Consider the following 115343-nt stretch of genomic DNA (forward strand, 5'->3'; position numbering starts at 1 on the left):
TATATTCACTTGCTTTTTTAAAGCTTGGAGTAAAATTAGAACTAAGTGTAATAGTACCTGTATTTGTAATACCATTGTGTATGCTACCATGATTGATGATATTCATAGAGCCTTCGTTGTTAATGCCATTTAAGATAATACCATCATGCTTATTAACAAGTTTATCTATAGTACCATGGTTATTCATACCATAGCTAATATCCATAGTGCTTGCTAGTGGAGTTGCCTCTTTACCTATGGTTCCTGAGTTGATGATAGTTCCAATATGGGCTTTGTCTTTATTGTCTTTAGTTTTTGTATTTGCTAGATTGCTAATGCTTTCTATATTGCCTTTGTTGTCTATAATGGTAATAGAGCCGCTATTGGCTAGAGTTTGTTGGATAGTACCTTTATTATCAATACCTGAATTGATTTTTCCACTATTATCTAAACCTTTTTCTAAGATAGCACCCTCATCATTCATCAAGACATCTAAATTATCTTTGTTTTCAAATTCATTGTTTATATTACCATGATTATTAAATATACCTATCTTGCTTGTATCATCTCTAGTGATTGTCATATCACCATTGTTAGTGATAGAACCTACGATAGAGCCATTTTTTAAGTCTAAATTACCCTTAGCACCCTCATGGTTAATGATAGAACCTACTTGACTTTCATTTGCTAGTGTAATACCATCACCACTAATAGTGCCTTTATTTTCTATAGAAGATATAAAGCTTTGATTTAGATGGATACCTTTTTCAATGGTGCCTTCGTTAAAGATAGTGCCTATTTGAGAATTATCTTTTAAGTCTATAGAACCTTGGATGGTTTTTTCATTGTTAATGGAAGTGATATAAGACTTACCATTAAGAGTGATATTACCTGTGATAGATCCTCTGTTTAAAACAGAACCAATGATTTTAGATTCATTGTTAAGATTGATATTGCCCTTAATAGTGCCTTCATTTTGTAAGGCTGTGCCATTTGGGTTGTATGTGAAATCTCCATTTTTATTAGAAGATAATGCTGTTATGATAGCACCATTTTGTAAGTCGATTACATTACCATTATTAATGGAAGTTCCATTGTTGTTAGTACCTATAGTGCCTTTATTGTAAATCCCTGCAGTGCCTCCTGCAATGATAGCGTTTTCACCTTCTGCTTTGATGTAGTTTTTGATGTGTTGATTAGAACCATTGATAAACACACCAACGCCACTTTGTCCTAGTATTGTTCCTTTATTTTCAATAGTATTAACACTATTTAAAATTATACCATTTGCACCACCTTGCATAACACCATTATTTAAAATTGTCTCAATTTCACCTCTTCCAAAATCTATAGCTGAGGCGTTGACTAAAATAGTACCCTCATTATTAATGGTTTTGATTTTTCCCTCAATAATCGCAATTATTCCATTTGTATTTGATATAATTGTCCCTTTATTATCTAATAAATCGCCTGTGCTAGCATGACCACTAACCCTCTCTAGTGCAATAGCCCCATATCCTTTTTTATTAATTATTGTTCCATTCTTGCCATTATTAAGCGTTTTAAAATGTCCAGCATAAAAGTATATAGCACCAGATTTATTGTTATTTTGATTTTGAATTAATCCATTATTGATTATATTATCAACTTTACTATATTCTCTAATTAATATTCCACCTTCAATCCAACCATTAGAATTTGACTGAATTATTCCACTATTGTTAATTGCATTTATTGTTGAGTGTTTATCAACTTGAATTCCACTAATTCCACTAATAGCCCCACCATTATTAATTGTCCCAATATGTGAACTATATCCCACTTGTATACCTGCTTTTTGCCCTATGATTGTACCTGTATTGCTAATATTTTCTACAGTGCTATTTGCAACGATATACATCCCATAGTGGCTTCCACCTTGTATAGTGCCACTATTGCTTACTTTATTTGCCGTACCTCCTTCTACTTTAACACCACTAACACTACCTTTAATCACTCCTTGATTATCAATGGTTACATTATTAGCATTACTATTTACCATAACACCTTGTCCGCGAGCATCAATCTTACCATCTTGAGTTATGGTTAAAGCACCACCATTGGGTCTGCTAATATTGATTTGTTGATTTTGTTCATTACTTATCGTACAGCTTGTGCCACTGCAATCACCACCGCTGATATCTCTTTGGTTTTTGCTAGTTATTTGGATAGCACCACTTGAATAATTATGATCGCTTATGATGTTTGCATTAGCATAGCTAGCTAAAAATGAAATAGTTGCTAAAGAAAGAAAGGTTTTTTTCGTAAAAAATGAGAGTTGGTTTGATGAATTTAAAGAATGTTTGATTTGGGAATTATCGATTCCCCCCCCCCGTGAAACAAGTCATGTTTACTCCTAATATATAAATGAAACGTAATAAAATGTGTAATTATAGTTTAGTATTATTTAAAATAAGTTTAATAAACCATAAAATATAACTTTATATAAACATAGTTTCACTTAAAAGCAATGAATGTTTCAAAATTTACCCATTTAAATACACTTTCTACTTTAGAAAAACCAGCTTTTTTCAACATGGTTATATTTTCATTTTGGGTATAAGGTATGAGGACATTTTCCAAAGCTTCTCTTTTGGTGGAAATTTCTAGCTTACTATAACCTTGTTCTAGTTTATACTGCTCATAAATTTGGATCATTTTTTTGGCTATTTTGACATCTTCGTAGAGAATTTTCTCACTGAGTATAAATACGCCATTTTTATTGAGGTTTTGGTAAATTTTATCGACTAGTTCTTGTCTTTTGGGTGGGCGGATAAACTGCAAAGTATAAGTGGCGATGAAAACATCATTTGCAAAAAATTCAAAATCATCTAAATTTTTTTGATGAAACTCCACCTTAGCTCCAAAAGCTTGGCATTTGCTTTTGGCGATCTCTAGCATAGCTTTTGCATCATCAACCCCGCTTAAAAGCAAATCTTTTCTTTTTTCATATAATGCTAGCAACAAAGTGGCCGTAGAGCAACCAAGATCACAAATTTTAGCATTTTGCGATGTAAAATGATCGATGAGTTCTACTATGAGTTTTAAATTTTGTGTATAAAAAGGCACAGATCTTGACACCATATCATCAAATACACTTGCTACGCTTTTATCGAATTCGAATTGTTTTTCTAAAGGTTTTTTAAAAATTTCATCTTTCATGGGATCTTCCTAAAATTTCTTTTGCTTTTTTGATATCTTTACTAATTTGTGCTTTTAGCAAGGCTAGGTTGTTAAATTTTGCATTAGCTCTTATATAGTCAATGAAACTTAGTTGCAAATGCTTTGCATTAGTATGTGTAAAATGCTCATCTAAAATGTGTGTTTCTATAGCAAAATTTTCATCAGTAGATCTTACCCCTAAAAAACTCACGCTTTGGTAGCATTGATCTTTTAGTGTTACAAAAGTTGCATACACACCATCTTTAGGCAAAATGAAGTCTTTTGCATGTAAATTTAAAGTCGCAACAAGCTCTTTAGCGCCTATACCTTGGCCTTTGATGATGTTTGCTTTTATGGTATAAAACCTACCTAGAAAATTTTTAGCTTCTTTAACTTTAGCTTCTTTGAGTAAAGTTTTAACCATACTTGCATGAACGCTTTTGTTTTGAATTTTAAACTCATCTACGATGATGGTATTTACCCCACAAAGACTTTGTATATCTTTAGCACTACATTTTCTTTCTTTACCAAATTTAAAATCATACCCTACGATGATTTTTTCTAGCTTGGGAAATTCTTGCTTTAAAAGTTTTAAAAATTCCTCGCCTTTGTAGTCTTTGATTTGATCAAAATCACAAAAAATCAAAGGAAAATCAACTAAAGTTGCTCTAAAATTTCCAGGTGTTAGGGCTTTGTTTTCTTCTTTAGTGATGACAAACAAAGCTCCATTTTCATCTAAATGTTTAAAAAGCTCAAAATGTCCCAAATGCATACCATCAAAACGACCTATGGCTAAATTTGTGATTTTAGTTTTTTCTATAGGCGTAGAAAAACTCAACATTGCCTTCTTTTCCTTTTAACTGCGACTCTTGACTTACTTGTAAGATCCAACCAAGTTTTGCACAGGCTTTTTCAAAGCTTTCTTTGGCATTTTTAATGGCTTTTGTATCTTTTACCACTCCATTTTTATCGCGCTTAATGTTTTTACCTACTTCAAATTGAGGTTTAAAAAGTAAGATGATAAGATCTTTAGCAAATTTATCTATATGATAAATCAAATGCGTTAAAGATATAAAACTCACATCACAAGTGATAACATCATATAAAATTTCGCTTTTAAACTCACGTAAATCGGTATTTTCACAAATTTGAAGATTTTCTAAATTTCTTAAACTCTCATGAAGTTGGTTAAAGCCCACATCTAAAGCAGTGATATGTTTAGCCTTGTTTTGGTGTAAAATTTGCACAAAGCCTCCGGTTGATGAGCCTATATCTAAACAAATTTTATCTTTTATAGTAAATGCATGCTCGTGCAAAAAATGCTTGAGTTTAAAAGCGGCTCTACTTACAAAAAGCTCTTCTAAAAGTGTGAGTTTTAAACTCTCATCTTCTAAAGGATTTAAAGATGTGAGTTTAAAAGAAGTCTTTTTAAACTCGCCATTGAGTAAAATTTGCTTGTTTTCTATAAGCTCGCAAGCTTTGTTACGAGAAATGTTTAGTTTTGTACTTACAAAAACATCAAACCTCATCAGCACCACCTAAAAGGGCATTAAACTCGGCTTCATTGATACACTTAACCCCTAAGCTTTGTGCTTTTTCAAGCTTTGAGCCTGCTTCACTTCCGTATAATACAAAGTCAGTTTTTTTAGACACACTTGAGCTTACTTTTGCACCAAAACTTTCGATCAACTCTTTAAAATGATCGCGTGATTTGCTTAAAGTACCTGTGATAACAAAGGTTTTATTGGAAATATTTTCATTTAAAACAAGCTCTTTTTTCTCATCTTCTAAGTGTAAAATTTCATAAAAATGCTGAATACGCTTTGCGTTGACATGAGTAAATTCTTCTAAACTTTTAGCCATTTGTTCGCCAAAGCCTTCTAAATTCGCATAAGCTTCATAACTTTGCATAAACCATTCAAAGCCAAAAGATTGCGCCAGCTTTTTAGCCGCTACTTCGCCAATATGCTCTATACCCAATGCAGTGATAAATCTTGATAAAGGGCATTTTTTTGCATTTTCTATGGCACTTAGAAGATTGTTGATTTTTTTCTCTTTAAAGCCTTCTAAACCTTCAAAATCACTGTATTTTAAGAAAAATATACTTTCTATGTTGGTGATTTTTCCTTCTTTAAATAAAAGCTCGACGATGTTTTCTCCAAGGCCATCTATATTTAAACACTTTTTAGATACAAAATGTATAATGGAATTTACAAGTCTTGCCTTGCAGTCTAAGTTTTGACATTTTAAAAAAGCACCCTCATCTAAAAGCTCGCTAGAACATTCAGGACAAAGAGTTGGTTTGGAGATTTTGCTTTCTAAACCATCACGTCTTTGGGTGAAAACTTTGGTGATTTTTGGTATCACATCGCCACTTCTTATCACACTTACACTATCGCCTATCATTACTCCTAGTCTTGCTATCTCATCAAAATTATGCAAGGTCGCAGACTTCACCACTACTCCATCTAAATTTACAGGCTCTAGCACTGCCACAGGAGTGATCACTCCGCTTCTTCCTACTTGCAAATTCATTCCAAGTAAGGTGGTAGTTTTCTCCAATGCAGGAAATTTAAATGCTGCCATAAATTTTGGAAATTTCACAGTATAGCCTAAAAATTCACAATGGGCTAAGTCATCTACCCTTACAACCATACCATCCATCATCATAGGTTTTTGATCTCTTTTTTCCAAAAGCTCATGATATTTTTCCAAAACCTCATCTAAAGTTTTCACACAAAAAACAAAGTCATCTTTTAAAAAACCAAGACTTCTTACAAATTCCATCACTTCAGAGTGCTTCTTAAACTCCAAAGAATTCTCCCCTACTCCCCAAGGATAAAATTTTAAATTTCTTTCTTTTGTAATGCTTGTGTCAAGCTGTCTTAGTGAACCACTTGCTGCATTGCGTGGATTTGCAAATAAACTTAAGCCCTCTTTGGCTCTTTTTTCATTGATTTTTTCAAAATCTTCTTTTAAAATCACCACTTCGCCACGAATTTCTATTTTATCTTTATAAGATATGCTTTGAGGTATGTTAGATATCTCTTTTACATTTAAAGTAATATCTTCGCCTACTTCTCCATCGCCTCTTGTAGCACCGCTGATTAAAATGCCATTTTCATAAGTGAGATTTAAACTTGCTCCATCAAATTTAGGTTCTATGAAAAAATCAAACTCGCATTTGGCTCTTTTTGCCCAAGCTCTAAGCTCAGCTTCATCAAAAACATCTTCCATAGACCACATTTTTGCACTATGTGCAAGCTTGTGGAATTCGCTTTGTATCGTCGGGGCGATATTTTGCGTAGGAGAATCTTTAGCAATTTTTTCAGGATATTTTACTTCAAATTCTTTTAACTCTCTAATGAGTTTATCATACTCCTCATCGCTTGCTAAAGGCTCATCATCTTCATAGTAAGCCCTCATCCATTCTTTTGCTAGTTTTACTTTTTCTAAATACTCTTGATAAGTCATCATTGCTCCAAAGAAAGTTCATTCATCACTTTTGCAAGCTCAAACATTTGTTTATGCTCGTATACATCATGCACTCTTATAATACTTGCGCCATTTTTGAAAGCCTCTAAATGCAAATATAGCGTACCTGCAAGTCTTTGTTCTACATTTGATTGAAAATACGCATTAATCACGCTTTTTCTACTAGCTCCGATTAAAAGCTCCTTTTCAAAGCGCAAAAAATGCTCTAAGTGTTTAATTAACATCATATTATGCCAAGGACTCTTACCAAAACCAATACCAACATCTAAAATCACATCTTTTAAGCCAAGCTCGCTAAGTCTTTGTAACTTTTGTGCAAAAAACTCATCAAGCTCGGCTAATACATCTTCATAACAAGGGTCATCTTGCATATTTTGCGGAGTATTTTGTATATGCATGAGTGTATAAGTGGCTTTGTAACTTAAAGCTAGTTGGGCCAAATTTTCATTTTTAAAACCGGTAATATCATTAATAAGCTTAAAGCCTTTATTTAAAGCATATTCTAAACAATACTCATCAAAGCTATCTAAACTAAAAATACATTTTTCATAAAGTTTTTCTTTATAGATTAAATCTAAGGTGTTTTTTAAACGCTTAAATTCTTCTTCCTTCCCACAATACACACTACCAGGTCTTGAAGAAACCGCACCTATATCTATATAATCAGCCCCTTGAGAGATCATGAGTTCAATTTTTTCTAAAACTTCATTTTCTTTAACCCTGCTTTGCGCATTAAAACTGTCTTCATTGACATTGATCACACCCATGATTTTTGGTTGAGTGGGTTTAATAAATTTAGACTTTAAAAATAATGCTAAATTTTTGAGTTTAAAATCTTGTAATTTTTCTTTTTCTATGAGTTTTTTAGCTTGATCTTGCGTTACCATAAGCAAGGCACTAGTTTGCTCCTTACCCAAAATAACCTCTTTATGTGTCACAAGCTCAGCTCCCACTCTTAATGCATCTTGCTTGAGTATATTTGCAGCAGGTGCTCTTAAGTCTTTGATAAGAAAAAAATGAATTTGAGTTTTCTCACTCATAATCTTTTCTCCCGCCTTATGCGGTTTGATATAGTGACAAATTTTATCAAATTGGGTGTTGGGATTGATTTTGATGATTTTCATTGTTTTCTCTCATGTAAAAATAAAACTATCGTGCTAAGCAAAACCGATGGCTTGGCATTTAACTTAGCTAATTCATAAGCTTTATAAAAAAAGTCGATCTCTTCATCATTTAGCTTGATATCTTGCTTAAAACACTCATAACTTAAAGCGCTAATAAGCTCTAAACACTCTTGTTTATCTATATTTTCGTATTTTTTTAAAAACGCTAAAACATTTGCAAGATCCATTTTTTTAAGATCTAAATTTAGGCTTATTTTTTCCCTTTGAATTTTATGCTTTTCTATCATAAACCTTGAAAGTATGGTAGGTAAAAATACATTCTTAGATGGCGCTACAATGATAAAATACACATTTTTTGGTGGCTCTTCAAAAAGTTTTAGTAAAAAATTTTGTGCTTCTTCACGAAAAGATTTTGCTAGTATGACAATGATTTTAGCATGTGCTTCAGCCATATAGCTTTCTTTCATAATAGCTCTTGCAGTTGCTTGAGCATTTTTATCATAAGTTAGGTCATTTAGTCTTAGTTCTAAGTCAGGATTTTTAGGTATGAAAAATCTAAGGTTTTTTTGTCTATATTCTTCTATGAGTTTTTCTTGCATCAACTCAAAATCATTATGAATAATGATTTTATTTCTTAGGTTCAAATTTCTACCTTAGAAAAAAGTACCGCTTCTAAGCTTTGTTCAAATACTTTATACAAAGAAATGAGTTTATAATCTAACTCTTTATCGCGCGAGGAAAGATAAAAGCTGTTTTGCAACTGCTCATCAAAAAGCCAAAGCATGCTATCTTCTTTAGAATTAGCGATTTTAAATTTAAAACCTGTATTAGTCCCTATATAAAAAAACGCATAACCATTAGGAAAAGAAATACTTAAAAGGTCATTAAGCAAGTCAATATCTTCTTGAGTATTGCAAGCTTTATTATAAATTCCTTTTAGAGAAACAAAAGGCACTAAAGGTCTTGTGTTGCTAGCATTGATTTGACTTAAAAAATACTCTTCAAACCATACTCTTTGCTCATCAGTAATTACAATAAAAGTATAACCTTGCAAAAGCAATGCTAATTTGGAAGCGATTAAAGGCGACCACTCAAGACGCCTTTCTTCAAGCCAACTCGTATAAGTGCCGTTTTCTCGGATTTGTTCTAGGGTAAATTTTAAAAAACTATTGCTCATTTATACATCTAGCTTATAAACTTCATGTAGCACTCTTACGGCTAATTCGCCGTATTTTTCATGGACGATCATTGAAATTTTGATTTCACTTGTAGAGATCATTTGTATGTTAATGTTTTCATTAGCTAAAGCTTGAAAAGCAGCCGAAGCAACACCAGAATGTGACTTCATACCTACACCTACAACAGACACTTTTACTACCGCGCTATCCGTTTCTATAATGGCATTAGCTCCTAAAACTTTTCTCATAGCATTGGTCGCTAAATCTAATTCATTTTCTGGCACAGTAAAGCCTAGATTAGTAGCTCCATCCACTCCTACATTTTGAATGATCATATCCACATTGATGTTTTCATCTGCCAAAGTACTAAAAATCGCAGCTGCAATTCCTGGTTTATCATCGATATTCCTTAATGTTACTCTTGCTTGGTTTTTATCTAATGCTATACCGCTAACCAAAGCTTGTTCCATATTTTCCTCCTTTGTGATAATCGTACCTTCATTTTCATTAAAACTGCTTCTAGTTACTAGTTTAACATTTAATTTTTTAGCTAATTCTACAGAACGATTTTGTAAAACTTTAGCTCCTAAACTTGCAAGTTCTAACATCTCTTCATAAGAAATTCTATCTAGTTTTTTAGCCTTAGGTTCTATCCTAGGATCTGTCGTATAAACCCCATCTACATCTGTATATATCTCACATAAATCTGCTTTTAAAGCTCCCGCTAAAGCTACCGCACTCAAGTCGCTTCCGCCACGACCCAAAGTAGTAACATTGCCCATTTTATCAACACCTTGAAAACCAGCAACCACTACGATATAACCCTCATCTAGAGCTTTTGTAAGATTTGAAGTGTCAATATGCTCAATTCTTGCTTTAGTATATACATCATCTGTGATGATCCCTGCGTTGCGACCTGAAAATGCAACCGCTTTTAAACCCATTTCATTTAAAGCAATAGCAAGCAAAGATGAAGTTACACGCTCGCCACTACTTAAAAGCATATCCATTTCACGACCAGAAGGGTTTTTACTAAAATGGTGTGCAAAGTCAATTAGCTCATTTGTCACCCCGCTCATCGCCGAAACAACCACTACTAATTTATCGCAAGTTTTTTTGCTTTTAGCTACTCTTTTAGCGACCTCATCAATGCGTTCTAGCGTTCCTACACTTGTTCCTCCATATTTTTGTACGATCAGCATTAAATATACCCCCTTTCTTTAAAATGTTTCAATACTTTGATGTATATAGGCTTTTTAAAATGATTTATCATGTCATAAACTTGATCCAAATCAACAAGCTTATAAGCATCAAATTCTGGATTTTTAGTGTTAAGATTGATTATGGCTTTGTTTTTTAACTTCACTAAGAAATATTTTTGGCTTTGTCCATCATAAGGATACATCTTCTGTGCGACTTTAGCCGGAAAATCATAACTAATCCACTCAGGATGTTCGGCTAAAATTTCAATCTCATCTGTGCCTATTTCTTCTTTTAATTCTCTAAACAATGCGCTTTTAACATCTTCCCCCTCATCAATGCCACCTTGAGGAAACTGCCATATATCTTCCATATCATTGCGTTTAGCAAGTAAAATTTTACACTCAAAAGGATAAGCTGATGATAACACTATAGCAGCTACATTTGGCCTGTATTTTTTTTCTTTTTCCATGATTTTCTTATCCTTGACTTTTAGATAATATAATTCTAACAAAAAAATACGAATTTATATTATATTTTAGAGAAGTTTTATGCATTTATATATCCATGTACCATTTTGCGAGAGCAAATGTTTTTATTGTTCTTTTACCTCGCTTAAAAAAAAGGACTTTGAAAAAGATTACCTAAACGCTTTAATGCAAGATATAAAATACCAACTAGATTTTTTTAAAGTTGCCAAAAACTCCATAAAGACTGTTTTTATAGGTGGTGGCACTCCTAGTTTAATGGATATACATTTTTATGAAAAAATTTTTATATTTTTGCAAGCTTATTTAAAGCAAGAATGTGAAATCACCATTGAAGCCAATCCTAATTCTAGTAATTTTTCATGGCTAAGTGCTATAAAAAATTTAGGTTTTAATCGCATTTCTTTTGGCGCGCAAAGTTTTCATGAAAAAAAATTACAATTTCTTGGGCGTATTCATGATCAAAAAGCCATCTTTAAGAGTATAGAAAATGCCAAAAAAGCAGGATTTGACACTATCAACTTAGACTTAATCTATGATACGAAATTAGATGATACTAAAATGCTTGATTATGAAATTTCAAAATTAGCCTTGCTAGATATTAACCATGTAAGTGCTTATAATTTAACTATAGAAGAAAAAACGAGATTTGCTAAAAAATTTCACTATAAAAAAAATGCACCACGCCTTGCGAAGTATTTTATCAAAGCGATTGAAAGCCTTGGCTATAAACAATACGAAATCAGCAATTTTGGACAAATTTGCAAACACAACCTTGCTTACTGGCAAGGAAAAGACTATATAGGCTGTGGTTTAAGCGCGGTAGGATTTTTAAAAAATCAAAGATTTTATACTAAGAAAAATTTAAAAGATTATATCAATGATCCTTGTTTTAGAGAGATTGAAAATTTAAATTTACATGATTTACGCTTAGAGCATATTTTCTTAGGACTTAGAAGTCTTATAGGCATAGAAGAAACAAAACTTGAACCTTTAGAAAGAGAAAAAGCAATGTTTCTTAGTAAAAAAGGGAAGTTAGTTTACAAAAAAGGTGTTTTTTATAATACCAACTACCTCTTAAGTGATGAATTAGCTTTATATATTAGCACTTAGAAAGTATCGTTTTAAATTTTTTAATTCTATCAAGTATTTTTGGACTTAATCTTAACAATTCATGAGTATGATCATTTATAATGATACAATTTTGCTTCCAAGCCTTGGTGGATTTTAATAAAGAATAATCTAATAAGCTTTGTTTGTTTGCACCCATTCCAAGTATGATCATGTCAGGATTTTGCTTTAAGATATATTCTTGAGAAAGAATGGGTCTTGAAACCTTACTTTTAGGACTAACATTAAAAAAACCTAATAATCTTAAAATATCTGCAATCAAAGAATTATCATTAAAAGCCATCAAAGGTTGAGCTGAATACAAATATATAACATTTTTATTTTTAGTTTGCTCTTGAAGTTGTTGAAGTTCATTTTGAAAATACTCCAAAAGTTTTTGCCCCTGCTCCTCTTTATGAATAAGCTTTGCTAAGATGAGAATGTTTTCTTTGATATCTTCTAAATTTTTTGATTGTAATGCAATACTTTTGATTTTAAACTGATCTAACATGGGTTTTAGACTAAAAGAATATTCACTCAAAATAACTAAACTTGGTCGTAAGGAAACAATTTTTTCCACCGAAGGGTTAGAAAAAGTCCCTACGCTTGGGATATTTTTAGTCTTTTCTTCTGGATAAATACTAGAATATTGCAACTTAGCAATACCAACAATCTCATCTGCCCCACCAAGCATAAATATAGTCTCAACACTAGCAGGATCTAACACCACTAAACGCTCTTTAGAATACACAAAGCTAATCACAATACTTATAAACAATAATATTTTTTTCATTTTATTCCTTTAAAGCTAAAACATATGGTCTTGCATTTTTATAAACCACTTCGCATTTTAATCCATAAATTTCATATAAAATTTCAGGAGTAAAAAGCTTATGTGTACTGTCAAAATACCGAACTTTTCCATCTTTTAAAAATACCAATTGATCGCAAAAAATCGAAGCCAAATTTAAATCATGTAAAATAGCGACAATAGAGATATTTTTTTCATGGATAAGTTGCTCACAAAATTTTAAAATTTCTATAGAGTATTTTAAATCTAAAGCTGAAGTAGGCTCATCTAGGAAAAGTATTTTTGGATTTTTTAATAAAGCCCTTATAAGGAGGATTTTTTGGAATTCTCCCCCACTTAAAGATAAGATATTTCTATACAACAAATGCTCACATTGTAGTGTTTTTGCGTAATTTTTCACTTCTTTTATATCTTCATGAGTATAACTTGAAAAAGAATGCTTTAGTGCGTTATATTTTCCCATTAGCAAAACATCTACAACCTTTAAAGGAGCTTGGAGTTTAGATTTTTGTGGTACTAGCCCTATTAGACGTGATATGTCTTTTGTGTTAATATGATTCACATTTTCGCCTAATAAAACAATTTCGCCTTGATTTGGCACCAAATCTTTCAATAGCAACTTTAATAAAGTACTTTTTCCAGATCCATTTGGACCTAAAATACCTAAGAATGTTTGATGTTTTAGACTGATGTTAATGTTTTCAAGTAATGTTTTATGGTCATATGAAAAATACAAATTATGAATTTTAATCATTTTTCAAAATCCTTTTTTTGACTTCAAAGCTAAATATAAAAATATAGGCGAACCAAACAAAGCAGTAATAATACCTATGGGTATTTGAACAGGAGAAAGTAAAGTCCTTGCTATAATATCACTAATGAGCAAAAAAATACCACCAAAAACAACAGAGTATGGGATCACAATAGCATTATCATAGGTTTTAAAAATCAATCTCACAACATGCGGTATAATCAAACCAACAAAAGCTATAATCCCCGTAAAAGCCACAGCAAAAGATACAGCTAATGAAGAAACGATCAAAAGTTTTATCCTTAAACTATATGCATCAACCCCTAAATTTTTAGCCTCTTCATCTCCGCTTAACAAAATATTTAAGGCATTTTTATTGATATAAAAATACAATAAACTCAAAAGCAAAGGCAAGATAAGAATTTGCACATGATACCAAGAACTTAAGCCAATATTTCCCATCAACCAAGCTACAACCTTAAAAGAGTCTTCTCCAATAACATAAGTAAAGAATGAAGTAAAAGCCCCTAAAAAAGATGATGTAGCAATACCAATAATCAACAATGTACTAATGGAAGTTTTAGAAGCGATTTTAAAAACAAAAAAAGAAAAAATACTCGAACAAATAAAGGCAAAAATTCCATAATAATAATCTTCAAAGCCCAATAAATAAGCAACAATAGCCCCAAAAGTAGCTGCTGAAGCAATACCTATGATATAAGGATCTGCTATGGGGTTTGAAAATACATTTTGGGTAATAGCTCCACTACTTGATAATAACATTCCAATCAAAATAGCCATAACCGCCCTACTTAAACGAGTATCTATGATCATTTGATTTAAAGTGTCATTCTGTATAAAAACATACTCATACAACTGCAAAGGATTGATATTTTCTTCACCTAAGCATAACGCCATTACAATAACCACAAAATAAGCCAAAGCAAACATGGAGTAAATTAAAGTGTTTTTAGAACACATACTTAAACTCCGTATAATAACTTCTTCCATTTCCTGGTAGGTACTGATCATTTATGCTATCTTGATAGGTGTAGTATTTTTTATCAAATACATTTCTTATCCCTGCAGCAATTTGCAAATTTTTATAATTATAACTTGCTCCAATATCTACTAAAGTGTAGTCTTTGATCCATTCATTTTGATACATTTTTCCCGTTTTCTCATCTATCATACCGCCGTCTTTGGCTCTAGAATGATAATTTAAGTCAACAAAAGTATTAAAATTTGCACTCCAGTAATAATCTAATCCCGCATATAAATTAACCTTAGAGACATAAGGAATTCTTAAGCCATCATTAACCCCTTTAGATATACTTGCATCGATGTAAGCTACACCTTGTTTTAAGATTAAAGTTTCTCCGAGTAGTTTTTGACTTAAATTCATTTCAACACCAAGTCGTCTAGTCTCATCTATATTGTAGTATTTCCACCATGATCCTGATGTAGCATGCGGGTTGCCAAGATAAGCGATCTCATCTTTACTTTGGGTGTAAAAAACACTTGCTCTAAAAACGTGAAAATCCCACAATACATCATTAATGCCCAATTCAAAGGTATGAAAAATTTCAGAATTTAAATCCGTAGAATAATACTTCTTACTTTTGTTGTCTTTATTTACAAATTGTGCTGGGCTTGGAGATATAAAACCTCTTTCGTATTTAAAATACGCCAAACCCGTATCAGAATACACAAAAGTAGGAGTAAGCTCAAAAGCAATATTATCACTGTGTTTTTTTGTGTCAAAAAGACTTAACTCATCTATAATTACAGAACTATTAGGGTGGTTTGGGGTGTTAATTTGCATTTGATTTTTATAGCTTCTATGTGTGGTATATTGGTTCCATTCATATCGAATACCACTAGATAAAACAAAAATATCATTCAATTGATGAGAGTTTAAAACAAAAACCGAATGGCTTTGCTTGTTCATATCCATAATAGTTTGCATATGATGATAAGGTATGATAGGAAAAACGCTATATTTTAATAAGCTTGTTCGCTTAGCATCATGGTTTAAAAAATCATACCCACTTACCAAGTAAGAATTCTCATCATAATTGTATTTTGCTTTAAAATTTAACCCCAAAGTCATGTCATTAAAGCCACTTCCATCTTGATAAGCTTTAATACCTTTCATCATAACCACATCTTTGTCATAAACGATTTTTTGATCTTGCCAAAAACTACCTAAGCGAAATTCCCAAGCATCACCAAGGTAGTAATTATAATCTAAGCTTAATTCAGATCTATTAGTTTGTGTGATATTCTCTGAAGCACCTTTTTGCCTAGGGTTACTTTCAATTTGTGCTTTGGTTAAATAGCCGCTACTTTTATTTGTACTTTTAAAATGATTATAATTTAATGCAATATTACTATTTTCATTAAGATCGCTCATTATGCCTGTATTAAGATGAAAGCCTTTTTCATTGTAGCCTTCTTGAAAGCCATTTTTGTCAAATTTTTGCGCACTCAAAGACAAAACCACATCATCATGCAAAACCTTGTTTAAATTAAAACCAAAATTACCTCCATCGATAATATTTTGGTAAGATTGTGTTTGATTAAAAATAGAAAAATGATCTTGTTTTTGCTTTTTGCTTATGATGTTGATCACACCACCTCTTGTGCCATTTCCATATAAAATTGACCCTCCACCTGGTATGATTTCTATACGTTCGATATTGTTTATATTGATCCCATTTAAAGGCGTAACGCCATGAGAATTATCAAGCATATTAATTTGGCGACCATCTAGCATTACCTTAACAGCAATATTAGATTTATTTCCTTGTCCTCTCATATCAACATTACGACCTAGTCCAAAATTAACAAAATTGATTTCAGGTATACTCTCTAATACTTGCTCTATAGAGCTAAAACCTTTTTTCTTTAAAGAAGAACCATTTACAACAATAACATTTCTCAAATTCTTATCCGCATCTTGCTCAAATCCACTCGCAGAAACCACAAGTTCATCTAAAAATACTTTTTCATCTTTTGTATTTAGTGCATTAGCCCATGCATGATTTAAAAACAATACAGTATAAAAAGAAAATGAAATAATCCTACTTGTAGAATTCATTATACACACTCCTTAGTGATTACTATATAATAATGATAATTCATATCATTATTAAAAAAAGAGAAATATACTCTCATTTAATTTAAAAAAAGATAAAATAATAAGCGGTTTAAGATAAATTTAATTTGATAATTGATATTGTTTTTCAAAATTTTATGAAAAGGATACCATTCAATGAATTTTAGCACTATCATAGAGCATATGAACTCACATCATCAATCCAACCTTATAGACTTATGCAAAAAATTTTCTAACTCCAAGAAAATCGAAAAAGCTATACTTCAGAGTGTAGACTTTGAAGGACTAGATATAATCTATAATGACGATCAAACATTACGCATTAATTTTCCAACAAAAGCTGATGTAAACACCATTAAAGATATCATTATCGAGCTTTGCATGAATGCAAAAAGCGATGATTTAGAAAACATTCATCAAGAGATTGATGAATTTATCGCACAATATAATTCCATCATTTTAGCAACACTCACTGAAAATGGCGAAACCACTTGCTCTTATGCTCCATTTTTTAGATTTCAATCTGAAAATTACATTTACATTAGTCAAATCAGTGAGCATTTTCACAATATCAAAACAAATCCAAACAACATTGAAGTAATGTTTTTAGAAGATGAATGCAAAGCAAGTTCAGTCACTCTAAGAAAAAGACTGCGCTATAAAGCAAGTGCATCTATTCTTGAAAGAGATGCAGAGTTTGACAAAAAATACGATGAATTTGAAAAACAAACAAAAGATGATAAAGCAGTGAAGATGATTAGATCTATGCTTGATTTTCATTTAATTAAGCTTGATTTCCATAATGGACGCTTTGTGAAAGGATTTGGTAAAGCTTATGATATACAAGATGGAAAAATTATTCACATCAAAGGCAAACACCCTCATCAATTCTCACACAAAAAATAGCTTGCTAGGTAATTTACCTAGCATTAGCGCATTCACAAGAAAACCTTTTTAATTCAGGAAGTTTCAAAGAAAGACTGTTGATATTTTTTAATATATCCTTACAAAAAATATCCAAATTTTCCCTAACCCCATAATATGCCCAAACACCTTGTCTATCTACTTCCAAAAAATTAGCTTCTTTTAAAATTTTAAGATGTCTTGAAAGTCTTGATTGACTCATATTTAACGAACTTTGTAGATCACACACACAAAGCTTTCCGTGTTTTTGCAAGAAAGCTAGAATTAAAATTCTACTTTCATCATTAATCGCACTTGTTATTTTTAAAAAATCCTGCATTATACTCCTTATATAAAAAACATTAAAAGTCCAAAGCCAATAGCGATCATAACAATCATACTTGCAAATAAAACCAAAAAGTTTGTTTTAAAAATTCTTTTAAGCAAGATAAGTTCAGGTAAAGAACACCCCGCCCCTGCTATTAAAAAACTCATCATTATACCAAGTGGAACCCCACTTGTAGTTAAAGCAAGCGCCACAGGAATCATAGCAGTACAATTCATATAAAGTAAAACCCCCATAAAAGCTGCTACAAACACACCTAAAACTCCATAATCCATAAGATAGGTCTCAAAGAAATTTTGCGGAAAAACACCATGTATAATAGCCCCTATAGCCATACCCACAAAAATATAAGGAAAAATTTTTTTATATTCTTGGAAGCTTTGAGTGAAGTATTTTTTGAATTGAGTTTTAGGTTTTGTAAAATTAAGTGATGGGTTATTTGATGAGCAACAAGTACTTTTTGTGGTAGATTGGGTTATTTTAGAGCTTGAGCAACATGAACTTTGAGTGAAAAACTGACTAGATTTAGCACTAGAACAACAAGAATTGGCTTGTCCTTCTTGAAGTTCATTATTTAAAAAATCATCATTAAAAAATATTTTTGTATTGATTTTTGATATTCCAAAAGCAAGAAATAAAATAACCCCTAACAAAAATCCTATATAAAGTAAGGTGATCTTAACCCCAAAACTCACTATAAACATCACGATAATGATAGGGTTGATTAAAGGCGATGTGATTAAATACGCCATACACACACCAAGTGGAACACCTGCTCTTAAAAAAGCATTTAAAAGCGGGATACTTGAACACGAACAAAAAGGTGTCAAAGCACCTAAAAGTATAGCCTTAACATAGCTTCCAAATCCATCACTTTTTAAGTGGGTCTCAAAAAATTTAGAATACTTTTCATTTGCAAAAGCAACAAACATACTCACCAAGATAAATAAAATAGAAATTTCACCCAAAAGAACTAAGAAATCTTGCAAAATAATTAAAATTTTATCCCACATATCTTTCCTTTCGAAGTTTTATTTTAATGATTGTAGTAAAAATATATTAATATATCAAGATATATTGATATATTAATATCATAAAAGTAATAATATTTTTAAGTATTTTTATGTAAAATGTAAAAGCTATATTTATATGAAAGAAGATAAAATAATGAGTTTTGGCGAAATTTTGGTTATTTTGGTTGTAGCTATTTTGGTACTTGGCCCTGAAAAACTACCTTCAACCATAGTAGAAATTGCAAAAATCTTAAAAGCTATTAAAAGTAATATCGATGAAGCAAAAGCTAGTATCAATAAAGAATTAAAAATAGCAGAATTAAAAGATGAAGCACAAAAATACAAAGATGAATTCTCACAAACTAATGAAAACATTAGAAAAAAACTCAGCTTTGAAGAATTTGATCAACTCAAAGAAGATATTTTAAATAATACCAATGAAGTAAAAAACGAAATCAATGAACTAGGAAAAGATATACAAGAACTTTCTAATCTCGAAGAAAATACTCAAAAAAATGATAAAAATACTCAAAAAATGGAAAGCTAAGCATGTTTGAAGAATTAAAACCACATTTAGTAGAACTAAGAAAAAGATTATTTATCAGTGTTGCTTGTGTTGTTGTAATGTTTTTTGTATGTTTTAGTTTTAATAACTATATTATCGATATACTTAAAGCACCTGTTGAAGCAGCTTTACCTGAAATTTCCAGACAAATGACTTTCGTTGAATTACAAGAGCCTTTATTTACAGCGATGAAAGTTTCATTTTTTACCGCTTTTTTAATTTCTTTACCGGTTATTTTTTGGCAATTTTGGAAATTTGTAGCACCAGGACTTTACGACAATGAAAAAAAACTAGTGATACCTTTTGTAAGCTTTGCGAGCATTATGTTTGCGCTTGGTGCTTTGTTTTGTTATTATGTTGTTATCCCTTTGGCTTTTAAATTTTTGATTGATTTTGGGGTGCAAACACAAGACTTTAAGCCTTTGATCAGCATAGGTTTATATGTAGGGTTTTTTACTAAATTAGTGATTGCTTTTGGTTTAGCTTTTGAAATGCCGGTTATAACCTTTTTCTTTGCCAAACTTGGACTAGTTGATGATGCGTTTTTAAAAAAGCATTTTAGGGTTTCAGTTTTAGTGATCTTTGTTTTTTCTGCAATGATGACACCCCCTGATGTGATTTCACAATTTTTAATGGCGGTGCCTTTGTGTGGACTTTATGGAATTTCTATTTATATCGCTAAAAAAGTCAATCCAAGCAAAAAAGAAGATGACACAGATGAATGATAAAGATCTTTTGCTCTCTAGCTATGACTATAACTTACCTAGCGAACTCATAGCAAATTTTCCTATTTTACCCAAGGAAAATGCAAAACTTTTGGTATATGAAAGATATAAAGATCAAATAACACATTTACATTTTAAAGATCTTGCTCAAATTTTACCACCTTGTGAGATCATTTTCAATGATACCAAAGTCATCAAAGCAAGAATTTATGGAAACAAAGAAAGTGGCAGCAAAATAGAACTTTTCATCAACCACCCTTTAAAGGAAGACAATTTTTTAGTTCAAATTCGCGGCAAGGTAAAAGAAGGTCAAATTTTATACTTTGAAAATAAATTACAAGCTAAGATTAAAAAACTTCATCAAGATGGTACTAGGGAAGTAGAATTTTATAATGAGCAAAAAACACTTACACATCATGAAGTTTTTAAAATACTAGAAAATATCGGTCATGTGCCTTTGCCTCCCTATATCAAAAGAGCTGATGAAGCACAAGATAATATTAACTATCAAAGTATTTTTGCAAAAAATCAAGGAGCAGTTGCTGCACCCACTGCTAGCTTACATTTTGATGAAGCAATGATCAATGAGCTTAAAAAAAGCCATAGTATTCATACCATAACCCTACATGTTGGTGCAGGAACTTTTAAAGGCGTGGAGTGTGAAGACATCAGAGAACATAAAATGCACTCTGAATTTTTTTGCATCAGTGATGCAACACGCGCCTTGATTGACTCCTCTAAAAAAATACTAGGCGTAGGTACTACTGTAACTCGTTGTATAGAGTATTATTATCAAAACAAAATTCAAGAAGGTTATTGTGATTTATTTTTACATCCACAAAATACCCCGCAAAGATTAGATTACCTGCTGACTAATTTTCATCTACCTAAATCAACCCTCATCATGCTAGTGGCTTCTTTTATAGGAAGAGAAAAAACTTTAGAGCTTTACCATGAAGCTATAAAAAATCAGTATCGCTTTTATTCCTATGGCGATGGAATGCTAATCATCTAGTTTTTTTCTTAATATATTTTTTATCAATATAACCCAATTCTATCAGTTTTTCATAAATCTTAGCAAGCATAGGTCCACCTGCACTACTTCCACTTTTACCATGCTCAATCAATACCACGACAACATACTGTGGTTTTTCATAAGGTGCATACGAAGTAATCCATGCATGAGATCTTAAAAAATACTCCAAATCTTCTTCTTTAATGCGTTTTTTTTCACTTTGTGAAATTCCTACCACTTGCGCTGTTCCTGTTTTAGCTGCTATGGTTATAGGAGAATGCTTTAAAAATCTTGCCGTAGTTCCCCCATCAACATTAGCTACTTCATACATAGCACGTCTTAAAAGCGGAAGTTTTGATAATTCAAAAGTCGTAAATACACTTTCATTGTTTTCAAAACTAATCTTAGTTATATTATCATCAACACTGTGTAAAAAATGCGGTGTGATATTTTTAGAGGTAGCTATCATAGCCGTAAATTTAGCTACTTGCATAGGTGTTGCAAGGAAATTTCCCTGCCCTATGCTTGTGTTTAAGGTTTCACCTTGATACCATGGTTGGTTGTATTTTTCTTTTTTCCAAATTCGACTAGGTACTGTGCCTATAAATTCATTTGGCAAGTCCACTCCTGTTTTTGCTCCAAAACCTATTCTTTCAAAAACCGAGCTAATTGTATCAATACCTACTTCCAAAGAACCTTTGTAAAAATACACATCACAACTTTCCTTAATGGCATCATTCATATCTACATAACCATGGCCTATGGTTTTCCAGCATCTAAATTTTCTACCTCCAAGTTCAAAATTTGAATCACATAAATATTTATGATTTTCGTGTACTTTACCACTATCTAAAAAAGCCAAAGCTGTGCCCATTTTAATAACTGAACCTGGAGGATAAAGTCCATTGATAAGCTTATTTGTAAAAGGGTGGTTTAAATCATTTGACAACTTATCCCATTCTTCTTGAGTAATACCTGTTACAAATGGATTGAGATTGTATTCAGGAAAACTACCTGCTGCTAAAATAGCCCCCGTTTTAACATCCATAACAATAGCAGCTCCTGCTAAATTTTTAAAAAGCGAGGTAAGGTATTCTTGTAAATCAAGATCAATACTTAAGGTAATATTGCTTGAAGTAGGTTTTTTATAAGAAAGTTCCTCTATTTCTTTATTGAGTGCATTTACCTTACTAACCTTTTCGCCTTTTTGTCCTTGTAAAATTTCATTATAAGAACGCTCAATACCACTACGACCCACATAGCTTGTTAATCTTGCAATTTCATTTTCATTCATATCATTTAAATTAGCCTTACCTACATAACCTATAACATGGCTAGCTAAGGCATTATAAGGATAAAATCTTTGTGTGGTAGATTTTACCTGCATATTTTCACGTAAATTTAACTTAGTAAAATGCTTAATCATTGCATCATATTCTATAAATGGCACCACTTCAATATAATCTTGATTATAGTAAGAATCAGCTTTTACGTAAGCTCTTTTTAATCTAGTAATATTCAAATCAGGAAAAGCATTTACAATCGCTTGTAATTCTTGATCTAAAAGTGGTCTATTTTTCTTTTTAATATACAAATAAGGCTTAACCGATATGGAAAATCCTAGCTTATTAACCGCTAAAGGTCGGCCTTTAACATCTAAAATTTGCCCCCTTACGGGTGCTAAAAACTGAGTTTTTATAGCGTTTTGCTTGGCTATTTCTTCATAGTATACATTAGATTTGATACTAATATAATACACTCTAGCAAGTAATAATATAAAAAAACAAGCTATAAAGCCCATCACCAAGCGCATACGCATTTAAATTTTTCCTCTAAAAATAACAAATGATATCAATGCTTCAATAGCAAAAAACCACAAATACTCTAAACCAAAATTTAAAATTTGACTATTATCTAAATATGCCAAAAACACATCAAAAAAATAAATAAAAATATACGCACAAAAAGTAAATATAACGAGCAAATAAGGCCCTAACTTCAGCTTGCTTTTAAACCAATCCACAAAAAAATGATAAAAAATAAAAAATGCAATCCAAGAGCTAAAAAGATAAAAACCATGTATAATATCTATAATAATGAGATAAAATAAAGAAAAGTACCATCTAAAATCAAGCTTATTTAATGTTCTTTCTTTTTCTTTTAAAAGTACAATCATATAACAAAAAAACACACCAAATAAAGGTGGCATCCAGTAATATACTGAGCTTAATACTTGATAAAAAATCAAAGATAGATAGAAAAATAAATAAGAAAAATCAAATCTATTTTTTACTAATCTCCTACTCCTCATTCAAACCCAAACTTTCTAAAATAATTTTTTCTTCTAGTTTTTCAATACCTGTTTTTTTTAAATTTGAAACCATGATAGCATTTTTGTGAAGATTTAAAATTTTAGCTTTTTGACTTTGATTAAGCTTGTCTGATTTTGTGAAAACAGTTATTTTTTTTTGATCTGCTCTTATAAAAGAGTCTAGATATGCTTCCAAATTTGCATCAATATCTAAATTTTCATGCCTTGAATCAACAAGATGTATAAAGAGTTTGATAGAACTACGTTCTTTTAAAAATTCATCTAAATTTTTATTCCAAATAGCTTTTGTTTTTTTACTTACCTTTGCATAACCAAAACCAGGCAAATCAATAAACATCAGTTTAAATTTATCCTCATTTTTTTTGCAATTTACTTCAAAAAAATTAATCAACTGAGTTTTACCCGGAGTTGATGAGCTTTTTGCTAGATTTTTATTTTTACAAAGTGTATTGATCAAAGAGCTTTTACCTACATTAGAACGACCCAAAAATGTAATCTCTGTATATATAGGCTGTGGTGCTTCACTAACCTTAGAAGCCGAAGTTAAAAACTGAGCATTAAGGATCATTCCTTAACCTCAAATACAAATTTTGCAGGTTTTTTGTCTTTACTAAGCACCCTATAAGTCATATTTTTTCTATCTACGATGATTTTATCCCCTGTTAGTTCTTTTTTACTTTGCACTTCGATGATTTTTGCATGACCATTGATTTCATAGGTATCTTTAGCCACATTATAAACAAACTCATCTCCACTTCCATGATAAGTTTTATCTTTCATATTAATTTTAAACTTAGCATCGCGAGTAGCAATATACTTCACAGGTTGTTTATTTTTCATATAAATAACTAGTTTTTGAGAATTTAAAATATCCCCGCCTTTTTTTACTTCCACATCACCTGTTAAGGTGCTAGTTTCATTTTTCTCATCTAAATAAAAATCTTTAGCATATACTTCTATTTTTTGCGCACCCAATGCAAATAAATTCAACAAACATAAAAAAATTACTGTTCTAAAAACCATGCTTTTATTCCTTGAATTTTTAATTCTTTTTGATCTACATTATATAAAAAGCTATTTCCAAATACCTCATTAACTCCTATATAAGCTTTAAAGGTATCATTAGAAAATAAAATTTTATCTTTCATGTTATAAACTGCTTTTTGGGTAAAAATAGAAGTTTGATTTTTATCAAAATAACTAACATTACCTTCTAAAATAGATTTTTCATCGTTTCTGATTAATAAATTTGAACTTAAATTATAATCAAGTGCTTGCACTTTAAAATCATCAAAAATATCTTTATCTTGGTATTTAACCCAACGACTAGCTTGATAACTTGCCTTTGTAGTGGTGGTATTAAGCTCATAATCAAGCACATCAAAAGCTTGCATATTTGCCACATCAACCTTTTGTGGTTTTATAGCAAAAAGATAAGGATCTTGCGTACTTAAAATCACCATCACAAAAGCAAACAATCCCATTAAGATTGCAAAAATTTTTATCGCCAAAGCTTATCCCATTGCGCTTGCATATTGTTGTATTCTACTAAAATTTCTATCATTTCACTCACCGCACCATTGCCGCCTTTTCTATTTAAAACCTTATCAGTTTTTAAAGCCTTGTGTGCATCTTTTGGTTTAAAACTATACTCCACCGCTTCAAGTAAACTCATATCATTATAGTAATCTCCAATAGCTGCACATTGAGAGAAATCTAAATTTAATTTTTCTAAAATTTCTTTTGCACAAGCAAGTTTGTCACTAATACCTTGATATACTAAATCAATCTTTAAATCCCTAGCTCTAAAATACACGCACTCACTTGTCCTACCTGTAATGATAGCAACTTTTTTGCCAAGCTTTTGCCAAGCTTCAATCGCAGCACCATCTTTTACATTAAATTCTTTAATCTCGCCATAATTTTGAGTGTAGATGATTTTACCATCTGTCAAACAACCATCTACATCTAAAAAAATCAATTCTATCATTATTTTACTCTCTTACTATAAACGCACCTGGAAAAGATCCACTATCAGCAAAATCTCTTGCTTCTTGTTCACTTCTAAAGCCTTTTAAAAATACTCTATGCAAACCATCTTTTGCACTTGTTTGTATAGTTGAAGTATATGAGTTGTAGTTTTTATATCTACTTGCGATTAATTCAGCACCGCTTTTATTTCTAAATGCTCCAATTTGTACCATAAAAGATCCTCCTTGGAAAATATGTCCACTATCAACAATAGATCCACTGTTTCCTAAATTCGAATTAGTATGCACCGAACCCGAATTAGCACTAGTACCAAAACCAATTACTTCAAGTCTTACAGGAGCTGTCCCTGCTTGTATCATATCAATATCTCTTGCAGCCATATTGGATAAGTCAATAATCCTTCCTGCGACAAAAGGACCTCTATCGTTAATTCTAACTGTAGTTTGGCGGTGATTTTTTAGGTTAGTTACTTTTACAATAGTATTCATTGGTAAAGTTTTATGTGCTGCAGTGTATGCATGCTGATCATAAGTTTCACCATTAGAAGTTTTTTTACCATGAAAACCAGGTCCATACCAACTTGCTATACCATCTGCAGTTTCACCTACTTCTACTACAGTAGGATAATATGTTTTACCATTAATAGTATAAGGTTTCATAGTTCCTTTTAAATTCGTGTTATTATGCTTTACGCTTTTAAAATCTCTTTCTGGATAATATACCGTAGGCGTACTAATAGGCACCATACTACAAGCACTAAATAAAACACCAACACAACTAACGACTAACGACTTTTGTATGAGAGTCTTTTGGTAATTTTTGAGTAGTTTTGATTTTTGCATTATTATTCTCCTTAATTTTTAACACAAGTTTTTGATTGATATTGATCAAATTTCCTTTGATTTTATTATACTCTTTTATGCTTTCTACACTGATTTTGTGTTTTCTGGCAATAGTATAAAGACTATCCCCTTGTTTTACTATATAAATTTTAGTATGTGGGATAGTTGTATCCACCTTGGCTAATTTGACTTTTTGCATTGCATTTTCTACTGCTACACTTTTACTTAAAGGCACATACATGTAATAGTCTTTTTTATCAGGTGGTGTAAAATCATGGTTAAAGTGTGGATTATAGCGTTTAAACTCACCATAAGACATTTTAGCAACTTTAGCTAACTGCCTTAAAGAAACACTAGGCGGTACAGGTATTTTTTTAACTTCACTTGATAAAGCATAATTTAGCAAGGCACTATCTTGTGAAATTAAAAAATCATTATTATTAGCCAAAAACGCCATGGTTAAAATTTTTCTAATAAAAATTCGTGTTTCTAAAGGCAGATATTTTTTATCAGGATCAAGTAAAACTCTTAAATCATCACTTTTTGCCTTTTTTATAGCTTGACGCAATTTACCATCGCCACAATTATAAGCCAAAATAGCTAAATACCATTTCCCAAACTGCTCTTTTAACTGCTTTAAATAAGCAATCGCAGCATGAGTAGATTTTACCAAATCTCTTCTTTCATCAACGTAAGGATCGATCCTTAAACCTAAAGTTTGCGCTGTTGGTTTCATAAACTGCCATACACCCACTGCCTTAGTTCTTGAAACACTATGAATTTTTAAACCTGACTCTACAACAGCAAGGTATAAGAATTCTTGTGGGATATTTTCTTTTTCTAAAATTTTACGAATAATTGGAGTAATTTTGTAAAATTCCCTCATCGTATCCACTAAAGTTTTAGAGTGCATATCCATAGAAGATTCTTTAAATTCCAGAAAAATCATATCACTTAAATAGTTTGCTTCGATATCTAAATTTCTTAAAATTTGAGCTTGCTGAGTGTAATGCTCTGGTGTAAACTGCAAAGCTTTAGCATTTAAACACAATAAAACTAAAGTAAAGAATAAAAACTTTTTTTTCATTACAAACCTTGAAAAAATAAACGGTTAGCGTTTAAATTAGTCAACTTAATAATTTCACTTTTGCTAAGATTTAAAAGATCAGCTATTTTTTGCGCAACAAAATGCGTTAAAATGGGATCATTAACTTTACCACGATGTGGCTCTGGGGTCAAGTATGGACCATCTGTTTCTAAAACAAGCTTTTCTTTTGGTATCTTAGGTAAAATTTCCACAAGTTTTTTGGCGTTTTTAAAGGTTAAAACCCCACCTATACCAAAATAAAACCCATCATCTGCCAATGAAAGCAAAAGTTCACTTGCATTAAAGCAGTGTAAAACACCACCTTGTAAATCTTTTGCATAATTTTTTAATATCTTATAACTATCTTCATTTGCATCACGCACATGTACAATCAGTGGTTTTTTGTATTCAATAGCTAGCTGTATTTGAGCGATAAAAACTTCTTTTTGTTTTGCCTTTACCGCCTCATCATCAGCATTTAAACGATAATAATCAAGCCCGCATTCACCAACCGCGATACATTTTTTATCGTTAATAAATTCTTTCAAAATATCTAAATCAAAATCATCGATATCATAAGGATGCACCCCGCAAGAAAAAAACACCTTTTCATAACGATGTGCAATCTCTCTTGCTCTTGGTAGATCTTTGATATCTGCACCTGGTATGATGATTTTATCTATTCCATTATCAAAGGCATGATTGAGCATTTCATTTAAACACCCAAAATAAGCTTGGCTGTCTAAATGACAATGCGTGTCTATGATTTTTTCAGAAAAATCACAATCTAAAAACATACCTCTACCCTATTTTTCCCATTTGCCTTTGCTAAATCTAAAGCTTTTTGGGCATTGTTTAATAGTTCTTGCATTTGACTAGATTTACCTCCAAAAGCAACCCCCACAGAAACACTATAATCTACTTCATCTAGTGCTATCAATACGCTTTCTTTAGCAATGTTAACTCTAATATTTGAAAAAGCTTTTAGCGCTTCTTTATTGCCCGTATTTTTCAAAAGTACATAAAATTTACCATCTTCGATTTTTGTAGCCAAGTCCATACCGCGAATTTGATCCTTGATTTTTTTGGCAGCATATTTAATCACACCATCACCACAATCATAACTTAACTCATAATTAATAGTCGCCAAATTATCAATATCTATCAAAGCTAATGCTAATTCTTCATTCTCTTGCATATCTTCTAAATAGTCTAAAAATCTTTTTTCAAAGCTAGCATAATCATCAAGTCCGGTTAATAAATCCTTACCCAAACTATATTCATCTAATAAAACACATTTTTGCATATAGTCTAAGCAGTTATTTACCCTACAATTGAGTGATTCTTTTTGAAAAGGTCTAATAACATAATCATTCACGCCTTTTCTAAAAGCTCTTGCTTCTAAAGCATCATCTTTATCTCCAACCATAATCACACCAAGTTCTATTTTGGAGTACTTTGAGCGAATTTCAACAAGCAAATCTTCTCCATTAATTACTGGCATAGTCGCATCACAAATAACCAATCTAGTATCAGGATTGTCACTAAGATAACTCAAAGCTTCTTCTCCATGTGCTGCTGCTAAAACGTTAAAAAGTTGGTTATTTAGATTTTTTTTCATTTCTGCACGTAAAGTCACATTAGCAATTGCTAGAATAATTTTAGTTTTATTGTTTTTTTGCAACATTCTAATAGAACTTAACATCTCATCGATACAGCTTTCGCTCTCTTTTTGAATATAACCTATGATGTCTTTTTCCATAAATTTTTTACGTGTTTGCCCATCGCTACTTCCCGTAAGAACAATAGCAGGGATATTTTTTTCTAATATCACATCCACCACTTCTCCATTAGGAGCATCTGGCAAACAAAGATCCACAAAAGCCATAAAATAATTATTCTTTACTAATTCTTTAGCGCTATTCATATCAAAAGCAACATCTACTTTTAAACCTAAGGTACTCTCTACTTTTTTTGCTAAAAGTTTTGTAAGCATTTTATTATCATCAATAATTAAAATTTTTTCTTCCATAGCTAACCTCTTTATGACTTAAAATTATAATTATAGCATATAGAAATTTACTTTTTGTTTTTAAAGTAAAGTTCTAGTAAATTCTAAAGCTTCCTGGGTAATATTTTCTCCACTTACCATTCTAGCAAGCTCTCTTACTCTTTCTTCTTTTTCAATTTTTCTCACTCTACTTTCATCACCTATTTTTTCCACCAAAAAATGATTACTTGCTTTTGATGAAAGCTGTGGTAAATGTGAAATGGCAAAAATTTGATAAAAACACGCAAGTTCTTTTAGTACTTCAGCAATACTCATTGCTTCTTTACCGCTTAAGTTTGCATCAATTTCATCTAGAAAAATTATTCCGCTAGCTTTATTTGTTATATTGCATTCAGTGGCAATAAATGAAAGTCTTAAACGATTGATCTCGCCTGAACTTAAATTTTTTAAACTAGCCTCGTTGATATTTAAACTAACTTCATCTTTCCCCAAAAGATTTAAAGCACACTCTTTAAGCTCTAATTTTACTTCTTTCATATACAGTTTTTGGAGGTAAAAATTTAGTAACTTTTCAAGCTCTTTTAGCTTTTTTTGGCGTATAAGAGTAAGTTTTTGACATTTTTGCTCTAAAATACCTTGAGTATTTTGTACTTTTTCTTCTAATGCTTTTTTTTCAAAACTTAAATTTTCATAATGAGCCAATTCTGTTTTTTTCTTTTCTAAAGCTTCTAAAGCTTCTTCTATACTCCCATATTTTGAAATCAAAGAAGAAAGCTTTTCTATCCTATCAAGCACTTCTTCAATATCAAAATCAAAATCATCAAAACTTTGATTTTCCCAAACTACTCTTAACTCATTAAGGCATTCTGAAAAAAATGAACTATCAACATCACTAATTTGCAATGCATCAATTACCGCTGATTCTAGTTCAAAAATTTTACTCGCTTTATTCCATGCTGCATCAATTTTATCTTTTTTTGAAAGTCTTTTTTTAAGACTCATCAATTCATCAAATTCACCTATTTTTGGATTAATACTTTGAATTTTTTGTATTTCAAAGCTGGTAAATTCTTTTAACTCTTCTACTTTTTTTTCTTCTTCTTGAATTTGCTCTAGTTTGCTTTTGTTTTCTAAGTATTCCTTATAAGTGTTTTTATATTCACTTAAAAAATCTTGAAAATTTTTATCTTCTTTACTTTGCATAAAATCAAGTATATTTAAAAATCTTTCATTGCTAAATTCGTTATTTTCCTTGGCAGAGAGATATTTCACAAAACCTTTAGATAATAAGGCTAAATTTTTCTTTGATATCATTTGATTATTAATAAAATAGCGTGTGCTTTTATCTTTTAAAAGTTTAAATATATTTATTTCTTCATTTTCTATACCAAACTCATCTAGTTCAAGTTTATCATTCAGTAAAATTTCTACCATTTTTGCTTCACTTTCACTAAGTGCAAAGGCAGCCAAGATAGCTTTAAACAAGACCGACTTTCCAGCACCACTTAATCCAGTAAAAACTGTCAGTCCTTTTTCAAGATCTAATTTTGCTTGTTTAAAACCTAAATTTTCTTTTATTAAAATACTTTCTATCATCACTTACCCCAATTTAACTTTTCTTTTAAAACTTGGAAATAATCTCTATCTTTTTGGTGTATAAAACTAAGTTCTTTTTTACTAAGGCTTATAAGAATTTTATCATATTCTTTAGGATTGATCACTTCTTGTCCATCTAAATATAACAAACATTGCTCCACTTTTAATTCAAGCTCAAAACCATAAGGCAAAACAATAGGTCTTTGGGTTAAAGAATGCGAACAAACCGGTGTTAAAACAAAAATTTCACTCCAAGGATGCACGATAGGACCGCCTGCGCTGATATTATACGCGGTAGATCCACTTGAACTTGCAATGATTAATCCATCTCCATAATAAGCGTTAAAAAGCTTATTTTCAAAAAATACTTCCACATTTGCCATTAAGGCATTATCGCGAGAAAAAACCGCGTCATTAAAGGCGAACTTTTTAATGATTTTATTTTTTTTATATAAGGTAATCTGAAGCATTTTTGCTGTTTCTATTTTAAAATTACCCCTAAAAAAATCTTCAAAAAAAACTTCCACTTCACTCAACGAAAAAGCAGTCAAAAAACCTAAATTTCCAGCATTTATCCCTAAGATAGGTTTTTTAGCTTGATATGCTTGCCTACATAAAGATAGAAGTGTTCCATCTCCACCAAGAGAAATAAGAAAATCTAAATCTGATAAATCTTTTAAATGAATTTTATCTTGGCTTAACAAAACCACTTCAATATTTTTTACATCAAAAATCTTTCTTAGTAAAGCAATTTGCTCATTTAGGTTAGTATTTAATCTACAAAATAAGCCAACTTTTTGAATTTTTTCTATATTAATCTGTTTTTTCATAGAAAAATTATAACAAAACTTAGCTAAGCAAAAGAATAAAATACTATAATTACAAAATTAAACAAAATTAATCTAAGGAAAAATTTTGAGAACACATTATAATACAGAGCTTAACATACAAAATGTTGGCGAAGAAGTAACATTATGTGGTTGGGTAAATTCATACCGCGACCATGGAGGTGTAATTTTCATCGATCTTAGAGATCGTAGCGGATTAATACAACTAGTATGTGATCCTACAGATAACCAAGAAGCACACCATATCGCTTCAACCGTAAGAAACGAATATGTTTTAATCGCGCAAGGTAAAATTCGTCCACGTGGCGAGGGATTGGCAAATCCAAAACTTAAAACCGGAGAAATAGAAGTTGTTATAAACAAACTTACTATTGAAAATGAAAGCGCAGTGATACCTTTTGCTATAGGCGATGAAAGTGTTAATGAAGAATTAAGATTAAAATACAGATTTTTAGACTTAAGAAGTAAAAAACTTTATGATAATTTCGCACTCAGATCTACAGCATGTATTGCAACAAGAAACTCTTTAGCTAAAATGGGATTTTTAGAGGTTGAAACTCCTATTTTAACTAAAGCTACTCCAGAAGGTGCAAGAGATTATCTAGTCCCATCGCGTGTACACCAAGGTGAATTTTATGCCCTACCTCAAAGTCCTCAACTTTTCAAACAACTTTTAATGTGTTCAGGCTTTGATAGATACTTTCAAATAGCAAAATGCTTTAGAGATGAAGATTTAAGAGCAGATCGCCAACCTGAATTTACTCAAATAGACATAGAAATGAGCTTTTGTGAGCAAAAAGACATCATAACCATGGCTGAAAACCTACTTAAAGATATCTTTCAAGCTTGTGGAAAAGAAATTAGCATTCCTTTTAGACAAATGAGTTATAAAGAAGCGATGGAGTGTTATGGTTCGGATAAACCTGATTTAAGGTTTGATATGAAATTGATCGATGTAATCGATATTTTTGCAAAATCAAACAATGAAATTTTTACAAATATCGCAAAAGATACAAAGAAAAATCGTATCAAAGCCTTAAGAGTTCCAAAAGGAGATACGATTTTCTCAAAACGTCAAATGCAAAGATTTGAAGAATTTGTACGCAAATTTGGAGCAGCAGGACTTGCATTTATTCAAATGAAAGAAGATGGTCCTAAGGGTCCACTTTGCAAATTCTTTAACGAAGAGGATTTAAATGCTTTAATTCAAAGATGTGAATTAGAAGTGGGCGATGTGGTATTTTTTGGTGCAGGAGCTAAGAAAACTGTGCTAGATTACATGGGTAGATTTAGATTATTCCTTGCCGATGAAATGAAAATTATCGATGAGGATAAATTAGAATTCTTATGGGTTGTTGATTTTCCTATGTTTGAACAAAACGATGATGGTAGTTATTCTGCAATGCACCATCCATTCACAATGCCAAAAAATATTGACGAGCAAGATTTAGAAGAGATTAACTCAATCGCACATGATGTGGTTTTAAATGGTGTTGAGTTAGGTGGCGGTAGTATAAGAATTCACAAAAGCGCTATCCAGCAAAAAGTTTTCAAACTGCTTAATATCGACGAAGAAGAACAAAAAAAGAAATTCGGTTTCTTACTAGATGCGTTAAGTTTTGGAGCTCCTCCACATGGCGGTATAGCAATAGGCTTAGATAGACTTATCATGCTTTTGACTAAATCATCAAGCATTAGAGAAGTAATTGCCTTCCCTAAAACACAAAGAGCACAATGTCTTATGACTCAAGCTCCAAGCGAAGTAAGCAATGAACAAATGAGAGAATTAGGTATAAGATTAAGGGAGAATACTAAATGAAACAATTATTTTTAATCATAGGCGCACCGGGCAGTGGTAAAACAACTGATGCAAGCATTATTGCAGCAGATGATGCAAACATTACTCATTATTCTACAGGAGATTTATTAAGAGCAGAAGTTGCTAGTGGTAGTGAACTTGGAAAAACCATTGATAGTTTTATTTCTAAAGGGAATTTAGTCCCACTAGATGTAGTTGTAAATACCATTATCACGGCTTTAAAAAACGCTCCAACTAACACGATACTTATCGATGGTTACCCAAGAAGCGTGGAGCAAATGCTCGAGTTTGATAAAGTATTAAAAAATCAAAATGAAGTAAATTTAAAAGGTGTTATAGAAGTAAAAGTTAGTGAAGAAGTTGCCAGAGAAAGAGTTTTGGGACGTGCTAGAGGTGCTGATGATAATGAAGAAGTTTTCAACAATAGAATGAAAGTTTATTTAGAACCTTTAGAAGAAATAACAAATTTCTATACCAAAGAAAATATCCACCATATAATCAATGGTGAAAGAAGTATCGAAGCTATCGTAGCGGATATGAAAAATTTAATTAATGATTTATTAAAATAAAGGATAAAAAATGGATATTAGTAAAATTAAAGTTGGAGAAGTACCAAACAAGCTAAATGCGGTTATTGAAATTCCTTATGGATCCAATATCAAATACGAACTTGATAAAGAAAGCGGAGCTATTATGGTTGATCGTGTGATGTACTCAGCGATGTTTTATCCAGCAAACTATGGTTTTATACCAAATACTCTTGCAGATGATGGTGATCCTATTGATGTTTTAGTATTAAATGAATACCCTATTCAAGCAGGTGCTGTAATCCCTTGTCGTTTAATAGGCGTGTTGCTAATGGAAGATGAAAGTGGTATGGATGAAAAATTACTAGCTGTTCCTGTAAGCAAAATCGACCCAAGGTATGATAACATTAAAAGTCTAGATGATCTCCCAAAAGCAAGCTTAGACAAGATCAAAAATTTCTTTGAAACATACAAAATGCTTGAACCAAACAAATGGGTAAAAGTAAAAGAATTTGCAGGTATCGAAAAAGCAAGTGAAATTTTAGAAAATTCTATTAAAAATTACAAATAATCAAAGTCCTTTAAAAAAGGACTTTTAAAAGGATAAAAATGAAAAGTATTATTGCTTTAAGTGTAGCTTTTGTTGTATTACTAGGTGCTAGCATAGGATTTTATATATGGTATTTTGATGATTCTTCAAATACTTATGTATATGATTATAAGAAAAATAATTCTTATCAAAGCTATAGTTCATCAACCAACCAATATAATCACGAAGAAAATTACTTAAGTCATAATACTTATGAAAATCACACTCAAACAAACGAAGAAAAACCTTATGAAAGTCAGGCTAACTCTTTAGCTAATAACACAATTACATCAGAGCCAAACACCACTAATGTAAATATACAAAAAGAAAATACCACTACACAAAAAGAAAGCGTTAATACACAAGATAACAACACTAGCGCACAAGAAAAAAACACAACCACTGAAGTAAAGAAAGAAAAAACTCAATCTCATGCTCAAATAATCCAAACAAAAACAACCCAAACTATACAAAACAAAAACACACAAGATGTAAAACAAACTCACAAAAAAACCAATACTTATAAAAATACCATGCAAGAATACATAGCAAAAGGCAAAACAAGTCGCTATGAACCACAACTTAGTAATGATTTTGTCAAAGTTTATGTTTTAGATGGTAAAAATTTAAGTGATTATAGGATTGGGGTTTTAAAAGAGATGATCAACCCTATCGAAAACAACTCTCAAGATTACAATCTAACTATTTTTATTGATATGCTTTCTAATGATAATATGAAACTAAGTATATATAATAAAGACATCGTATTTGAAAAAAACAAGAAAAAATATAACTACGTAGATGTAAAAATTTCAAATCTGAAATTTTTATTTGACAAAAACGGCTATAGCGAATATAGCAATGAAGATTTATTAGAAAAAATCAATCAAAATCTAGCTAGAGAAGATATCATTAAAAAGGTTAAAATTCAAGGTTATGCAGATGATAGAGGAAGCGCTTTTGCAAATTATATGATAGGATTGAATAGAGCAATGAATGTAGCTAAACACTTCTTTAGTTTTACCGAAGTAATCGAGATCGAATCTTTAGGAAAGGATACCTATCCTACTAAAGATAAATCTGACTCTCAAAGACAAAACAACCGTAAAGTAGAAATTAGTTTTTATAACTAATTTCTAAAATTAAAAACTTCTTTAACAATTTTAAGCTAACATAACAATTTATTTTCATTCTCAAGGTAATAATCATGTATGATAAATCACTAGAAAAAGAATATTATAAAATTTGCGAAGAACGCGGATATTTTGAAATCAACGGTAATGAGAAAATTCAAGAAAAAGGCAAAAATTTTTGTATCATGATGCCACCACCTAATGTAACAGGTGTTTTACACATAGGGCATGCGCTTACTTGTACTCTACAAGATATCACCACACGCTATAAAAGAATGGATGGTTATAAAACACTTTACCAACCAGGACTTGATCATGCAGGTATTGCTACACAAAATGTCGTAGAAAAACAACTTTTAGCTCAAGGTATAAAAAAAGAGGAGCTTGGAAGAGAAGAATTTATAAAAAAAGTTTGGGAGTGGAAAGAACAAAGCGGTGGTACTATAGTTAAACAAATGCGAATTTTAGGCATTACTCCTGCTTGGAGTCGCTTACGCTTTACTATGGATGATGGTTTGGTTAATGCGGTTAAAAAAGCTTTTGTTGATCTTTATGATAAAAAGCTTATTGTACGCGGCAACTATATGGTAAATTGGTGCACCCATGATGGAGCTTTAAGTGATATAGAAGTAGAACATAAAGAAAATAAAGGAAAATTATATCATCTTAAGTATTTTCTAGAAGATTCTCAAGAATACATCGTAGTAGCCACAACAAGACCTGAAACTTACTTTGGTGATAGCGCTGTGATGGTCAACCCAAATGATGAAAGATTTAAACATTTAATTGGTAAAAATGTTATTTTACCTTTAATACATAGAACAATTCCTATTATTGCTGATGAGCATGTAGACATGGAGTTTGGAACAGGCTTTGTAAAAGTAACACCTGCACACGATCACAACGACTATGAGGTAGGTTTAAGACATCAGCTAGAATTTATCACTATCTTTGATGAAAAAGGTATTTTAAATGAACATTGCTTGCATTTTAAAGGCTTAGAAAGATTAGAAGCAAGAGATGTTATCATCAAAGAATTACAAGAAAAAGGTTTTGTTGAAAAAATAGAAGATTATACCAATCAAGTAGGATACTGCTATCGTTGCAAAAATGTAGTAGAACCTTACATCTCCAAACAGTGGTTTGTAAAAAATGAAATTGCAAAAGAAAGCATAGAAAAAGTAAATCTTGGTGGAAGTCAGTTTTACCCTGCACATTGGATTAATAGCTTTAATGCTTGGATGAGAGACTTAAAAGATTGGTGTATTTCAAGACAACTTTGGTGGGGTCATCAAATTCCTGTGTATTATTGTGAGTGCTCCCATGAATGGGCAAGCGAGGAAACTCCAAGTCAATGCCCAAAGTGCCAAAGCACTAACTTCAAGCAAGATCCTGATGTTTTAGATACTTGGTTTTCTTCAGGTCTTTGGGCAATGAGCACCCTAGGTTGGGGCAATAAAGGCTGGGGTAAAAATACACTTTGGTCTGAAAATGATTTAAAAGATTTTTATCCTAATTCTTTATTAATTACCGGTTTTGATATTTTATTTTTCTGGGTTGCTAGAATGATGTTTCAAAGCACTAATGCCTTAGGTGAACTTCCTTTTAAAGATATATATTTACACGCTTTGGTTAAAGATGAACAAGGTAGAAAAATGAGCAAATCTCTAGGTAATGTCATCGATCCAGTGCAAAGCGTGGATGAATACAGCGCTGACATCTTGCGCTTTACTCTTGCGCTTTTAGCTATCCAAGGTAGAGATATAAAACTAAGCAATGACAAACTCATACAAGTTAGAAATTTCACCAACAAACTTTATAACGCAAGTAAATTTTTGCTTTTAAATGAGGAAAAATTTGAAGATTTAGACAAAAACAAAATTCAATCCAATTTAGCAAAATACATGCTATCTCGTTTTGAAACATGCGTAAAAGAAACAAGAGAAAATCTAGACAACTATCGCTTTAACGATGCAGCAAATACTTTATACAAATTCTTTTGGGATGAATTTTGTGATTGGGGTATTGAACTTAGCAAAGCTGAAAAATCAAGCATAAAAGAGTTGGGAAGTATCTTCAAAGAAGCTTTAAAACTTCTCAATCCTTTTATGCCATTTATTAGCGAGTATTTATATCATGAGTTAAGTAAAACTTCCATCCATACTCACGAATCTATCATGGTTTCAAGATATCCTCAATGTGACATCAAAGATGAAAAAATTGAAAAACTATTCAATATCATTATAGAAAGCATAGTTAGTTTACGTCGTGCAAAAACCTTAGTAGAGCTTGCAAATACAAAAATTCAAAAAGCTTGTATAAAATTAAATGATGAAAGTTTAATCGCTGAATTAAAACATTATACCAACTTCATCTCTACGCTTGCAAAATGCGAAAATATTGATTTTATCACTACAAATTTAGAAAAATCCATTAGAGATGTAAGTGAGAATTTAGAAGTATTCATACCAACTCAAGATCTTGACTTAAGTGGGGTTTTAAATAGACTTAATAGCCAAAAAACAAAACTTGAAAAAGAATTTAACAAACTTGATGCTATGATGAAAAATGAAAAATTTGTTTCTAATGCACCTGCTGCGGTTGTGGAGCAAAATAAAACTCAACTTGAAAACATCAAAGCCCAACTTGAAAAAATTAACGATGAAATTTTTAATTTAAAAGGCTAGATCAGTGATAAAAATACAAAATCTAAAAAAATACTATGGCAAAGAATTAGTTATCAATGATGTGTCACTAGAAGTAAAAGAAGGTGAAATTTACGCCCTTGTTGGACACAGCGGGGCAGGAAAATCCACCCTATTAAGATGCATCAATGGTTTAGAAAATTATCAAAGTGGTAGCGTACAGGTTTTTGGTAAAGAAATAGCTACTCTAAAAGAAAAAGAGCTTAGAACTTTTAGAAAAGATATCGGAATGATCTTTCAGCACTTTGCGCTTATGAGTAGAAAAAGTGTATTTGAAAATGTTGCCATGCCTTTAGAAATTCACAATTACGATAAAAGTAAAATCCAAAAAAGAGTTAATGAGCTTTTAGATCTTGTGGGGCTTTTAGTTAAAAGCAAGGCTTATCCCAATGAGCTTAGCGGTGGACAAAAACAAAGAGTTGCCATAGCTAGAGCCCTTGCTTTAAATCCTAAAATATTACTAAGTGATGAGGCTACTTCTGCATTAGACCCAAACACCACTAATAATATTTTAGAACTTATTGCTAAAATCAATCAAGAATTTAACATCAGCGTAGTATTAGTAACCCATGAAATGGAAGCAGTAAAACAAATTGCACAAAAAGCAGTTTTACTAGAGCATGGGCAAATCATAGGCCAAGGAAATATAGAAGATTTATTTTTAAAGCCAAGTGAAAAAATGCGTGAATTCTTGGGAGAAAGTGAGTTTTTACCACAAAGTGGGATTAATGTACGTTTATATTTTTGCAAGGAAAAGGCAAACCAAAGCATTATTACCCATATGGCTAGAAATTTAAACATTGATTTTAATATCGTTTGGGGTAAAATAGAAAAATTAAATAATAACGCTTTAGGAAATTTAGTTATTAATATAGAACCTAAAGATCAAGAAAAAGTTTTAAACTACCTACAAGAAAATGGTGTTATTTGGGAGCTTGCATAATGAACATAGAGGCAATTGTAAGAAATTTTGAAAATATATTATATCCAGCATTATTAGAAACTCTTTATATGAGTTTTACAGCTACTTTTTTAGCATTTTTAATCGCACTAACCCCTGCAATTGTGCTTACTGTTACCGATAAAGGTGGTTTATGTGAAAACAAAGGTATTTATAGTGTTTTGGATTTTATCATCAATATTTTAAGATCTTTTCCATTTTTAGTCCTTATTGTGGTTTTAAGTCCTTTTACAAAATACCTCATTGGCATTAGCATAGGCACAACTGCTACGATAGTACCACTTACTATAGGAATTGCACCTTATTTAGCCAAAATGATAGAAAGTGCATTTAAAGAAATAGATCCTGGTATTATAGAGGCGGCAAGATCTTATGGTGCTAGCAAAACTCAAATTATCTTTAAAGTAATGTTTAGCGAGGCTTTGCCAAGCATTATTAACGGTATCACTTTAATTTTAATCATCGTAATAGGATTTTCTGCTATGGCAGGAACTGTTGGCGGTGGTGGCTTAGGGGATGTGGCTATCCGCTATGGTTATGAGCGCTTTAGAACTGATATTATGATTCAAACTGTTGTGATTTTAATTGTCTTGGTGCAAATCATACAATTTATAGGAAATATGCTTTATAAAATCACAAAAAGATAAAACATGAAATACGAATTAGGTATCTTGTTAGCAGCGACTAAAAATTCAAGCTTTACCATAGGGACTTTGCTTATTAACATTATGGATGTGATGAAGCAACATGTAGATGTATTTTACATCCTACATGATGGTTTTAGCCTAGAAGATCAAAACATTATGCGCAAAATAGCTCAAGGTAAAAACATACACTTTATCTCTTTTACCCAAGAAGAGTTTTTACATTCGCTTGGAAAAAACCAAAAAGACGCTGCTAATTTATTTTTCCTAAAAAGATGGACCCATATGGCTTTTGCTAGATTTGAAGCCTTTAAATTCTTACACGAATGCAAAAGCATTATTTATCTTGATTTTGATGTTTTATTACTAAAAAGTATTCATGAGTTAAAAAAATTACAAAATAAAAAATACCACTTTGGCGCAAGATTAGGTAAAACTTTACTCCAAACAGCCCTGCCCTTAGAAAAAGAATACTCTAAGGAACGAGTTTATCAAACAGGAATTTTAGTCTTTACCGATCATATATCTAATCCTCTACAATGCTATCAATTCATTTATAACCAACTATCACAACACACAAAAAACTGGCAAGATCAGGGTATTTTTACTCTTATGGTTTTAAAATATCATTTTAAAGTTAAAGATTTCAAAGACAAATACACAGGAAGCACTCATTATCTTACCAATTTAATGCAAAATGCCTCTATTGTCCATGCTTGTGGCACCAATAGTCGCTTTTGGAATAGCAAATTTTGCAATCAAACATGGCCTAAATGGCAAGAATACTACGAGCAATGGATTAATCTAGGTGGTAGTCCTTATATAGGCTCTTTCTTTAAAGATAACAAACAATCAATACAACGCACAAAATACCATCTCTCATATAAACTAGGCTATGCTTTTATAGAATGCGCTAAAAACAAAAAGAGACTTCCTTTACTGCCTTTTAATTTATTAAAAATTTATATACAACACAAAAAACTAGCAAGACGGTTTCAAAAAGATCTTCAAACAAAACCTTATTTAAAACTCCCACCTTTGCAAAGCTATGATGATTATCACAGCGAAGGGGTTAAAGTTAAAAATACCTATTCTTATAAGATAGGACAAGCACTCATTTATGCTCAAAAAAATTGGCATAAAGGTGGTTATATACATTTTATAAAAGAACTTAAACATCTTGCAAATGAATATAAAAATAAACTAAAATAAAACTTTTCTCATCTTATTAATATTTTTACAATATAATCAAGCATTTTAAAACCATACAAAAGGAGTTTCAAATGAAGCTGTTTAAAATTCTTGCAGCAAGCATCATCTTAGGAGTAAGTTTATTTGCCAATGAAGTCATCACAGTAGGTGCAACACCTGTCCCACATGCTGAAATTTTAGAGCAAACCAAAGAATTATTAAAAAAAGAAGGTTATACTTTAAAAATCAAAGAATTTAGCGATTATGTTTTACCAAATCTTAGCACAGATAGCAAAGAACTAGATGCAAATTTCTTCCAACATCAACCTTATTTAGATGAATTTAATGCCAACAAAGGAACCAAACTTGTAAGCGTAGCAAAAATTCATATCGAACCTATGGCTCTATACTCAAAAAAATACAAAAATATTCAAGAGCTTCCACAAAATGCTACCATAGCTGTTCCAAATGATCCAACTAATGAAAGTAGAGCTTTGGATATTATCGCAAGTACCAAACTAGTAAGCTTTGAAAATGTAGCATTAAAAACCCCGCTTGATATTAAAGATAATCCAAAAAATATCAAATTTAAAGAATTAAAAGCAGCCCAACTTCCAAGAGCTTTAAATGATGTAGATTTTGCAGTGATCAACTCCAACTATGCTTTATCTGCAAACTTAAACCCAGTGAAGGATTCTATTTTAATTGAAAGCAAAGATAGTCCTTATGCAAATATTCTAGTAACAACTGAAGACAATAAAGATAATCCAAAAATCAAAGCCTTGGTTAAAGCTTTACAAAGTCAAAAGGTAAAAGATTTTATCAATGAAAAATACCAAGGTGCGGTAATTCCTGCATTTTAAAACAAACCTTGAGTTTTAAAACTCAAGGTTATTTGCTTTGAATTAAATCAGTAGTGATTTTAGCAATTTCTAATTCTTCTTCGGTTGGAACAATTAAAATTTTAATCTTAGAATCTTTTTTACCGATCTCACCATTTCTAAGTTGTGCATTCTTATCTAAATCTATATCAAATCCTAAATGTGCCAATCTTTGACAAACTTTTTCTCTCACAATGCAATCATTCTCACCAATACCCGCAGTAAAAATCAACGCATCTATCCTTGGTAAAATTGCAAAATAAGAACCAATATATTTGCTCAAGCGATAGCAAAACATATCAAGAGCAAGTCTTGCTTTGTCGTTATTTTGTTCAATTTGTGCTTCAATATCTCTAAAATCATTAAAGCCACAAATTCCATAAACACCACTTTTTTTATTCATCATCGTGTCTAATTGTGTAGAATTTAAATTTAATTCTTTAGCTAAAAACGACAACACAGCAGGATCAATATCTCCACATCTAGTTCCCATAATCAAACCTTCTAGCGGAGTAAAACCCATAGAAGTATCCACACACTTACCATTTTCTACAGCACAAACACTTGCTCCATTACCTAAATGCGCACTTATTGCGTTAAATTCATTAATATCCTTTCCAAGTATGTGTGCTGCTTGTTTACTTACATAAGAATGAGAAGTACCATGAAAACCATATTTTCTCACTTGATGTTTTTCATAAAGCTCATATGGCAAAGCATACATATAAGCATAATCAGGCATGCTTTGATGAAATGCTGTGTCAAAAACAGTTACATTTGGAACCTTTGGAGCTGCTTTGATCATAGTTTTTATACCAATTAAATGTGCAGGGTTATGTAAAGGCGCTATATGAGAAACCCTGTCAATTTCTTTTAAAATTTCATCATCTACCAAACAGTGCTTGGTTAAATTTGGTCCCCCATGTACTATCCTATGACCACACCCATCAAGTTCATTTAAATCATTTAAAATTCCACTTTGCGCAAACAACTCATTTACAAGCTCAATACCTTGCTCATGATCTTTAATTGCTAATTCTTTTTGATATTTTTGACCATTTTTTAAATCTTTTAATTCTATTTTAGAGCTTTGCTCGCCTATTTTTTCCACCAAACCAGATGCTAGGGCTTCATCTTTTTCAAAAAGCTTAAATTTAATTGATGATGAACCTGAATTTAAAACTAATATTTTCATTTTTCTCCTTATTCTTGCGCTTGAATAGCACTTAAAATCACAGTATTAATAATATCTTCCACCAAACAACCTCTACTTAAATCGTTGATTGGTTTTTTAAGTCCTTGCAAAATAGGACCAATCGCCAAAGAATTAGCAGTTCTTTGAACAGCTTTATAGCAAATATTTGCTGCATTCAAATCAGGAAACACATATACATTTGCCCTTCCTGCAACTTTAGAATTTGGCATTTTACTTTTTGCTGTGAGTATATCATAAGCAGCGTCAAATTGTATAGGTCCTTCTACTTCAAGTTGCGGGTATTTTTCTCTAGCTATTTTAGTAGCTTCTTTGATCGCATCTACACTAGCTCCGCTTCCGCTATCTCCGCTAGAATACGAAAGCAAAGCTACCTTAGGATCAAGTCCAAAAGACTTTGCACTATTTGCACTCACATAAGCAATTTCAGCAAGTTGCGCAGGAGTTGGATTTGGCATAACAGCACAATCAGCAAAAACCAATACCTTATCTTCTAAAGACATAAAAAACATACCAGAAACCAAACTCACATCAGGCTTTGTTTTGATAATTTGCAAGGCAGGACGAATCGTTTCAGCAGTAGTTGTACTTGCACCACTTACCATAGCATGTGCTTTTTGCGTATGCACAAGCATAGTTGCAAAGTAGGTTTTATCTTGCACAAGCTTTTTAGCTTCTTCTTTACTCATTCCCTTGTTTTTTCTTGCTTCATACAAAAGTTCTTCAAATTCTTCATTATACTGAGAATTTTTAGGATTTATAATGCGCACACCATCTATGTTGATATTTAAACTATTTGCTTTAGCACAAATTTCATTGCTATCACCTAGCAATATCAAATCAACAATTTCATTTTGTATCAAAAACTCGCTTGCCTTTAAAACTCTCTCATCAAAACTTTCAGGCAAAACCACTATTTTTTTATCTGCCTTAGCTTTTTCAAAAAGCTCATATGAAAATCTTGCTTGGGTTTTATAGTTGTATTCTTGTAACAATTCTTGATCAAATGTCTCATTTTCTTTTAATAAAACATATTGATTTAGTTTTTGGCTTAATAAAAAATTCAACATAGTATAGTTTTTATCTTGGCATTTTACATACACTGGAGTATTTAGCTCTTTGGCCAAACTGATATTTAAATTTAAATCTCCCATTAAACCAAAATCATCAACACCAAGCACTACAATAAAATCATTTTCTTTTTTTATTGCTTCAAAATCTTCAATAATTTTTTTGAAAAAATCATTAGAATTTTGAGTTATTTTGGCTTGATAATCATTTTTTTCAAAGCTATAAGAAAAATCTACCTTCAGCTTTTTCTCTGCACTAAATAATGCGATCTTTTCTTTGTTTTTTTCACTAAAAACAGGAAAGTAAAAAACTATTTGACCCTGCACTCTCTCCAAGCACTGCTGCAAAAAATGCATATCAGTACAATCTAATAAAAACATGGATTTCATTTTTTCCTCTTTTTTAACAAATTAATTGTTTTTTTGTAATATAATAATTTTAAAATTCATCACAATAATATAAGGTTATAAAGCCATGAAATTTAAAAATGTTAATTTTTACTTGTTACCTTTTGTAATGTTTGGTTGTAGTGCTACAGTTGACCCACATATCAATATGAAGCCCCCAACTTATGTAGAAGAACTAGCTCCTAAACAAAATAACAATACTCAAAGCAATCCTGGATCTTTGTTTGGCAAAGGTGACAATCCTTTATTTTCAGATAAAAAAGCTATGAATGTAAATGATTTAGTGACAGTAGTTATTAGAGAAAACGCCACACAAAACTCGCAAGGATCTAAAGCTACAAGTAAAAACAATAATGTCAATTTAGGTGGCGGACAAATCACTACTGGTGCTGGACTTAGCAAAGTTAGAGATTTTGTAAATGACTATACTAACATAGGTTACACTTCATCAAGTACTTCACAGTATCAAGGAACAGGTTCTCAAACTAGAAGTGAAAATTTCCAAACCACCATTTCTGCTAGAGTAATTAAAGTTTTATCTAATGGAAATTATTTCATCGAAGGAAGTAGAGAACTTTTAATCAATGGTGAAAAACAAATCATTCAACTAAGTGGGGTAATAAGACCTTATGATATTTCCCAAGATAATATGATAGACAGTAAATATATTGCAGATGCAAAAATTCTTTATAAAACAGAAGGCGATATTGATAAGTCTACACGTAAGCCTTGGGGGACAAAATTCATGGAAACCATTTGGCCTTTTTAAGCCAAATGGATCTACATAAAACTTGGCGCATCATTAGAAAACAAAATCAAATCTCCATTATGAGTCAATCGCGCTAAAGCTTCTACAAGTTGAGCTTTTTCTTTTAAAACAAAAATTTCCACACTGATATATTTTTGCAAGATCGCACTATTAACCTGCGAAGTAATAATAACAAAGTCAAAGCATTCGTTGATGATTTTACATAGTTTTATATTTTCTTCTTCATTTACTTCAACAATACCAGGAGTCACCAAAACTCTTCTTCCCTTATAGCTTTTACAAAGCTCATAGCTTTGACTCATACCTTTAAAATTCCCATTAAACCCATCATCAATGATAAATTTTGGTTCTCTAGAAATTACTTGTAATCGATGCTCCACAGCCTTTAATTTAGACACGCTTTGAGTAATTTTTTCAATATTTACATTTAAATAATGTGCGAGCAATATCCCCACGCTAATATTATAAGCATTAAAAGCGCCTAACAAATCAGCATGAAAAGGATAAATTTTGCCATCTAATCTAACTTTAAAGTCTAAACCCTCCAAGCTTGCACAAACATCGCTTAAACACATATCATAAAATTCATTTTCATATAAAGTACTTGAATGTAAAAAGTATTTTTCTAGACGCTTAGATTTTAACGCCTGCAATTTTGCCTTTCGGATATTATCTTGGCTTTTAAAATACTCCAAGTGAGCCAAACCTATTTCACCCACTATACAAATTTGAGGATTTAAAAATTCTGTAATCTCCAAGATGTCGTTTTTTTCACGTGCACCAGCTTCCACGATATAAATTTGCGTATCATTTTGTAAATTTTCATTGATATCTTTAACTATACCCATGAATGTATTAACACTTCTTGGGGTTTTATAACACTTAAATTCATCTTTTAAAAGATCATATAAGAAATTTTTAATACTTGTTTTCCCAAAACTTGCAGTAATCAGGATAATTTTTAATTTTGAATTATCTTGAATTTTTTTAGCAGCTTGTTTTATAAAATACTTTTGATTTATTTTCTCTACTATCAAACTTAGCAAAAAAGCTCCAGCTAAAGCTTCTAAACCCGTATAAAAAAAAGGCATAAATACTAAAGTCAACAATATTAAAACAATAAAATATCGCTTCACTCTAGCAGTAAAAACAAGTTTTTTATCTAAATTTTTATATAAAAACCCACCATAAACTAAAGCTAAAGCCAAAACAACAAAATAAGGATAAAAATTTCCACTATACAAAAAATAAGCAAATGCAAAATATGGAATGATCGCAAAATACAAATGCCACCAAGGTTTAGCATAGTGCAATATAATGCGTGAAAACTTATAAGAATACCACTGCAATGCCAAAATCAAATAAAAACCGAGCAAAAAATTTAAACACAAAAACGCTAGCATGTTAATCATTGTTTTAGAAATTCCTCGTGTATTTTTTCACTTACAAAATTTGCATGTTGTAAAAAGAAAAAATGATCTCCCTCTAATGCAAAAAATTTTCCTTTTTGTGCTAAAGAGTGTATAATCGCGCCACTTTTTAAAGGTGTAGCTTTGTCTTCATTGCCCCAAAAAATCAAAATGGGATTTTTGATTTTTTGAAATTCATTTTCTAAATTTTCATTCACAACTTTTTTAAAAGTTTCATACATCACCTCACTCATACCTTGAGCGTCTTTGCTTATAAAAAACTTTCTCCAAAAATCCCCATAAGGAAGATTTTTTAAGATCTTAAACAGTGCTATCTTAAAACGCACCTTAAAACTCTTTGGTAAAACCACACCTGCGCTTGAAAGCAAGATTAAACCTTGATACTGGACATTTTGACACATAATAGTCGCAATTTTACCCCCAAAAGAATGCCCCATTAAATAATCTACTTTGTGATCAATAGTGATTAAAAAATCTTCAACAACTTTTGCATAAGCATATGAGTCCATCGGTGCTTCTATGTTTGAATTACCAAATCCAGGTAAGTCTAAATAAATTTGCTTAAAATTTTTCAAAGGCTTTTCAAAAGCTTGTTTCATAAGCTCTTTATTAGCACCCCAACCATGTAAAATAAGAATCGTTTTTTCACATTTTGGATTGATTAATTCATAACTTAAATTATAAAAATATCCATTTGAATATACTCTAGTTTTTGCCATTTCTAGCCTTTTTTATCCTTATAAATCTTCTCTAAAAGTGCAACAGCCTCGTTTAAACGCTCATATTCTTCAAAACTCAAAAGCACTGCTTCAAATTTATTGTTTTTTACGATCACAAGTCTACCATTTTCACTCTTTTTTGTTTTTTCAAGCATAGTGCTGAAATTTCTTACCACTTCAGTAGCAGTATAAATTTCATCTTTGCTAAAAGTCGCCATGATTATAACTTACCTTTTTGCCCATTAATACTATGAATAAAAGCATAATCAATTTTTATTTGTCTTTCTAGTTCTATATTTTCAGCCAAATTATTAATCACGCTAGTAAAATCTTCAAACAAATAATTTGCTAAAGATCCTGGGTTTGGATTAATCTCATTTAAATAAACCCCATCATCTATCACAAAAAAATCACAACGTATCAAAGCTCCTTTAAATAAAGGATTGTAAATTTTCATAAAATTATCTTTTAGCTTTTGTTTTAATTCTTCACTAATATCAGCCTCGCCTACTTTAGAACTTTCTGAAAAACCTAAGTACTTTTGCTCAAAATCTAAGATTTCATTTTTTCTAGGTTCTTCTATGATAGAAAATTCCATCTTATTATCTATCATACAACCTGCAAGATTGTATTCTTTGATATTACTCACAAATTTTTCTACCACAATATCCTCATCAAATTCAAAAGCAACATCTTTAGCATACTTAAAATCTTCCTCATCTTTTACAACACTAATACCTATACTACTACCCAATCTTGCAGGTTTTAAAATACAAGGAAATTCTAAAGTGACATCTTGCTCTTGATGCAAATTAAATACTGTATAATCTAGTGTTTTTACTCCTACACTTTGAGCATAAAGTTTAGTTAAGATTTTATTAAACGATAAAACACTAGCTTCTAAACGCGGTCCAATGTATTTTACACCATAAAAATCAAGCAAGGCAGCTATTTTACCATCTTCGCCATCTTTGCCATGTACGATATTAATCGCCACATCTATTTCTAATTTTTTTTCACCTAGCATTGTTTTGTAAAAAAACCCACCTTGCTTTAATACCAAAGCTTTTTCTTTTTTATAAGCACCACTGCTAAAAGTTTTTGCATTCATTTTTTCATCATCTATTAGAAAAAATTCCTTATTTTTATCACAAAATATAAATTGCTTTGGAGCCTTAAGTACTTTTTTTAGCACCACCGCACTTACAATACTAATTTCATGCTCATAAGAATTTGCACCAAAAATCACACCATATGTCATTATTTTTCCTTTTTATTATCCTAGTTTCTTTAAAGCTTCTTTGATTAATTCGCTAGTATTTTTACTTTCACAAGTTCGTAAAACTTTTAAAATGTTTTCTTGTTTAAACCCTAACGAAAGCAACGCTGCTAAAGCTTGCGCTTGATCTTGATTAGAATTTTCTATATGAATTTTAGCATCGCTTAACTCAGCGATAATTCTCTTTGCGCTTTTTGGACCAATACCAGGAACTTTTTTAAACACACTTTCGTCGCCATTTTGCAAAGCTGCGTAAAAGGTATTGCTATCTAAGCTTGAGCAAAGTGCCATAGCAGTCGTTGCCCCTATACCGCTGATTTTAATCAACAATTCAAACATTTTTTGTTCATTAATATCTAAAAAACCATACAATTTATGCGAATCTTCTTTTATAATTTGTGTGATAGATAATTCTATCTTTTGATTTACTTCAATACCACTTGAGCAAAATAATGATACATAAACACCATAACTTACACCATTAGCAGTTTTTAATACTATAAAAGTAGGTTCTTTTTTACTTACAACACCTTCAATTGCTACTATCATCTACCTTTTCCTTATAGTTACTTATAGACTGAATTTCATAAGCACTCACGCCTTCTTCGGTTTCAACTTTTTCAAGTGTAAAGCATTGAATTCTTTCTTCGTTATTTGGGTGATAACTTAACTCTTTTCTAGGATTGAGTAAGTGAAATTTAACCTCATTTAAATCCAACCATTTTCCACTTTTATTAATGATTTTTGATTTTAAAAGCTCTTCTTGAATTTGCTTTAACTTTTCTACGCTTGCTTTTTCTTCTTCTTTTAATGTCTCTATTTTATTACTTAAAATACTTAAGCTTTCAACTTTTTGATTAAAATCTTTAATAGTAGCTTTGTAAGCTTGCGGCACAGCTCTTTTTGCACTTAATAATTCTTTGGCTTTTTGTTGCAAAATTCGCACAGAGTCTTTACTTACTTGAATAGTATGCTTAACATCTTCTATTTCTTTAGCTACATTTTCTTGTTCTTTTTGTAACTCATCAATATGAACCAAAATTTCCTCGCCACTTTTTTCTTCTCCAAAAGCTTTAAGATCTTGGATCATAAGCTTATTTCCACTACCTTGAATTTTTTCAATATGTATCAAACTTTTAGCACTACAAATACAATTACCCACAAGCTCTTGTATATAAACCTCATCAGCAATAATCTCGCCACCAACTGCTTTTTTAATATTTACTTTTTTAGCTCTAATTACTCCATTTTCTAAAGTTTCAACGTTTAATTCTTGCGCTTGGCAATAACCCCTTAAAATGTTTACATCAACCTTTTGTCCTATAATGGTGCTTTTGTGATGCATGTTACCTTTAAGGGTTACTTTTTTACCTCTTAAAACAGAATCTTGAGCCATATTACCCACAACTTCCAATTCCTGTGCTTCAACAGTGATCCTAGGTCCTATAGCATCTTCTAAGGTATTTGTGTTTTTTATCATAATAATTACTTGTTTATCAAAACCCGCCCAAATAGATCCTGTACTTTTAAAATCAACCTTATTAAATTCCAAATAATTTTCTATTTCATAAATAGACTTTCTTTGTATAATAAAACCATCTTTTTTGGCAATGTATTTCACACTCTCATCATCTTCTTTGATTTCAAATTTGTCTGAACAAATTACCTTGTCTTTGTTAGATTTAGGTGGAAGTGCTTTTAAAATTTTAAATCTTAAATCCTTACCATCACTCCCCTCTTTGGGTTTTATCTTTTCAATAGCCACCTCATCTTTTCCTATAGGCGCTACATAATTTCTATTCATCACGTCATTGTGTTTTTTTAATTTATCCAAATAATGAAATTTAATCTCTTCATTAGTAGGTTCTTGAGGGTCAAGCCCTTTGCTTACTTCAAATTCAACTTCAAAATCAAATTTTTGCTTTTCTTTGACCTTAGCGTTAAAATCTATAATTTGTTTTTTAAAATCAAAATTTCTAAAGCCTAGTAAAAATTTCTCTTTAATCATCGCTTTATATATGGCTTCTAAAAGCTCCAAAGCTAATTTATCATAAAATGCAATACTATCTTTAGGTTTAACATTTGCTTTTAATAAAGTACAAAATTCATTTGTTTGCAAGCTAATATCAAATTCTTGAAGATGAGCCATTTTTTTAAAAAAAATCTCGATTTTATATTCTTGTTTGATATTTAAATTTTGAATTAAAAACTTCTCATCTTCTTCAAAAATTTTTAATTCCTTTTCATTTGCCTTTATCCATTCTTGATTATCATAGGTATAAGAAGTGTTAAAACTCAATAATCTAAAATCTAACTCTTCTACCTCGCATTGATTTTCAGAAGCAAATACCAAAAGCTCTTTATAGGGATCTTTAGTGTATAAAATTTTCTTTTCTTCCATATCCTAAGCTTCCTTATTGTATATAAAATTTTGATTTTAGCAAAAATAAAATCAAAATTTCGTTAAAATTATTATTAAAAATTTTATAATATTCAAACTAATATAAAAAGAATGAAATCACATGAAAAAAAATATTATTTTTAAAAATTTTATCATTAATGCTTTGGGAATTTTATTTTCTAGAATAATGGGAGTTTTAAGAGATATTGTTTTAGCTTTATACTTAGGAGCTGGAATTTATAGCGATATTTTCTTTGTGGCTTTAAAAATGCCTGCATTTTTTAGAAGAATTTTTGCCGAAGGAGCTTTTGGACAAGCATTTTTGCCTAGCTTTATTAAAGCAAGTAAAAAAGGTGCCTTTTGTTTAAATGTATTATTGCAATTTAGCATAATTGTCTTTTTAACCTGTGTGTTAGTAAGTTTTTTTGCTGAATTTTTTACAAAGATTTTTGCTTTTGGTTTTAACAAAGAAACAATTATTTTAGCCGCTCCTTTGGTTTCTATTAATTTTTGGTATTTATTTTTTATCTTTTTGGTTACCTTTTTAGGCTCTTTACTAAATTATAAACAAAATTTTTTCATTACATCTTTTTCTGCTTCTTTTTTTAATCTTTTTGTTGTGATTGCGGGATTTTTTGTTAGCCAAGATCAACCACTAGAAGCCTTGTATTATTTTTCATATGCGACTGTTTTAAGTGGTTTGGCTCAGCTTATATGGCATATTTTTGCTCTAAAAAATACTAAAATTTTAAAAAGCATGTATTTAAGTATCAAACTAAAAAAAGCTAAGGCAAAATTAGATCAATTTCACTCCACATTTACCCATGGACTTTTAGGCTCTTCAGCTAATCAAATCAGCTCTTTGCTAGATACTACCATCGCGAGCTTTTTAATGGCTGGTAGTATTTCCTATTTATATTATTCTAATAGGGTTTTTCAGCTTCCTCTAGCACTTTTTGCAATCGCCCTAAGTCAAGTAAGTTTTCCAAAAATACTAAGACATTTAAAAGCAAATGAAGAACAAAAAGCCTTAGCTTTTATGCAAAAAGCCTTTGAATATTTAAGCGTGCTTTTAATTTTAGCTAGTATAGTAGGGATTATTTTAGCAAAGGAGATTGTTGAGTTTTTATTCCAAAGAGGAAATTTCAACCAAGAAGACACAAAAATCACTGCATTTTTATTACAAGCTTATCTTTTGGGACTTTTACCTTTTGGTCTACAAAAATTATTTTCATTGTGGCTTTATGCTAAATTTAAACAAAAAATAGCCGCCATAATCGCCTTTAAAACACTTTTTATTTCAGCATTTTTTAGCATAGTAATTATCTTACTTATCGAAGAAGAAGCTTACAAAAGCCTAGGTATTGCGCTAGCTTCATCTATTAGTGCTTTTTATTTATTATATGCTAATGTTAAAGAATTTGGCTTTAAAAACCTATGGAGTATTATTAGAATTAAATTTTGGCTAATTAGTGTAGTTTTTTTAAGCTTATTTGCCTTAGGCTTATTTGAAATTAAAGATATTTTAATACAATTTTTAATTCATATTTATCATTTTGTTAAAGGTTTGTTTTAATGGTATTATTTGATAGCGTTTTAAAGAAAAAAATTAAATTTACTCCTCATGTAGCAAATCAAGCAAATATTTACCTTTGTGGCCCTACTGTATATGATGATGCGCATTTAGGACACGCAAGAAGTAGTGTGTGCTTTGATCTTTTAAGAAGAGTTTTATTAGCTAATAACTACAAGGTAACGTTTGCAAGAAATTACACTGATATTGATGATAAAATTTTAAAAAAAATGCATGAAAGCAAGCAAAGCTTAGAAGATATCACTAGCTTTTATATTAAAAGATATGAAGAGGATATGCAAGCGCTTAATATACTAGAGCCTGATTTTAAACCAAAAGCAACAAATTATATTCAAGAAATGATTGCTTACATAGAAAAGCTTTTAAAACTAAACCTAGCCTATCAACTTGATGATGGAATTTATTTTGACACAAGCAAAGATGAAAAATACTTTCATCTTTCTAAAAGAAATTTAGAAGATACCCAATCACGCCTAGAAGAAAGTGTAAATAAAAAAAACGATAGTGATTTTGTTTTATGGAAATTTGATGAGAATTTTTACCCTGCAAGCTTTGGCAAAGGAAGACCGGGCTGGCATACTGAATGTGTTGTAATGATAGAAAGTATTTTTAAAGACAAGCTTGACATTCACGCAGGAGGTATTGATCTACTCTTTCCTCATCATGAGAATGAAGCTTGTCAATGTCGCTGCAAAAATGATTATGAATTAGCTAACTTTTGGCTACACAATGGCTTTGTGCAAATTAATGGTGAAAAAATGAGCAAAAGCTTAGGAAATAGCTTTTTCCTAAAAGATTCTTTGAAACTTTTTAGTGGTGAAGTATTGAGGTTTTATCTTTTAAGCGTACATTATAGAGCACATTTTAATTATGCCTTAGAAGACTTACAAGCTGCAAAAAAGAGATTAGATAAATTTTATCGTTTAAAAAAACGCTTAAATTTAAATGCTTTTAAAGATGAAATAATCAGCATAGAAAGCGAGATAGCTAAACATATTTTAGATGTTTTAAATGATGATTTAAACATCTCTAAAGCATTAGCCTTGCTTGATGAGTTTATCAATGAAAGCAATATCTATCTAGATCAAAACCCTAAAGACAAAACCTACAAAACACAATTAGAAAAAATTCTCAAAGAACTTGCATTTATTTTTGGTCTAGGTTTTGTCGATACTATAAAATATTTTCAATTTGGCATCAGTCAAGAAAAATGTCAAGAAATAGAAGAAAAAATCACTTTACGTAACCAAGCAAAACAAGAAAAAAACTATGCTCTAGCAGATCAAATTCGCAATGATCTAGCTAAAGAAAATATTCTTTTAATGGATACACCAAATGGGGTTATATGGGAGAAAAATGGATAAAAACTACAAAGAAATGAAACTTAAAGAGGTTTTTAACCGCTTTAAGCCTTACTATAAAGATTATTGGTTTTACTTTGCTTTAGCTATTATAGGCATGCTTTTAACTAGCGGTGGTACAGCTGCTAGTGCTTACATTATAGAGCCGATTTTAAATAAAATTTTTATTGAAAAAAATGTGGAATTGCTTTATTATATGCCTTTATTGGTGATTTTAATTTATGTATTAAAAAATCTTGGTGCCTATATGCAAGTTTATTATATTTCTTATGTTGGAACAGATATTTTAAGAAGATTAAGAGAATTAGTTCTTGGGAATCTCTTACGTTTAGATATGGGTTTTTTCCATAAATACAGAAGCGGAGAATTAATCAGCAGATGTACTTCTGATATTGGTGCTTTGCAAAATATAGTTTCTACCATAATACCTGAAATTTTAAGAGAAGGTTTAACTGCTATTGGGCTTTTAAGTGTGGTGATTTACCAAAGTCCAAAACTTACTTTTTTTGCTTTAGTTATCCTACCTTTAGCGATTTACCCTCTTGTTCTTTTTGCAAAAAAGATTAAAAAAATAGGACGCAATACTCAAGAAAAAAATTCTGATCTCACTTCAAGATTAAGTGAAATCTTTTCTAATATAGAACTGATTAAAGCTTCCAATGCAAGCAAAAATGAAATGCAAAAATTCAGCCAAACCAATAGTGAAGTTTGCAAGCTTTCCTTAAAAGGCATTAGAATAGAAGCTTTAAGTAGCCCTTTAATGGAATCTATGGGTTCAATCGGATTTGCAGTAGTGATTATAGTAGGTGGTAAAGAAGTAATTGATGGGAGTTTAAGTATAGGATCTTTTTTTAGCTTTACCACAGCTTTGTTTATGGCTTATACTCCCATTAAAAGACTTTCTTCACTTTATACAAGATTGCAAAATGCAGTAGCAGCAAGCGAAAGAACTTTTTATTTAACTGATTTAGAACCACAAATTAAAGGTGGCGATGAAAAACTTACAGAAAATATCCAAAACATTTGCTTTAAAAATGTCTCTTTGAGTTACCATGAAAACAAAATGGTCTTAAATGATGTAAGTTTTTCTTTTAATAGAGGAGAAATTTTAGCCCTAGTAGGCTCAAGTGGTGGCGGGAAATCCTCCATTATTAATCTTTTAATGTATTTTTTTGAAAAAAATAGTGGTGAAATTTTAATCAACCAAAAAGATATTAGTTCTTTTGATATTACAAGTTTAAGAGAAAATATTTCTTTGGTGACTCAAAATATTTACATATTTAACGATACTATTGCTCAAAACATTGCTTATGCTAAAGAGTATGACGAAGCACGCGTGATAGAAGTTTTAAAACAAGCCAATGCGTATGATTTTGTTCAAGAACTTGGAGGTATACATACTGAATTAAAAGAGCATGGTAAAAATCTCTCAGGTGGACAAAAACAGCGTATTGCTATAGCAAGAGCTTTATATAAAAATCCTCAAATTTTAATTTTTGATGAAGCCACTTCAGCACTTGATAATGAAAGCGAAAAAGCCATTGTAAGAACAATAGAAAATCTAAAAAAAGATCGTTTGATACTCATCATCGCACACAGACTTAGCACAATAGAAAATGCAGACAAAATCGCTGTACTAGACAAAGGAAAAATCGCCTCTATTGGAAACGATACATATTTGATGCAACATTGTGAAATTTATCAAAAACTAAAGCAAAAAGCACAAAAAACTGATCAAATTCAAGCAAATGAAAACTAAAAATTATCATTTTTTTAGTAAAATATGCTATTTTGCACAAAAGGAAAAAAATGACTTATGAGAGCTTAAAACCTTTAATATACAAACTAGATCCAGAAAACGCCCATGCTTTAGCTGAATTTAGCATGCGTACTTTGGATTGTATTTTTCCCGGAGGACTTAGTTTTTTTGCAAAAGACTACATAGTAAACGATGAAGCCCTAAACCAAGAAATTTTCAATCTACATTTTTACAATCCAGTAGGTTTAGCAGGTGGATTTGACAAAAATGCAACCATGATAAGACCACTAAGTGCATTAGGTTTTGGATTCTTAGAGTATGGCACCTTTACTCCAAAACCACAAAGTGGCAATGAAAAACCTAGACTTTTTAGGCTAGTTGAACAAGAAAGCATTCAAAATGCTATGGGCTTTAATAACAAAGGCAAAGATGCTATTGCTAAAGCAGTTAAAAAAGTTTACCCTTTTAGTATACCCTTGGTTGCTAATATAGGTAAAAATAAAATCACCCCAAATGAAGAAGCGATCAATGATTATATTATTTTATTAAAAGAGTTCAAGGACTTATGTGATTTATTTGTAATCAACATTTCCTCACCAAATACTAAAAATCTAAGAGATTTACAAAGTGAAGAATTTGTAAGCACCTTGTTTAACCAAGCAAAAGAAATCACAAACAAACCAGTCATTTTAAAAATCGCACCAGATATGAATATCGATAGTGCTATATCACTTTGCAAAAGCGCTATTAGTGCAAAGGCAGATGGTATTATTATGGCAAATACTAGCATTGATTATTCTTTGATTGATAATGCAAGAACTTTTGGTGGAATTAGCGGTAAATTAATCACTCAAAAAAGTGCAACCTTCTTTAAGGAAGTAGCAAAAGAAATTTATCAAGATACTGTTTTAATAGCAAGTGGTGGAATAGACAGTGCTGAAACCGCTTATGAGCGTATCAAAAATGGTGCTAGTTTAGTTCAAATTTATACTGCTATGATCTTTAAAGGGCCAAGTATAGTCAAAAATATCAACCAAGGTTTAATCGAACTTTTAAAACAAGATGGCTTTAATCATATCAGTCAAGCTATAGGAGTAAATTTTAAATGATTCATTATAAAAACACTACCCTTGAGAACGGACTTGAAATTTATACCCTACCTGTTAACAAAAAAAGCGGGGTAATTAGTGTAGATATTTTTTATAAAGTTGGCTCAAGAAATGAAAAAATGGGAAAAAGTGGCATAGCACATATGCTAGAACACTTAAATTTTAAAAGTACTAAAAATTTAAAAGCAGGTGAATTTGATGAGATAGTTAAAGGTTTTGGCGGAGTGGACAACGCAAGCACAGGCTTTGACTACACACATTATTTCATCAAATGCTCCAGTGAAAATTTAGATAAATCTTTATGGCTTTTTGCAGAATTAATGCGTAATTTAAATCTCAAAGATGATGAATTTCAACCTGAAAGAGATGTAGTTTTAGAAGAAAGACGATGGAGAACTGATAATAACCCTTTGGGTTATTTATACTTTAGACTGTATAACCACGCCTTTTTACACCATCCATACCATTGGACTCCAATAGGATTTTTCAAAGATATACAAAATTGGAGTATAGAAGATATAAAAGAATTTCACCAAACTTTCTACCAACCCAAAAATGCCATCTTGCTTGTAAGTGGTGATATTAATGAAGATGAAGTTTTTAACCTAGCCAAAAAACATTTTCATGATATTAAAAACACCAAAGCAATTCCTATAGTCCATGAGAAAGAACCTGAACAAGATGGCGCTAAACGCATTATTTTGCACAAAGAAAGCGATACACAATTACTAGCGCTTGCATATAAGATTCCTGCGTTTAATCACGAAGATATGCCAAAACTTTGTGCTTTAAGTGAACTTTTGGGAAATGGAAAAAGCTCTCTCATAAGTGAAATTTTAATCGATAAACTAGAGCTAATCAATGAATTTTACGCTTATGCTAGTGAAAATATTGATGAAAACTTATTTGTATTTATCTGTGTTTGCAATGAGAGTGTTCAAGCTGAGGATGTCGAAAAAGAACTTTTAAAAATTCTCGATGATGTAAAAAATGCTAAATTTGATGATACTATCATGGAAAAAATCAAAAACACTGTAAAAAGTGATTTTATTTTCTCATTAAGCAATGCAAGTAGTGTGGCAAACATTTACGGATCTTATCTTGCAAGAGGAGATTTAAAACCTTTACTTGATTATGAAAAAAATATCGAGAGTCTAAACAAAGATGATTTAATTCATTGTGCTAAAAAATATTTCAATGCAAATAAATCCACCACAATCATCTTAAGAAAGGGCAAAAATGAATAACAAAACAATCATAGGTGCAATGACTGCTTTAATTACTCCATTTAAAAATGGAAAATTAGATGAGCAAACATATCACAAGCTTATTAAAAGACAAATCGCAAATGGTATTGATGTGGTAGTACCTGTTGGAACAACCGGAGAAAGTGCGACTTTAACTCATGAAGAGCATAGAATTTGTATAGAAATTGCCCTTGATGCATGCAAAGGAAGCTCTTGTAAGGTTTTAGCGGGTGCAGGAAGCAATGCTACACACGAAGCTGTAAGTTTAGCTAAATTTGCCCAAGAACATGGTGCTGATGGTATTTTAAGTGTTACACCTTATTATAACAAACCCACGCAAGAAGGTTTGTATTTGCATTATAAAGAAATAGCAAAAAGCATTGATATACCTGTATTATTATATAATGTACCAGGTAGAACAGGATGCGAACTACAAACTGAAACCATTATAAAATTATTTAGAGATTGTGAAAATATTTACGGAGTTAAAGAAGCTAGTGGAAGTATTGATAAATGCGTAGACTTATTAGCACACGAACCTAGAATAATACTTTTAAGTGGCGAAGATGCAATTAATTATCCTATACTTTCAAATGGTGGTAAAGGTGTGATTTCAGTTACTTCAAATTTACTTCCTGATATGATTTCAAAATTAACTCATTTAGCTTTAGAAGAAAAATACATCGAAGCAAAAAAAATTAACGATGAGTTGTATAATATCAATAAAATTTTATTTTGTGAAAGCAATCCTATACCTATTAAAGCCGCAATGTATATAGCAGGGTTGACCCCTACTTTAGAATATCGTTTGCCGCTTTGCAAACCTAGTGATTGTAATTTAACAAAAATAGAAACAGTAATGAAAAACTATAATATAAAAGGATTTTAATGGAGACTTTTTTTCAAAATAAAACTTTAGTAATTAGCGGTGGAACAAGAGGGATTGGCAAGGCTATTGTGTATGAATTTGCAAAAGCAGGAGCTAATGTAGCTTTTACTTATAATTCTAATGCTGACTTAGCTCAAGAAATTGTAAAAGATTTAGAGTCAAATTATAAAATCAAAGCAAAAGCATACGAGTTTAATATACTTGAACCAGAAACTTATAAAGAATTATTTGAAAAAATTGATCAAGATTTTGATAGAATAGATTTTTTCATCTCTAATGCTATCATTTCAGGTCGTGCGGTAGTAGGTGGATATACTAAATTTATGAAACTAAAACCAAAAGGTATCAACAATATCTTTACCGCAACTGTAAATGCTTTTGTTGTGGGTGCTCAAGAAGCAGCCAAAAGAATGGAAAGAATCGGCGGAGGTAGTATATTATCTATTTCTTCTACAGGAAATTTAGTCCATATTGAAAATTATGCTGGACATGGCACTGCAAAAGCAGCGGTTGAAGCTATGGCAAGATACGCTGCAACTGAGCTTGGTGCAAAAAACATCCGCGTAAATGTAGTAAGCGGTGGACCAATTGACACTGACGCACTTAAAGCATTTACAAACTATGAAGAAGTAAAAAACGCAACAATTAATCTTAGTCCACTTAATCGCATCGGCGAACCTCAAGATTTAGCTGGGGCATGTTTATTCCTATGCTCTGATAAAGCAAATTGGATCACAGGTCACACACTAATCGTTGATGGTGGTACCACTTTTAAATGATTTATTGCCCCCCCCCTTTTTTTTTGGGGGTATTTTTATCACATAAGGATTAAACAAACATGAATTTACCCAACGCCTTGGCATTTATAAGGATACTATTAGCTCCTATTTTATTTTATTTATTAATTCATGATTTTGAAAATATCCATCCTAGCTGGGTAAATTATTTTGCGTGTGTTGTTTTTGGTATAGCAGCTTTGACTGATTTTTTTGATGGTTATATTGCGCGCACTTGGAACCAAACTACAAAACTTGGCGCCATCATTGATCCTTTAGCAGATAAAATGCTTGTTCTAGCTGCCTTTTTAGGTTTATTACTCACTCATAGAGCTGATCCATGGATGGTTTATATCATCTTAGTTAGAGAGTTTTTTATCACTGGATTTAGAGTGGTGATGGTAAGTGAAAAATTTGATGTGAGTGCTTCTTTTGCAGGTAAAATCAAAACAAGTTTCCAAATGATAGCCATCATTTTTTTAACCATGCAATGGCCATTTGCAAATATCTTGTTATTTATTGCTTTAATATTAACATTATATTCTGCTTTAGAATACATTCTAGCTTATGTAAAACATTTAAAAAAGGCGTAAATTGAAGTCATATTTATTTTTACTACTTATTTTAGCCATAGGATTTAAATTTTATTCTTTTAGTTTTTTAATTACACTTTTAGTGATATCTTTTTTAATTTTTTTTCACGAGTTAGGGCACTTCTTAGCTGCAAAACACATGAAAGTCGATGTAGAAATTTTTAGCATAGGATTTGGAAAAGCTATTTTTAAAAAAACTTATAAAAACACAGAATACCGCTTATCTGCTCTACCTTTAGGTGGTTATGTTAAACTCAAAGGACAAGATGATTTAAATCCTGGTGAAAAAAATTATGAGCCAAATAGCTATAACACCTTAAGCCCTTTAGCTAGAATTTACATACTTTTTGCAGGGCCATTCTTTAACTTCTTTTTGGCTTTTTTACTCTACATAGCCATAGGTTTTTTAGGAGTGCAAAAACTTGCACCTATCATCGGAAGCATTGCGCCTAATTCAGCCGCTGAAAAAGCAAATTTACAAGTAGGCGATACGATTATGGCTATCAATGGAGTTGCGATTCAAAGCTTTGAAGAAATCAGTAAATTAGTACATGCAAAAACAACAATACTTGATATAAAACGCGATGGTGCCTTGATCAAGGTCACTCTAACACCGCAAATTGATGAGGGTTATAACGAATTTTACCAAAAGGTACAAAAGCCTCTTATTGGTATTGCTCCTAAGGGTGAGTTTGTGACTATTTATCATCAAGGTTTTACAAGCTTAAAATACGCCTATGAAGAAAGCATGGAAGCTTCTTTACTAATCTTTAAAGGACTTGCTAAAATTATCAGCGGAGAGTTAGATGCTAAAAACATGGGTGGTATCATTACCATGGTGGATGTTACCTCTAAAGCTGCAAATACAAGCATAGTTGTTTTGTTTTTAATCACTGCTTTAATCTCCATTAATCTTGGAGTGCTTAACCTACTTCCAATCCCTGCTTTAGATGGGGGACATATCTTATTTAATCTCTATGAGTTCATTTTTAAAAAAGAAGTTCCAAAGGTGTGTTTTGAATACCTAAGCTATTTTGGCATGGCTTTACTTTTAGCTTTAATGGTTTTTGTAACCTACAATGATCTTACTCGTTTTATGAGCAATCAATAAGTTCTTGTGGCAAAATCATAACGATTGAATTTGCCTATAGCATTTTTATGGTAAAGGCTATTATAAAATTGCTTACTTAAGCTTTGCTCATAATTGAGTCTAAATTTTACCCACATTGCCGCTTGATCTTTTGCGTTAGTTTTTTCATCTTGATAATTAAGCGATAAATCTAAAATTGACAAAGGTGAATAAGTGATATTGTATTGATTTTGTGCTTCTTTTATGTTTGAATTAATATTAATCACACTTAAATAAGGCAAGTCAAACATCACCCCAAGCTCGGTACTATCATCAGTATCATTTTCTTTCACATCATAATAATTTGCATACGCTTTAAAATAATCACTAAACTGCAATTCAGCGCCAAAGCTATTTTTAGAACAAGCCTCTTTATAGTAATCATTAAAATAATTAAAACCTAGGTAAAAATCATCTATTTCATAACGATTGATCAACCCCAAAGAATAAGCTTGTTCAATTTGACCTATTCTTGCTTGTTTTTCTAGCAACAAACTTGCATTATCATAATCAGCAATAGTATTAATATTCTTAATATTTACATTTAAAGCATTATAATCCAAACTAGCTTCTGTTTTATCTTTGGAACTTAAATTTAAAACCTTTGCCAAAGACTGACTAGCAAAGGATCCAAGATCAGTATTTTGAGGTTGAAACTCTTGTGGTTTTTGAAACAATACTTGCTTAGAAACCGTGCTTGTTTTTTGCATTTTAGTGATATTCACATCACCCTCACCTAAACTTTCTTCCAAACTCAAGGCAAAACCGTTTAAGCATAAACATGTTAAACAAATATATTTTTTCACACAACCTCTTATTAAATACTTATATTCATTTTACACTTATATTAAGTTTTTTTGAAAATTTAAAATACCTAGAAAAAGTGAATTAAAGGTAAAAATCTAAACTTTTCCTTTTTTGAGCTGACGAATTAAAAAGCGAGCAGGATGTAAAGCATATAAAAAATCATTTTCCATTTGTACTTCATCAAAAATCATCGAACAAATAGCTCTAGCGCAAACTATAGCACTCGCAAAAGCTCTAGAGCCATGCGCAATTGAAAAATACAGTGGTAAAAAATCATTTGGTCTTTTTTGAACTTTATTTTTATGCCATAAAAGTCCTTTATAATTTTGCAAATAAAAATTTTCATCATACGCTTGACCTGCTATAGCAAATCTATCACTTGAGTACGATCTAAATCCAACTTTACCACCAATAACTTCTAATTTTTCATCATGCAAAAACTCTTTGATATTTTCAATATTGCTTTTATCATCCTCTTCTAAAAGCTGCTCATCTTGATTAAGCCTATCATAACTTGCACCAATTAGTTGCATATTTATCTCATCGTTAATAGGGCAAACATATCCTTTTGAGGAAAGCGCATGAGTGTTTTTTAAAAACGGTTTTAAATGCGTACACTGACCTCTTACACTACTTAAACTCATAAATTTATAATTTAAAAATTCTCTAGCGCTAGCCCCTTGAGCATAAATTAAAACATCATAATCTTTCAATACTCTTTCGCGGTCAAAATATAAGGTGAATTTTTCATCATAAGTATAGTTTAAAAACTCATATTCAAAAAACACATTGGCACCGCTTTTTTTAAATAAGGTTTTAACTATTTCTTGAGGTTTTATACACATTCCATCTCGTAAAAAAGCTTGATGTTTTACAATATCAAATAAAACATTATCTTTTTGACTATCAAAACGTTCTTGCATTAACTCATTATGTGCAAACTCATAAACACCTTGAGGTTGTAAATTTAAAACTTGTCTATAAAATCTACTTGCTTCGATATAAGCATACTGAGAAAACTCACCTAGCAAAACATTTGGTTTTAATATCAATGAACTCAAAATTCCATTGATATTTCCCGAAGCACCTTTACCTAGACTGTCTTTTTTTTCAAAAACATCTGCTTGTATATTTCGCAAAGATAATTCATAAGCTAAACTTGCGCTAGCAATCCCAGCACCGATAATAGCAACTTTCTTAGGTGGATTTTTCAAAGAAGGGGTTTTAAAATAACCAAATTTATCTTCTAATTCTAAGCCTTTGTATATAGCTTGAATCATTTCTCTTTTTTTAAAACCCTTAACTTTTTGAACTTCAAAACCATGAGCAAGCAAAGATTTTTTCAAAATACTAGCAGCAGAAAACGTAAGAATCTTGGTATCTTTTTTTGAATTTTTAGCAACCAAGCCTACAATATCTTCATTAAACATATCTTGATTTTTTGCCGGTGCAAAACCATCTAAATACCAAACATCTGCTTTAAAATCTAATTTCTGTAATTTCTCTTTAGCTTCCCCAAAAACTAAATCCAAAAAACTATCTTGAAAATAAAATCTATAAACCCCATCTTTACAATAAGGATAAGCTTGCAAAAACGGCTCCAACCAATCCTTAAATTCTTCATAAAACCCAAGAGTTTGGTAAATTTCCCTTAATTTTTCTTTTTCTATATAAAAATTTTCAAAACTCACGTAAAAAAGTTTTTGTTTGTCTTTTTTTTCTCTTAAAAAGCGCTTTAAAGTAAGAAAGAAATTTAAACCTATACCAAAACCAAGCTCTGCGACAATTGTTTTTTCTTTATTTAATTCAAAGGCATTGGTATAAATATACCGACTTTCGCTTAAACCATCGCTAGAATTAAAATAATAATCATCAAAATCTAAAGAAAATGGCGCATTGTCCTTGATGATAATCTTTGCTTTTTTCATTGATTTTTATAAAAATAGCTCTCTATTCCATTTGCAATACCAATAGCCAATAGATCTTGGAAATTTTTATTTAGCAATCGATTTCTTTCGCTAGGATGACTAATATAACCTATCTCAATCAAAATTGCAGGCATTTGCGCACCTACTAAAACCCAAAATGGCGCTTCTCTCACTCCACCATCAACAACTTTGTATTTTTTTCTTACATTACTTAAAATCTTTTTTTGCACATCAATGGCAAGTTTATTAGAAGCGACTATTTTTTCACGATTTAAAAAATTTAAAAAGGTTTGCTTAGAAAAATAATTCATTTCTTCAAAGTCAGATTGATTTTCCAATTCTGCTGCCTTTTTACTTCTTTCACTTCTTGCTGGCGATAAAAAGAAAGTTTCAATCCCTTGTAAAGTTTTAGCTCTTTGTTTATTTGGAGCTGCGTTTGCATGAACAGAGATAAACAAATCTGCCATTTTTTCATTAGCCATGGAAGTTCTATCTCTAAGATTTATAAATTTATCTGTGCTTCTAGTGTAAAAGATCTTGTACCCTCGTTTTTTTAGTTCATTGCCAAGTTTAAGCGATACACTCAAAACCACATCTTTTTCCCTTACGCCTTTGTCACCTAAAGTACCAGGATCTTTTCCACCATGACCTGGATCAATCACAATCACCTTGCCTGATTTTCTAATACTTGGTTTTTGAATTTTAGTATTGGATTTTGCAACTGTGGTTTTAGTTTTTTTCTCAAAACCAATAAACAAATCATCATCTAAATCAATATTTGTTTTAAAATCAACATTAGAACTCAATACCGCTCTAACGGTTGTTTTATTAAATTGTACAATAGTAATAGATTGATTTTTACTAACATCAATTTTTCTTCTATCTCCTTCCAAGATAGCCTCAAAACTCACGATTGAACGATATATTTTACCATCTTTAAAAGAACTAATTTTAATATCTTCGATATCAATATCGCTGCTTAATTTTAAGCTCACACCATTTTTTTCTTTGTTTGATTTTAAAATATACAATGGCTCTTGTTTGCTAGCTGGAGTCTTTTTAACATTTTCCTGTTTTTTCACAATAGCTTTGGGTGCCTGGGCTTTTTCAGCTTTTTCAGCTTTTTCAGCTTTTTCAGCTTTTTCAGCTTTTTCAGCTTTTTCAGCTTTTTCAAGTCCCATATAAAGATTTTCATCTTTTAACTCGATTTTAACTTTCAATTCTTTTTTTGAAGTTAAAACCAAACGCATTGTAGTTGGATTAAACTGCGACACAATGATGTCAAACTCTTTAAAATCAAAATTTTTCTTAGGTCCTTTCAATACCCCTTCAAAATCAGCCACATAGCGAACATTATTCTCGCCTTTTAGTGTGAAATTTTTAATTTCTTTCTGACTAATTTTTTTACTCAAATCCAACATCACACCGCTATCAAGCTTTTTAACATCAAGCACAAAAAGTTCATCTGTAGCCGAGTCTTTCTTATCTTCTTTCTTATCTTCTTTCTTATCTTCTTTCTTATCTTCTTTCTTATCTTCTTTCTTATCTTCTTTCTTATCTTCTTTCTTATCTTCTTTCTTATCTTCTTTCTTATCTTCTTTCTTATCTTCTTTTTTATCTTCTTTTTTATCTTCTTTTTTATTGACAACTGTAGTGTTATTTTCTTTTTTATTTTGATCTTTTTTAATTTTTTGATCTTGGATAACATTCAAAGCATTTTTTAAGCGAGAAATCTCTGCCTCACCTACTCCACTTTCTTTAAGCTCTTGCACATAAGCTTTGTCATCAAAACCTAAAAAATTGGAACTAATGATCAATCTTTTTAAAATTTCATTTTTTTCTTCATTATTGTCATTAATCACGCTTTGTATATATAGAGATTTTAGTTGCTGATGTAGTTGTAGTTTTTCTTCTGCATTAGAGGTTAAAAAATTTTGATCAAAATTTTTCACCTCTGCATTTGCAAAAACACTACAGCAAAATATCAAAAAAACAAAAAATATTTTAAGCATCTTCGCCATTAACAAGTTTATTTATTAGCTCTTCTACACTGATAAGTTTTTCAAGCCTATATCCATTTGCACCAGTAAAAAACAAGCCTGTTTCTTTTTTACCGCTCCATGCATCATATAATCTATCCGCGATACAATACCCCACTTTAGTAGCCTCTTTACCCCTTCCACACGGAGCAACACAATTACTTACGCAAGAAATTTTAGGACCCATTCTTTTATCAACTAGATTTAAAAGATTTGTTCTTACCCCCCTTGCAGGATACCCAACAGGAGATTTTAAAAGCTCAATATCTTCTTTTTTACATTCGAGTAATACTTGTTTAAATTCATCGCTCGCATCACATTCAAAAGTACCGATAAAGCGTGTTCCCATTTGAACTCCACTTGCACCTAGAGAAATCATTTTTTCTATATCTTGTTTATCCCAAATTCCACCTGCAGCGATCAGAGGTATGTCGCCCCAGTTTTTAATCTCTTGTGCAACCTGTGGTACTACATTTTCTAATTGATACTCTTCCATCAAGCATTGCTCATAGGTAAAACCTTGATGCCCTCCACTTTTTGGACCCTCAACGATAACTGCATCAGGTAAACGATTATATCTACTTTGCCATCTTTTGCAAATGATTTTTAAAGCTTTAGCAGATGATACAATAGGCACTAAAGCAACATCGGGATAATCTTGCGTAAATTCAGGTAAATTAGTAGGGAGTCCTGCACCTGAAACTATCACATTAAAGCCTACTTCACAAGCATTACGGGCAATTTGAGCATAATTGTTACTTGCATATAAAATGTTACAGCCCAAAGGCGCATCTTTACAAACTTTTCTAGCATTATCAATCAAAGCTTTCAAGCCCGCTTTAGAGTAAAAATTATCACTACCATAAGGCTTTGCATTGAATTCTTTATCAATGTGTGTTCTATTTTCATAATAACCTGTACCAACTGAAGAAATAATCCCTAAACCACCATTTAAAGAAACTGCAGAAGCAAGTCTATCCCAACTTATACCAAGACCCATACCACCTTGAAATATAGGATATTTTATCTCGTGCTTTCCAATTTTTAAAGCTTTAAAACTCATCATACAACCTTTAATTTTGCAAATTTTCTTTTTCCAACTTGTAAAATATATTCGCCATTTTCTAGTTGGAGTTGTTCATCTTGAACTTTTTCACCATTAACACTTACTGCATTTGAATTAATCAATCTTCTTGCAGCTGAAGTGGAGCTTTCCATTTTACATTCTACTATAGCTTTTGCTAGCCAAATACTACCTTCTAAAGTAAAACTTGGCATATCACTAGGAAGCTCTTTTGCACTGTGAATTTTATCAAATTCTTCCTTAGCTTTTAATGCACATTCACTAGAATGAAAACGTGCAGTGATTTCTAAAGCTAAGTTTTCTTTGGCTTTTTTAGGGTGTAATGAACCATTGCTAATATCTTCTTTAATTTGTGAAATTTCGTTTAAACTTTTTTCACTTAAAAGCTCATAATACCTAAACATCAATTCATCGCTTATACTTAAAACCTTAGCATACATATCTTTTGCATCTTCAGTTACACCGATATAATTTCCTAAGCTTTTGCTCATTTTATTTACACCATCAAGACCTTCAAGCAATGGCATCATCATAACCGCTTGTTCTTTTTTACAATCATACACTCTTTGAAGCTGTCTACCCATCAAAAGATTAAATTTTTGATCAGTTCCGCCCATTTCTATATCGCTTTTTAAAGCAACACTATCATAACCTTGCAAAAGTGGATACAAAAACTCACAAATTGATATAGGGCTTTGTTCTTTAAAACGCTTAGTAAAATCATCTCTTTCAAGCATTCTAGCTACACTAAATGTCGAAGTCAACTCCACTATACCGCTTGCACCTAATTCATTTAACCATTTAGAGTTGAAATGAATTTGAGTTTTATCAGGATCTAGAATTTTAAAAACTTGCTCTTCGTAAGTTTTAGCATTTTTTAGCACTTCTTCTCTATCAAGCTTCTTTCTTGTTGCGCTTTTTCCTGTAGGATCGCCTATTTGTGCAGTAAAATCGCCTATTAAAAACTGTACAATCGCTCCATGTTTTTGAAGCAAAGCCATCTTGCTTAAAACTACCGTATGGCCTAAATGCAAATCAGCTGCTGTTGGATCAAAACCAGCTTTTACAAAAAAGTTTTCACCTTTTTCATAATAATTTTTTACCAAAGAAACTAATCTTTCCTCATCAATGATTTCTGCAATTCCTCTTTTAATTTCTTTAATAATTTCATTAATATCCATAAAAAACCTTTTTTAGTGATTATTATATGCATCATTTAAAGATGTAAAATCTAGAATTTTATATCTAGCCTTCAACCTTTCTTTTGCACTTTCAACATCCATATTATTAGGTAATTCAACCTGCACTTCAAAATAATTTGCCACCACAGGTTCTGAATCAGCCGAGTTAATACTTAAAACATTAATCTGCATTTTAGCTAAAGTAGTTAGAAAATCCGCTAAAGAGCCTTTTTTATTTTCTATTGAAACAATAATTTTGTAACTTTTTATCGAACTTTCATTCCAAAAAACAAAAACCATTTCTTTATTATCAGCTATCTTTTTCATAGCCTGTTCACAAAGCTTATGATGGACAATTGCACTAGTTGAATGCCTAAAAGCGATAATCTCATCTCCTCTTTTAGGCCTACAACAATAATCAAAATTGATTGTAGTGATTTTATAGTTTGACCCCACTACCATACTTTCAAATTTTTGTTCATTTTGTTCAAATTTGGCCACTTGAGTTTGCCCTGCATATTTTCTAAGACTAATGATCACTTCTTTAAAATAATTAAAATCTAAAGCGATTTGTCTAAGCTTTTTGTTAAATTTCTCTTTTTCAAGCCATTCTTCGATTAGTTTTGAATCTTCATTAAAAACAGTAGATAAAAGATTAACTGCAATTTTATTATTTAGCTCTTTTTTCTTTTGCTTGCAAAAATCCCTTATACTAGCTCTAGCTTTTCCTGTTTTAACGCTATCAATCCAAGAACATCTAAAAAATTCTTCCTCTGAAGTTTCAATGCTTACAATATCCCCGTTTTTAAGCACAGTTAAGAGTGGAACTTTTACACGGTTTACAAAAGCTGTTTTTGCATGAAGACCAACTTTAGTGTGTACTTCATATGCAAAATCCAAAGCCGTAGCGCCACGTGGCAAGGTGAAAATTTCACCTTTTGGTGAATACACTGCAATATCTTCTATATATAAACTATCTTTTGCGTACTCATAAAGTTCTATAGCATCACAATCTTGAATATTATTTCCCTCTTCCTTGCCATGCATGGAAATATCTGCAAGCCAATCTAAATTCGGAGTAGCGATATTACCTTCTTTGTATTTCCAGTGTGCTGCGACACCAAATTCTGCAGTTTTATGCATATCAAAAGTACGAATTTGTGCCTCTATGATATTTTTCGCATCAAATAAAGTAGTGTGTAAAGTTTGATAACCATTTTGCTTTGGTAAAGCTATATAGTCTTTAAATCTTGAAATCAAAGGATTAAAATGCGTGTGTAAAATCCCCAAAGCTAAGTAACAATCATACACTTTTTCAACTAAAATTCTCACACCCAAAAGATCTAAAACTTCATCAAGCCCTACACCCTTTCGCTGCATTTTTAAGTAAATTGAGTAATTATGTTTGATTCTTTTATGTATGACAAAGCTGCCTTGTCTAAAGCCATTTTGTAAAAATAACATTTCTATTTTTGAAATAAACTCATTAAATCCAAGTTGAATTTGCTGATCTTTTGCGTTAATATAATTATCAATTTGCGCATATTCATCAGGTAATAAAAATTTAAAACTCAAATCCTCGAGTAAATTTTTAATACTTGATATACCAAGCCTATGCGCAATTGGCGCATAAACCACTAAGGTTTCTTCACTGATTCTTTTTTGCTTATCTTCTCTTAAAAAATTTAATGTAAGCATATTGTGCAATCTATCACATAGTTTTATCACAAGCACACTCACATCTTCAATACCTGCTAAAAGCATATTTCTAAAAGTCAAAGCAGACTTTGCGAGTTTTTCATTTGAGTTAGAATGCGTAAGATGATCTTCTCTAATGCTGACTATTTTAGTTAAGCCTTGTACTAATTTTGTCACCTCTTCACCAAATTCCGTATTAAGTTCTTCCTCGCTACAAGTAGTATCTTCCAATACATCGTGCAATAATGCGGCTATAATCATAGACTGCACGGGACTTAAAAAAGCCACAAAAGAAGCTACTAAAATAGGATGCACAGCATATGGCTCACCACTTTTTCTAAACTGTCCTTCATGCTTTTGAATACAAAAATCTACTGCTTTTTCCAAAACAGCAGATTGGGGAAAAACCATAAAAAGAATTTCTTTTGCTCTTTGTAAATCTTTGCAATTTTTTATATCATCAACAAGTTTGTCTAACAACAACTCATCATTTATCAGCTTCAATAAATCCCTCTAATACAATTTTATCTTCTGCTATCTCATGTAAAGCAATATCAGTATATTTGTATTTGTTTTTATCTAAATTTACTAAAGGCTCTGCACCATTTGCAAGTTCTTCAGCTCTCTTAGCCACCACAAGTGCTAATTTATATCTATCATCTTTTAATTTTTTTAGTGCTTTTGCAGCTACTTGTTCTACTCTCATTATTTATCCTTAATCTTGATTTTTAACAATAGAGCATAAACTCATATCGCCTTGAATGATTTTTAATAAATTTCCTTCTTTAAACATATTGCAAACTACAATAGGTAAAGCATTGTCTTTAGCCAAAGCAATAGCAGTATCATCCATCACTTTAATGTTATCATGCAAAGCTCTTTCATAACCTAACTCGTTTAACATCACAGCATCGTCAAATTTATTAGGATCTTTATCATAAATGCCATCTACTTTGGTAGCCTTGATGATCATATCTGCTTGAATTTCCACTGCTCTTAAGGTTGCAGCTGTATCAGTAGTAAAATAAGGATTACCAGTACCACAGGCAAAAATAACTATACGTCCTTTTTCTAAATGTCTATGTGCTCTTCTCATGATATAAGTTTCACAAAATGCTTCCATTTGAATAGCACTTTGAACCCTTACATCAAGCCCAGCACTTTCCAATGCTTCTTGCATTGCTATAGAATTAATCACAGTAGCAAGCATACCCATATGATCACCACTTGTTCTTTTAATCAAACCATCTCTAGCCGCAGATACTCCTCTGATGATATTTCCACCACCTATCACAATACCCACTTCCACATTTTCTTTAATTAAGCTTTTAATTTCAGAAGCTATATACTTTAAAATGGAATTTTCTATACCAAAGCCATTTTCCCCAGCTAAAGCTTCTCCAGAAAATTTAACCAATACTCTTTTTCTTTTATTATTCATTAAATTTCTCCTTATAATCTAAGAACTATATCAAATTTCGCATTAAAAAAAACTAATTTATTTTATCATTTCTAAAGGATTGATGTGAAAATTCTTTTGTGTAACCTCAAATGTTAAGTCACTTTCTACTCTTCCTATAATATAACCTTTTTTGATATTTCTACCAACTTTTACTCCAGGTGCAATCTTATCCAAATGTGCATAAATAGTATGAATGCCATCTTTATTTTCTACAATAACAACTTGTTTTAGAGTAGGCGTTGCTTTGGCAAAAACCACTTTTCCATCAAGCACATTCCTTACAGCGGCATTAGGAGTATTGCTTTTTAATACAACATTTTCATTATAAATTTTGATATTATAAATTGGATCAACATAATTTCCAAATTTTTGCTTTACAGTATAAGATTCTAATGGAGAGATGGTTTTAACACCACTATAACGCTTAACACTACTTGTTTGATAACTCGAACCAACCTGCTTTACGCCTGAACTAGGTTTTTTACTTTGTTCTTTTTTCTGCGCTAGCTTTTCTTCTTCTCTTTCCTTGATGATTTGCAATTTATTTAAAGTTTTTCTTAGTTCTTGTTGCTGTGCTTGTAGATTAGAAAGTTTTCGTGTATAAATTTCCTTATCAGTTTTTTGTTTTGCAATCTCTCTTTCTTGTTTTTTTCTCAAATTTTTTAACTCATCAATTTGATCTTTGTAATTCTTTAAATTTGCATTAATTGTATTAATTTGACCTTGCTTTTCTTCTATTTTTTTACTGATATCTTCATAATCTTTTGAAATTTGATAAAACTCTTCTTTAAAAATTTTATCCAAAGCTCCAACCAACTCCAAGGCAATAATCGCATCTTCACTTTCGATATATTTTTCAGGTATCGCTAAATCATAGGCGAAATCTTTTGCTATCAAATCAATCAACTTACCTTCAATTTTATTTTTATTATGCAAAAGATCCTTATTTTGTATATTTAACTGTTCTAAAGCTTTAATTTGGGTTTTTACAGAACCTTCAAGTTTAGATGTTTTTGAATTTAAAACACTAATTTCAGTAGCAATTTTTTTAAGATTTTTTTCATTATCTAAAATTTCACTTGCTAAATCTTCTAGTTTTTTAGACAGTTGCTTTACTATGCGTTCATTTTCCTTGATATCTTTTTGTTTTTGTGCGATTTCATTAGCAAATAAAACAGAAAAAGAAAATAAAAAAAGCCATAAGCATTTTTTCATTTTCTAACCTTAAACATTACAAAATTAACACATGCAAAACACACACAAAGAATAGCTAAAAAGATCAAAAACAAATGCGTGAAAATATTGATCTTAGGTAAACTTATATCCACACTTTGCAAAGCTAGTTTAATAGCTTCAAGATCATATACTTGGGTAAAAAACAATACAAGCAGCAAAAACGCAACCAAACAATCGATAAAAACGATCTTATAAAGCATGAAAGATCTAAACCAAAATGGCGCTCCAAGCAAGCACATAATCTCAACTCTTTGCGTATGCTCAAAAAGCCATATTTTCATCTGTTTAAGCAATAAAACAAAACTAAGCAAAATAATAATAAACAAAACAAACCACAATAAAAATTTCACCAAAACCAAAAGCTTATAAATTTTTGTATGTGTTTTAGCAAAGGTTTCTACTTTAACTATGTTTGAATTTTTTAACAATTTTTCTTTTAAAACATTTAACTCATCTTCTGACAAAAGTTTATTAAGCTTCAAGGTATAAAATTTAGGCAAAGTTGCTTTTAAAACTTCAATATTCTTAGCTGAAATATCATTTTTTAATCTATCTATCATTTCGCTTGGATTTAAAATTTCTAAAGATTGAAAATGACTAACTTGATCTTCTATATTTTTTTTATCCAAGTGATTTTTAGCTACCACAATGATATTATAGTCTTTGTTTAAAAGTTTCTCATAGTGCTCTATAGTTTTGTTGGTAATGATTAAAAACTCAAAAGCAAACATCATTACCATTAAAGCAAATATCAAAGAAAGATGATTTTTAAAAGATTTCATTCATTCTCCCATTTTCAATATTAAAACGACGATAATCTAATCTTAAATTAGTAGGAATTCTATGTGTAACAACTACCACACAAGTACCTAATATCTCTCTTGCTGATTTTAGTAAAGTCCAAATAATATCTGAGGAGTACTCATCTAAGTTTCCCGTTGGTTCATCACATAAAAGCAACTTAGGATTATGCGCCAAAGCTCTTGCCATAGCAACACGTTGTTGTTCTCCACCTGAAAGTTGAGCTGGTTTTTTGTCAGCTTTAAAAGTTAAATTTACATGCTTTAAAAGCTTTGCTGCTTGCTCTTTGCATACATTTTTACTATAGCCTTTGATCATCAAAGGAAGCATTACGTTTTTTTCAACGCTAAATTCTTGTATCAAACGATAATCTTGAAAAATAATACCAATTTTTTGTCGAAGTTGTAAAAGTTCAGCATTAGATACTTCTGTTAAATCATTACCACACACTTTTAAATTTCCACTAATTGGCTCTAAATCTCCATAAAAAGATTTTAACAAAGTTGACTTCCCACTACCACTTTTTCCTGTAATAAAAACAAAATCATTATCTTTTAATGAGAAACTAGCATTTTCAATTACAAGCTCATCATAACCAAGACAAAGCTTTTTAGCTTCTATCATCACCGCATTTTCCTTATAAAAATATTTTTATAATCATTATATGTTGTATTATTTAGTATAAGAATACAATATTTCTCTTAATTTTTCTATAGCTTTTAGATTTTCTTTTGTCTTAAAAGGCTTATCAAAAACAAAATTAACTCCATTGCAACTTAGGTTAATATACATATGCTCAGACTTATAAAAAGCACCAAAAGCAATCTTGATAAGAAGACTTTCATCTTTAAGATACATTTTTTCAAAATGCAAGAAAAAGTCCTCCCCTTTAAAGACTTCATTTTTAAATTTCTCTTCAATACTTTTTAATTCTTTTGAATCAAAACATAGCTCTTCAATGGCAAATTTTTGATCTTTATTTAAAGCTTCACTCCAACCAAAACCACTAATGATCAAGTCATAAATATCTTTGTTTTGTCTTTTCCAACGATCTTCGTATTTACTTGAAATTTCTAAATTTTCATTTTTCTTAATCAAGGCTTTCAAATGAGAAAAATTCAAAAAAGTTTCTAAGGTAAAATCAAAATACAAAAAACTATCCGTTCTAAGCTCAAATTGGCCACTTTCTTTCAAAACTCTAGCGCATTCATTTGCAAAATTTATCCCAACTACCCTACGATGAGGCTTTTTGTCCCAAGGCACAGGAAAATGCAAGAAAATTTTATCTACCAAGTTGGACTCAAGTACACTTAATAACAATCTAGCATCTGTTTCTATCAATAAAATATTATTTAATTTTTCACTCAAAGCAAGCTTAGCTACTTGCTCTAATGCAGGAGTGTAAATTTCTATACCGATAATCAAAACATCAGGGTTTTGTCTAGCTTGATAAAGCAAATGCCTACCGCTACCAAATCCAATCTCAATATAAATTTGCTTTTTATCTTGAATCTGTTCTAAAATTTCTTTAAGATCATTAGCAATCAAAGGCGTTTTTTGGATCAGCCTAGTATGTTTTAATGCTACAGCCTCGCAAACTACATCTTGAGTAAAGTTTTCTTTAAATACCAACAAAGCTTTTTGCAAATACCCAATTTGAGATGGTTTTGTGTGTTTTTCACCCTTAATTAGCCATGTGTGGTTTTTCACATCTTTTTTTATCTGCAAAAAAAAGTTTTCTTGCTCGATACGCGTAAAAAGCAAGTCTACATTTTCACCCTTGGCCATCCATAAAAATTCAACCCCTTCTTTTTCAAAAGGAAGTTGAATTTCTTTTAAAGTTTTACACTTAAAATTTGGCATTATTTCACCGCTGTAAATTTATCAGAAGCTTTAGATTCTATACCATTTGCATCAATAGCTATAACTTCATAGCTATAAACTTTACCTGGAGCCGCAGTGATATCTTTGAGTTGTTTAGATTTAATCTCTTTAAATATAGCATTACTTCCACCGCCACTTCTTTTTACTATATACTCCTTAGCCCTATCATCATTATCAACCCATTCTACTCTAATGCCATCATCTTCGACTGCACACAAAACAATGCTTGGAGCTAGTGGGGCCCCTAGGGTGATACCCTCTATAGGTTCATTTGCAATAGGACTTTCTAAGCCATCTTTATCCACCATACTTACTTTATAATATCTTTTTTCAGCCACGCCTTTAACTACATCTTCGTAAGTATTTTCAGAAGTTTTTGCTATTACACTAAATGGCAAAAAGGTATTTGAGCTAGAATAAATTTTATAATAAGCAAAATCTGCATAATCAATTTTATCCCAAGTTAAAATGATCTTTCTTGGAGCATCTTTACTTGCTTGCAAATTGCTTACCATAGGAGGAAGTGCTTTAGTGGTAGATTCTACTATCTTGCTTGGGGCACTTTTAATACCATCATAAGTTAAAGCTATAATTCTATACTGAAAACTCTCATCAGGTTTTAATGAATCATCTATATATTCAGCACTTAAGCGATTTTTGATTTTAGATAATTCTTTAAATTTCATATCTTTCATATTTGCACGTTCAATAACATACGCATTAACTCTCACATCAGGATGCGGTCTCCATACTAATTTTACACGATTTGGCAAACCTACAATAGCCTGCACAAAAGGCACTGGATCAATCACTCTATTAGTAAAAGCCTCTATACTCACACCATCTTGAGAAACTTGTCCAAGCTCATTAAAAGTTTTCATAGAATAATAATATCTTGTATTTGGCTCCAAATCTGTATCGGTATAATGTGTTTGAAACTTATTTTTAATTTTTGCTATAAGCTCCATAGGTGCACCAGCTGCATTTGCTCTATAAATGTAATATCCTGCTATATTTTGATCATACAATGGTTCCCATTCAAATGCTATACTAGTAATATCACTTATACTTTTAATACTTGAAATTTTTGGCAAAGTATCATTCACTTGAGCAATTTGCGGTGAACTCATCGTTGTACTACAAGCACTAAAAGCCAAAGCAGAACTTAAGATAATCCAATGAAGTTTTCTCATCTATCTCTCCTTGTGTAAAGTTTTCTTTTAAAATTTGATAAAAATCATCAAACATAGGAGCTTTTATAAACATCAACTCTTTAGTCCTAGGATGAATAAAATAAATCAAATACGCATGAAGCATTACTCTATTATACTTTATTTTTCCTTTATATCCGTATAATTCATCTCCTAAAATATAACGATTAAAATCAGCCAAATGCACTCTGATTTGATGGGTTCTTCCTGTGTATAACTTAGCAGCTAGCAATGAGCATTTTTCACCACTTAGCAAATTTACAAAGTCAGTTTTAGCGCTCTTAGCTAAAGTATTAGGGTGGTTTGTGGTAATTTTTTTAAGCCTATTGCTAGGACAACGCATAATAGCTTTTTCATTACTCATTTTTTCATTTTTTAAAGGAAGATCGCTTAATGCTAAATAAAACCTTCCCATGCTTTTATCTAAAAGTTGAGCAGCTAAAAGTTGATGTGCTTGGTTGTTTTTAGCTATAACAATAGCACCACTTGTACCCTTATCTAGCCGATGTACAAGTCCTGCTCTATGCTCTCCATTTAAATTAGACAAAGCATAACCCTTACGCAAAAGCCAATCCACTAAAGTTGCTTCCTTAACACTGCTTGCACCATGCACAACAATATTAGGCGCTTTATTTAACACCAAAATATCATCATCTTCGTATAAAATTTCTATATCAAAATCAGGTTCATAAATTTCTTTAGCTTCTTTAATCTGGGGAAAAACTATGCCAATTTCATCTTTTTTTTTAAGTTTTTTTGAGTTTTTATTTTCTAGTTTTTCATTGATATAAATACAATCTTCTTTTATCAATCTAGCAACTTGAGAACGACTTTGTTTGAGTATTTCTGATAAAAAAATATCTAATCTTTCTTCACAAAGCGATGAAATTTTTAACATATTATATTTCCTTATGATAAAATTTGCAATTTTAGCATATAATTGCATAATATTTTGTAAAAGGATAGCCTTGATAAAGCTTGATAGAAGAATTTTAACACATTTTGATTTTGTACAACCTCTTCTTATATTGCCTATCATTGCCATATCATTTCTTTTAATATATGAAGCCAATATACGCTTAGCTGAAAAACAGCTTATTTATACCTTAGTGGGTTTTGCGGGCTTTGCATTTTTTTTCTTTTTGCCTTTAAGAAGATTAATGTGGCTCATACCTGTGCTTTATTGGATTAATATCATCTTGCTTGCAAGTGTTGATATTTTTGGTGTGGAAAAACTTGGAGCAAGAAGATGGCTTGAAATTCCTTTTACACATTTTACTATACAGCCTTCTGAAATTTTCAAGCCATCTTTTATCTTAATGCTAGCTTATTTGATTTATCAAAATCCACCACCACCTAATGGCTACGGTTTAAAACAATTTCTTAAACTGAGTTTTTATATTATCCTACCTTTTTTACTCATCGCAGGTGAACCTGATCTAGGAACAGCTTTAGTACTTTTAATAGTAGGCTTTGGAACACTTTTCATCATCGGGGTAAATTATAAAATTTGGCTTAGTATTTTTTTAGCTATAGCTATTGCTTCGCCTATTATTTACAGCGACTTTCTCAAACCCTATCAAAAACAAAGAATTCATGATTTCTTAGCCGAAGAACCAAGTTACCACGTAAAACAATCTATTATCGCTATAGGGAGTGGAGGTTTAAGCGGAAAAAAAGCAGATGAAGCCACGCAAACACACTTTAAATTTTTACCTATTTCTACAAGTGATTTTATTTTTGCTTATTTAACCGAAAGATTTGGTTTTTTAGGTGCTGTGGCGATTATATTGCTCTATACTCTACTCATTTTTCATTTGCTAAGTTTAAACTATAAACTCAAAGATGATTATTTTACTAGAGTGGTTACTAATTGTATTGCTTTGTTTATTTTTATATATGTTGCAGTTAATATCTCAATGACCATAGGATTTGCACCTGTTGTTGGTATACCTATGCCATTTTTTAGCCACGGAGGGAGTTCTTTTGCCACTTTTATGGTTTTCTTTGGAATTTTACAAAATTTAATTACCTTTAGATATTTAGCTATAGAAAAAGCAGTAAAAATAAAATTCTAAATTTAAATTAAGGAAATGAAGATATAATAACATTTTTATTTTAACTTCTGGCGGATTTATAGCTCAGTTGGTTAGAGCAACCGGCTCATAACCGGTTGGTCGCAGGTTCGAGTCCTGCTAAATCCACCATTTCCATTTTGATATTACTTTATACAATCGCACTCAATAAATTTTGTCAAAATTTTTAAGCTGTATTTTCATTTTAATATTCTTTAATAAAACTAAAATTTAACTATTTTAGAAAACCTTAACCTGTAAAACATCAAAAAACCTAGCTGATTAAACATATAAAAGAACAATAAGTTTAGAACAAATTGTATAAAATAAGCTTATCTATATCTAAAAAGAAGTTTAATATTTATGCATTTAAATTACTTTGGTTGCGAAGGGGAGATTTGAACTCCCGACCTTCGGGTTATGAGCCCGACGAGCTAACCACTGCTCTACTTCGCGGCATCATATGAAGTGGATGGGGTAAAGGGATTCGAACCCCTGAATGACAGGACCAAAACCTGTTGCCTTACCGCTTGGCGATACCCCAATAAATGAAGTAACATATTTTGTAAATTAAAAATGGTATTATATATTATTTTTTACACAATGTCAAGAAAAATGCTATAATATTTTTAAAAATATTATTAAGGACTGATTTTATGGGATATATAAGTATAGAACAAGCTATAAAAGAACTTCAAGATGGTAAAATGTTGGTAATGGTAGATGCAGAAGATAGAGAAAACGAAGGGGATTTGATCTTCCCTGCGCAATTTAGCACTCAAGAAAAAATCAATTTCACCATCACTCACGCAAGAGGTGTAGTGTGTGTAGCATTAAGTGAGAATTTAGCTAAAAAATTTGAACTGCCTTTAATGGTACCCAAAAACACATCAAATCACGAAACAGCTTTTACTATCACTGTCGATGCAAAAAATGCCACAACCGGAGTAAGCGCTTATGAAAGAAATATGACTGTGCAAATTTTTGCTGATGATAATGCAAAAGCAAGTGATTTTGTTCGTCCTGGCCACATCAACCCTTTAATAGCAAAAAAAGGTGGGGTTTTAGAACGAACAGGTCACACAGAAGGCACAGTAGATTTGTGTCGCTTAGCAGGGTTAAAAGAAGCATGCGTGATATGCGAAATTGTCAAAGACAATGGAGATATGGCAAGAAGAAGCGATTTACTTGAGTTTTGTAAAAAGCACGCTATTAATATGATTACCATTTCGGATTTAATCGAGTATCGCTTAAAAAATGAAAGTTTGATCTCTTTAATCAAAGAAGAAGAAAGCATTCTAGCGGGTTTTAAAGCAAAAAAAATGACTTTTAAAGATCACAATGAAAATGAGCATATAGCTTTTAGCTTTGGAGTTTTAAGAGAATGTGAGAATGTTAAATTTTATCTTAGCGGGAGTGACTTTGAGCTTTTAACCTCTAATAAACTAAACGAGCTATTAAAACAGATTGAATTTTTAAGTCAAAAAGGTGGTGTGATTATTTTCATGAAAAACGAAAAACAAGAAAAAACGCAATTTAAAAACTACGGCATAGGAGCGCAAATTTTAAGATATTTGAAAATTTCAAAAATCAAACTTCTAAGCCAAAATACCGATAAAGAATTTATAGGCTTAAAAGGCTTTGGGCTTGATATTACAAGTAGTGATTTCAAAGTTTAAATTCTAAAAATTTAAACTTATCGCCAAAGCTAAACATCAAATTTTTACTTTGGTTGATAAAATTTTTATAAATTTTTGGCTGTGTATTTTTAGCTTGCTCGATAATTTCCTCTAAACCAAAATCAATAAAAGCTTGATTTTGGTTTTTGTATTCTACTATATCAAAACCCTCTTCTTTTAAAACTTGCATAAGATGGCTAAAATTTACATTATAAGTAATATCACTTTTAGCAAAAAAATCTTTTAAATTCTCTTCAAAAAGATTATATACTTGATGATTTTTATACATTCTAATGCTAATTTTTTCTTCTTTTTTTGCATAATCAAAACATGCAAAAGTTAGTTTTTCACAGGCTTGTTTTAGTTGATATAAAAAAGGCTTATAAGCGACGCAAAATTCACTATGAGTGATAGCATATGCCTCACACTCTTTTAAAAACTCATCATTCATAGGTTTAAAAATAATATTAAATTCATCATCAACATATGCCATTGTTTTGTCTTTTATGAGTTCACATGCAAAACAATCAAACAATTCATTAGCATAAAAAAAAGCATTTTTAAAATGGCATTCACTTAAAGAATTACAAATTTTTACATCTAAATCATATGCATTAAAAAGTTTTCTTTGAACAATCCTTAACTTTTCATGTGGCTCAATAATGTAGCATTCAATTTGCTCTAAAACATTTGGACTAAGTGTATAGAGTGCTTGTATAAAATCAAGCATTAAATGCCCCTCATTTGCTCCTATTTCTACAACTTCAACCGGTAAAGTTAGTTTTTTATCATTGATAAGTTTTAAAAAATGATTAGCTAAGAGCACTCCAAAAAGATTTCCCACACTAACTGCAGTGTAAAAATCTCCATTTTTGCCAACACTTACAGCTTGTGAATAGTATTTATTGATCCAACTTTGAAAAAACTCACTAAATGTTATCATTATAAGGCATTAAATTTAGCTATAAAATCAAGTGGATCAACTTGTACACTATTGACTAAAATTCCAAAATGCAAATGCGGCCCCGTAACTCTACCACTAGCCCCACTTAAACCTATAAGCTCACCTTTTTTAACCTTTTGCCCTACTTTTACATTAAGCTTTGAAAGATGATAATACTGTGAATAAATTCCATACCCATGATCAATCACCACTGAATTACCTGCGTAATAACGGTTTGAAGCAATTCTTACGATGCCATCATTGCTAGCATAAATTTTGGTTCCATTTGCCGCTCTAAAATCAGTCCCACTGTGATAGCTTTTAAGCGTATCGTTAAACAACCTTGCTTTTCCAAAATCACTAGTAATTTTACTTTCTAAAGGATATATAAATTCGCCATCAAATAAAGCTGTATTAGTATAGGTACTATAAACTTTAATAGCTTCTTGATATTCTTTACCAATGCGTTTAAGTGTTTCTTTAGGCGGATTTACCTTAGAAGCGCTAACCTTTAAAAATTCTTTTTGATAGTCTCCTTCACTAAATTTTATCGTAATTTTTTCTTGAGAATAATCTTTAAATTGAACTAATAATTCCCTATCTTTAGGATCTTTATAAGGCATAGCTACACTAACAATGATTTTATTTTTATACTCAAAAAAAGGTAGTTTTTTAGAATTTGAACTAACTTGTAAAAAACTACTTTTATCTAATTCTAAAAAAACCACTTGTCCTTTAATAAGCTGAATTTCTCTAGCATCTAAACTAAAAACCAAAAAACACAAAAAGTAAAGAATTTTTCTCATAAGCTAAGCTCTTTGATATCAGCTATTTTTAAAAACTCACAATAAATTGCACATACCAAAGCTTGGCGATTGTTTTTGATTTTTTCATCTTTATCATTAATCATCACTTTATCAAAAAATGCATCAATCTGCGGTTTTAACGCAAAAAGATTTTCTAAAAGCTCTTGGGTGTTATGTCTTTGATTTTTACATTGTAAAAATGCTTGGTATAGGTTTTTTTCCTCTTGGGTGTTAAATAAGCTTTCATCAACTTGAACATCGCTTAATAAAGCGATATTTGCCAAACGCTTAAAAGTTGCAAAATTTTGATTAAAATCTGTCTTACTTGCACTTTGAATTAAAGCTTTTATGCAAGAATCAATATATATCACATCATAAGTCTTAGAACAAAGCACAGCTTTAACAAAAGAAGCATTCACTTCATAAAAAGTATACAAGCGCTCCAAAATAAAATCTAGCAGTATTTTATGATCAAAACTTTTATACTCACTAGATATAGCCTCTAAAAACATTTTAAGGTCAAAATTTTTATTTAATGCTAGAAGAATTTTTAAAACGCCATTTGCTGCTCTTCTTAAAGCATAGGGATCTTTTGTGCCGCTTGGAATTTTTCCTATAGAAAAAAGTCCCATAAGTGTATCAAGTTTACAAGCTAAAGCTACAATAGAACTAAACTCATTACTTGGCATTGCTGAATTATCACCATTTGGAAGATATTGCTCTTTAATCGCCAAAGCAAGCTCATCACTCATACCCATAGCCTTAGCATAGTAAGATCCCATAATACCTTGAAGATCGGTAAATTCATACACCATTTGAGTACTAAGATCAGCTTTGGAATATTCCAAAGCTTTTAAAATTTCATCTTTTTGAGTATTAGCAAAAACCTCACAAAGTTTAGTAGCGATTTTTTGCTCCCTAGTGATTTTATCTTTTAAAGTACCAAGCCCTTCAAGATAAACCATTTGACTTATTTTATCGTTATTTAAACCTTGCGCTAAATCATTTTTCCAAAAAAACATCGCATCGCTTAATCTTGCTCTTAAAACTCTTTCGTTTCCATTAATGATTTTAGAATAATCCTCACATACTGCATTAGAAACCACCACAAAATGATTACTTAAAGCATTATCTTTAAATACTGCAAAATAACGTTGGTTTTCTCTCATGGAAGTGATGATTACTTCACTTGGGATTTCTAAATATTCTTTTTCAAAATGTCCTAATAATGCTTTTGGGTATTCTGTAATAGCTACAACTTCAGCCAAAAGCTCATCATCTTCTGCAATTGTAATACCATTTTCATTTTCAAGCGCCTTTAGCTGATCCAAAATAATCGCTTTTCTAGTTGCCTGGTCTAAGATAATATAATTTTGTTCTAAAATTTTAAAATATTCATCAACATTTCCAAAAGCTATCAAATCATAGCTAACACTTCTGTGCACAAAAGTACTTTTTGCACTTTTAACACCATAGCTTTCAAATTCAACCAATTCATCATTTAATACACAACAAAGCGAACGAATTGCCCTGATAAACTCAAAGCAACCATCGCCCCATCTCATAGTTTTACCAAAACTCAAGCTTTTCAAAAAAGCCTCGATCATTTGCGGTAAAACCACTTTGCTTTGCAAGCCTTGTACTTGTTTTTGACAATATAATACTTCTTTACCTTTGATTTCTTTAAACCCAAGCTCTTCTTCTTTTAAGCCGCTTTTTTCTAAAAAGCTAAGTCCTGCCTGAGTAAGCTTTCCGTCTTTATAAGCTATTGCTTTGGGTGCACCAATAAATTCCACAAAAGAATCATCTTGTTTTTCTTTAAAATTTTCATGCATAAAAACCAGTCTTCTAGGAGTATAGAAAAATTTAAATTCTGATTCTAAATGATACTCTTGTAAAATCTTTTCCCATTTTTTACTAATATTTGGAAGTTCTTTCAATAAAGGAATAGCAGGAAGTTCTTCTGTGCCTATTTCTATTAACAATTTCATTTTACACTCTTTTTTAAAAATTTTTAGTGTATTTTACCTATTTTTTTTAAAATCTTTCTTTGTTTTTTGTTTTTCTTCTCTTTGTTTAGCTTTTTCTTGCATTTGGCGATTAAAACCAAATACAAGAAAAACCATAAAAGCGATAAACAAAGTTACGATAATATAATCTAACATCAGTCCCAGCACTCTGCGTTTTTAATACCAAGCTTTGAAGCACTAAACACAGGATCTCTACCTTGTCTTTTTTGCTCACTAAAATCTTTTAATACTTTTTTCACTATACCACCAAGTAATAAAATAGAAATGATATTAATCGTAGCCATAAATGCCATAGTGGTATCAGCTAAATCCCACGCAAATTTTAAATCCATATTAGCACCGATAAAAATCATAAGCACTGCACTTACTTTGAAAAGATTGATAATGATAGGATTTTGAGTAAGGTATTTAATATTTGCTTGTGCGTAGTAATAATTTCCGATTAAAGAAGTAATAGCAAATAAAACAATACTTACAGTAGTAAAATGCACTCCTAAGTTTCCATAATATTCTCTCATGGATTCTTGCACCAAAGGCAATGCTGTTAAAATAGGCTTGCCATCAACACCGATATTATTGGCATAAGCAAGTGAAAATAATACCAAAAACCCTGAACTTGTACAAATAATCACATCAATTAGTACAGAAAACGCTTGAATAACCCCTTGTTTTGCAGGGTGAGTTGTCAAAGCAGAAGCTGCAGCATTTGGAGCTGAACCCATACCTGCTTCATTTGAAAATAAACCTCTTTTTATGCCTATAACCAAAGCAGAACCCGCAAATCCACCAAAAATAGCTTCAAAGTCAAAAGCACTTTTAAAAACCATAGAAAATACTTCAGGAATTTTATCAAAATTCATAAACATCGCTATGATCGATAAACCTACATAAATCATCGCCATAATAGGAACAATAACTGAACTTACTTTACCTATTTTAGTGTGATCACCAAAAAACATATAAGCTGCAAAAACAGCCAAAATAGCTCCAATCACAATAGGCCACCAACTTTGCGCAAAACTCACTTCACTAGCATCAACCATACCTTTGTAGTAAAACTCAAATGCTGAAGTCATTGTTTGGCTTTGAAGACCATTAAATCCATAAGCATAAGTGATGATCAAAATCACCGCGAAAATAGCACCAAGCCATTTTAAATTTAAAGCTTTACTAATATAATAAGCAGGACCACCTTTAAAGCTTTTACCATCACGACTTTTATAAACTTGTGCTAGAGTGCTTTCTGCAAAAGCCGAAGCGCCACCAAAAAATGCCATAACCCACATCCAAAATAAAGCACCTGGTCCTCCTAGCACAACCGCTACTGCAATACCTGCAATATTACCTATACCCACTCTTGATGCTGTTGAAATCATCAAAGCCTGAAAAGGAGTGATATGGTGTTTTTCGTGATTTTCTTGTTTTTCTGTTAAGATGTCAAAGACATAAGGAAGCATTCGAAATTGCACAAAACCTGTTAAATAACTATAATAAAATCCTGTAACAATAAGCAAAATTACCAAAATAGAATAATATTGATTATTGATAAGATCGACAAACTGGGATATTAAATCCATATCTCATCTCCTTTTTTAATTTATTAGCATAAATTTATCATAAAAAAATGAATTTGCTATAAAAAAATATAATTTTAGGTTAAATTTATTTTATTTTTTAAAGCTATGTGAAAATTTAACTCACAATACAAGCAAATTAGTCATATAAAAAACTTTTAAGTAAAAAGAAAACTTTATTTTTATACACTTATTGTTTTAAATTTTATATAAAGGTGTAAAGATTGAAACATAATACAATGAAAATCTTTGTATTTTTTACTATTATTATTTTTTGGGCTTACTTTTCTTTTCCGGTTGAAATTTTACAAGTAAAAGACTCAAATGGTTTAGCTACAGGAGAATATGCATATACTGTAGAAGCAAAAGCTTATGTTCATAGCTATTTTACGACTTTAGGGCTAACAGTTGGTGGAGTTTTAATCGGCATTGTGCTTGGTTTTTTTATCGCTTTTTTAAGATGTTTAGAAATTCAAAGCTTAAACTTTATCATAGATGAATACATCGACATTATACGTGGAACACCAATTCTTTTACAACTTTTAATTTTTTCTGTAGTTATTTTTGCAACTTGGAGTGATAATTTTTATGTGGCTATTATCGCACTTGGTCTTAACAGTTCTGCTTATGTTGCAGAGATTGTTAGAAGTGGGATTCAAAGCGTGGATAAAGGACAAATGGAAGCTGCAAGAGCAATGGGACTTAATTACTCTGCTTCTATGAGATTGATCATATTTCCACAAGCAATTAAAAACATTTTACCTTCTTTAATGAATGAGTTTATCTCTTTATTTAAGGAAACTTCGATTGTAGGTTATATTAGTGTTATGGATATTACTATGCAAAGCAAAAGCTTACAAGCTGTTTATTACAACCCTAAGCCTATTATTTTTACAGGGCTAGTATACTACGTGAGTGTAAAAATTCTAACCTTGATTGCAAGATTAATAGAAGAGAGATTAAACAAACATGATTAAAATTGAAAATTTAATAAAAAAATACGGTGATTTAGAAGTTTTAAAAGACATTAGTGTTGAAATAAACAAAGGTGATATTATCGCTATTATCGGACCTAGTGGTGGTGGAAAAAGTACCTTTTTACGCTGTTTAAACAAACTTGAAGTACCAGATAGTGGTAATATTTTCATCAATAATATTAATATATTGGATAAAAAAACTGATATAAACAAAATTCGCCAAAAAGTTAGCATGGTTTTTCAGCATTTTAATCTTTTTAATAATAAAAATGTCTTAGAAAATTTATGTCTAGCGCCTGTACAAACTAAAATCATGACTAAAGAAGAAGCGGTAAAAAAAGCAAAAGAGCTTCTTCAAAAAGTTGGCTTAAGCGATAAAGAAAACTACTACCCGCATAAACTTTCAGGTGGACAAAAGCAACGCATTGCTATTGCGCGTTCTTTGATGATGAATCCTGATGTAATTTTATTTGACGAACCAACATCAGCACTAGATCCTGAAATGATAGGAGAGGTTTTAAATATCATGAAAGAAGTAGCTAAAGAGGGTTTAACAATGCTTGTTGTTACACACGAAATGGGTTTTGCTAGAAATGTTGCAAACCGAATTTTCTTTATGGACAAAGGGGTTATAGCGGTAGATGAATGCCCTAAAATAGCTTTTGAAAATCCACAAAACGAAAGATTAAAAGAATTTTTAAATCAGGTATTAAACCATTAATTCTTTTCAAACGAGGCAAAATTTTGCCTCAAAGCTTCATAGCTTACTATACCCACACTTGTTGCTAAATTTAAACTTCTGCCACATTCTTTCATCGGTATAGTAATAGTATTTTCCCATTTTCTCTGCATAAGATCCATAGGTAAACCAAAACTTTCACTACCAAAAAACAAAAAATCGCCTTTTTGGTAATTTACTTCAAAATAAGTCTGACTGGTCTTAGTTGTCGCAAAGAAAAATCTATCTTGAAATTTTCCATATTCATTTAAAAAATCTTCCAAGCTATCCCACAATAAAGGATTTAATTTCTTCCAGTAATCAAGCCCCGCTCTTTTAACTGCTTTTTCATCGATACTAAAAAGTGGGTTAATAATATGTAAAGTAAACCCTGCGTTATAACACATTCTTCCAATACTTCCGGTGTTTTGAGGTATACGTGGCTCAACTAAAACGATATGAAACATTACCTTCCTTTGGTGTCCCCAGCAAGACTTGAACTTGCGGCCTCAGAATTAGGAATTCTGCGCTCTATCCAGCTGAGCTATGAGGACAAAATACTTTTATTATTTTAAGTTAAAATTTATTTTATAGAGCTTAAATTTTTAGCTCTATAAAAAAACATTTTGGATTTTCATCAAATCCCAATACCCCATTATGTGCATCAATGATTTGCTTGGATAAAGAAAGCCCCAAGCCATTTCCTTTTAATTTAGTAGTCTTAAAAGCCTCAAATACCATTTTTTTATCTTTTATACCTACTCCGCTATCATAAACTCTAATAAAAATTTTATCTTCTTTTTGCTCACATTGGACTTTGATACACCCCTCGTCATTTTCGCTTTCTTCGATTGCATCTATGGCATTATAAAGCAAATTTTGCAATACCAATGCAAGCAAAGATTTATCTGCATTCAATCTTAGATCTAAAAAATCAAAACTAAAGTCAATATTCGCTAAATAATTATACGCACCAATAGCTTGCTCGCATTCATCTTGCAACTCTTGTAAATTAAATTCATTAAAATTAACATGCACACCTTTGGTAAAAAGCAAGGTGGAATTTACTATACGTTCTACCCTTGAAATTGCTTTTTGAATTTCTAAAACAATATGCTTGTTTTTCAACTCACTTCTTTCAAATAAAGTTGAACTTAAAAGTGAAATAGAACCAATAGGATTGCGTATTTCATGTGCTAAATGGGCCGCCACTGTACCCATACTCGCTAGCCTTTCGTTTCTTTTTTCATCGCTAATATCTGTTGCATTTACTATAAGTTTATCAATATGAGAGGTGATTTTAATCAGATAAAATTTATGGTCAAATTCAAGCTCATAATGTGTTTTATCAAGATCAATACATTCTAAAAGCTTTGGCTTTTGAGTGGCAAGATTATTTTGTAAAATAATATTTTTATTTGCATTTAAAATCCACAATGCCATAGGCAAAACTTCTATAATCTCACTCACCATTTGTCTTAACGCAGTGTAGTTTTCATTAAGCTGTTTATATTCGTTTTCTATAACATAAGTTTGTTCTATTAAAGCTTTTAAGCCTTGCTGTAAATTTTCTTTTTCACTAGAATCTAAACTTTTTAAAATATTCTCATCCATTGTTATCCTCGATTAAAAATTTAAAATCTTCCAAAGTATATAAAAGCAAATTACGCTCCTTATTAGCCACCAATTCTTTACTAAAGCCTCTTTTTGAAAAAAGCACATATAAATTTGGCTGAACTTGAAGCTGTTTTGCTTTATTTTTTAAAATATTTAAGATATTTTTACAAATCTTTCTTTCTTTAAATTTAACCTCACCTAAAACGCAAAAATTATTTTCACAATAATACAAATCTATCTCACAATAATAATTCCAAAAACTAAAAACCTGCTCCACTTTAAGTTTTTTAGCTAAAAAATCTTTGCACAAAAATTCAAAAATAAGACTTTGATAATTTTCTAAATTTATTTTTATAATTCCCAACAATTCTTCTGTTTTATTGCTTACGATTAAGCTTAAATTAGGATATATAAAGTAAAAGAAAAACCTCAAACCATGATTTTTAAAAACTACCTTATCTTGAACAATATATGATCTTAATTCTTTTTTTACTTTCTGCCTTTTGTTTTTTATCGCAGGTTTTTCTTGACTTTTTTCCAAAACCAAGATATTTTTATCTAAAAGCTTATTGATGATACCTAATGCTTGAAAATGCGGAATAGATTTATTAATAGAAAAACGTTTTCTATCATTTTTACTCAACACACTTAAAGCTTTTAAGCTATTTTCATCTAAATTTAATTGACTTAAAATATCAAAAGCATGATTAATAAAAACATTTGAAATATTCTCATACAAGCTTAATTTCAAATCAAAATCAAATTCATCAAAAACACTATAAAAATCAAAAACCTTTTCAAGCTCAAAACCTTTACAAAGTTTTGAAAAATCACTAAAATTTATAGCTAGTTCCTTAATTTTAAATCTTTTGTATGATATAATTTTAACAAATTTTTAGAGGATTTTTTTTGAATATTGAAACATTAAAACAAGATATTATTTTAAAAAAAGGAATACATTATTTTGACTTTACTGCTAGTGCTTTGGCACTAAAAAGCATAGAAAAAGAAATCAAAAAAATACTTACAACCTATGCTAATACACATTCTGATAGCTCTTTAAATTCTTTTATCACACAACAATACTACGAAAACGCAAGGGCGAATTTAAAAAAATATCTTGAATTAGATGATAGTTTTGCACTTATAGCTTGTGGAAGCGGATCTTCTGCGGCAATTAAGAAATTTCAAGAAATCTTAGGCTTATACATTCCTCCGCGTATTAAGCAAAAATACTTTCGCGAAGTCAAAAAAAAATCGCTACCTTTAGTCATTGTAGGACCTTATGAACACCATTCTAATGAGCTTTCTTTTAGAGAGGCATTATGTGAATACATTAGAGTGCCTTTAGATAAAAATGGCGAATTAGATTATGATTTTTTAAAAAATTTACTACATAAATCCAAAGATAGAGAAATTATCGCAAGTTTTAATGCTGCCTCTAATGTGACTGGTATTTTAAGTGATTATAAAAAAATCTACACTCTAATCAAACAATACAATGGTGTCGTTGCTTTTGATATTTCAACTCTAGCCCCTTATGCTAATTTAGATCCCAAATTTTATGATGCGGTATTTATTAGTTCTCACAAACTACTTGGAGGCGTAGGATCATGTGGTTTACTTGCTATTAAAAAAAATCTATGTGGCGATACTCCTAGTTTTGCAGCAGGTGGAACAGTGGGTTATGTCTCAAGAACTTCTCAACAATATTTATGTGAAGTTGAAAACCTAGAAGAAGGTGGCACACCTGGAATTATCCAGCTAATTAGAGCAAGCTTAGCTTTTAAAATACGTAATGAAATAGGTTTAGATACTATAGAAAAAAAAGAAAAGGAACTTTGTGAGTATTTTTTTAAACAATGTATGAATTTCCCAAAAATGACTTTATATGCAAAAAATATCACACATAGATTGCCTATTTTTGCTTTTAATATAGAAGGAATTTCTCCATTTGATTTAGCCTACAAACTAAGTAAAACATATAAAATAGAAACAAGAGCGGGTTGTGCTTGTGCGGGACCTTATGGGCATGACTTGCTCAATTTAAAAGACAATCAAGAACTAAAATTTAAACCGGGTTGGCTAAGAGTGGGATTTCACTATACACACACAAAAGAAGATATAGAGTATTTTTTAAAAGCCTTGAAAGCAAGTATCAAGGCTTTGAGTTAATTATTGTAGGTCGTATTTTTCTACGATTTTTTGATAAGTACCATCAGCTTTTACTTTTTCTAAACCAGCATTGATTTTTTGAATAAGTTCAGCTTGCTTTCCTTTGTCAAATGCTATACAAAAACCAGAACTACCATCATTTTCTTCCAAAAACGCTTCTAATTCTTCATTGGTTTTTAAATAACCTTTACCAATATCTTTATCAGTTAAAACCGCATCTAATTTACCAGCTTTTAATGCTAAAATCGCCGCTAGCATTTCCTCACTCGCTACTACTTGAGCATTTGGGATAGATTTTGCAGCACTTTCTTGAATAGTACCAAGTTGCACACCTATTTTTTTACCTTCTAAACTTTGTTTGTCGCTAATACTAGCATCTGTTTTTAACTTTAAGTATAAATTTTTTGTATTAAAATAAGTATCGCTAAAATCCATACTTGTTAGTCTTTGAGGAGTTGAACTCATAGCAGAAGCGATCATATCAATTTTTCCAGCTTTTAAAGTAGGAATCAAACCATCAAAGCTCATATTTACCCATTCAAGTTTTAGATTTTCTCTTTTTGCTATTTCTTCTAGTAAATCTACATCAAATCCGGTAATTTTTGCATCTTTAATAAAATCAAAAGGAGGATAATTTGCAGCTATACCTACTTTGTAAACCTTTTCACTAGAAGCACCAGCTTGGTTTTTATCACTTGAGCAAGCACCTAAAACTAATATACCAAACAACGCTAAAACAACATATAAAATTTTTTTCATTTTTTTCCTTTGTTAAAATTAAATTAAAATTGATAAAAGATTATAATGTGTTTTGACGCCTATATTTCTTCATACTCTACCTCCTTATAATAAATGTGAGCATAATTATAAGCAAAAAAAAGGTTTTTGTAAAGAGTTGATTATAAATATTTTTAATTTAAGTTAATTTTTATATATTTTAATTAATGAGTTTAAATTTTTACCTTTTTACTAATCATTAGTACATATCCTATTCCAAGGCAAATAGACCACATGGAGCTACCTCCATAGCTTAAAAGCGGAACGGCAACTCCTTTTAGCGGTGTCAAAGAAATAATACCAAATGCATTCATAAAAAATGAAAATAATAAAAGCAATGCAACTCCTGAGCAAAATAAAAAGTGCACCTTATTTTCACAACGCCCTGCTATTCTAAAAATTCGAAGGATTACCAATAAATAAATCAAACAAATAATACTTAAACCCAACAAACCTATTTCTTCCGTTATACCAGATAAAACAAAGTCTGTATGTACTTCACTTAAAAAGCCTAGCTTGAATGTACCAAGTCCTAAACCTTCTCCAAAAAAGCCACCGTGAGCTATAGCATTTAAACTGTGTGAAATTTGATATGGTTCTGAATTATGACTTACTCTTAAAGCACTTGCCAGCCAATCAGGAAAAAAAGGCAAAAAAGCATCTTGGATATTTCCCCACCAAGCAGATATACGTTGAATTCTTCTTTGGTTGCTTAAAATTACCAAAACTCCTATCATTCCAACAATAACCACACCAAAAGCAAAAAGCCTTTTACTCGCTCCTGCAAAAAAAGCTAAAGCAAAAACCAAGAAAAACGAAATCACACTTTGCCCTAGGTCATTTTGTGTCATATAAATATACCCTATCACACAAGCTGCTAGAATAAAATAAGGAATTAAAATCAAAACCTCATGCTTGATTGCTTTTTTACTATCATCAATTCTTCTAGTATAAGACCAAGCAAGAAAATAAATCAAACCTATTTTAAAAAACTCAACCGGAGAAATAGACAAAGGCCCAAGTCTGATCCATCTTTTAGCACCCCCTGCTGCCGTAGCAAGGAAAGTTGGTAAAAAAGGTAAAACAAGGATAAATAAAAACGAGACTAATAAAACACTTATCATGAGATAATGCGCCATTTTGCTATCAGGGTTTAACCTTGATACAAAATAAATAATAGCTATACCACTAAGCCCAAAAAAAAGCTGTCTGATAAAAAAATGAAATTCATTATACTCCAAATAAAGCACAGTAAAAGCGCTTAATGAGTAAGAAAAAAGTATGCCTATGGTAATTAAAATGCAACTTAAAAAAAATAACTTTCTATCAGCAACCAATATTATTCCCTAAATTTTTATAAAAAGTTAATTTTAATCAATTGCAACTTAAAATGATGTTATTTTAACATCAGGTATTGTTTTTATATAAAGATTTCAGGCTTTCATATGCAAGTTGAATTTTTTCAAATTCTTCACGGCAATAAGCTTGTTCGATTTTACTTTTACCTTGATGACGATCAGGGTGGTAAATTTTTACCAAATTAAGATAGTTTTGCCTAATAGTAGAAAAATCATCACTAGAATTACACCCTAATGTTTGAAAATAATTCTCAAATAACTTAGCCAAGGCATTAAATTTCCAATTTGTACTAGCCTTATTTTTCATTTTATTTCTAAATTCCAAAAGCTGAGTTTCATTGATTGTAAAATCTACACAGTATTTTAAATGCTCATTAACACTTGCTAAAATTTCTAAAAGATTTAAAGTGTTATCGTCTTTATACTCTAATGAAAAAATACAATTTTTCTCATCATATACGCTTTTATGGTCTTTAAAGTATTGCTCCAAATACACCGCAAATAATTTCTCATTCGAACTTAATGTGATCAAAATATTTTTTTGTGCAAAACCTATTTTAGCAAAGATTACCGGTTTTAAGGTATTCGCCTGAGCAAGATTTAATTTGAAGGTTTTATAGTGCGCAAAAGCAAGATTATCGATTTGATTGCCTGTATTTTTTTTATATTTATGATTTACAAGCTTTAAAAAGTATCTTCTTTGAGGAATTTCATTTTCCACAAAAAAAGACAAAGTTTTGTTTTTATTTCCAATAACTTTGGAAAAATTTTTACGGATAAGATCTTGAAAATATTTAAACATTAAAAAATCATCAGTATTAACACTAACCGATTCTAAAGTTTGCACTACTTGCATAAAATCCTCTCTATAAAACTAACTCCACAAAAATGCTTGTTCATTTAAAGCACTAGTGTGTTTTAAAATTTCATTTGGACTATAATCGGCTTTATACGATAAAGATTGACACCCTTTTACAAAATATCCTAAATAAATGTATTTTAATTTTTTCAATTGTGCTAGTTTAATTTCGGTTAAAAGTGAATATTTTCCGAGACTTAAGTGTGAAAAATCAGGATCATAAAAACAATATATACTAGAAATTCCATCATCTAAAATATCAATCAAATCAACACAGACTAATTTATTATCAACATAAAAATCTAACTCATAACCAAAGGTACCCGCATTATCTACGTAGAGATTGTAGTATTTTCTAAAATTGAGATCATAAATTTTCCAATTTCTCTTATCTTTTTGATAGTGATGGTATTTTTCGTATAATAACAAATGCTCATCACTCAAAGAAGGTTTTTGCAAGATGATCTTAGTTGCAGTATTTTTTTTCAAAACCCTACGATAACTTTTACTAAAATGAAAATCATCCACTACGATACGTAAATTTTGACATTCATTACAACCATCGCAAACAGGTCTTGAAAAATACGAACCAAAGCGTCGCCAGCCTCTTGAAACTAATTCTTGGTTTTGCTCCTTAGTGATAAAAGAGACATAGTTGTATTCATTTCTACAATACCTATCCTCAAGATAAGGACATTCTTCTTCTAAAGTACAAAAACCTATAATATTCATTAGATCTTTTTAATATCACTATTTTTAACAAATTCCATAAATTCGTTTGCCAAACGCTCTTCTTTGGCGAACATTTCTTCAAATTCTTGTTCTTGTTTTTTTAGCTCATTTTGTTTAGCCAAATCTTTTCTTACATTCTCTAAATCAGTATTTTTCATACTAATTCCACTTTTACTTGCCTTGTTTTTTTCTTTTTTAACTTGACCTTGTTCTTTTTGAAGTACTTTTTTAATATCTTTTAATTCATCTAAAAAACTCATTATTCTCTACTTTCTTTTATTTTTTGTAAAGCAGCAGCAATCGCAGCAATCACCTCTTCTTTATTTTCTTGATGCCTATCTTCTGTTTTTTCTAAAAGTTCTTCCATGTGTGTTTCTATAAAAGAAGTATCAAAATAACCTCTTCTAAATTCCCTTATTTTGGTAATTGCGATCAAAAATGGCACAGTAGTTCTTATATCATCGATCACAAATTCCTTCAAAGCCCTCTCAAGCCTATTAACCGCACTATCATAACTTGAACCTTTGACGATTAATTTTGCAAGCAAAGAATCATAATAAGGCGGCACCGTATAGTCTTTATACAAATGACTATCCACTCTTACAGATGGACCTAAAGCCGGAAAATATTCGGTGATTTTACCTGGACTTGGAATGAAATTTTTCCACACATTCTCTGCTGTAATTCTAGCTTCTATAGCAAAACCTCTTGGTTTAATATCGCTTTGTTCTAAATCTAAAATTTCTCCATTAGCGATACGAATTTGTCTTGTGATAAGATCAATTCCTGTGATTTCTTCTGTGATAGGATGCTCTACTTGAATTCTCGTATTCATTTCCATAAAATAAAATCTATTATAATCATCAAGCAAAAATTCAACTGTACCAACATTCGTATAACCTACTGCTTTTGCAGCAGCTACAGCGGTTACCCCTATGGTTTTTCTAAGTTTTTCTGAAATACTCGGACAAGGTGCTATTTCGATAATTTTTTGATGTCTTCTTTGGATAGAACAATCTCTTTCACAAAGGTGAATGATATTTCCATAATTATCCGCTAGAATTTGAAACTCAATATGTCTTGGATTGATAACATATTTTTCCATAAACACTTCATCATTTTTAAAAAAGCTAAGCGCTTCTCTCTTACAAGCTTCAAAAGATTTTTCCAAATCCTCTTCTTTATGCACAACACGTATACCTCTACCGCCGCCGCCGCCACTGGCTTTTAAAATCACAGGATAGCCTATTTTTAAAGCTTGAAGTTTGATTTCTTCTAATGTACAATGATTTAATTTTTCAGTTCCAGGCACCACAGGGATCCCATTTTTTTTCATCAAATATCTTGCAATGTTTTTATTTCCCATTTTGCGAATAACATCTGATTTTGGGCCTATGAAAATGATCCCCGCATCCTCGCATTCTTTAGCAAATTCATAATTTTCGCTCAAAAATCCATAGCCAGGATGTATTGCATCAGCTCCACAAGCTTTTGCGATCTCTACAATTCTTTTGCCATCTAGATACCCTCTTATAGCATCCGTTCCTATTCTATATGCTTCATCTGCAACTTTTACATGCAAACACTCATGATCAGGTTCGGTATAAACTGCAACACTTTTTATGTGCAAATCCCTACAAGCACGGATTACTCTGACTGCGATCTCACCTCTATTGGCTATTAAAATCTTATGTATCATTACCTTGCCTTAAGCTAAAATATTAAAGGAAGCTTAGCATAAAAATATAAAAATTCTATAAAATTATTTATTTTTGCTAATTTTAAGGATATTTTGATAAAATTACTTCTTTATTTTGCGCCCATAGCTCAGCTGGATAGAGCATTTGATTGCGGTTCAAAAGGTCAGAGGTTCGAATCCTCTTGGGCGTACCACCTACTTCTTTTTCTTTTTAATAGAAAATTCATCTAAATCTAATTCTTTTTTATCTTTCATTTGATACCATAAAAATAAAATGAAAAATATAGCTAATATCATAGCTAAAACATAGTAAGTTCCATTTTCACTTTCAGATAAAAATAAATTTTTAGTATTCATGCCAAAAAAACCAACGATTAAATTCAAAGGTAAAAAAATCGCAGACATAATACTTAAAAAATAAATATTTTGATTGATTTTTTCACTTCTTATCGTATTAATGTAAGTATAAATACTCTCTAATCTTGTGATATTATCTTTAATATTTCTTTCAAGATTTGATAAATTTAATATAATTGCTTTTAAATTTTTCTTTATGAACTGCTGTTTTGTGTGACAAATTTTACATGCTTCCAAAAGTGAAGAAACTGTTTTATAGCTTTTAGCAAGCTTGACTTTTAAAGTAAAATATTTAGTTAGAAAATTTTTAACCTTTTTATCTTCTAAGATCAACTCTTCTCTTTTTTCTATTGATAAGCCAATGCTATTATTTTTTTCTTTTTCAACTCGTATGATTTCTTTTAAAATAGCTACAAATTCAGCACTAGAAAAATCATTGAGTGTTTTATTTTTATATTCAAAAATTTGATTGTCTTTAAATACAAAAATATTTCTAGAATTTTTAGCAATATCTAACATAAATATATCAAATTCATCTAATTCATAGTAAGCATTTGAAATATTAATATTGTTTGTTATTTGCTCTAAAGTGCTACTTAGCATGTTCTTAATCTATAAAATTCTTTTCTAAAATTTTCAAATTCATCTTTAATGATGGCTTCACGCATTTGTTTTACTAAATCCAAATAATAATGTAAATTATGAATACTCGCGAGTCTAAAAAAAGTTAATTCTTTAGCTTTAAACAGATGGTTTAAATACGCTCTTGAAAAATTCCTACATGTATAACAAGAACACCTATGGTCTATAGGAGCATGATCGGTGATAAATTCTGCTTTTTTTATATTAAATTTACCAAAACTTGTAAATAAAGTTCCATTTCTTGCATTTCTTGTTGGCATCACACAATCAAACATATCCACGCCCCTTGCAACATTTTCAACCAAATCTTCAGGTGTACCAACTCCCATTAAGTATCTAGGGCGGTTGCTATCAACATAAGGCATCATAGCTTCAACCGTATCATACATAGCCTGATTCTCTTCTCCTACACTTAAACCGCCTATAGCCAAACCATCAAAATCCATCTCACAAAGCGCTTGAGAACAAATTTTTCTAGCTTCAAAATCAGTACCACCTTGAATAATACCAAAAATATTCTGCCCTACTCCCACACCTTGACTTTGCTTTAGCTTGTGATAATCAATAGCTTCTTTTGCCCATTTTATAGTGCGCTTTAAAGAAAGTTCTATTCGTTCTTTACTTGCAGGTAATGCCACTAAATCATCTAAGATCATCATAATATCTGAATTAAAATCATATTGTGCATCTAAAACACTTTGCGGAGTAAAATAATGCAAACTTCCATCAATATGGCTTTTAAATTGAATTCCTTTTTCATCAGGCTTTGAGTTTTTACTTAAAGAAAAAGCCTGAAACCCTCCACTATCTGTCAAAAAAGATCCACCAAATTGACTAAAACCGTGTAAACCGCCCATTTGTTTAACCACTTTAGATCCTGGTCTTAAATACAAATGGTAGGTATTTGCTAAAATAATTTTTGCATTTAAAATTTCACTCATATCCACAGCATCTAGACTTTTAATCGCTGCTAAGGTTCCAACTGGCATAAAAACAGGTGTTAAAATTTCACTATGTGTAGTTTTTATACGACAAGCTCTAGCATTTGCACTTTTATATTGAACTTCAAATTCCATTGATTTTCCTATATTTTTTGCATAATCATACCAAAGACTTGCTTATAAGTTTTTTTGAAAGAAAGCCTGTTTTTAACAGGCTTAAGAAATTAGTAGTTTTTTACAAATTCAACGATTTTTTCACAACCTTCAATGATATCTTTTTCATTAGTTGCATAAGAAAGTCTAAAATACCCCTCCATACCAAAACCTATACCTGGTACTAAAGCTACTTTTTGTTCTTCTAATAATCTTTTGCAAAATCTCATCGAATCACCATCTACTTCTTTACACGAAATAAACAAATAAAATGCACCTTGTGGAATTGGTTCTAGTTTTAATTTATCACATCGACTTAAAATTTCGCATGCTAATTCTCTACGTTTTAAAAAGGCTTGTCTCATCATCTCAATATCATCATCTGCTTTTCCAAGTAAAGCCGGTAAAGCAGCATGCTGAATAATAGAACATATATTTGAAGTGCTTTGGCCTTGCAACTTTTTCACCGCATTATTAAATTCACTCATTTTACTTGCCATATAACCAAAACGCCACCCCGGCATTGCACCACACTTGCTAAGTCCGTTAATACTTACAGTTCGGTTTAAAGCATCTTCACTTACTTGTGCAAAAGCACAAAATTCTCCATCATAAACTAATTTCTCATAAATCTCATCACTTAAAACCACAATCTTAGTGCCTTCTAAAACCTTAGCTAAAGCAGTAATTTCTTCTTTAGAATAAATAGCACCCGTAGGATTGGAAGGAGAATTAAACATCAAAACTTTAGTTTTTGGAGTGATGGCTTGTTGCAACTGTTCTGGAGTAATTTTAAAACCATTTTTAGCCTCACCTTCGATAAAAACCGGTGTTCCACCTGCAAATTTTACCATTTCTGGATAGCTTACCCAATATGGACTTGGTATAATAACCTCATCTCCTTCTTCCACCAAACACTCAATCGCCATAAACAATGAATGTTTTGCACCTACATTAGTGATAATTTCGCTTGGCTTATACTCTAATTTATTGTCGTTTTTAAATTTAAATTGTATTGCTTCGATCACTTCTTTTATACCCACAACAGGCGTATAAGCACCACAACCATTTTCAATCGCTTCAATCGCAGCATCTTTTATGATCTTTGGGGTATCAAAATCAGGCTCACCTGCAGAAAAACTGATCACCTTTTCACCATTTGCTTTTAAAGTTTTTGCAATATCAGTCATTACTAAAGTTAAGGATTCTCCTAAATTTTGAGATCTTTGGCTTAGCATTTTCATATCCTTTATTTTACACTAGTTTTATTTTTGATAATTGTTACAACTTGGAGCTTAAAAAAATCTACGAATAAAATTAAGACTGAATATTTTTAAAATTTTGTGTAGAAACTATACACTTTCTACACAAAATACACTAATTTTGTTTCTTTGGGTAATTACTCTAAAGCTTCTATATCGCTTTCATTATGATGGATAAAACGCTCATCTTTTTCTATAGCTTCAACCAAACGACCTACCCTTTCCCATCTTACTTTTTTATTTTCATCCCATGAAAAATAAATAAACCATGGTTGTCCTACTATGAATTTATAATCTACACTTCCCCAAAATCTACTATCGCTAGAGTGATCGCGATTATCACCCATCATGAAATATTCATTTTCAGGTACTTTATAGTAGTATGCATTAAAACCATAAATATTATTTTCTCCTAGTTCGTTAAATGATATAGGCTTCATAGCAAATTGACCTAGATTTAGATAACGAAAAAACACACTCTCTATATCCACTCTAGCATCATAATGAATTCCTTTTTCTATAAAAGGTTCTTTGACATAAAGTTTTCCACCGATGATTTTTGTTTTATTAGGGTAATAATCTTTCATATATTCATCACCCTCAACCATACGCACATACAAGGTTTTATTTGCAAAAACTATTTCATCACCACCTTTAGCTACACACCTTTTAACGTAGTGAATTTTTGGCTCATGAGGATATCTAAACACTACTATATCCCCTCTTTTTGGACCTTCGCCACTGATTAAATGCCCATTTTTGTTAAAATCAGGCAAAACAGGCACTTCCACCCAAGGAATATGTGGAGTTGGAATACCATAAGAGAATTTTTTAACAAACAAAAAATCCCCTACTAGCAAAGTATTTTTCATAGAGCCACTCGGTATGGTAAAAGCTTGAATAAAGAAAAATATAATCAATAAAACAACTACTAAAGTCCCTGTCCAAGACTGAGTGAATTTATAGATTTTTTTCAAAAAATTCATTTTTTAATCCTATTTTTAGCTGATTTAATAGTGTTTTCTAAAAGCATTGCTATAGTCATTGGCCCTACGCCACCTGGTACGGGAGTGATATAGCTAGCTTTTTTACTTACATTTTCAAAATCAACATCACCTACAATTGTACCATCAACTCTATTAATCCCTACATCAACTACAACTACACCTTCTTTAACCATATCTTCTTTTAAAAGATTTGGACAACCAGCAGCTACGATGATAATATCTGCGTTTTTTGTATAAGCTTTTAAGTCTTTTGTATAAATATGACAAACACTTACACTTGCATTTGCATTTAACAAAAGCGTAGCCATAGGACGACCAACTATGTTAGAAGCGCCGATGACAACTACATCAGCACCTTGTAATTTTATATCATAATGTTTTAGAATTTTCATAACACCCAAAGGTGTACATGGTAAAAATCCACCTTTTAAATTAAGGTTTAAATTTCCAACATTAAAAGGATGAAATCCATCTACATCTTTATTAAAATTAATACTTTCTAAAACAATATCTTTATTAATGTGCGCTGGCAATGGTAGTTGTACTAAAATTCCATCTACACTATCATCATGGTTTAAAGTATTAATCAAAGCTAAAAGCTCATTTTGAGTTGTATTTACATCAAGTCTATAAACTAAAGACTTAATCCCACACTGCTCACAAGCTTTAGCTTTTGAGCCCACATAAGTTGCACTAGCAGGATCTTCACCCACCAAAATCACCGCTAAACAAGGCTCTATGCTTTGGGCTTTAAGCTCTATAACTTCTTGTTTAAGATTGTTTTTAACTTCATCGCTTAGCTTTTTACCATCTAAAAGTGTCATTTCTTTCCTTAATTTATAGCTTTCTTTAACTTAAAAAATTGTATCATAATAAAACTTCTTTTTTGTTAAAGGCAGTAAATGAAAATTATTTTATTTTTATTTTTTATAGTTTATGGTGTCTGGGCTGAAGATTTTATCTCCCCTAAAGAATACCAAGAATCCCTTTACAAAAACCCAAGAGGCATAAGTTGCGCAAAATGCCATGGCGATGGAGGACAGCAAATATTAGGTTATTACATTAAAAATGGAGAAAAAATTCCTTTTATTGTTCCTAGTATTAAAAACACTCCTTATGCGCGTTTTAGAGAAATTTTAGTCCAACCTCAAGAGGCTAAAAGCATTATGCCAACTTACTCTCTCACAGATGATGAGATCAAATCACTTTATAGATATATTACTAACAACAAAAGGAGTAAACAATGAAAAACAACAAAAAAGCTTTTGAAGAAGCTTGTGAGTACATCGCAGGTGGTGTTGACTCTCCTGTGCGTGCCTTTGCAAGTGTAGGCAGTAATCCTTTATTTATCAAACAAGGAAAAGGTGCTTATATTAGCGATATAGAAGAAAATACTTATATAGATTATGTACAAAGCTGGGGACCTTTGCTTTTTGGTCATTGCGATGAAGATATTGAAAAAGCTTGCAAAAAAGCATTAGAGCATGGATCAAGCTTTGGTGCACCAACTTTAGCAGAAACCAAACTAGCTAAATTAATTTTAAAAGATTGGCCTCATTTAGACAAAATTCGCTTTGTAAGCAGCGGCACTGAAGCTACTATGAGTGCCATTCGCCTAGCAAGAGGATTTACTAAAAAAGATAAAATCATCAAATTTGAGGGGTGTTATCATGGACACTCTGATTCTTTATTAGTAAGTGCAGGAAGTGGTGCAGCTACCTTTAATACTCCAAGTTCTTTAGGTGTTTTAACCGATGTGGCTAAAAACACCTTAGTAGCAATTTATAATGATATTGATAGTGTTAAAAACCTAATCAATGAAGATCACAACATAGCATGCATCATCATAGAACCAATAGCAGGAAACATGGGGCTAGTGCCTGCTAAGTTAGAATTTTTACAAGAATTAAGAAAACTATGCAATGAGCATCAAATTCTTTTAATCTTTGATGAAGTTATGAGTGGCTTTAGAGCTTCTTATTTAGGTTCTTTTGGAATCAACCACATACAAGCTGATATAGTAACTTTTGGTAAAGTTATAGGCGGTGGCATGCCTGCGGCTGCTTTTGCTGCAAGAGCTGAGATCATGGACTTACTAAGTCCTTTAGGCGGAGTATATCAAGCAGGAACACTAAGTGGCAATCCGCTTGCAATGGCTGCAGGCTATGCTAGCTTAAAAAAAGCAAGAAACTATGAAGGTTTATACGAAAAATTAGAAAAACTAGGCAAAAGACTTACCCAAGGTTTTCAAGAAGCGGCAAATGAATGCAATATCCCTTTACAAGTAAACTGCGTTGGCTCTATGTTTGGATTTTTCTTTTGTGAAAATCCTGTTAATAATTATCAAGATGCCTTAAAATCTGATACAAAATTATTTGCTAAATTTCACGCGCAAATGCTTAGCAAGGGCATATATTTAGCACCTTCTCAATTTGAAACAGGTTTTATTTGCGAATGCATGGATAAAAAAATCATCGATAAAACTATACAAGCAGCACAAGAAAGTTTTAAAGCCCTATGAGTAAAAGACAAAAAATCATTCGTAAAAGCATAGAAGCTGCAGATGGACTAAGCCTTGGTATATCCATGGTGGTAGCTGTTTTAATCGGGGTTGGTATAGGATATTTTTTAAAAAATTTAACCGGCATAAACTGGCTTTTTTGGCTTGGAGTTTTTATAGGGGTTGCAGCAGCAATTTTAAATGTTTATAAAGCTTATAAGGCACAAGTGCAAAGCTATGAAGAATTTAAAGATGAAAATCGCTACAAAGATTTAAAAAATGATCCTAAAACCTAAAATCTTAATCAAACTCTTGCTAGGACTTAATCTACTTTTTCTAGCAGGAGTTTTTTTCTATAAAGGAATAAGCTTTGAATTATTCATCAGCTTTGAATTTGGATTTTTAGCTCAAAATTTGATCATTGTATTTTCTTTTTTAAATTACAAAAATTTTATCTATAAGGCTGCTAAAAATTACACTTTTACTCAAAGACCTTTGCAAATTTTTGCAAAAAAACCACATTCTTTTCCAAAGATTGTAAAATTTATCCATATAGATGACGATTTAAAACCAAAATTTAAAAGTATTTTTAAAAACACATTGGCATTTTTTTCTTTATTTAAGCTTTTTGCCTATGTTTTTTTAATTGTGGGATTTTTGTATTTGGAGTTTCAAGGCTTAATGAGTATTTTTGCCTTGTTTTGTGCAATGTTTGTCACACCCATAGCGGTATTAATATATAATTTTTTAATAAGAAAATGTTAAGCTCAAAAAGAACGATTAGATCATTAACTGCATTATTTCTTGGTATGATATTTGTTTTCATAGGAAGCGCCTTAACGGTAAATTCTATAGCCATTATCCTAAAGCACAACCAAGTTAGCAATTTTTACATTGGAGTTATAGGGAGTTGTTATTTTCTTGGTGCCATGATTAGCACTATTAGCGCTCATAGAATAGTTTCTAAAGTTGGCCATATAAGATCTTTTGGAATTTTTGCCATCATTTTTGGTATAGCTACTATGCTCCATAGTTTAAATTCCAATCTTTATTTTTGGATGTTTTTGAGATTTTTACTTGGTTTTTGTTACTATGCACTTTTAATGGTTATAGAATCGTGGCTTAATGAAAAAGCAAAAAACGCTATTCGATCTAGGGTGATAGCCTTTTATGAAGTTGTATTTTACTCATCTTCAGGTTTTGGAATTTTACTTATGTCGTTTGACTTTCCAAGCGATACAGTGTTTATTTTAAGTGCAAGTTTTATTATGTTTGCTTCAATTCCTTTATTTTTAATTCGCATCAAAGAGCCGGTTTTACCTCAAAAGACCAAAATTTCCATTCCAAAAATTTTTGATATCGTGCCTTTGGCTTTAGTAACAAGCTTTATAGCAGGTATGCTTTTAAATGGATTTTTCTCTATGGCTTCTTTATTTATACTCATACAAGGATTTGGTGCAAAAGAAGCTTCGATTTTTATTTTTTGCACTATGTTAGGAGGGTTTATATCTCAACTTTTCATTGGAACCCTTTCTGATAAAATCAGTCGTAAATTTGCTATTATTTTATGCGCTTTCACGGCTTTAAGTGCTATGCTTTGTATTTTATTGCTAAGTTATAATATTTACTTAAAATATCTTTTTGGCTTTTTGCTAGGCATGGGAATGTGCTGCTTATATGCTCTTTCTTTGGCAAGAGCAAACGACATGCTTGATGATCCTAGTAAAAGAGTAGAGCTAGGCAGAGCAGTTCTTTTTACCTACTCTTTTGGTGCTTTATTTGCTCCTGCTGTGCTTGGAACTTTGATGTATTATTTTGAAGGCAATGGCTTTATGTATTTTTACATTATCTTATTAGCTGTTTTAATTCTTTTTGCTATTGATAAACCAAAATTCAAAAAGCTTACTAAATTCAAAAGAAGACCTGGTAATATGGTAATGTTAGATGATAACTAATATCTCAAACAACCCAAACCAATTCGCAAAAAACGAAACAAGCAAAGACAACAAAAGCGAAAAAACAGACAAAAAAACCTCACTAGATGAAGCTTTAAAAAACCCTTTTTTCTCTAAAGGAGAAAGCGGGACTAAGCTTCCTAAAGATTATGTGAGTCAAGTTGATCAAAAATTACAACAACTACTCAATAAACTTTTAGAGCAAATTAAAACCGCAAACAAAGATCCTGATTTAGCCATTTTTAAAAACCAAAAAGATCTCAATTTTGCCCCTAATTTTGCCAATGAAGTAAAAAAACTCCAAATAGAACTTTCTAAAATTCCTGAATTTGAAAAATTATTAAAAATGTTAGATGAGCTTGTAAAGCCTGCTAAAGATATTGACAATAAAAACCTTTCATCATTGGTAAAAAATTCAGGCGTATTTTTAGAAGCAAAACTCAACCATTCTTTAAAGGAGCAAAACTTACCCCAAAGCTTTTTTAATCTCTTAAGCACAATCAAAAGCGCATCTAGTGAAAATTTAAAAAAAGATATAAGCAATTTAGATCTTAAAAATCTTGACACCACAAGTACATTAAAAGAACTAATTCACATTTTGCATGCACACAAGAAAGAAAATAAAACTTCCCTAGAAACTACTCACTACAAAACACTTTTTAAGTTGTTTGATAAAATTGAAAATTTTAAAAATTATATCAATAAAAACCCTAATTCGATCAGCCAAGAAAAACTTCAAAATATCGCCAACAACTTCATCAAAGATTTAAACAAAAATTTAGCCCTTATCAACAAAGAATTAGCCAAACCCGAAAATATAAAAATTCAAAATACGCATATTTTAAAAGATCTCAGCCAAAACATCAAAGATTTTATCACACTTTTAAAAGATATTAAAAATCCAAAAAATACACAAGAGATTAAACAAGAAATTCTTGACAAAACATCTAAAGAAGAAATAGAAGAGGCAAAAACACCTCAAAAAAACAACCACGAAACAAAAGAAGTCAAAAATAAAGAAGAAATTTTAAATAACGAAAAAAACATCAAAACCCCTAAAGAAGATACACCGCACAACAAAAACACTCTTGAAAACACAAAGGAAGAAACAAAAGAATCTCAAAAAAACACCGAAGAATTAATTAAAAATGAAGCTAAAAATCAAAACTCACAACACAATAATGCCAAATTAGAAGATATCTTTAAAAGTACTTCAGGTAAAATTTTACTAGAAGATATTTTCAAACAAAGTGTCAGTAAAAATCTTAATTTTACTCAAAACATCCAAGAAGCACTTTTAAATAGCCTTAACAAAGAACTTGGATCAATAAGTAGAAAACTCAATGAAGTGCTAAAAGCTCTAGATCCTAAAAACCATGAAGCAAAAAATTCTCTAGATGACATCAAACATATAGAAAAAAAACTAGAATTATCCATTAAAGATCTTGGAAAAATCACTCCTAAAGATAGTACAGAAATTAGCTCTGAATTACAAAAAGACATCAAATCCACTCTTTTGCAAGTTTCTAATCTAGCAAAAAATCTAGACAATGAAACCATACTCAATCAAACAAATCGCCTTATAGCTCAACTAGAGTTTAACCAACTCTTATCGCTAGCCAATAATAGCATTCACACTTTCTTACCTTTCTTTTGGGATGATTTAGAAAAATCTAATGTAGTTTTTAAACGCGGGAAAAAAGACAAATTTTATGCACAAATTAACCTTGAATTTGAAAAGCTTGGCAAAATTAATGTCTTTTTATCACTTAGCAATGACAAATATATTGATATAAACATGATGGTGGAAAATATCGATTTTAGAAAAAAACTCTATGAAAGAGCACATGAGTTAAAAAAAGCTCTGGTTAAAGTAGGACTTTTAAGTTCAAACTTTTTTATCAGCGATATCGCAAAAAGCAAATTCCAAAACCAAGAAGAATATAATGACTTTAATATGGGTTTTGACACAAGGGCTTAAAAATGGCTAAAAAAACAAAAAAAGCGATCGCGCTAGGCTATAATAAAGAAGACCAAAATGCGCCTAAAATTCTAGCCAACGCTAAAGGAGAAAATGCCACCAAAATCATTTCCCTAGCCAAAGAAAATGGTATCCCTATAAAAGAAGATAAAGATTTAGTGGAAGTTTTAAGCAAGCTTGATCTAGGTGATGAAATTCCACCTAATATGTACAAGGCCGTGGCTGAAATTTTTGCCTTTTTATACAAGGTGGCTAATGAAGATGAGACTAAACAAAGTCCGCAATCTTCTTAGCAAACCAAACCGGTTCATAGGTATTTTTACTCCATTTTAAATGGCCCTTTTGTACAATTAAAACTATCGTAGAACCTAGTTCAAAATTTCCAAGTCTTTGGCCTTTTTTCACAAAAAGATCTTCATAAGTATGCGTAAAATCAAAATTAGCAGCATTAGTTTGTATGCTAGTATCAAATGTAAAGTGCATTTTACCTACATTTAACGCACCTACAAAAACCATCCAAAGGATAAATTTTCCTTCTATTAAACACTTTAAAATCACCCTTTCATTTCTTGTATAAAGATTGATGATTTTTGCAAGCTTTGTCTCACTCACACTAAATAAAGCCCCGCTTACATAAGTAGCACTTAAAATTTGCATATCACAAGGTGCATGGTAGTGGTGGTAATCTTTTGGAGATAAATAAATATTTGCATAATCAATGCCGTTTTCTAATTCTTCTTTTTTGGCTGAATTTTTCAAAAGTTCTTCTATACTATAACTTGAACCCTTAATACTAAAAGCCAAATTTTCTTTAAAGTCGTTTTGAAAACTACTTCCAAGTTCTAAAATTTTACCATCGCTTGGACTTATAAAAGCTTCTTCTAACTCTCTTTCATTAAGCAAGCTTCTTGCAAACAAAGCATTTAAGCTTTCATATTCTTCTAAAGGCTTAAATTCACTCATATTAATATGAAAAGCATTCACATAAGCTTTGTTAATATTTTTTTGGATTATTTTTGGAAATTTGTATTTTGCTATCACTCCAAATACTTTTGAAGCGCTATTACTAAGACCCATTTATTCTCCTTTTAATCTAATCAAAGCAATTTCACTAGGTGCTAAAAATCTTACCGCAGGACCCCAAAAACCAGCACCGCTACTAACATAAAGCAAGCTATCCTTACTAAGCTGATAGAGCCCGTATACAAAGCCTTGCTCTAAATACACAAGCAAAGAAAAAGGAAAAATTTGCCCTGCATGCGTATGTCCTGATAAAATTAAATCAAACCCACTTACATCATAGGTTTTTACGTATTTTGGCTGATGTGTGATTAAAATATTAACTTTTTCTTGATCGATTTGAGTTTTGATTTTTTCTATATCACTTTCTTTAAAACCCAAACGCTTAGCACTTAAATCCAAAGTCCCACTTAAGGTAAATTCACCAAAATCAATACTTTCATCTTCTAAAACTTTAAAATTTTTCAGTGTTTTTAATTTTTGCCCTATAGCTTTGATATGGTTATAATACTCATGATTTCCATAAACATAATAAGTGCCATATTTTGATTTAAAATTTTCCAACAAGTGAACATAAGGTATACTAGCAATATCTGCATCAATTAAATCTCCAGCAATAACCACCATGTCAACATTTAAGGCATTTACCTTATCAATCAATGCTTTTAAAAAATCTTCACCTAAATTTTTACCCAAATGCACATCTGTTAACAAAGCTATATTTAAGTCTTCTTTTAGGTTTTTGATGTTTATATCCACTTCTTTAACCTTAGGGATACTCACAGCATTTACAAAACCTTTAAAAACCATACTCACACTAAGTATAATAAGCCATGAATCAAATATCAGCTTTAAAAATTTCCTTCTTGGTGCACTAAAAATTTGCTCTTTTTTGTTTTTGTTAAAAAAAGCCCAAGAACCGCACTCATATATTAAAGCAAAAAGCAAGAAAAAGCAAGTTATAGTAGGAAAAATAGCTAAAAAATAATAAACTTTTTCATGTAAAATAGCCTCGCGCATACTTACAAAAAAAACCAACTCACATAAAAAAACAACAAAAATAAAACCCAAAATCATTTTTTTATAAGGTTTTAAAAAATCCACTCTGGATAAAAATCTTTTATAAATATACCAATTTGCCAAAGCAAAAAATGTAATCAATAAACCAAAAAATATAAACACTTTCATAATGGCAATTATATTTAAGCAAAATTAATACTTTTTAAAGTAAAATCGCAAAAAACATTCAGGAAAAAACCTTGGCTTTAATAGATTTAATCGATGCAAGTAAAAAATTTAATACAAAAATTGTCTTAGAAAACGCAAATTTTAGTGCAAACATGGGAGATAAAATCGCCATAATCGGCAAAAATGGCGAAGGAAAATCAAGTTTTTTAAAAGCCCTAATAGGAAGTTTGAAACTTGACAGCGGCAGAGTGATTAGGCAAAATAATATTAGCATAGGCATGCTAAGTCAACAAGTAAGCTTTGAAAGCACTTTAAGCGTAAATGAAGCAATTAAAAAAGAACTAGAAGAAATTTATAAAGCTTTAAAAGAATTTGAAAATTACAATGAAAAACTAGCTCTTGAACCGCACAACAAAGAATATCTAAAAAAAGTAGATGAATTAAGCTTGCTCATTGATTCAAAAGATGCTTGGAATTTAGATCAAAAAATACAAAGAATTTTAGAAGAGTTTAAACTAGAAGAATACAAAGACCGAGCACTTTGCTCTCTAAGCGGAGGTGAGATTAGACGTGTGGGGCTTTGTACGCTTTTACTTAAAAATCCTGATATATTATTGCTTGATGAGCCAACTAACCACCTAGATGTCTATATGAGTAGCTTTTTAGAAGAAAGACTAAAAGCTTCAAAAATGTGTGTGATTTTTATTTCGCACGATAGATATTTTATCGATGCAATAGCACAAAAATGCGTTGAAATAGAAGCAGGAAAACTAAGTATTTTTGAAGGCGGATACACACAATATCTAGAAAAAAAAGCAGCTATTTTAGCATCTTTAGCAAAAAGCCATGAAACCCTGCTTAAACAATTAAAAAGCGAAGAAGAATGGCTAAGAAGAGGAGTTAAAGCTAGGTTAAAGCGTAATGAAGGACGCAAAGAACGAATTTTTAAAATGCGCGAAGAAGCTAAAAAAAATCCAGGAGCTATAAAACGTTTACAACTTGAAATCAAAAGAGCAAGTAAAAACTTTAACCAAGTCCAAAGCCAAAACCGCAAAAAAATGCTTTTTGAACTTAAAAATATCTCAAAATCCATAGCAAATAAAGTATTATTTAAAGACTTCAATGCAAGAATTTTACAAGGCGAACGCATAGCCATAGTAGGGAAAAATGGATGTGGAAAATCCACTTTTTTAAAAATTTTACTTGATCAAATTCCACTGGATAGTGGAGAGATTAAAAGAGGTGAAGTCAAGATAGGATATTTTGACCAAAGTAGAAGCTTACTCAATACCGATAAAAAACTTTTAGAAATTTTTTGCCCCAATGGTGGTGATCATATTCAAGTGCGTGGTAAAAATATGCATGTTTATGGGTATTTAAAACAATTTTTATTTCCGAAAGAATTTTTAGAACAAAGCGTAAGTGTTTTAAGCGGGGGAGAGAAAAACAGAGTTGCTCTAGCTTTACTTTTTACTAAAGAATATGATGTGTTAGTTTTAGATGAACCAACAAATGATTTAGATATAGCTACGATTAATATCTTAGAAGAATATTTGCTTTCTTTCGAAGGTGCGATTTTGCTTGTATCACACGATAGATATTTTGTTGATAAAATCGCAACTAAACTTTATGCTTTTGAAGAAAATGCCAATATCAATATAGAAGTTCTTTCTTATAGTGAATATTTAGAAAATGAAAAAGAATACAAAGACTTTGAAGAATTTTCCAAAAACTTAGAAACAAACACCACAACAAGCGTAAAAACAAAAGAAAAATCAAGTAAAAAACTAAGCTATAAAGAAAATGAAATTTTAAACTCATATCCTGATAAAATTCATAAACTAGAAGAAGAAATCAAAGAGCTCAAAAACGCTCTAAGCAATCCTGTAATCTATCAAGAACTAGGCATAAACACCCTATATGAAAAGCTAAATACTTTAGAAAATGAATTAAGTATCTTAGAAGAGGCGTATTTTGAAGTTTTAGAAAAAAGTGAAAGTGTAGATTGATATTTACCTTATATATTTTAAATAAGATAAAATTACTCAAATTTATTTAAGGAAAAACAATGACTTTGATAACTATTTTATGTTTATATACAGCTTTTTTAATTTTTATCTCTTATATGCAAATTGCATTTTTAAAAAAAGAAAGAGAAAAACAAGCAGTTATTTTAGAAGAACATGATTATAAAAATGCTGCGAATATTGCCATAGAAAATGAAAAATACAAAATCTTTTCCAACCTTTACAATCTGATAATCAATATTTCTTGGATTGCTTTTGGTTTTTTATATCTAAAAGAAATTTTCATCAAAGAAAATTCGACTTTAGAAAATACTTTATTTTTACTTGCTTTTTTACTTATAATTAGCATTTTAAATTTACCACTTAGTTACTATGAGAGCTTCATAAAAGACAAAAAACATGGCTTTTCCAATATAACTTTAACACTTTTTATCAAAGACAGTATTAAATCTCTTGCACTGATGCTTATTTTTGGTTTTTTAATCATTTATGCTTTAGTATTTTGCTTTGAATTTTTTGGTACATATTGGTGGATAGTTGCTTTTGCGCTAAGTTTTATCATCATACTGATCATAAACCTCATCTACCCTACTCTTATCGCGCCAATGTTTAATAAAATGAAAAAACTTGAAGATGAAAATTTATTAGAAAAAATCACAAATTTAATGCAAAAATGCGGTTTTAGCGCAAACGGTGTATATGTGATCGATGCGAGTAAAAGAGATAAAAGATTAAATGCTTATTTTGGCGGTTTATTTAAAAGTAAAAGAGTGGTGCTTTTTGACACACTTTTAAATGCCCTAAAAGAAAAAGAACTCATCGCGGTTTTAGGGCACGAACTAGGACATTTTGTACATAAGGATTTATTAAAAACCTTAGCAGCTAGTGCTTTAATGCTTTTTGTTTTATTTTTTGCTTTTGCGCACTTGCCAAACTTTTTTTATAAAGAAAGTCATTTAGATGGAGTAAATGCTGGAGTTTTTGCTCTTTTATTAATCTTTGGAAATATCCTTGCTTTTATTTTTTCTCCATTACTTAATAAAATGAGTCAAATAAATGAATTTAATGCAGACTTGCACGGGGCCAAACTAAGCTCCAAAGAAGACATGAAGAATGCACTGATAGCTTTAGCAAAAGAAAATAAAGCCTTTGTTAAAACAAGTAAAATTTATACTTTTTTTCACTTAAGCCACCCTTGCATTTATGATAGGATCAAAGCTTTACAATGATTTCTATCCATCAAGCTCTAAAACAAGCTTATACAAAAGATCCCACTCACAAAGAATATATCCTTTTTATTCTTTGTGAACTTTTGCAAAAAGATAAAGCTTGGATTTTTTTAAATCCTGATTTTCAAATTGATGAAAAAATTTTTTTTGACTATGTTGACAAATTTTTACATGGTGAACCCTTTGAATATTTATTTCAAAAAACACAATTTTACGGTTTAGATTTTTTTGTAGAAAAAGGAGTGTTAATTCCGCGTTTTGATAGTGAGATATTACTCGAGAAATGTTTAGAAATACTTGAACATCATACTTTTAAAAACATACTTGAAATAGGTTTTGGTAGCGGAATTTTGAGCATATGCTTAGCAAAACTTAAAAAAAATCATATCCATGCTTGTGATATCAACAAAAAAGCACTAGAGCTTGCAAAAAAAAATGCAGATTTTCACGGTGTTTCAAATAAGATTGATTTTCAACTTTGTGATTTTAAAAATATACAAGGAAATTTCGACTTTATTTTTTCCAATCCTCCTTATATTAAAAATGATTATCCTTTAGATAAATGGGTGCAAAATGAACCGCATAATGCTTTATTTGGCGGAGATAATGGCTGGGAAATTCTACATGAAATCATTCTCTTTGCAAAAAATCAAAACGCAAAAGTGTTAGCATGTGAATTTGGATATGATCAAAAAACAATCCTACAAAAACTTTTAGAAGAAAATGGCTTTAAAGCTTCTTTTTATAAAGATTATAGTGGCTTTGATAGAGCTTTTGTAGCGTGGAATTTAAAATATTAAACTATAATCACTTACATAGGAGAATATCATGAAATCTATATATTTATTTTTACTCGCAGGTTTAGTTGGTATTGAAATTAGCATAGGTGTCTTACTAGCTCCTACTATATTTTACCCTGCCAAATTTATAGGCGATGGAGTTTTGAATCATTTTCAAAGCGGAATTTTAATGACGCACATTTTTGTGCAATTTGGCTATGTTTTATTAGGTGTTAGTATTTTGTCTTTACTTATGGAAATTTTCTCTTTTAGAGATAAAAATTTGACTTTTAAAATAAATTTTTCAAAATTTATGCTTTCTTTGATCATTTTGGCACTAAGTTTGCTTTTCATATTTTACTTCACTGCTTATGTTTTAGAAGCACAAAGTTTAGGAGAAGAAGCAACTAAGACTAAAGAATTTGTAAAAATTCACAGCGCAAGTGAAGTTGTGATGAAAATTATCATGTTATCGCAAGTAGTTTTGTTTTTCTTAAATTTTAAAACAAAAAAGTGATATAATAAATTAAGTCTTTAAAAGGAGTCAAAGATGAAAATAAGCGATGTAGGAACAACTCAACAAAATCACTATCTCAACCAAGCTCAAAAAAATCAAGAAAAAGCTTTAGAAAATGTAGCCGCAATACGCGCTATTGATGGAACTGATGGGTCTAATATGGCTATAGCCGACACCTTAAGAAGTCAATACAGCACTATTGATCAAGGTATTTTAAATGCTTATGATTCAGTAGGTGTTTTGCAAATTGCTGATTCTACTTTAAATAATATTTCAGCTAGCGCAGATAGACTAAATGAGCTTTCAGTACGCTCAAACAATGCGGCATTAAATGATAGACAAAAAAGCATGCTAAATACCGAAGCAAGCAGACTAGTTAGCTCAATTAATGATGCATTTTCTAATGCCACCTACAATGGAAAAAATGTTTTCCAAAGTATGGATTTTGTTGTAGGAGCTGGAGTTGAAAATATCAACTTAAATCAACCAAGCACCGCTAACTTAAG

General features: G+C 30.9%; 109 protein-coding genes, 5 tRNA genes and 3 pseudogenes (1 of these 117 running past the window's edge). 43 read left to right on the forward strand and 74 right to left on the reverse strand.

What is annotated here, in order from left to right:
* The 10 genes from CKA54_RS01250 to CKA54_RS01295 all read right to left on the reverse strand — a co-directional run.
* Positions 1-2020, reverse strand: a 2020-nt coding sequence (locus tag CKA54_RS01250) for a hypothetical protein (protein ID WP_143297919.1), incomplete at its 3' end; no start/stop codon positions are given.
* A 455-nt stretch (positions 2021-2475) separates the two neighbouring features.
* Positions 2476-3180, reverse strand: a complete 705-nt coding sequence (gene cmoA / locus CKA54_RS01255) for a carboxy-S-adenosyl-L-methionine synthase CmoA (RefSeq protein ID WP_120759306.1) — start codon at positions 3178-3180, stop codon at positions 2476-2478.
* Complete coding sequence (locus CKA54_RS01260; protein ID WP_120759308.1) at positions 3170-4021, reverse strand: bifunctional riboflavin kinase/FAD synthetase; 852 nt, start codon at positions 4019-4021, stop codon at positions 3170-3172. The genes cmoA and CKA54_RS01260 overlap by 11 nt, the downstream gene beginning before the upstream one ends.
* A complete protein-coding gene (locus CKA54_RS01265; RefSeq protein WP_120759310.1) occupies positions 3987-4709 on the reverse strand; it encodes a TlyA family RNA methyltransferase in 723 nt (240 codons plus the stop codon). The genes CKA54_RS01260 and CKA54_RS01265 overlap by 35 nt, the downstream gene beginning before the upstream one ends.
* On the reverse strand, positions 4699-6654 hold the full coding sequence (gene ligA / locus CKA54_RS01270) for an NAD-dependent DNA ligase LigA (protein ID WP_120759312.1): 1956 nt from the start codon (positions 6652-6654) through the stop codon (positions 4699-4701). The genes CKA54_RS01265 and ligA overlap by 11 nt, the downstream gene beginning before the upstream one ends.
* Complete coding sequence (gene folP, locus CKA54_RS01275) at positions 6654-7799, reverse strand: dihydropteroate synthase (protein ID WP_120759313.1); 1146 nt, start codon at positions 7797-7799, stop codon at positions 6654-6656. The genes ligA and folP overlap by 1 nt, the downstream gene beginning before the upstream one ends.
* Positions 7796-8443, reverse strand: coding sequence for a DNA polymerase III subunit delta' (locus CKA54_RS01280; RefSeq protein ID WP_120759315.1), 648 nt, complete (start codon positions 8441-8443; stop codon positions 7796-7798). The genes folP and CKA54_RS01280 overlap by 4 nt, the downstream gene beginning before the upstream one ends.
* Positions 8440-8976, reverse strand: coding sequence for a HobA family DNA replication regulator (locus tag CKA54_RS01285; protein ID WP_120759317.1), 537 nt, complete (start codon positions 8974-8976; stop codon positions 8440-8442). Before CKA54_RS01285 ends, CKA54_RS01280 begins: the two co-directional genes overlap by 4 nt.
* Positions 8977-10179 (reverse strand): aspartate kinase, encoded by a 1203-nt coding sequence (locus tag CKA54_RS01290; protein ID WP_120759319.1) that lies wholly within the window; start codon positions 10177-10179, stop codon positions 8977-8979.
* Complete coding sequence (locus tag CKA54_RS01295; RefSeq protein WP_120759321.1) at positions 10179-10649, reverse strand: RNA pyrophosphohydrolase; 471 nt, start codon at positions 10647-10649, stop codon at positions 10179-10181. Before CKA54_RS01295 ends, CKA54_RS01290 begins: the two co-directional genes overlap by 1 nt.
* Positions 10650-10728: 79 nt before the next feature.
* Here CKA54_RS01295 and hemW point away from each other — a divergent pair, with 79 nt between their 5' ends.
* Positions 10729-11778 carry a radical SAM family heme chaperone HemW gene (gene hemW / locus CKA54_RS01300; protein ID WP_120759323.1) on the forward strand — a complete coding sequence of 350 codons (1050 nt, stop codon included), beginning with the start codon at positions 10729-10731 and terminating at the stop codon, positions 11776-11778.
* On the opposite strand, the gene CKA54_RS01305 is transcribed toward hemW, so the two are convergent.
* From CKA54_RS01305 to CKA54_RS01320, 4 genes are read right to left on the reverse strand one after another with little or no spacing between them, the layout of a single operon-like run.
* Positions 11768-12568 carry an ABC transporter substrate-binding protein gene (locus CKA54_RS01305; protein ID WP_120759325.1) on the reverse strand — a complete coding sequence of 267 codons (801 nt, stop codon included), beginning with the start codon at positions 12566-12568 and terminating at the stop codon, positions 11768-11770. The two genes, hemW and CKA54_RS01305, sit on opposite strands and share 11 nt — an antisense overlap.
* Position 12569: 1 nt before the next feature.
* Positions 12570-13340: an ABC transporter ATP-binding protein gene (locus CKA54_RS01310; protein ID WP_120759327.1), complete on the reverse strand. Its 771-nt coding sequence runs from the start codon at positions 13338-13340 to the stop codon at positions 12570-12572.
* A gap of 3 nt (positions 13341-13343) precedes the next feature.
* Positions 13344-14333, reverse strand: a complete 990-nt coding sequence (locus CKA54_RS01315; protein WP_253254844.1) for an iron ABC transporter permease — start codon at positions 14331-14333, stop codon at positions 13344-13346.
* Positions 14308-16440: a TonB-dependent receptor gene (locus CKA54_RS01320; protein WP_120759331.1), complete on the reverse strand. Its 2133-nt coding sequence runs from the start codon at positions 16438-16440 to the stop codon at positions 14308-14310. Before CKA54_RS01320 ends, CKA54_RS01315 begins: the two co-directional genes overlap by 26 nt.
* 174 nt (positions 16441-16614) lie before the next feature.
* Here CKA54_RS01320 and CKA54_RS01325 point away from each other — a divergent pair, with 174 nt between their 5' ends.
* Entirely contained in the window at positions 16615-17364 is a 750-nt protein-coding gene (locus CKA54_RS01325; protein ID WP_120759333.1) for a HugZ family heme oxygenase, read from the forward strand.
* A 13-nt stretch (positions 17365-17377) separates the two neighbouring features.
* Here the strand turns inward: CKA54_RS01325 and CKA54_RS01330 are convergent, their stop codons facing one another.
* Together CKA54_RS01330 and CKA54_RS01335 are read right to left on the reverse strand one after the other, a co-directional pair.
* Positions 17378-17701 carry a metalloregulator ArsR/SmtB family transcription factor gene (locus CKA54_RS01330; RefSeq protein WP_120759335.1) on the reverse strand — a complete coding sequence of 108 codons (324 nt, stop codon included), beginning with the start codon at positions 17699-17701 and terminating at the stop codon, positions 17378-17380.
* A gap of 8 nt (positions 17702-17709) precedes the next feature.
* Complete coding sequence (locus CKA54_RS01335; RefSeq protein WP_120759337.1) at positions 17710-18720, reverse strand: permease; 1011 nt, start codon at positions 18718-18720, stop codon at positions 17710-17712.
* A 154-nt stretch (positions 18721-18874) separates the two neighbouring features.
* Between CKA54_RS01335 and tatB the strand changes: the two are divergent.
* The 3 genes and pseudogenes from tatB to queA form a co-directional block, all read left to right on the forward strand.
* Positions 18875-19150, forward strand: a pseudogene (gene tatB / locus CKA54_RS01340) (Sec-independent protein translocase protein TatB); the annotation flags it as partial.
* Positions 19151-19269: 119 nt separating this feature from the next.
* On the forward strand, positions 19270-20010 hold the full coding sequence (gene tatC, locus CKA54_RS01345; RefSeq protein WP_120759339.1) for a twin-arginine translocase subunit TatC: 741 nt from the start codon (positions 19270-19272) through the stop codon (positions 20008-20010).
* Positions 20003-21025, forward strand: coding sequence for a tRNA preQ1(34) S-adenosylmethionine ribosyltransferase-isomerase QueA (gene queA / locus CKA54_RS01350; RefSeq protein WP_120759340.1), 1023 nt, complete (start codon positions 20003-20005; stop codon positions 21023-21025). Before tatC ends, queA begins: the two co-directional genes overlap by 8 nt.
* Here the strand turns inward: queA and mrdA are convergent.
* The 12 genes and pseudogenes from mrdA to CKA54_RS01410 form a co-directional block, all read right to left on the reverse strand.
* On the reverse strand, positions 21018-22844 hold the full coding sequence (gene mrdA, locus CKA54_RS01355; RefSeq protein ID WP_120759341.1) for a penicillin-binding protein 2: 1827 nt from the start codon (positions 22842-22844) through the stop codon (positions 21018-21020). The two genes, queA and mrdA, sit on opposite strands and share 8 nt — an antisense overlap.
* Entirely contained in the window at positions 22845-23201 is a 357-nt protein-coding gene (locus CKA54_RS01360; protein WP_232087575.1) for a hypothetical protein, read from the reverse strand.
* A 124-nt stretch (positions 23202-23325) separates the two neighbouring features.
* On the reverse strand, positions 23326-23925 hold the full coding sequence (yihA, locus tag CKA54_RS01365) for a ribosome biogenesis GTP-binding protein YihA/YsxC (RefSeq protein ID WP_120759343.1): 600 nt from the start codon (positions 23923-23925) through the stop codon (positions 23326-23328).
* The gene (lptA, locus tag CKA54_RS01370; protein WP_120759344.1) at positions 23922-24380 is read right to left on the reverse strand and encodes a lipopolysaccharide transport periplasmic protein LptA; all 459 of its coding nucleotides are present in this window, start codon (positions 24378-24380) and stop codon (positions 23922-23924) included. The genes yihA and lptA overlap by 4 nt, the downstream gene beginning before the upstream one ends.
* Positions 24362-24868 carry a hypothetical protein gene (locus CKA54_RS01375; RefSeq protein ID WP_120759345.1) on the reverse strand — a complete coding sequence of 169 codons (507 nt, stop codon included), beginning with the start codon at positions 24866-24868 and terminating at the stop codon, positions 24362-24364. Before CKA54_RS01375 ends, lptA begins: the two co-directional genes overlap by 19 nt.
* Positions 24859-25347 (reverse strand): 3-deoxy-D-manno-octulosonate 8-phosphate phosphatase, YrbI family, encoded by a 489-nt coding sequence (locus tag CKA54_RS01380; protein WP_039663419.1) that lies wholly within the window; start codon positions 25345-25347, stop codon positions 24859-24861. Before CKA54_RS01380 ends, CKA54_RS01375 begins: the two co-directional genes overlap by 10 nt.
* A 4-nt stretch (positions 25348-25351) precedes the next feature.
* Positions 25352-26071: pseudogene (locus CKA54_RS01385) on the reverse strand (septal ring lytic transglycosylase RlpA family protein); the annotation flags it as partial.
* A 55-nt stretch (positions 26072-26126) separates the two neighbouring features.
* The gene (locus CKA54_RS01390; RefSeq protein ID WP_120759347.1) at positions 26127-27278 is read right to left on the reverse strand and encodes a lytic transglycosylase domain-containing protein; all 1152 of its coding nucleotides are present in this window, start codon (positions 27276-27278) and stop codon (positions 26127-26129) included.
* Positions 27278-28075, reverse strand: coding sequence for a TatD family hydrolase (locus CKA54_RS01395; protein ID WP_120759348.1), 798 nt, complete (start codon positions 28073-28075; stop codon positions 27278-27280). The genes CKA54_RS01390 and CKA54_RS01395 overlap by 1 nt, the downstream gene beginning before the upstream one ends.
* A complete protein-coding gene (locus CKA54_RS01400) occupies positions 28066-29310 on the reverse strand; it encodes a diguanylate cyclase (protein WP_120759350.1) in 1245 nt (414 codons plus the stop codon). Before CKA54_RS01400 ends, CKA54_RS01395 begins: the two co-directional genes overlap by 10 nt.
* Before the next feature lie 60 nt (positions 29311-29370).
* Positions 29371-30885: an AAA family ATPase gene (locus CKA54_RS01405; RefSeq protein ID WP_120759352.1), complete on the reverse strand. Its 1515-nt coding sequence runs from the start codon at positions 30883-30885 to the stop codon at positions 29371-29373.
* A complete protein-coding gene (locus tag CKA54_RS01410) occupies positions 30885-31715 on the reverse strand; it encodes an NAD(+)/NADH kinase (protein WP_120759354.1) in 831 nt (276 codons plus the stop codon). Before CKA54_RS01410 ends, CKA54_RS01405 begins: the two co-directional genes overlap by 1 nt.
* 85 nt (positions 31716-31800) lie before the next feature.
* Here CKA54_RS01410 and aspS point away from each other — a divergent pair, with 85 nt between their 5' ends.
* From aspS to CKA54_RS01455, 9 genes and pseudogenes are all read left to right on the forward strand, one after another.
* Entirely contained in the window at positions 31801-33552 is a 1752-nt protein-coding gene (gene aspS / locus CKA54_RS01415; protein WP_120759356.1) for an aspartate--tRNA ligase, read from the forward strand.
* The gene (locus CKA54_RS01420; protein ID WP_039663402.1) at positions 33549-34121 is read left to right on the forward strand and encodes an adenylate kinase; all 573 of its coding nucleotides are present in this window, start codon (positions 33549-33551) and stop codon (positions 34119-34121) included. The genes aspS and CKA54_RS01420 overlap by 4 nt, the downstream gene beginning before the upstream one ends.
* A 10-nt stretch (positions 34122-34131) precedes the next feature.
* Positions 34132-34650 carry an inorganic diphosphatase gene (ppa, locus tag CKA54_RS01425; protein ID WP_120759358.1) on the forward strand — a complete coding sequence of 173 codons (519 nt, stop codon included), beginning with the start codon at positions 34132-34134 and terminating at the stop codon, positions 34648-34650.
* A gap of 38 nt (positions 34651-34688) precedes the next feature.
* On the forward strand, positions 34689-35801 hold the full coding sequence (locus CKA54_RS01430) for an OmpA family protein (RefSeq protein ID WP_120759360.1): 1113 nt from the start codon (positions 34689-34691) through the stop codon (positions 35799-35801).
* Positions 35802-35875: 74 nt separating this feature from the next.
* Complete coding sequence (locus CKA54_RS01435) at positions 35876-38488, forward strand: valine--tRNA ligase (RefSeq protein WP_120759362.1); 2613 nt, start codon at positions 35876-35878, stop codon at positions 38486-38488.
* 4 nt (positions 38489-38492) lie between these two features.
* Positions 38493-39449 (forward strand): methionine ABC transporter ATP-binding protein, encoded by a 957-nt coding sequence (locus tag CKA54_RS01440; RefSeq protein WP_120759363.1) that lies wholly within the window; start codon positions 38493-38495, stop codon positions 39447-39449.
* A 23-nt stretch (positions 39450-39472) separates the two neighbouring features.
* Positions 39473-40090 (forward strand): annotated as a pseudogene (locus CKA54_RS01445) (methionine ABC transporter permease); the annotation flags it as partial.
* A gap of 27 nt (positions 40091-40117) precedes the next feature.
* Complete coding sequence (locus CKA54_RS01450; protein WP_120759367.1) at positions 40118-41323, forward strand: glycosyltransferase; 1206 nt, start codon at positions 40118-40120, stop codon at positions 41321-41323.
* A 71-nt stretch (positions 41324-41394) separates the two neighbouring features.
* On the forward strand, positions 41395-42165 hold the full coding sequence (locus tag CKA54_RS01455; RefSeq protein WP_120759369.1) for a MetQ/NlpA family ABC transporter substrate-binding protein: 771 nt from the start codon (positions 41395-41397) through the stop codon (positions 42163-42165).
* Between the two features lie 28 nt (positions 42166-42193).
* Here the strand turns inward: CKA54_RS01455 and CKA54_RS01460 are convergent, their stop codons facing one another.
* Entirely contained in the window at positions 42194-43378 is a 1185-nt protein-coding gene (locus tag CKA54_RS01460) for an acetate kinase (protein WP_120759371.1), read from the reverse strand.
* 8 nt (positions 43379-43386) lie between these two features.
* Positions 43387-44856 carry a phosphate acetyltransferase gene (gene pta / locus CKA54_RS01465; protein ID WP_120759373.1) on the reverse strand — a complete coding sequence of 490 codons (1470 nt, stop codon included), beginning with the start codon at positions 44854-44856 and terminating at the stop codon, positions 43387-43389.
* A gap of 85 nt (positions 44857-44941) precedes the next feature.
* Here pta and flgH point away from each other — a divergent pair, with 85 nt between their 5' ends.
* Positions 44942-45643, forward strand: coding sequence for a flagellar basal body L-ring protein FlgH (gene flgH / locus CKA54_RS01470; protein WP_039663388.1), 702 nt, complete (start codon positions 44942-44944; stop codon positions 45641-45643).
* 11 nt (positions 45644-45654) lie between these two features.
* Here flgH and CKA54_RS01475 read toward each other — a convergent pair whose 3' ends face one another.
* The 6 genes from CKA54_RS01475 to CKA54_RS01500 are packed head-to-tail and all read right to left on the reverse strand — an operon-like array spanning position 45655 to position 51472.
* On the reverse strand, positions 45655-47055 hold the full coding sequence (locus CKA54_RS01475; RefSeq protein ID WP_120759374.1) for a UDP-N-acetylmuramoyl-tripeptide--D-alanyl-D-alanine ligase: 1401 nt from the start codon (positions 47053-47055) through the stop codon (positions 45655-45657).
* On the reverse strand, positions 47052-47792 hold the full coding sequence (locus tag CKA54_RS01480; RefSeq protein ID WP_120759376.1) for an alpha/beta hydrolase: 741 nt from the start codon (positions 47790-47792) through the stop codon (positions 47052-47054). The genes CKA54_RS01475 and CKA54_RS01480 overlap by 4 nt, the downstream gene beginning before the upstream one ends.
* 2 nt (positions 47793-47794) lie before the next feature.
* Positions 47795-48010 (reverse strand): type II toxin-antitoxin system Phd/YefM family antitoxin, encoded by a 216-nt coding sequence (locus CKA54_RS01485; RefSeq protein ID WP_043019680.1) that lies wholly within the window; start codon positions 48008-48010, stop codon positions 47795-47797.
* Positions 48011-48012: 2 nt separating this feature from the next.
* The gene (locus CKA54_RS01490; RefSeq protein WP_120759378.1) at positions 48013-49053 is read right to left on the reverse strand and encodes a D-alanine--D-alanine ligase; all 1041 of its coding nucleotides are present in this window, start codon (positions 49051-49053) and stop codon (positions 48013-48015) included.
* Positions 49054-49068: 15 nt separating this feature from the next.
* The gene (gene ruvA, locus CKA54_RS01495; RefSeq protein WP_120759380.1) at positions 49069-49620 is read right to left on the reverse strand and encodes a Holliday junction branch migration protein RuvA; all 552 of its coding nucleotides are present in this window, start codon (positions 49618-49620) and stop codon (positions 49069-49071) included.
* Positions 49604-51472, reverse strand: a complete 1869-nt coding sequence (locus tag CKA54_RS01500; protein ID WP_120759382.1) for a flagellar assembly protein A — start codon at positions 51470-51472, stop codon at positions 49604-49606. The genes ruvA and CKA54_RS01500 overlap by 17 nt, the downstream gene beginning before the upstream one ends.
* Positions 51473-51593: 121 nt before the next feature.
* Here CKA54_RS01500 and murJ point away from each other — a divergent pair, with 121 nt between their 5' ends.
* Genes murJ through rseP form a run of 9 tightly spaced genes read left to right on the forward strand, consistent with a single transcriptional unit; the run spans position 51594 to position 61911 of the window.
* Positions 51594-53048, forward strand: a complete 1455-nt coding sequence (gene murJ, locus CKA54_RS01505) for a murein biosynthesis integral membrane protein MurJ (RefSeq protein WP_120759384.1) — start codon at positions 51594-51596, stop codon at positions 53046-53048.
* Positions 53048-54430 carry a cysteine--tRNA ligase gene (gene cysS, locus CKA54_RS01510; protein WP_039663372.1) on the forward strand — a complete coding sequence of 461 codons (1383 nt, stop codon included), beginning with the start codon at positions 53048-53050 and terminating at the stop codon, positions 54428-54430. The genes murJ and cysS overlap by 1 nt, the downstream gene beginning before the upstream one ends.
* Positions 54423-56186 carry an ABC transporter ATP-binding protein gene (locus CKA54_RS01515; RefSeq protein ID WP_120759386.1) on the forward strand — a complete coding sequence of 588 codons (1764 nt, stop codon included), beginning with the start codon at positions 54423-54425 and terminating at the stop codon, positions 56184-56186. The genes cysS and CKA54_RS01515 overlap by 8 nt, the downstream gene beginning before the upstream one ends.
* Positions 56187-56236: 50 nt before the next feature.
* Complete coding sequence (locus CKA54_RS01520; RefSeq protein ID WP_120759387.1) at positions 56237-57295, forward strand: quinone-dependent dihydroorotate dehydrogenase; 1059 nt, start codon at positions 56237-56239, stop codon at positions 57293-57295.
* Positions 57292-58542 carry a pitrilysin family protein gene (locus CKA54_RS01525; protein ID WP_120759389.1) on the forward strand — a complete coding sequence of 417 codons (1251 nt, stop codon included), beginning with the start codon at positions 57292-57294 and terminating at the stop codon, positions 58540-58542. The genes CKA54_RS01520 and CKA54_RS01525 overlap by 4 nt, the downstream gene beginning before the upstream one ends.
* The gene (gene dapA / locus CKA54_RS01530) at positions 58535-59431 is read left to right on the forward strand and encodes a 4-hydroxy-tetrahydrodipicolinate synthase (protein WP_120759391.1); all 897 of its coding nucleotides are present in this window, start codon (positions 58535-58537) and stop codon (positions 59429-59431) included. Before CKA54_RS01525 ends, dapA begins: the two co-directional genes overlap by 8 nt.
* On the forward strand, positions 59431-60210 hold the full coding sequence (locus CKA54_RS01535; RefSeq protein ID WP_120759393.1) for an enoyl-ACP reductase: 780 nt from the start codon (positions 59431-59433) through the stop codon (positions 60208-60210). The genes dapA and CKA54_RS01535 overlap by 1 nt, the downstream gene beginning before the upstream one ends.
* Before the next feature lie 59 nt (positions 60211-60269).
* Positions 60270-60800: a CDP-diacylglycerol--glycerol-3-phosphate 3-phosphatidyltransferase gene (gene pgsA / locus CKA54_RS01540; RefSeq protein WP_120759395.1), complete on the forward strand. Its 531-nt coding sequence runs from the start codon at positions 60270-60272 to the stop codon at positions 60798-60800.
* Position 60801: 1 nt separating this feature from the next.
* A complete protein-coding gene (gene rseP, locus CKA54_RS01545; RefSeq protein WP_120759396.1) occupies positions 60802-61911 on the forward strand; it encodes an RIP metalloprotease RseP in 1110 nt (369 codons plus the stop codon).
* Here rseP and CKA54_RS01550 read toward each other — a convergent pair.
* From CKA54_RS01550 to CKA54_RS01615, 14 genes are all read right to left on the reverse strand, one after another.
* Positions 61905-62735, reverse strand: coding sequence for an inverse autotransporter beta domain-containing protein (locus tag CKA54_RS01550; protein ID WP_120759398.1), 831 nt, complete (start codon positions 62733-62735; stop codon positions 61905-61907). The two genes, rseP and CKA54_RS01550, sit on opposite strands and share 7 nt — an antisense overlap.
* 96 nt (positions 62736-62831) lie before the next feature.
* Entirely contained in the window at positions 62832-64664 is a 1833-nt protein-coding gene (gene mnmC, locus CKA54_RS01555) for a bifunctional tRNA (5-methylaminomethyl-2-thiouridine)(34)-methyltransferase MnmD/FAD-dependent 5-carboxymethylaminomethyl-2-thiouridine(34) oxidoreductase MnmC (RefSeq protein WP_120759400.1), read from the reverse strand.
* The gene (locus CKA54_RS01560) at positions 64661-66676 is read right to left on the reverse strand and encodes an N-acetylmuramoyl-L-alanine amidase (protein WP_120759402.1); all 2016 of its coding nucleotides are present in this window, start codon (positions 66674-66676) and stop codon (positions 64661-64663) included. The genes mnmC and CKA54_RS01560 overlap by 4 nt, the downstream gene beginning before the upstream one ends.
* Positions 66669-67766 carry a nitronate monooxygenase gene (locus CKA54_RS01565; protein ID WP_120759403.1) on the reverse strand — a complete coding sequence of 366 codons (1098 nt, stop codon included), beginning with the start codon at positions 67764-67766 and terminating at the stop codon, positions 66669-66671. Before CKA54_RS01565 ends, CKA54_RS01560 begins: the two co-directional genes overlap by 8 nt.
* Entirely contained in the window at positions 67766-68968 is a 1203-nt protein-coding gene (gene tyrS, locus CKA54_RS01570; RefSeq protein ID WP_120759405.1) for a tyrosine--tRNA ligase, read from the reverse strand. The genes CKA54_RS01565 and tyrS overlap by 1 nt, the downstream gene beginning before the upstream one ends.
* 12 nt (positions 68969-68980) lie before the next feature.
* Complete coding sequence (locus CKA54_RS01575) at positions 68981-71170, reverse strand: RelA/SpoT family protein (protein WP_120759407.1); 2190 nt, start codon at positions 71168-71170, stop codon at positions 68981-68983.
* On the reverse strand, positions 71154-71372 hold the full coding sequence (locus tag CKA54_RS01580; RefSeq protein WP_043019661.1) for a DNA-directed RNA polymerase subunit omega: 219 nt from the start codon (positions 71370-71372) through the stop codon (positions 71154-71156). Before CKA54_RS01580 ends, CKA54_RS01575 begins: the two co-directional genes overlap by 17 nt.
* 9 nt (positions 71373-71381) lie before the next feature.
* The gene (gene pyrH, locus CKA54_RS01585) at positions 71382-72107 is read right to left on the reverse strand and encodes a UMP kinase (protein ID WP_120759408.1); all 726 of its coding nucleotides are present in this window, start codon (positions 72105-72107) and stop codon (positions 71382-71384) included.
* A 57-nt stretch (positions 72108-72164) separates the two neighbouring features.
* Positions 72165-73343, reverse strand: a complete 1179-nt coding sequence (locus CKA54_RS01590) for a murein hydrolase activator EnvC (protein WP_120759410.1) — start codon at positions 73341-73343, stop codon at positions 72165-72167.
* On the reverse strand, positions 73340-74146 hold the full coding sequence (locus CKA54_RS01595; RefSeq protein ID WP_120759412.1) for an FtsX-like permease family protein: 807 nt from the start codon (positions 74144-74146) through the stop codon (positions 73340-73342). Before CKA54_RS01595 ends, CKA54_RS01590 begins: the two co-directional genes overlap by 4 nt.
* A complete protein-coding gene (locus CKA54_RS01600) occupies positions 74133-74789 on the reverse strand; it encodes a cell division ATP-binding protein FtsE (RefSeq protein WP_120759414.1) in 657 nt (218 codons plus the stop codon). Before CKA54_RS01600 ends, CKA54_RS01595 begins: the two co-directional genes overlap by 14 nt.
* Before the next feature lie 48 nt (positions 74790-74837).
* A complete protein-coding gene (trmB, locus tag CKA54_RS01605) occupies positions 74838-76028 on the reverse strand; it encodes a tRNA (guanosine(46)-N7)-methyltransferase TrmB (protein WP_120759415.1) in 1191 nt (396 codons plus the stop codon).
* The gene (locus CKA54_RS01610) at positions 76028-77242 is read right to left on the reverse strand and encodes a fibronectin type III domain-containing protein (protein ID WP_120759417.1); all 1215 of its coding nucleotides are present in this window, start codon (positions 77240-77242) and stop codon (positions 76028-76030) included. The genes trmB and CKA54_RS01610 overlap by 1 nt, the downstream gene beginning before the upstream one ends.
* Complete coding sequence (locus CKA54_RS01615; protein WP_120759419.1) at positions 77196-78158, reverse strand: RluA family pseudouridine synthase; 963 nt, start codon at positions 78156-78158, stop codon at positions 77196-77198. The genes CKA54_RS01610 and CKA54_RS01615 overlap by 47 nt, the downstream gene beginning before the upstream one ends.
* Positions 78159-78228: 70 nt before the next feature.
* Between CKA54_RS01615 and CKA54_RS01620 the strand changes: the two genes are divergently transcribed.
* Both CKA54_RS01620 and CKA54_RS01625 read left to right on the forward strand, forming a co-directional pair.
* Positions 78229-79338, forward strand: coding sequence for an FtsW/RodA/SpoVE family cell cycle protein (locus CKA54_RS01620; RefSeq protein ID WP_120759421.1), 1110 nt, complete (start codon positions 78229-78231; stop codon positions 79336-79338).
* A gap of 52 nt (positions 79339-79390) precedes the next feature.
* Positions 79391-79467: transfer RNA gene (locus CKA54_RS01625), tRNA-Ile, on the forward strand.
* 248 nt (positions 79468-79715) lie between these two features.
* Here CKA54_RS01625 and CKA54_RS01630 read toward each other — a convergent pair.
* Together CKA54_RS01630 and CKA54_RS01635 are read right to left on the reverse strand one after the other, a co-directional pair.
* A tRNA-Met gene (locus tag CKA54_RS01630) sits at positions 79716-79791 on the reverse strand.
* A gap of 13 nt (positions 79792-79804) precedes the next feature.
* Positions 79805-79879: transfer RNA gene (locus CKA54_RS01635), tRNA-Gln, on the reverse strand.
* 112 nt (positions 79880-79991) lie between these two features.
* On the opposite strand from CKA54_RS01635, the gene CKA54_RS01640 reads away from it, so the two are divergent.
* Entirely contained in the window at positions 79992-81014 is a 1023-nt protein-coding gene (locus tag CKA54_RS01640; protein WP_120759423.1) for a bifunctional 3,4-dihydroxy-2-butanone 4-phosphate synthase/GTP cyclohydrolase II, read from the forward strand.
* On the opposite strand, the gene CKA54_RS01645 is transcribed toward CKA54_RS01640, so the two are convergent.
* From CKA54_RS01645 to CKA54_RS01660, 5 genes are read right to left on the reverse strand one after another with little or no spacing between them, the layout of a single operon-like run.
* Positions 81004-81954, reverse strand: a complete 951-nt coding sequence (locus CKA54_RS01645; RefSeq protein WP_367301897.1) for an SAM-dependent methyltransferase — start codon at positions 81952-81954, stop codon at positions 81004-81006. The two genes, CKA54_RS01640 and CKA54_RS01645, sit on opposite strands and share 11 nt — an antisense overlap.
* A 2-nt stretch (positions 81955-81956) precedes the next feature.
* The gene (locus CKA54_RS01650) at positions 81957-82763 is read right to left on the reverse strand and encodes a M23 family metallopeptidase (RefSeq protein ID WP_120759426.1); all 807 of its coding nucleotides are present in this window, start codon (positions 82761-82763) and stop codon (positions 81957-81959) included.
* Positions 82760-84754, reverse strand: coding sequence for a glycine--tRNA ligase subunit beta (glyS, locus tag CKA54_RS01655; protein WP_120759428.1), 1995 nt, complete (start codon positions 84752-84754; stop codon positions 82760-82762). The genes CKA54_RS01650 and glyS overlap by 4 nt, the downstream gene beginning before the upstream one ends.
* Before the next feature lie 33 nt (positions 84755-84787).
* On the reverse strand, positions 84788-84928 hold the full coding sequence (locus tag CKA54_RS07640; protein ID WP_167333019.1) for a hypothetical protein: 141 nt from the start codon (positions 84926-84928) through the stop codon (positions 84788-84790).
* Positions 84928-86370, reverse strand: coding sequence for a sodium:alanine symporter family protein (locus CKA54_RS01660; RefSeq protein ID WP_120759430.1), 1443 nt, complete (start codon positions 86368-86370; stop codon positions 84928-84930). Before CKA54_RS01660 ends, CKA54_RS07640 begins: the two co-directional genes overlap by 1 nt.
* Before the next feature lie 236 nt (positions 86371-86606).
* On the opposite strand from CKA54_RS01660, the gene CKA54_RS01665 reads away from it, so the two are divergent.
* Both CKA54_RS01665 and CKA54_RS01670 read left to right on the forward strand, forming a co-directional pair.
* Positions 86607-87344, forward strand: coding sequence for an amino acid ABC transporter permease (locus tag CKA54_RS01665; protein ID WP_120759432.1), 738 nt, complete (start codon positions 86607-86609; stop codon positions 87342-87344).
* Positions 87337-88065, forward strand: a complete 729-nt coding sequence (locus tag CKA54_RS01670) for an amino acid ABC transporter ATP-binding protein (RefSeq protein ID WP_120759433.1) — start codon at positions 87337-87339, stop codon at positions 88063-88065. Before CKA54_RS01665 ends, CKA54_RS01670 begins: the two co-directional genes overlap by 8 nt.
* On the opposite strand, the gene CKA54_RS01675 is transcribed toward CKA54_RS01670, so the two are convergent.
* From CKA54_RS01675 to CKA54_RS01690, 4 genes are all read right to left on the reverse strand, one after another.
* The gene (locus tag CKA54_RS01675; protein ID WP_120759435.1) at positions 88062-88529 is read right to left on the reverse strand and encodes a tRNA (cytidine(34)-2'-O)-methyltransferase; all 468 of its coding nucleotides are present in this window, start codon (positions 88527-88529) and stop codon (positions 88062-88064) included. The two genes, CKA54_RS01670 and CKA54_RS01675, sit on opposite strands and share 4 nt — an antisense overlap.
* A 10-nt stretch (positions 88530-88539) precedes the next feature.
* Positions 88540-88616 (reverse strand) — tRNA-Arg (locus CKA54_RS01680).
* A gap of 43 nt (positions 88617-88659) precedes the next feature.
* Complete coding sequence (locus CKA54_RS01685) at positions 88660-89676, reverse strand: PAS domain-containing sensor histidine kinase (RefSeq protein ID WP_120759437.1); 1017 nt, start codon at positions 89674-89676, stop codon at positions 88660-88662.
* On the reverse strand, positions 89669-90430 hold the full coding sequence (locus CKA54_RS01690; RefSeq protein ID WP_253254842.1) for a DUF234 domain-containing protein: 762 nt from the start codon (positions 90428-90430) through the stop codon (positions 89669-89671). The genes CKA54_RS01685 and CKA54_RS01690 overlap by 8 nt, the downstream gene beginning before the upstream one ends.
* Before the next feature lie 158 nt (positions 90431-90588).
* Here CKA54_RS01690 and CKA54_RS01695 point away from each other — a divergent pair, with 158 nt between their 5' ends.
* On the forward strand, positions 90589-91854 hold the full coding sequence (locus CKA54_RS01695; protein WP_120759441.1) for an aminotransferase class V-fold PLP-dependent enzyme: 1266 nt from the start codon (positions 90589-90591) through the stop codon (positions 91852-91854).
* Here CKA54_RS01695 and CKA54_RS01700 read toward each other — a convergent pair whose 3' ends face one another.
* The 6 genes from CKA54_RS01700 to CKA54_RS01725 all read right to left on the reverse strand — a co-directional run bounded on the left by CKA54_RS01700 (position 91855) and on the right by CKA54_RS01725 (position 97279).
* Complete coding sequence (locus tag CKA54_RS01700) at positions 91855-92613, reverse strand: basic amino acid ABC transporter substrate-binding protein (protein ID WP_120759443.1); 759 nt, start codon at positions 92611-92613, stop codon at positions 91855-91857.
* A gap of 191 nt (positions 92614-92804) precedes the next feature.
* A complete protein-coding gene (gene ftsW, locus CKA54_RS01705) occupies positions 92805-93968 on the reverse strand; it encodes a putative lipid II flippase FtsW (protein ID WP_120759445.1) in 1164 nt (387 codons plus the stop codon).
* Positions 93969-94038: 70 nt separating this feature from the next.
* On the reverse strand, positions 94039-94845 hold the full coding sequence (locus tag CKA54_RS01710) for an adenylosuccinate lyase (protein ID WP_043019568.1): 807 nt from the start codon (positions 94843-94845) through the stop codon (positions 94039-94041).
* 18 nt (positions 94846-94863) lie between these two features.
* Positions 94864-95580 (reverse strand): arginyltransferase, encoded by a 717-nt coding sequence (locus tag CKA54_RS01715; protein ID WP_120759447.1) that lies wholly within the window; start codon positions 95578-95580, stop codon positions 94864-94866.
* Positions 95580-95840 (reverse strand): hypothetical protein, encoded by a 261-nt coding sequence (locus tag CKA54_RS01720; RefSeq protein ID WP_120759449.1) that lies wholly within the window; start codon positions 95838-95840, stop codon positions 95580-95582. Before CKA54_RS01720 ends, CKA54_RS01715 begins: the two co-directional genes overlap by 1 nt.
* The gene (locus CKA54_RS01725) at positions 95840-97279 is read right to left on the reverse strand and encodes an acetyl-CoA carboxylase subunit A (protein WP_043019565.1); all 1440 of its coding nucleotides are present in this window, start codon (positions 97277-97279) and stop codon (positions 95840-95842) included. Before CKA54_RS01725 ends, CKA54_RS01720 begins: the two co-directional genes overlap by 1 nt.
* A 117-nt stretch (positions 97280-97396) precedes the next feature.
* Here CKA54_RS01725 and CKA54_RS01730 point away from each other — a divergent pair.
* Positions 97397-97473, forward strand: a tRNA-Arg gene (locus CKA54_RS01730).
* Position 97474: 1 nt separating this feature from the next.
* On the opposite strand, the gene CKA54_RS01735 is transcribed toward CKA54_RS01730, so the two are convergent.
* The 5 genes from CKA54_RS01735 to folD form a co-directional block, all read right to left on the reverse strand.
* Positions 97475-98239 (reverse strand): CorA family divalent cation transporter, encoded by a 765-nt coding sequence (locus CKA54_RS01735; protein ID WP_120759450.1) that lies wholly within the window; start codon positions 98237-98239, stop codon positions 97475-97477.
* Positions 98233-99354 (reverse strand): tRNA guanosine(34) transglycosylase Tgt, encoded by a 1122-nt coding sequence (gene tgt, locus CKA54_RS01740; protein WP_120759452.1) that lies wholly within the window; start codon positions 99352-99354, stop codon positions 98233-98235. Before tgt ends, CKA54_RS01735 begins: the two co-directional genes overlap by 7 nt.
* 89 nt (positions 99355-99443) lie before the next feature.
* Positions 99444-100610, reverse strand: a complete 1167-nt coding sequence (locus CKA54_RS01745) for a pyridoxal phosphate-dependent aminotransferase (RefSeq protein WP_120759454.1) — start codon at positions 100608-100610, stop codon at positions 99444-99446.
* A 161-nt stretch (positions 100611-100771) separates the two neighbouring features.
* The gene (gene lepB, locus CKA54_RS01750; protein WP_120759456.1) at positions 100772-101620 is read right to left on the reverse strand and encodes a signal peptidase I; all 849 of its coding nucleotides are present in this window, start codon (positions 101618-101620) and stop codon (positions 100772-100774) included.
* Positions 101617-102465: a bifunctional methylenetetrahydrofolate dehydrogenase/methenyltetrahydrofolate cyclohydrolase FolD gene (gene folD / locus CKA54_RS01755; RefSeq protein WP_120759458.1), complete on the reverse strand. Its 849-nt coding sequence runs from the start codon at positions 102463-102465 to the stop codon at positions 101617-101619. The genes lepB and folD overlap by 4 nt, the downstream gene beginning before the upstream one ends.
* Before the next feature lie 78 nt (positions 102466-102543).
* Between folD and CKA54_RS01760 the strand changes: the two genes are divergently transcribed.
* From CKA54_RS01760 to CKA54_RS01790, 7 genes are read left to right on the forward strand one after another with little or no spacing between them, the layout of a single operon-like run.
* Positions 102544-102888 carry a cytochrome c gene (locus tag CKA54_RS01760; RefSeq protein ID WP_120759460.1) on the forward strand — a complete coding sequence of 115 codons (345 nt, stop codon included), beginning with the start codon at positions 102544-102546 and terminating at the stop codon, positions 102886-102888.
* Positions 102885-104162 carry a glutamate-1-semialdehyde 2,1-aminomutase gene (hemL, locus tag CKA54_RS01765; protein WP_120759462.1) on the forward strand — a complete coding sequence of 426 codons (1278 nt, stop codon included), beginning with the start codon at positions 102885-102887 and terminating at the stop codon, positions 104160-104162. Before CKA54_RS01760 ends, hemL begins: the two co-directional genes overlap by 4 nt.
* Positions 104159-104437 (forward strand): AtpZ/AtpI family protein, encoded by a 279-nt coding sequence (locus tag CKA54_RS01770; protein ID WP_120759464.1) that lies wholly within the window; start codon positions 104159-104161, stop codon positions 104435-104437. Before hemL ends, CKA54_RS01770 begins: the two co-directional genes overlap by 4 nt.
* Positions 104421-104906, forward strand: coding sequence for a hypothetical protein (locus tag CKA54_RS01775; protein ID WP_120759466.1), 486 nt, complete (start codon positions 104421-104423; stop codon positions 104904-104906). Before CKA54_RS01770 ends, CKA54_RS01775 begins: the two co-directional genes overlap by 17 nt.
* The gene (locus CKA54_RS01780; RefSeq protein WP_120759468.1) at positions 104900-106096 is read left to right on the forward strand and encodes an MFS transporter; all 1197 of its coding nucleotides are present in this window, start codon (positions 104900-104902) and stop codon (positions 106094-106096) included. The genes CKA54_RS01775 and CKA54_RS01780 overlap by 7 nt, the downstream gene beginning before the upstream one ends.
* Positions 106086-108077 (forward strand): flagellar hook-length control protein FliK, encoded by a 1992-nt coding sequence (locus tag CKA54_RS01785; RefSeq protein ID WP_120759470.1) that lies wholly within the window; start codon positions 106086-106088, stop codon positions 108075-108077. Before CKA54_RS01780 ends, CKA54_RS01785 begins: the two co-directional genes overlap by 11 nt.
* Before the next feature lie 2 nt (positions 108078-108079).
* Entirely contained in the window at positions 108080-108370 is a 291-nt protein-coding gene (locus CKA54_RS01790) for an EscU/YscU/HrcU family type III secretion system export apparatus switch protein (protein ID WP_120759472.1), read from the forward strand.
* Here the strand turns inward: CKA54_RS01790 and CKA54_RS01795 are convergent.
* Together CKA54_RS01795 and CKA54_RS01800 are read right to left on the reverse strand one after the other, a co-directional pair.
* The gene (locus CKA54_RS01795) at positions 108345-109154 is read right to left on the reverse strand and encodes a phosphatidylserine decarboxylase (protein ID WP_120759474.1); all 810 of its coding nucleotides are present in this window, start codon (positions 109152-109154) and stop codon (positions 108345-108347) included. The two genes, CKA54_RS01790 and CKA54_RS01795, sit on opposite strands and share 26 nt — an antisense overlap.
* Positions 109155-110201, reverse strand: a complete 1047-nt coding sequence (locus CKA54_RS01800) for a metallophosphoesterase (RefSeq protein WP_172586654.1) — start codon at positions 110199-110201, stop codon at positions 109155-109157. It lies immediately after the preceding gene.
* Between the two features lie 155 nt (positions 110202-110356).
* Here CKA54_RS01800 and abc-f point away from each other — a divergent pair, with 155 nt between their 5' ends.
* The 5 genes in view from abc-f to CKA54_RS01825 are tightly spaced (at most 59 nt apart) and all read left to right on the forward strand, a layout consistent with a single transcriptional unit that may run on beyond the window.
* A complete protein-coding gene (abc-f, locus tag CKA54_RS01805) occupies positions 110357-112294 on the forward strand; it encodes a ribosomal protection-like ABC-F family protein (RefSeq protein ID WP_120759478.1) in 1938 nt (645 codons plus the stop codon).
* A 59-nt stretch (positions 112295-112353) separates the two neighbouring features.
* On the forward strand, positions 112354-113541 hold the full coding sequence (locus CKA54_RS01810; RefSeq protein WP_120759480.1) for a M48 family metallopeptidase: 1188 nt from the start codon (positions 112354-112356) through the stop codon (positions 113539-113541).
* The gene (locus CKA54_RS01815) at positions 113541-114341 is read left to right on the forward strand and encodes a HemK/PrmC family methyltransferase (protein ID WP_253254845.1); all 801 of its coding nucleotides are present in this window, start codon (positions 113541-113543) and stop codon (positions 114339-114341) included. Before CKA54_RS01810 ends, CKA54_RS01815 begins: the two co-directional genes overlap by 1 nt.
* A 28-nt stretch (positions 114342-114369) precedes the next feature.
* Positions 114370-114837 (forward strand): DUF4149 domain-containing protein, encoded by a 468-nt coding sequence (locus CKA54_RS01820; protein ID WP_120759483.1) that lies wholly within the window; start codon positions 114370-114372, stop codon positions 114835-114837.
* A gap of 33 nt (positions 114838-114870) precedes the next feature.
* On the forward strand, positions 114871-115343 hold the 5' portion of the coding sequence (locus tag CKA54_RS01825; RefSeq protein ID WP_120759485.1) for a flagellin. The gene runs 277 nt beyond the window's last position; only the first 473 of its 750 coding nucleotides appear in the window; its start codon is at positions 114871-114873; its stop codon lies beyond the right edge, outside the window.

It is taken from the genome of Campylobacter sp. P255 (assembly GCF_003627915.1).
Lineage (GTDB): Bacteria > Campylobacterota > Campylobacteria > Campylobacterales > Campylobacteraceae > Campylobacter_D.

Coding starts and splice junctions, on each gene's coding strand:
- CKA54_RS01480 (WP_120759376.1), bottom strand. CDS start 47,792: ATGGCAAAAACTAGAGTATATTCAAATGGATATTTTTATAATTTAAGT.
- CKA54_RS01580 (WP_043019661.1), bottom strand. CDS start 71,372: ATGAGAGTAGAACAAGTAGCTGCAAAAGCACTAAAAAAATTAAAAGAT.
- queA (WP_120759340.1), top strand. CDS start 20,003: ATGAATGATAAAGATCTTTTGCTCTCTAGCTATGACTATAACTTACCT.
- CKA54_RS01450 (WP_120759367.1), top strand. CDS start 40,118: ATGAAATACGAATTAGGTATCTTGTTAGCAGCGACTAAAAATTCAAGC.
- CKA54_RS01405 (WP_120759352.1), bottom strand. CDS start 30,885: ATGATAGAAAGTATTTTAATAAAAGAAAATTTAGGTTTTAAACAAGCA.
- tatC (WP_120759339.1), top strand. CDS start 19,270: ATGTTTGAAGAATTAAAACCACATTTAGTAGAACTAAGAAAAAGATTA.
- CKA54_RS01820 (WP_120759483.1), top strand. CDS start 114,370: ATGAAATCTATATATTTATTTTTACTCGCAGGTTTAGTTGGTATTGAA.
- CKA54_RS01640 (WP_120759423.1), top strand. CDS start 79,992: ATGGGATATATAAGTATAGAACAAGCTATAAAAGAACTTCAAGATGGT.
- CKA54_RS01615 (WP_120759419.1), bottom strand. CDS start 78,158: ATGTTAAAAATTTCATCGCTTTGTGAAGAAAGATTAGATATTTTTTTA.
- CKA54_RS01595 (WP_120759412.1), bottom strand. CDS start 74,146: ATGAAATCTTTTAAAAATCATCTTTCTTTGATATTTGCTTTAATGGTA.
- CKA54_RS01295 (WP_120759321.1), bottom strand. CDS start 10,649: ATGGAAAAAGAAAAAAAATACAGGCCAAATGTAGCTGCTATAGTGTTA.
- CKA54_RS01430 (WP_120759360.1), top strand. CDS start 34,689: ATGAAAAGTATTATTGCTTTAAGTGTAGCTTTTGTTGTATTACTAGGT.
- CKA54_RS01395 (WP_120759348.1), bottom strand. CDS start 28,075: ATGTTTTTAGATTGTGATTTTTCTGAAAAAATCATAGACACGCATTGT.
- CKA54_RS01320 (WP_120759331.1), bottom strand. CDS start 16,440: ATGAATTCTACAAGTAGGATTATTTCATTTTCTTTTTATACTGTATTG.
- folP (WP_120759313.1), bottom strand. CDS start 7,799: ATGAAAATCATCAAAATCAATCCCAACACCCAATTTGATAAAATTTGT.
- cysS (WP_039663372.1), top strand. CDS start 53,048: ATGGTATTATTTGATAGCGTTTTAAAGAAAAAAATTAAATTTACTCCT.
- CKA54_RS01335 (WP_120759337.1), bottom strand. CDS start 18,720: ATGTGGGATAAAATTTTAATTATTTTGCAAGATTTCTTAGTTCTTTTG.
- CKA54_RS01410 (WP_120759354.1), bottom strand. CDS start 31,715: ATGAAAAAACAGATTAATATAGAAAAAATTCAAAAAGTTGGCTTATTT.
- CKA54_RS01780 (WP_120759468.1), top strand. CDS start 104,900: ATGTTAAGCTCAAAAAGAACGATTAGATCATTAACTGCATTATTTCTT.
- CKA54_RS01700 (WP_120759443.1), bottom strand. CDS start 92,613: ATGAAAAAAATTTTATATGTTGTTTTAGCGTTGTTTGGTATATTAGTT.
- CKA54_RS01775 (WP_120759466.1), top strand. CDS start 104,421: ATGATCCTAAAACCTAAAATCTTAATCAAACTCTTGCTAGGACTTAAT.
- CKA54_RS01485 (WP_043019680.1), bottom strand. CDS start 48,010: ATGGCGACTTTTAGCAAAGATGAAATTTATACTGCTACTGAAGTGGTA.
- CKA54_RS01665 (WP_120759432.1), top strand. CDS start 86,607: ATGAAAATCTTTGTATTTTTTACTATTATTATTTTTTGGGCTTACTTT.
- CKA54_RS01475 (WP_120759374.1), bottom strand. CDS start 47,055: ATGATTAACATGCTAGCGTTTTTGTGTTTAAATTTTTTGCTCGGTTTT.
- CKA54_RS01795 (WP_120759474.1), bottom strand. CDS start 109,154: ATGGGTCTTAGTAATAGCGCTTCAAAAGTATTTGGAGTGATAGCAAAA.
- mnmC (WP_120759400.1), bottom strand. CDS start 64,664: ATGAAAAAAGCAAAGATTATCATCAAGGACAATGCGCCATTTTCTTTA.
- CKA54_RS01650 (WP_120759426.1), bottom strand. CDS start 82,763: ATGAGAAAAATTCTTTACTTTTTGTGTTTTTTGGTTTTTAGTTTAGAT.
- CKA54_RS01455 (WP_120759369.1), top strand. CDS start 41,395: ATGAAGCTGTTTAAAATTCTTGCAGCAAGCATCATCTTAGGAGTAAGT.
- CKA54_RS01325 (WP_120759333.1), top strand. CDS start 16,615: ATGAATTTTAGCACTATCATAGAGCATATGAACTCACATCATCAATCC.
- dapA (WP_120759391.1), top strand. CDS start 58,535: ATGAATAACAAAACAATCATAGGTGCAATGACTGCTTTAATTACTCCA.
- CKA54_RS01770 (WP_120759464.1), top strand. CDS start 104,159: ATGAGTAAAAGACAAAAAATCATTCGTAAAAGCATAGAAGCTGCAGAT.
- CKA54_RS01710 (WP_043019568.1), bottom strand. CDS start 94,845: ATGCAAGTAGTGCAAACTTTAGAATCGGTTAGTGTTAATACTGATGAT.
- CKA54_RS01380 (WP_039663419.1), bottom strand. CDS start 25,347: ATGATAGAATTGATTTTTTTAGATGTAGATGGTTGTTTGACAGATGGT.
- CKA54_RS01610 (WP_120759417.1), bottom strand. CDS start 77,242: ATGAGAAAACTTCATTGGATTATCTTAAGTTCTGCTTTGGCTTTTAGT.
- trmB (WP_120759415.1), bottom strand. CDS start 76,028: ATGCCAAATTTTAAGTGTAAAACTTTAAAAGAAATTCAACTTCCTTTT.
- CKA54_RS01720 (WP_120759449.1), bottom strand. CDS start 95,840: ATGAGTTTTTTAGATGAATTAAAAGATATTAAAAAAGTACTTCAAAAA.
- CKA54_RS01670 (WP_120759433.1), top strand. CDS start 87,337: ATGATTAAAATTGAAAATTTAATAAAAAAATACGGTGATTTAGAAGTT.
- CKA54_RS01685 (WP_120759437.1), bottom strand. CDS start 89,676: ATGGATGAGAATATTTTAAAAAGTTTAGATTCTAGTGAAAAAGAAAAT.
- CKA54_RS01790 (WP_120759472.1), top strand. CDS start 108,080: ATGGCTAAAAAAACAAAAAAAGCGATCGCGCTAGGCTATAATAAAGAA.
- CKA54_RS01435 (WP_120759362.1), top strand. CDS start 35,876: ATGTATGATAAATCACTAGAAAAAGAATATTATAAAATTTGCGAAGAA.
- CKA54_RS01330 (WP_120759335.1), bottom strand. CDS start 17,701: ATGCAGGATTTTTTAAAAATAACAAGTGCGATTAATGATGAAAGTAGA.
- hemW (WP_120759323.1), top strand. CDS start 10,729: ATGCATTTATATATCCATGTACCATTTTGCGAGAGCAAATGTTTTTAT.
- CKA54_RS01460 (WP_120759371.1), bottom strand. CDS start 43,378: ATGAAAATATTAGTTTTAAATTCAGGTTCATCATCAATTAAATTTAAG.
- hemL (WP_120759462.1), top strand. CDS start 102,885: ATGAAAAACAACAAAAAAGCTTTTGAAGAAGCTTGTGAGTACATCGCA.
- folD (WP_120759458.1), bottom strand. CDS start 102,465: ATGACACTTTTAGATGGTAAAAAGCTAAGCGATGAAGTTAAAAACAAT.
- pgsA (WP_120759395.1), top strand. CDS start 60,270: ATGAATTTACCCAACGCCTTGGCATTTATAAGGATACTATTAGCTCCT.
- tgt (WP_120759452.1), bottom strand. CDS start 99,354: ATGGAATTTGAAGTTCAATATAAAAGTGCAAATGCTAGAGCTTGTCGT.
- CKA54_RS01420 (WP_039663402.1), top strand. CDS start 33,549: ATGAAACAATTATTTTTAATCATAGGCGCACCGGGCAGTGGTAAAACA.
- CKA54_RS01660 (WP_120759430.1), bottom strand. CDS start 86,370: ATGGATTTAATATCCCAGTTTGTCGATCTTATCAATAATCAATATTAT.
- CKA54_RS01560 (WP_120759402.1), bottom strand. CDS start 66,676: ATGCTTAAAATATTTTTTGTTTTTTTGATATTTTGCTGTAGTGTTTTT.
- lptA (WP_120759344.1), bottom strand. CDS start 24,380: ATGGTTTTTAGAACAGTAATTTTTTTATGTTTGTTGAATTTATTTGCA.
- ppa (WP_120759358.1), top strand. CDS start 34,132: ATGGATATTAGTAAAATTAAAGTTGGAGAAGTACCAAACAAGCTAAAT.
- CKA54_RS01810 (WP_120759480.1), top strand. CDS start 112,354: ATGACTTTGATAACTATTTTATGTTTATATACAGCTTTTTTAATTTTT.
- CKA54_RS07640 (WP_167333019.1), bottom strand. CDS start 84,928: ATGTTAGATTATATTATCGTAACTTTGTTTATCGCTTTTATGGTTTTT.
- ligA (WP_120759312.1), bottom strand. CDS start 6,654: ATGACTTATCAAGAGTATTTAGAAAAAGTAAAACTAGCAAAAGAATGG.
- yihA (WP_120759343.1), bottom strand. CDS start 23,925: ATGATCCTTAATGCTCAGTTTTTAACTTCGGCTTCTAAGGTTAGTGAA.
- tyrS (WP_120759405.1), bottom strand. CDS start 68,968: ATGGATATTAATGAAATTATTAAAGAAATTAAAAGAGGAATTGCAGAA.
- CKA54_RS01500 (WP_120759382.1), bottom strand. CDS start 51,472: ATGGAAGAAAAGAAAATTTTATACACTAAAGATCCCTATAAAGAGCTT.
- CKA54_RS01760 (WP_120759460.1), top strand. CDS start 102,544: ATGAAAATTATTTTATTTTTATTTTTTATAGTTTATGGTGTCTGGGCT.
- pta (WP_120759373.1), bottom strand. CDS start 44,856: ATGAAATCCATGTTTTTATTAGATTGTACTGATATGCATTTTTTGCAG.
- cmoA (WP_120759306.1), bottom strand. CDS start 3,180: ATGAAAGATGAAATTTTTAAAAAACCTTTAGAAAAACAATTCGAATTC.
- CKA54_RS01520 (WP_120759387.1), top strand. CDS start 56,237: ATGACTTATGAGAGCTTAAAACCTTTAATATACAAACTAGATCCAGAA.
- mrdA (WP_120759341.1), bottom strand. CDS start 22,844: ATGCGTATGCGCTTGGTGATGGGCTTTATAGCTTGTTTTTTTATATTA.
- CKA54_RS01285 (WP_120759317.1), bottom strand. CDS start 8,976: ATGAGCAATAGTTTTTTAAAATTTACCCTAGAACAAATCCGAGAAAAC.
- CKA54_RS01265 (WP_120759310.1), bottom strand. CDS start 4,709: ATGAGGTTTGATGTTTTTGTAAGTACAAAACTAAACATTTCTCGTAAC.
- CKA54_RS01390 (WP_120759347.1), bottom strand. CDS start 27,278: ATGAAAAAAAAGTTTTTATTCTTTACTTTAGTTTTATTGTGTTTAAAT.
- CKA54_RS01260 (WP_120759308.1), bottom strand. CDS start 4,021: ATGTTGAGTTTTTCTACGCCTATAGAAAAAACTAAAATCACAAATTTA.
- ruvA (WP_120759380.1), bottom strand. CDS start 49,620: ATGATAGTAGCAATTGAAGGTGTTGTAAGTAAAAAAGAACCTACTTTT.
- CKA54_RS01490 (WP_120759378.1), bottom strand. CDS start 49,053: ATGACATATGGTGTGATTTTTGGTGCAAATTCTTATGAGCATGAAATT.
- CKA54_RS01715 (WP_120759447.1), bottom strand. CDS start 95,580: ATGAATATTATAGGTTTTTGTACTTTAGAAGAAGAATGTCCTTATCTT.
- CKA54_RS01310 (WP_120759327.1), bottom strand. CDS start 13,340: ATGATTAAAATTCATAATTTGTATTTTTCATATGACCATAAAACATTA.
- lepB (WP_120759456.1), bottom strand. CDS start 101,620: ATGAATTTTTTGAAAAAAATCTATAAATTCACTCAGTCTTGGACAGGG.
- CKA54_RS01745 (WP_120759454.1), bottom strand. CDS start 100,610: ATGCTAAGCCAAAGATCTCAAAATTTAGGAGAATCCTTAACTTTAGTA.
- pyrH (WP_120759408.1), bottom strand. CDS start 72,107: ATGAATAATAAAAGAAAAAGAGTATTGGTTAAATTTTCTGGAGAAGCT.
- glyS (WP_120759428.1), bottom strand. CDS start 84,754: ATGAAATTGTTAATAGAAATAGGCACAGAAGAACTTCCTGCTATTCCT.
- murJ (WP_120759384.1), top strand. CDS start 51,594: ATGAAAAAAAATATTATTTTTAAAAATTTTATCATTAATGCTTTGGGA.
- CKA54_RS01735 (WP_120759450.1), bottom strand. CDS start 98,239: ATGCTAAGTAGCACTTTAGAGCAAATAACAAACAATATTAATATTTCA.
- CKA54_RS01290 (WP_120759319.1), bottom strand. CDS start 10,179: ATGCTGATCGTACAAAAATATGGAGGAACAAGTGTAGGAACGCTAGAA.
- CKA54_RS01515 (WP_120759386.1), top strand. CDS start 54,423: ATGGATAAAAACTACAAAGAAATGAAACTTAAAGAGGTTTTTAACCGC.
- flgH (WP_039663388.1), top strand. CDS start 44,942: ATGAAATTTAAAAATGTTAATTTTTACTTGTTACCTTTTGTAATGTTT.
- CKA54_RS01565 (WP_120759403.1), bottom strand. CDS start 67,766: ATGAGTTTTAAAGCTTTAAAAATTGGAAAGCACGAGATAAAATATCCT.
- CKA54_RS01590 (WP_120759410.1), bottom strand. CDS start 73,343: ATGAAAAAATGCTTATGGCTTTTTTTATTTTCTTTTTCTGTTTTATTT.
- CKA54_RS01785 (WP_120759470.1), top strand. CDS start 106,086: ATGATAACTAATATCTCAAACAACCCAAACCAATTCGCAAAAAACGAA.
- CKA54_RS01600 (WP_120759414.1), bottom strand. CDS start 74,789: ATGATAGAAGCTAAAAAGCTTTGTCTTGGTTATGATGAGCTTGTAATT.
- CKA54_RS01360 (WP_232087575.1), bottom strand. CDS start 23,201: ATGATTGTACTTTTAAAAGAAAAAGAAAGAACATTAAATAAGCTTGAT.
- CKA54_RS01535 (WP_120759393.1), top strand. CDS start 59,431: ATGGAGACTTTTTTTCAAAATAAAACTTTAGTAATTAGCGGTGGAACA.
- CKA54_RS01525 (WP_120759389.1), top strand. CDS start 57,292: ATGATTCATTATAAAAACACTACCCTTGAGAACGGACTTGAAATTTAT.
- CKA54_RS01725 (WP_043019565.1), bottom strand. CDS start 97,279: ATGATACATAAGATTTTAATAGCCAATAGAGGTGAGATCGCAGTCAGA.
- CKA54_RS01305 (WP_120759325.1), bottom strand. CDS start 12,568: ATGAAAAAAATATTATTGTTTATAAGTATTGTGATTAGCTTTGTGTAT.
- CKA54_RS01675 (WP_120759435.1), bottom strand. CDS start 88,529: ATGTTTCATATCGTTTTAGTTGAGCCACGTATACCTCAAAACACCGGA.
- CKA54_RS01400 (WP_120759350.1), bottom strand. CDS start 29,310: ATGGAAGAAAAAATTTTAATTATTGATGATAATAAAATGCTTACAAAA.